The 115,343-nt window shown below is 43.0% G+C and carries 93 protein-coding genes, 5 tRNA genes, 1 other RNA gene and 1 pseudogene (1 of these 100 running past the window's edge); 51 read left to right on the forward strand and 49 right to left on the reverse strand.

Annotated elements, in window-relative coordinates; translation table 11 throughout:
• Nucleotides 1-103: 103 nt before the first annotated feature.
• Nucleotides 104-1,438 carry a dihydroorotase gene (locus tag MHN32_RS05455; protein WP_010605989.1) on the reverse strand — a complete coding sequence of 445 codons (1,335 nt, stop codon included), beginning with the start codon at nt 1,436-1,438 and terminating at the stop codon, nt 104-106.
• Between the two features lie 11 nt (nt 1,439-1,449).
• Nucleotides 1,450-1,941, reverse strand: a complete 492-nt coding sequence (locus MHN32_RS05460) for a Fur family transcriptional regulator (RefSeq protein ID WP_138580943.1) — start codon at nt 1,939-1,941, stop codon at nt 1,450-1,452.
• 66 nt (nt 1,942-2,007) lie between these two features.
• On the opposite strand from MHN32_RS05460, the gene MHN32_RS05465 reads away from it, so the two are divergent.
• Together MHN32_RS05465 and MHN32_RS05470 are read left to right on the forward strand one after the other, a co-directional pair.
• The gene (locus MHN32_RS05465) at nt 2,008-4,401 is read left to right on the forward strand and encodes a TonB-dependent receptor (protein WP_239421134.1); all 2,394 of its coding nucleotides are present in this window, start codon (nt 2,008-2,010) and stop codon (nt 4,399-4,401) included.
• 140 nt (nt 4,402-4,541) lie between these two features.
• Entirely contained in the window at nt 4,542-5,948 is a 1,407-nt protein-coding gene (locus tag MHN32_RS05470) for an alkaline phosphatase PhoX (protein ID WP_174169773.1), read from the forward strand.
• A gap of 131 nt (nt 5,949-6,079) precedes the next feature.
• On the opposite strand, the gene MHN32_RS05475 is transcribed toward MHN32_RS05470, so the two are convergent.
• Nucleotides 6,080-7,051, reverse strand: coding sequence for a YihY/virulence factor BrkB family protein (locus MHN32_RS05475; protein WP_239421135.1), 972 nt, complete (start codon nt 7,049-7,051; stop codon nt 6,080-6,082).
• 134 nt (nt 7,052-7,185) lie between these two features.
• On the opposite strand from MHN32_RS05475, the gene MHN32_RS05480 reads away from it, so the two are divergent.
• Nucleotides 7,186-8,295, forward strand: a complete 1,110-nt coding sequence (locus MHN32_RS05480) for a mechanosensitive ion channel family protein (RefSeq protein WP_239421136.1) — start codon at nt 7,186-7,188, stop codon at nt 8,293-8,295.
• A 100-nt stretch (nt 8,296-8,395) separates the two neighbouring features.
• On the opposite strand, the gene MHN32_RS05485 is transcribed toward MHN32_RS05480, so the two are convergent.
• A complete protein-coding gene (locus MHN32_RS05485) occupies nt 8,396-8,827 on the reverse strand; it encodes an Lrp/AsnC family transcriptional regulator (protein ID WP_239421137.1) in 432 nt (143 codons plus the stop codon).
• A 168-nt stretch (nt 8,828-8,995) separates the two neighbouring features.
• Between MHN32_RS05485 and MHN32_RS05490 the strand changes: the two genes are divergently transcribed.
• Nucleotides 8,996-9,907 carry an arginine deiminase-related protein gene (locus tag MHN32_RS05490; protein ID WP_239421138.1) on the forward strand — a complete coding sequence of 304 codons (912 nt, stop codon included), beginning with the start codon at nt 8,996-8,998 and terminating at the stop codon, nt 9,905-9,907.
• 82 nt (nt 9,908-9,989) lie between these two features.
• Entirely contained in the window at nt 9,990-11,420 is a 1,431-nt protein-coding gene (locus MHN32_RS05495; protein WP_239421139.1) for an alanine/glycine:cation symporter family protein, read from the forward strand.
• Between the two features lie 118 nt (nt 11,421-11,538).
• Here the strand turns inward: MHN32_RS05495 and MHN32_RS05500 are convergent, their stop codons facing one another.
• On the reverse strand, nt 11,539-12,150 hold the full coding sequence (locus tag MHN32_RS05500) for a TIGR04211 family SH3 domain-containing protein (protein WP_239421140.1): 612 nt from the start codon (nt 12,148-12,150) through the stop codon (nt 11,539-11,541).
• 298 nt (nt 12,151-12,448) lie between these two features.
• On the opposite strand from MHN32_RS05500, the gene MHN32_RS05505 reads away from it, so the two are divergent.
• Together MHN32_RS05505 and MHN32_RS05510 are read left to right on the forward strand one after the other, a co-directional pair.
• Entirely contained in the window at nt 12,449-13,969 is a 1,521-nt protein-coding gene (locus tag MHN32_RS05505; protein ID WP_010605999.1) for a CYTH domain-containing protein, read from the forward strand.
• 110 nt (nt 13,970-14,079) lie between these two features.
• A complete protein-coding gene (locus tag MHN32_RS05510) occupies nt 14,080-14,925 on the forward strand; it encodes an HDOD domain-containing protein (RefSeq protein WP_239421141.1) in 846 nt (281 codons plus the stop codon).
• A 64-nt stretch (nt 14,926-14,989) separates the two neighbouring features.
• Here the strand turns inward: MHN32_RS05510 and metK are convergent, their stop codons facing one another.
• Entirely contained in the window at nt 14,990-16,141 is a 1,152-nt protein-coding gene (gene metK / locus MHN32_RS05515; RefSeq protein ID WP_010606001.1) for a methionine adenosyltransferase, read from the reverse strand.
• Nucleotides 16,142-16,401: 260 nt separating this feature from the next.
• Here metK and tkt point away from each other — a divergent pair, with 260 nt between their 5' ends.
• Nucleotides 16,402-18,396 (forward strand): transketolase, encoded by a 1,995-nt coding sequence (gene tkt / locus MHN32_RS05520; RefSeq protein WP_239421142.1) that lies wholly within the window; start codon nt 16,402-16,404, stop codon nt 18,394-18,396.
• A gap of 113 nt (nt 18,397-18,509) precedes the next feature.
• Here tkt and MHN32_RS05525 read toward each other — a convergent pair whose 3' ends face one another.
• From MHN32_RS05525 to lptD, 7 genes are all read right to left on the reverse strand, one after another.
• Nucleotides 18,510-20,525 carry a methyl-accepting chemotaxis protein gene (locus tag MHN32_RS05525; protein WP_239421143.1) on the reverse strand — a complete coding sequence of 672 codons (2,016 nt, stop codon included), beginning with the start codon at nt 20,523-20,525 and terminating at the stop codon, nt 18,510-18,512.
• A 434-nt stretch (nt 20,526-20,959) separates the two neighbouring features.
• Nucleotides 20,960-21,757, reverse strand: coding sequence for a symmetrical bis(5'-nucleosyl)-tetraphosphatase (locus MHN32_RS05530; RefSeq protein ID WP_239421144.1), 798 nt, complete (start codon nt 21,755-21,757; stop codon nt 20,960-20,962).
• A gap of 99 nt (nt 21,758-21,856) precedes the next feature.
• Complete coding sequence (gene apaG / locus MHN32_RS05535; RefSeq protein WP_010606005.1) at nt 21,857-22,246, reverse strand: Co2+/Mg2+ efflux protein ApaG; 390 nt, start codon at nt 22,244-22,246, stop codon at nt 21,857-21,859.
• A complete protein-coding gene (rsmA, locus tag MHN32_RS05540) occupies nt 22,230-23,036 on the reverse strand; it encodes a 16S rRNA (adenine(1518)-N(6)/adenine(1519)-N(6))-dimethyltransferase RsmA (RefSeq protein ID WP_010606006.1) in 807 nt (268 codons plus the stop codon). The genes apaG and rsmA overlap by 17 nt, the downstream gene beginning before the upstream one ends.
• Nucleotides 23,033-24,025, reverse strand: coding sequence for a 4-hydroxythreonine-4-phosphate dehydrogenase PdxA (gene pdxA / locus MHN32_RS05545; RefSeq protein WP_174169782.1), 993 nt, complete (start codon nt 24,023-24,025; stop codon nt 23,033-23,035). Before pdxA ends, rsmA begins: the two co-directional genes overlap by 4 nt.
• Before the next feature lie 5 nt (nt 24,026-24,030).
• The gene (gene surA, locus MHN32_RS05550) at nt 24,031-25,323 is read right to left on the reverse strand and encodes a peptidylprolyl isomerase SurA (RefSeq protein WP_010606008.1); all 1,293 of its coding nucleotides are present in this window, start codon (nt 25,321-25,323) and stop codon (nt 24,031-24,033) included.
• A gap of 15 nt (nt 25,324-25,338) precedes the next feature.
• Nucleotides 25,339-27,585: an LPS assembly protein LptD gene (gene lptD / locus MHN32_RS05555; RefSeq protein WP_174169783.1), complete on the reverse strand. Its 2,247-nt coding sequence runs from the start codon at nt 27,583-27,585 to the stop codon at nt 25,339-25,341.
• 112 nt (nt 27,586-27,697) lie between these two features.
• Here lptD and MHN32_RS05560 point away from each other — a divergent pair, with 112 nt between their 5' ends.
• Genes MHN32_RS05560 through djlA form a run of 3 tightly spaced genes read left to right on the forward strand, consistent with a single transcriptional unit; the run spans nt 27,698 to nt 30,229 of the window.
• The gene (locus tag MHN32_RS05560; RefSeq protein ID WP_239421145.1) at nt 27,698-28,693 is read left to right on the forward strand and encodes a phosphotransferase; all 996 of its coding nucleotides are present in this window, start codon (nt 27,698-27,700) and stop codon (nt 28,691-28,693) included.
• An 8-nt stretch (nt 28,694-28,701) separates the two neighbouring features.
• Nucleotides 28,702-29,394: an N-acetylmuramate alpha-1-phosphate uridylyltransferase MurU gene (gene murU, locus MHN32_RS05565; protein WP_239421146.1), complete on the forward strand. Its 693-nt coding sequence runs from the start codon at nt 28,702-28,704 to the stop codon at nt 29,392-29,394.
• On the forward strand, nt 29,384-30,229 hold the full coding sequence (gene djlA, locus MHN32_RS05570) for a co-chaperone DjlA (RefSeq protein WP_010606012.1): 846 nt from the start codon (nt 29,384-29,386) through the stop codon (nt 30,227-30,229). Before murU ends, djlA begins: the two co-directional genes overlap by 11 nt.
• Before the next feature lie 9 nt (nt 30,230-30,238).
• On the opposite strand, the gene MHN32_RS05575 is transcribed toward djlA, so the two are convergent.
• The gene (locus tag MHN32_RS05575) at nt 30,239-31,084 is read right to left on the reverse strand and encodes a DUF3530 family protein (RefSeq protein ID WP_239421147.1); all 846 of its coding nucleotides are present in this window, start codon (nt 31,082-31,084) and stop codon (nt 30,239-30,241) included.
• 120 nt (nt 31,085-31,204) lie between these two features.
• Between MHN32_RS05575 and MHN32_RS05580 the strand changes: the two genes are divergently transcribed.
• Nucleotides 31,205-32,140, forward strand: coding sequence for a DUF368 domain-containing protein (locus MHN32_RS05580; protein WP_239421148.1), 936 nt, complete (start codon nt 31,205-31,207; stop codon nt 32,138-32,140).
• Nucleotides 32,141-32,177: 37 nt separating this feature from the next.
• Here MHN32_RS05580 and MHN32_RS05585 read toward each other — a convergent pair whose 3' ends face one another.
• A complete protein-coding gene (locus tag MHN32_RS05585) occupies nt 32,178-32,867 on the reverse strand; it encodes a 2OG-Fe(II) oxygenase family protein (RefSeq protein ID WP_010606015.1) in 690 nt (229 codons plus the stop codon).
• Nucleotides 32,868-33,013: 146 nt separating this feature from the next.
• On the opposite strand from MHN32_RS05585, the gene nhaD reads away from it, so the two are divergent.
• Complete coding sequence (gene nhaD, locus MHN32_RS05590) at nt 33,014-34,462, forward strand: sodium:proton antiporter NhaD (RefSeq protein WP_029215836.1); 1,449 nt, start codon at nt 33,014-33,016, stop codon at nt 34,460-34,462.
• 58 nt (nt 34,463-34,520) lie between these two features.
• On the opposite strand, the gene MHN32_RS05595 is transcribed toward nhaD, so the two are convergent.
• The 4 genes from MHN32_RS05595 to MHN32_RS05610 all read right to left on the reverse strand — a co-directional run bounded on the left by MHN32_RS05595 (nt 34,521) and on the right by MHN32_RS05610 (nt 42,071).
• Nucleotides 34,521-35,531: an ATP-dependent 6-phosphofructokinase gene (locus tag MHN32_RS05595; protein WP_235368274.1), complete on the reverse strand. Its 1,011-nt coding sequence runs from the start codon at nt 35,529-35,531 to the stop codon at nt 34,521-34,523.
• Nucleotides 35,532-35,681: 150 nt separating this feature from the next.
• On the reverse strand, nt 35,682-36,077 hold the full coding sequence (locus MHN32_RS05600) for an MmcQ/YjbR family DNA-binding protein (RefSeq protein ID WP_010606018.1): 396 nt from the start codon (nt 36,075-36,077) through the stop codon (nt 35,682-35,684).
• A gap of 822 nt (nt 36,078-36,899) precedes the next feature.
• Nucleotides 36,900-39,137 carry a bifunctional diguanylate cyclase/phosphodiesterase gene (locus MHN32_RS05605; RefSeq protein WP_010606019.1) on the reverse strand — a complete coding sequence of 746 codons (2,238 nt, stop codon included), beginning with the start codon at nt 39,135-39,137 and terminating at the stop codon, nt 36,900-36,902.
• A gap of 264 nt (nt 39,138-39,401) precedes the next feature.
• Nucleotides 39,402-42,071: an insulinase family protein gene (locus MHN32_RS05610; protein ID WP_239421149.1), complete on the reverse strand. Its 2,670-nt coding sequence runs from the start codon at nt 42,069-42,071 to the stop codon at nt 39,402-39,404.
• Nucleotides 42,072-42,357: 286 nt separating this feature from the next.
• Here MHN32_RS05610 and sixA point away from each other — a divergent pair, with 286 nt between their 5' ends.
• The 5 genes from sixA to MHN32_RS05635 all read left to right on the forward strand — a co-directional run bounded on the left by sixA (nt 42,358) and on the right by MHN32_RS05635 (nt 47,771).
• Nucleotides 42,358-42,819: a phosphohistidine phosphatase SixA gene (gene sixA, locus MHN32_RS05615; protein WP_010606021.1), complete on the forward strand. Its 462-nt coding sequence runs from the start codon at nt 42,358-42,360 to the stop codon at nt 42,817-42,819.
• A gap of 557 nt (nt 42,820-43,376) precedes the next feature.
• Nucleotides 43,377-45,680, forward strand: coding sequence for a TonB-dependent receptor (locus MHN32_RS05620; protein ID WP_227386888.1), 2,304 nt, complete (start codon nt 43,377-43,379; stop codon nt 45,678-45,680).
• Nucleotides 45,681-45,763: 83 nt separating this feature from the next.
• Nucleotides 45,764-46,063, forward strand: a complete 300-nt coding sequence (locus MHN32_RS05625) for a hypothetical protein (protein WP_010606023.1) — start codon at nt 45,764-45,766, stop codon at nt 46,061-46,063.
• A gap of 27 nt (nt 46,064-46,090) precedes the next feature.
• Complete coding sequence (locus tag MHN32_RS05630) at nt 46,091-46,744, forward strand: HAD family phosphatase (RefSeq protein ID WP_239421150.1); 654 nt, start codon at nt 46,091-46,093, stop codon at nt 46,742-46,744.
• Between the two features lie 187 nt (nt 46,745-46,931).
• Nucleotides 46,932-47,771 carry a DNA ligase gene (locus tag MHN32_RS05635; protein ID WP_010606025.1) on the forward strand — a complete coding sequence of 280 codons (840 nt, stop codon included), beginning with the start codon at nt 46,932-46,934 and terminating at the stop codon, nt 47,769-47,771.
• An 83-nt stretch (nt 47,772-47,854) separates the two neighbouring features.
• Here MHN32_RS05635 and yeiP read toward each other — a convergent pair whose 3' ends face one another.
• From yeiP to MHN32_RS05665, 6 genes and pseudogenes are all read right to left on the reverse strand, one after another.
• A complete protein-coding gene (gene yeiP, locus MHN32_RS05640) occupies nt 47,855-48,424 on the reverse strand; it encodes an elongation factor P-like protein YeiP (RefSeq protein ID WP_010606026.1) in 570 nt (189 codons plus the stop codon).
• Nucleotides 48,425-48,507: 83 nt separating this feature from the next.
• Entirely contained in the window at nt 48,508-49,839 is a 1,332-nt protein-coding gene (locus MHN32_RS05645) for a tetratricopeptide repeat protein (protein ID WP_102057415.1), read from the reverse strand.
• A gap of 426 nt (nt 49,840-50,265) precedes the next feature.
• A complete protein-coding gene (locus MHN32_RS05650; protein WP_010606028.1) occupies nt 50,266-50,619 on the reverse strand; it encodes a hypothetical protein in 354 nt (117 codons plus the stop codon).
• A 50-nt stretch (nt 50,620-50,669) separates the two neighbouring features.
• Complete coding sequence (locus MHN32_RS05655) at nt 50,670-51,176, reverse strand: type II toxin-antitoxin system antitoxin SocA domain-containing protein (RefSeq protein ID WP_010606029.1); 507 nt, start codon at nt 51,174-51,176, stop codon at nt 50,670-50,672.
• A gap of 241 nt (nt 51,177-51,417) precedes the next feature.
• Nucleotides 51,418-51,876 carry a phage virion morphogenesis protein gene (locus MHN32_RS05660; RefSeq protein ID WP_239421151.1) on the reverse strand — a complete coding sequence of 153 codons (459 nt, stop codon included), beginning with the start codon at nt 51,874-51,876 and terminating at the stop codon, nt 51,418-51,420.
• Between the two features lie 182 nt (nt 51,877-52,058).
• A pseudogene (locus MHN32_RS05665) lies at nt 52,059-52,224 on the reverse strand (transposase); the annotation flags it as partial.
• A 33-nt stretch (nt 52,225-52,257) separates the two neighbouring features.
• On the opposite strand from MHN32_RS05665, the gene MHN32_RS05670 reads away from it, so the two are divergent.
• Both MHN32_RS05670 and MHN32_RS05675 read left to right on the forward strand, forming a co-directional pair.
• A complete protein-coding gene (locus tag MHN32_RS05670) occupies nt 52,258-52,470 on the forward strand; it encodes a hypothetical protein (RefSeq protein ID WP_102057414.1) in 213 nt (70 codons plus the stop codon).
• Between the two features lie 268 nt (nt 52,471-52,738).
• Nucleotides 52,739-53,104 (forward strand): hypothetical protein, encoded by a 366-nt coding sequence (locus MHN32_RS05675; RefSeq protein WP_239421152.1) that lies wholly within the window; start codon nt 52,739-52,741, stop codon nt 53,102-53,104.
• Between the two features lie 218 nt (nt 53,105-53,322).
• Here the strand turns inward: MHN32_RS05675 and yghU are convergent, their stop codons facing one another.
• Entirely contained in the window at nt 53,323-54,195 is an 873-nt protein-coding gene (yghU, locus tag MHN32_RS05680) for a glutathione-dependent disulfide-bond oxidoreductase (RefSeq protein ID WP_102057412.1), read from the reverse strand.
• Between the two features lie 365 nt (nt 54,196-54,560).
• On the reverse strand, nt 54,561-55,739 hold the full coding sequence (locus MHN32_RS05685) for a multidrug effflux MFS transporter (protein WP_239421153.1): 1,179 nt from the start codon (nt 55,737-55,739) through the stop codon (nt 54,561-54,563).
• 164 nt (nt 55,740-55,903) lie between these two features.
• Here MHN32_RS05685 and MHN32_RS05690 point away from each other — a divergent pair, with 164 nt between their 5' ends.
• Nucleotides 55,904-56,374 carry a hotdog fold domain-containing protein gene (locus MHN32_RS05690; protein WP_010606036.1) on the forward strand — a complete coding sequence of 157 codons (471 nt, stop codon included), beginning with the start codon at nt 55,904-55,906 and terminating at the stop codon, nt 56,372-56,374.
• Here the strand turns inward: MHN32_RS05690 and MHN32_RS05695 are convergent.
• The 5 genes from MHN32_RS05695 to MHN32_RS05715 form a co-directional block, all read right to left on the reverse strand.
• Nucleotides 56,371-56,766, reverse strand: a complete 396-nt coding sequence (locus MHN32_RS05695) for a polymer-forming cytoskeletal protein (RefSeq protein WP_239421154.1) — start codon at nt 56,764-56,766, stop codon at nt 56,371-56,373. The genes MHN32_RS05690 and MHN32_RS05695 overlap by 4 nt on opposite strands.
• A 37-nt stretch (nt 56,767-56,803) precedes the next feature.
• Nucleotides 56,804-57,886 (reverse strand): M23 family metallopeptidase, encoded by a 1,083-nt coding sequence (locus MHN32_RS05700; RefSeq protein ID WP_239421155.1) that lies wholly within the window; start codon nt 57,884-57,886, stop codon nt 56,804-56,806.
• A gap of 142 nt (nt 57,887-58,028) precedes the next feature.
• Nucleotides 58,029-59,342, reverse strand: a complete 1,314-nt coding sequence (gene fahA / locus MHN32_RS05705; protein WP_239421156.1) for a fumarylacetoacetase — start codon at nt 59,340-59,342, stop codon at nt 58,029-58,031.
• A 132-nt stretch (nt 59,343-59,474) separates the two neighbouring features.
• The gene (hppD, locus tag MHN32_RS05710) at nt 59,475-60,521 is read right to left on the reverse strand and encodes a 4-hydroxyphenylpyruvate dioxygenase (protein ID WP_010606040.1); all 1,047 of its coding nucleotides are present in this window, start codon (nt 60,519-60,521) and stop codon (nt 59,475-59,477) included.
• A 419-nt stretch (nt 60,522-60,940) separates the two neighbouring features.
• Complete coding sequence (locus tag MHN32_RS05715; RefSeq protein WP_095726716.1) at nt 60,941-62,377, reverse strand: peptide MFS transporter; 1,437 nt, start codon at nt 62,375-62,377, stop codon at nt 60,941-60,943.
• A gap of 371 nt (nt 62,378-62,748) precedes the next feature.
• Between MHN32_RS05715 and MHN32_RS05720 the strand changes: the two genes are divergently transcribed.
• Nucleotides 62,749-63,009: a hypothetical protein gene (locus MHN32_RS05720; RefSeq protein ID WP_029215839.1), complete on the forward strand. Its 261-nt coding sequence runs from the start codon at nt 62,749-62,751 to the stop codon at nt 63,007-63,009.
• Here MHN32_RS05720 and MHN32_RS05725 read toward each other — a convergent pair.
• Nucleotides 62,978-65,860, reverse strand: coding sequence for an ATP-binding protein (locus MHN32_RS05725; RefSeq protein ID WP_239421157.1), 2,883 nt, complete (start codon nt 65,858-65,860; stop codon nt 62,978-62,980). The two genes, MHN32_RS05720 and MHN32_RS05725, sit on opposite strands and share 32 nt — an antisense overlap.
• 875 nt (nt 65,861-66,735) lie before the next feature.
• On the opposite strand from MHN32_RS05725, the gene MHN32_RS05730 reads away from it, so the two are divergent.
• The 10 genes from MHN32_RS05730 (at nt 66,736) to MHN32_RS05775 (ending at nt 73,752) form a co-directional block, all read left to right on the forward strand.
• Nucleotides 66,736-66,811, forward strand: a tRNA-Phe gene (locus MHN32_RS05730).
• A 63-nt stretch (nt 66,812-66,874) separates the two neighbouring features.
• Nucleotides 66,875-66,950: transfer RNA gene (locus tag MHN32_RS05735), tRNA-Thr, on the forward strand.
• An 80-nt stretch (nt 66,951-67,030) separates the two neighbouring features.
• Nucleotides 67,031-67,106: transfer RNA gene (locus tag MHN32_RS05740), tRNA-Phe, on the forward strand.
• 12 nt (nt 67,107-67,118) lie between these two features.
• Nucleotides 67,119-67,194: transfer RNA gene (locus tag MHN32_RS05745), tRNA-Thr, on the forward strand.
• 141 nt (nt 67,195-67,335) lie between these two features.
• Nucleotides 67,336-67,411: transfer RNA gene (locus tag MHN32_RS05750), tRNA-Phe, on the forward strand.
• Between the two features lie 171 nt (nt 67,412-67,582).
• Nucleotides 67,583-68,269 carry a response regulator transcription factor gene (locus MHN32_RS05755; protein ID WP_102057406.1) on the forward strand — a complete coding sequence of 229 codons (687 nt, stop codon included), beginning with the start codon at nt 67,583-67,585 and terminating at the stop codon, nt 68,267-68,269.
• A complete protein-coding gene (locus tag MHN32_RS05760) occupies nt 68,266-69,603 on the forward strand; it encodes a histidine kinase sensor domain-containing protein (protein ID WP_239421158.1) in 1,338 nt (445 codons plus the stop codon). Before MHN32_RS05755 ends, MHN32_RS05760 begins: the two co-directional genes overlap by 4 nt.
• Nucleotides 69,604-69,692: 89 nt before the next feature.
• Nucleotides 69,693-71,843 (forward strand): TonB-dependent receptor, encoded by a 2,151-nt coding sequence (locus MHN32_RS05765; RefSeq protein ID WP_239421159.1) that lies wholly within the window; start codon nt 69,693-69,695, stop codon nt 71,841-71,843.
• 59 nt (nt 71,844-71,902) lie between these two features.
• A complete protein-coding gene (locus MHN32_RS05770) occupies nt 71,903-72,193 on the forward strand; it encodes a hypothetical protein (RefSeq protein ID WP_239421160.1) in 291 nt (96 codons plus the stop codon).
• 2 nt (nt 72,194-72,195) lie between these two features.
• On the forward strand, nt 72,196-73,752 hold the full coding sequence (locus MHN32_RS05775) for a PepSY-associated TM helix domain-containing protein (protein ID WP_239421161.1): 1,557 nt from the start codon (nt 72,196-72,198) through the stop codon (nt 73,750-73,752).
• Between the two features lie 335 nt (nt 73,753-74,087).
• On the opposite strand, the gene MHN32_RS05780 is transcribed toward MHN32_RS05775, so the two are convergent.
• Together MHN32_RS05780 and cysZ are read right to left on the reverse strand one after the other, a co-directional pair.
• Nucleotides 74,088-75,305 (reverse strand): glycerophosphodiester phosphodiesterase family protein, encoded by a 1,218-nt coding sequence (locus MHN32_RS05780; RefSeq protein WP_239421163.1) that lies wholly within the window; start codon nt 75,303-75,305, stop codon nt 74,088-74,090.
• A gap of 80 nt (nt 75,306-75,385) precedes the next feature.
• Nucleotides 75,386-76,111: a sulfate transporter CysZ gene (cysZ, locus tag MHN32_RS05785; RefSeq protein WP_010606045.1), complete on the reverse strand. Its 726-nt coding sequence runs from the start codon at nt 76,109-76,111 to the stop codon at nt 75,386-75,388.
• Between the two features lie 418 nt (nt 76,112-76,529).
• Here cysZ and MHN32_RS05790 point away from each other — a divergent pair, with 418 nt between their 5' ends.
• Both MHN32_RS05790 and MHN32_RS05795 read left to right on the forward strand, forming a co-directional pair.
• Nucleotides 76,530-76,805, forward strand: coding sequence for a hypothetical protein (locus tag MHN32_RS05790; RefSeq protein WP_010606046.1), 276 nt, complete (start codon nt 76,530-76,532; stop codon nt 76,803-76,805).
• A 47-nt stretch (nt 76,806-76,852) separates the two neighbouring features.
• Nucleotides 76,853-77,446 (forward strand): CBS domain-containing protein, encoded by a 594-nt coding sequence (locus MHN32_RS05795; protein WP_010606047.1) that lies wholly within the window; start codon nt 76,853-76,855, stop codon nt 77,444-77,446.
• Between the two features lie 103 nt (nt 77,447-77,549).
• On the opposite strand, the gene trmL is transcribed toward MHN32_RS05795, so the two are convergent.
• A complete protein-coding gene (gene trmL, locus MHN32_RS05800; RefSeq protein WP_010606048.1) occupies nt 77,550-78,014 on the reverse strand; it encodes a tRNA (uridine(34)/cytosine(34)/5-carboxymethylaminomethyluridine(34)-2'-O)-methyltransferase TrmL in 465 nt (154 codons plus the stop codon).
• 323 nt (nt 78,015-78,337) lie between these two features.
• Between trmL and MHN32_RS05805 the strand changes: the two genes are divergently transcribed.
• Nucleotides 78,338-79,183: a cation diffusion facilitator family transporter gene (locus tag MHN32_RS05805; RefSeq protein ID WP_081489965.1), complete on the forward strand. Its 846-nt coding sequence runs from the start codon at nt 78,338-78,340 to the stop codon at nt 79,181-79,183.
• Here the strand turns inward: MHN32_RS05805 and MHN32_RS05810 are convergent.
• From MHN32_RS05810 to MHN32_RS05820, 3 genes are read right to left on the reverse strand one after another with little or no spacing between them, the layout of a single operon-like run.
• The gene (locus tag MHN32_RS05810) at nt 79,135-80,097 is read right to left on the reverse strand and encodes an alpha/beta hydrolase (protein ID WP_010606050.1); all 963 of its coding nucleotides are present in this window, start codon (nt 80,095-80,097) and stop codon (nt 79,135-79,137) included. The genes MHN32_RS05805 and MHN32_RS05810 overlap by 49 nt on opposite strands.
• A gap of 2 nt (nt 80,098-80,099) precedes the next feature.
• The gene (locus MHN32_RS05815) at nt 80,100-81,461 is read right to left on the reverse strand and encodes an ATP-binding protein (protein ID WP_239421165.1); all 1,362 of its coding nucleotides are present in this window, start codon (nt 81,459-81,461) and stop codon (nt 80,100-80,102) included.
• Between the two features lie 3 nt (nt 81,462-81,464).
• Nucleotides 81,465-82,151, reverse strand: coding sequence for a response regulator (locus MHN32_RS05820; RefSeq protein ID WP_102057398.1), 687 nt, complete (start codon nt 82,149-82,151; stop codon nt 81,465-81,467).
• A 207-nt stretch (nt 82,152-82,358) separates the two neighbouring features.
• On the opposite strand from MHN32_RS05820, the gene MHN32_RS05825 reads away from it, so the two are divergent.
• On the forward strand, nt 82,359-82,820 hold the full coding sequence (locus MHN32_RS05825) for a Spy/CpxP family protein refolding chaperone (RefSeq protein ID WP_102057397.1): 462 nt from the start codon (nt 82,359-82,361) through the stop codon (nt 82,818-82,820).
• Nucleotides 82,821-83,187: 367 nt separating this feature from the next.
• Nucleotides 83,188-83,496, forward strand: coding sequence for a helix-turn-helix transcriptional regulator (locus tag MHN32_RS05830; RefSeq protein WP_010606054.1), 309 nt, complete (start codon nt 83,188-83,190; stop codon nt 83,494-83,496).
• Between the two features lie 80 nt (nt 83,497-83,576).
• Here the strand turns inward: MHN32_RS05830 and yacG are convergent, their stop codons facing one another.
• Nucleotides 83,577-83,819, reverse strand: coding sequence for a DNA gyrase inhibitor YacG (gene yacG, locus MHN32_RS05835; RefSeq protein ID WP_029215840.1), 243 nt, complete (start codon nt 83,817-83,819; stop codon nt 83,577-83,579).
• A 153-nt stretch (nt 83,820-83,972) separates the two neighbouring features.
• Between yacG and MHN32_RS23830 the strand changes: the two genes are divergently transcribed.
• Both MHN32_RS23830 and MHN32_RS05845 read left to right on the forward strand, forming a co-directional pair.
• Nucleotides 83,973-86,303 (forward strand): ATP-binding protein, encoded by a 2,331-nt coding sequence (locus MHN32_RS23830; protein WP_206472197.1) that lies wholly within the window; start codon nt 83,973-83,975, stop codon nt 86,301-86,303.
• A gap of 78 nt (nt 86,304-86,381) precedes the next feature.
• Nucleotides 86,382-86,831, forward strand: coding sequence for a response regulator (locus MHN32_RS05845; protein WP_010372351.1), 450 nt, complete (start codon nt 86,382-86,384; stop codon nt 86,829-86,831).
• Between the two features lie 46 nt (nt 86,832-86,877).
• Here the strand turns inward: MHN32_RS05845 and MHN32_RS05850 are convergent, their stop codons facing one another.
• The 4 genes from MHN32_RS05850 to rapA form a co-directional block, all read right to left on the reverse strand.
• Nucleotides 86,878-88,236 carry an L-cystine transporter gene (locus MHN32_RS05850; RefSeq protein WP_102057395.1) on the reverse strand — a complete coding sequence of 453 codons (1,359 nt, stop codon included), beginning with the start codon at nt 88,234-88,236 and terminating at the stop codon, nt 86,878-86,880.
• A 481-nt stretch (nt 88,237-88,717) separates the two neighbouring features.
• Nucleotides 88,718-88,900: non-coding RNA, 6S RNA (gene ssrS / locus MHN32_RS05855), on the reverse strand.
• A gap of 197 nt (nt 88,901-89,097) precedes the next feature.
• Nucleotides 89,098-89,751, reverse strand: a complete 654-nt coding sequence (gene rluA, locus MHN32_RS05860; protein WP_235366504.1) for a bifunctional tRNA pseudouridine(32) synthase/23S rRNA pseudouridine(746) synthase RluA — start codon at nt 89,749-89,751, stop codon at nt 89,098-89,100.
• Between the two features lie 103 nt (nt 89,752-89,854).
• A complete protein-coding gene (gene rapA, locus MHN32_RS05865) occupies nt 89,855-92,752 on the reverse strand; it encodes an RNA polymerase-associated protein RapA (RefSeq protein ID WP_239421167.1) in 2,898 nt (965 codons plus the stop codon).
• On the opposite strand from rapA, the gene MHN32_RS05870 reads away from it, so the two are divergent.
• The 4 genes from MHN32_RS05870 (at nt 92,751) to MHN32_RS05885 (ending at nt 99,123) form a co-directional block, all read left to right on the forward strand.
• Nucleotides 92,751-92,888 carry a hypothetical protein gene (locus tag MHN32_RS05870; RefSeq protein ID WP_227386905.1) on the forward strand — a complete coding sequence of 46 codons (138 nt, stop codon included), beginning with the start codon at nt 92,751-92,753 and terminating at the stop codon, nt 92,886-92,888. The genes rapA and MHN32_RS05870 overlap by 2 nt on opposite strands.
• A 158-nt stretch (nt 92,889-93,046) precedes the next feature.
• Complete coding sequence (locus MHN32_RS05875; RefSeq protein WP_010606061.1) at nt 93,047-94,447, forward strand: PhoH family protein; 1,401 nt, start codon at nt 93,047-93,049, stop codon at nt 94,445-94,447.
• Nucleotides 94,448-94,569: 122 nt separating this feature from the next.
• Nucleotides 94,570-98,211, forward strand: coding sequence for a response regulator (locus MHN32_RS05880; protein ID WP_239421177.1), 3,642 nt, complete (start codon nt 94,570-94,572; stop codon nt 98,209-98,211).
• Between the two features lie 9 nt (nt 98,212-98,220).
• Nucleotides 98,221-99,123 (forward strand): diguanylate cyclase, encoded by a 903-nt coding sequence (locus MHN32_RS05885; RefSeq protein WP_102057391.1) that lies wholly within the window; start codon nt 98,221-98,223, stop codon nt 99,121-99,123.
• Between the two features lie 68 nt (nt 99,124-99,191).
• Here MHN32_RS05885 and MHN32_RS05890 read toward each other — a convergent pair whose 3' ends face one another.
• Nucleotides 99,192-99,572 (reverse strand): DUF3192 domain-containing protein, encoded by a 381-nt coding sequence (locus tag MHN32_RS05890; protein ID WP_010606064.1) that lies wholly within the window; start codon nt 99,570-99,572, stop codon nt 99,192-99,194.
• 198 nt (nt 99,573-99,770) lie between these two features.
• Nucleotides 99,771-100,718, reverse strand: coding sequence for a D-2-hydroxyacid dehydrogenase (locus MHN32_RS05895; protein WP_239421179.1), 948 nt, complete (start codon nt 100,716-100,718; stop codon nt 99,771-99,773).
• Between the two features lie 91 nt (nt 100,719-100,809).
• Here MHN32_RS05895 and zntR point away from each other — a divergent pair, with 91 nt between their 5' ends.
• The 3 genes from zntR (at nt 100,810) to MHN32_RS05910 (ending at nt 103,746) form a co-directional block, all read left to right on the forward strand.
• Nucleotides 100,810-101,217, forward strand: coding sequence for a Zn(2+)-responsive transcriptional regulator (gene zntR, locus MHN32_RS05900; RefSeq protein WP_010606066.1), 408 nt, complete (start codon nt 100,810-100,812; stop codon nt 101,215-101,217).
• On the forward strand, nt 101,210-102,484 hold the full coding sequence (locus MHN32_RS05905; protein ID WP_239421181.1) for an SO_0444 family Cu/Zn efflux transporter: 1,275 nt from the start codon (nt 101,210-101,212) through the stop codon (nt 102,482-102,484). Before zntR ends, MHN32_RS05905 begins: the two co-directional genes overlap by 8 nt.
• Nucleotides 102,485-102,651: 167 nt before the next feature.
• Complete coding sequence (locus MHN32_RS05910) at nt 102,652-103,746, forward strand: 1-acyl-sn-glycerol-3-phosphate acyltransferase (protein ID WP_039493796.1); 1,095 nt, start codon at nt 102,652-102,654, stop codon at nt 103,744-103,746.
• Nucleotides 103,747-103,797: 51 nt separating this feature from the next.
• Here MHN32_RS05910 and MHN32_RS05915 read toward each other — a convergent pair whose 3' ends face one another.
• Nucleotides 103,798-104,340: a GNAT family N-acetyltransferase gene (locus MHN32_RS05915; protein WP_239421183.1), complete on the reverse strand. Its 543-nt coding sequence runs from the start codon at nt 104,338-104,340 to the stop codon at nt 103,798-103,800.
• A 137-nt stretch (nt 104,341-104,477) separates the two neighbouring features.
• Here MHN32_RS05915 and MHN32_RS05920 point away from each other — a divergent pair, with 137 nt between their 5' ends.
• The gene (locus tag MHN32_RS05920) at nt 104,478-105,143 is read left to right on the forward strand and encodes a DTW domain-containing protein (protein ID WP_239421185.1); all 666 of its coding nucleotides are present in this window, start codon (nt 104,478-104,480) and stop codon (nt 105,141-105,143) included.
• Nucleotides 105,144-105,176: 33 nt separating this feature from the next.
• On the opposite strand, the gene MHN32_RS05925 is transcribed toward MHN32_RS05920, so the two are convergent.
• The gene (locus tag MHN32_RS05925) at nt 105,177-105,359 is read right to left on the reverse strand and encodes a hypothetical protein (RefSeq protein WP_239421187.1); all 183 of its coding nucleotides are present in this window, start codon (nt 105,357-105,359) and stop codon (nt 105,177-105,179) included.
• Between the two features lie 829 nt (nt 105,360-106,188).
• Here MHN32_RS05925 and MHN32_RS05930 point away from each other — a divergent pair.
• The 4 genes from MHN32_RS05930 to MHN32_RS05945 are packed head-to-tail and all read left to right on the forward strand — an operon-like array spanning nt 106,189 to nt 110,749.
• Nucleotides 106,189-107,142 carry a Fe(3+) ABC transporter substrate-binding protein gene (locus MHN32_RS05930; protein ID WP_223193682.1) on the forward strand — a complete coding sequence of 318 codons (954 nt, stop codon included), beginning with the start codon at nt 106,189-106,191 and terminating at the stop codon, nt 107,140-107,142.
• Entirely contained in the window at nt 107,142-108,773 is a 1,632-nt protein-coding gene (locus MHN32_RS05935) for an iron ABC transporter permease (protein WP_174169830.1), read from the forward strand. The genes MHN32_RS05930 and MHN32_RS05935 overlap by 1 nt, the downstream gene beginning before the upstream one ends.
• Complete coding sequence (locus MHN32_RS05940) at nt 108,773-109,804, forward strand: ABC transporter ATP-binding protein (RefSeq protein WP_211858395.1); 1,032 nt, start codon at nt 108,773-108,775, stop codon at nt 109,802-109,804. Before MHN32_RS05935 ends, MHN32_RS05940 begins: the two co-directional genes overlap by 1 nt.
• Nucleotides 109,805-109,834: 30 nt before the next feature.
• On the forward strand, nt 109,835-110,749 hold the full coding sequence (locus tag MHN32_RS05945; RefSeq protein WP_239421188.1) for a Dyp-type peroxidase: 915 nt from the start codon (nt 109,835-109,837) through the stop codon (nt 110,747-110,749).
• A gap of 92 nt (nt 110,750-110,841) precedes the next feature.
• Here the strand turns inward: MHN32_RS05945 and MHN32_RS05950 are convergent, their stop codons facing one another.
• Nucleotides 110,842-115,343, reverse strand: partial view of a DNA repair ATPase gene (locus MHN32_RS05950; RefSeq protein ID WP_239421190.1) — the 3' portion only. Its footprint extends 997 nt past the window's final position; 4,502 of the gene's 5,499 nt are visible here — the last part of the coding sequence; its start codon lies beyond the right edge, outside the window; it ends in the stop codon at nt 110,842-110,844.

The following is a 115,343-nucleotide window of genomic DNA, read 5'->3' on the forward strand; positions in this document are numbered from 1 at the left end:
TGTTCTCGCCTGACTCACATAGAATAACTATGCTACGCAGGCTCTGCCTTGTACAAATACCAATCAAACTGCTGCAAAAACAAACTTGAAAGGTAAACATGCCCTAGCGATTAAAAATTAGTGGCATAGCGGCTGTGGGTGTATTAAGCGGTTGTTGGCCGTCATAAACGAGACTGCCATTCACCCAAGTTTTTAAAACTTTTGCTGAAAAACGGTGACCGTCGAATGGGGTCCAGCCACAGTGATAGTGTGTTTTCTGATGGCAAGTGGGTGTTTCGTGATGAGGGTTCACGAGCACTAAGTCAGCATAGTATCCTTCGCGAATAAAGCCTCTATCTACAATGTGATACCTTAACGCTGGATTATGTGCAACTTTCTCAACGAGCTGCTCTATAGATAAACGCTGATGATGCACATGGTCGAGCAAGCTTAATAATGCATGTTCAACTAAAGGCAAACCCGCAGGTGCTTGCTGGTAGGGGAGTTGCTTTTCTTGCCAAGTATGAGGCGCGTGATCAGTAGCAATAATATCTATTTGATTATTTCGCACTGCTGCTAACAAAGCATCACGATCGCTTTTCGCTTTAATCGCTGGGTTGCATTTTATTAGGTTACCCTGCAGTGCGTAATCTTCTTGACTGAACCACAAATGATGCACACATGCCTCTGCAGTAATATGTTTGTCGCGAATATCGCCTGAAGGGAATAAGCTCAATTCTTTTTCTGTTGTGATATGCAGTACATGTAAATCGCTACGATATTTTTTCGCTAAAGATACAGCGTACGAAGAGGATGAATAACACGCTTCGGCGTCACGAATGATGGGGTGATCTTGAATTGTTAAACTGCCACTGCGTCCTATGCACATGGATAAGTTCTTTTCAATCACTCTTCCATCTTCACAATGGGTGACAATTAGGGTTGGACTTTCTCTGAAAATTGCGTCGAGTGCTTGTGGATGCTCAACGAGTAGATCGCCTGTTGATGCCCCCATAAAAACTTTAACACCGCAGTACTTCTTCGCATCTAAACGTTTTATTTGTTCTAAATTATCTTCGGTTGCCCCTAAGTAGAAACCATAGTTTGCCAGCGAGCTTCTAGACGCAATCGCGTATTTCTGTTCAAGGGCTTCAATGGTTGTAGTCGCAGGGCTTACGTTTGGCATTTCCATATAGCTGGTGATACCACCTGCCACAGCAGCTCTGGATTCTGAGGCTATATTACCCTTCTGTGTTAAGCCGGGCTCACGGAAATGCACTTGGTCGTCTATCATTCCAGGGAGTAGAAAATAACCTGTCGCATCCACAATATAGTCATTTGGCTGCGCAGTTATTGAGCTTGCAATTTTATTTATTCTGTTTTCAACGATAAGTACATCACATACTTGTGATTGATTCTCGTTGACCACAATTGCATTTTTTATCAGTGTGTTTTTCATATTATAGGGACCTATTTGTCAAGTTTGGCTTTGCAAAGGTTACATAAGCCAGGCAACTCTAAGCGTGCATTTGCAGCTGAAAATCCAGTGCTTTCTACCGCTTTAAATAGATGCTTGGCAGCCTCTTGAACAGAATCTATTTCTTCTATTTGATGGCAGGATTTGCAGACCAAGATCACGGATAGATGGTGATGGCACGCACCATCTAGACTCTTACAGGCTATATATTTATTTGCAGAATGGATCCGGTGTGCCAGATTGACTGACTCTAAGAATTCAAGAATGCGGTACACGGACATTGCTAGAATAGGAGAGTTGGTGCTTTTATTGTATTTGTCAGTAAGTTCATAAGCTGATAGCGGCTCGACTGTTTGCAATAATATTTCTAGCACGCCCTGTCGTTTTTCAGTTAAACGCAGCCCTAACGATTGGCATTTTGCTTGAGCCTGTTTGAGAATAAAGTTTCGTTGAGTTTTGTTCACGGCAATGACGACATAATCCACCTAGATATTGATACAATATAACATATCAAGCATAATTGATACAATATAACATTTATTGGAGTCGTTATGTCTAAACTATCAACAATATCCTTGCTCGTTGCTGCACTGTTACCACCAAGTCTTGTAGCAAAGTCTATAGAAGGTACAGTCGTCAATAAAGCTGGTAAAGGGATTGCAAATGCATCAATTGAGGTCGAAGGAACTGATATTCGCGTACTCACAGATAACAATGGTCATTTTCAAATTTCGGGCGTTGGGCTTGGAAATAGACAAATCCATGTAAGAGCGCCTGGTTTTGCTCATCTGCATAAGGCGCTCACTCTGGATCAAGGTGGCGTTAAAAACGCAATGCTAATGTTAAATCGTTCTCCAATAGAAGTTATAGATATTGTTGCTACCCCTGTACATATGTCGGCGATGGAATCTGCGGTTCCAGTTAGTGTTTTGGCAGGTGAAACATTGCGTAGACAGCAAACTGCTACACTAGGGGATAGTTTAGAAAAATTGCCTGGCGTCAACACAAATTTCCACGCCAAAGTAGCGAGTACACCAATTATTCGAGGTTTGAGTGGCCCGCGAGTGTTGGTGACGCAAAATGGATTAGATGTCAGCGATGTATCTAGAGTTGGTCCTGATCACTCAGTCGCCTCCGAAGCCTCAACGGCTCAACAAATCGAGGTGTTGCGGGGACCTGCAACTCTTTTTTATGGTAGTGGTGCGATTGGGGGAGTGGTTAACGTCGTCGATACAAGAGTTCCAACCGATAATGCAACTCGCGGAGAATGGAATCTGGAAAGTAACTCTGTTGATGACCAAAATACAGCCTCGTTTAATGCGACATCGGGTATTGGTTCTGTGGCTTTATATGTTGATGCATTCTGGCGAGAATCTAATGATTACGAAGTACCTGTTCCTGCTGAAATTCATGAGCATAGTGAAAGGAATAACAGTGGTGAACATCACTATAAAGTAGCAAATAGTGCTGAAGAGTCTGATGGTTTTACGGTTGGCTCAAGTTACTTATTTGACCAAGGTTATGTCGGTGTGGCTGTTGAGAAATTTAACCGCAAATACGGCATTCCGGGACATACGCATGGCGATGAAGAAGCACATCATGAGGCTGAAGAGCAGGTTTTTGCGGACTTAGCACAAACAAAAGTGCAACTATTAAGCGAGTACAAGTTTAACAAAGGTTGGCTTGATAAAGTGAATGTGCGTGCTGGTTTTACAGAGTATGAACATGCTGAAGTTGAGCACGGCATGGTTGGAACAACATTTAAGAATGATACCAATGAGTTAAAAGTTGATTTACTACATCAGCCTCTGTCCGCTTGGACTGGTGGCGTAAGCTTACATTACAAACATAGTGATGTTGAGGCTCAAGGTAGTGAGGCGTTTACGCCGCCATCTGATACCCAAACACTTGCGATAGGGGTAATGGAGGAAAGGCGGTTTGGTGATTTTTTAGTGCAGTTAGGTGGTCGTATTGAGCAAGTGGAGATCACTGCAAGTAATGTGCCTTTACCGAGTATTGATGCCCACTCGCACGATACTGAAATGCATGACCACATCGGTCACGATTCAGAAGCAACAAAGGTATATGCGGTTGAGCATCAGTTTACCCCTGTCAGTTTATCTTCGGGTCTTGTATGGGACTTTGCGCAAAATTATAACCTTGGGTTATCTGTTTCACACTCTGAACGAGCTCCTTCTTCATCGGAGTTATTTTCCTTTGGTCCTCACATAGGAACTGGCACTTACGAGGTAGGAGCGTTGTTCAAAATGGATGAGCACGGTCATTTTGGACTCGATGAGCAAGGCATAGCGCTAGAAAAGTCGCACAATATTGATATTACACTGCGAAAAACCCAAGGCGATATAGGCTTTATTTTTAATGCTTTTTACAACCAAGTAGATAACTACTACTATCAAATAGAAACTGGGTTGTACGCCGAGAGCGGCGATAGTCACGACCACAATCATGAACATGAGCACGATCATGCTTCCGAATTACCTATTTATTTATTCAAGACAGATGATGTGGTTTTGCACGGTTTTGAAGCGCAAGTTGCTTGGCAATTGACCGACGAGTTGAAAGTTGATGTTTTCTCTGACTTTGTGCGCGCCAGATTAGAAGAAGGCGGCGATTTACCTCGTACACCACCTCTGCGCTTTGGGTCGCAGTTAAGCTATCAGACGGATAATCTCAGTGCACATATCCACATTACTCGATATCAAGAGCAGGACCGGATTGCACCAGAAGAAACCGCGACCGACGGATATACCTTAGTTGATGCTAGCATCTCTTATGATCTTTCTGTGTTAAATCAAGATCTCTCTATTTATCTTAGAGGGAGCAATCTGGCGGATACAGAAGCACGAGTACATAGTTCATTCTTAAAAGATATAGGCCCTCGTCCGGGACGCAGTTTCGCGCTTGGTATTCGCGGCTATTTTTAGTTTTAGCAGGTTAAACCATTGTGTACCTGTTAGTTAAAGCCACACAGGTACACAAGTAACTGAGTTTTACAACAACATAAATCTTATCTATATGTAGCACGAGATTATTACTGACACGACTACGATCAGCAGGAGAAATTATGGTTTCACGTCGAGGGTTTTTAAGGGGGGCTGGCACCCTCGCATTTATCGGCCTTTCTAAAAGCGCATTTGGCAGAGTGTCACTATTAGACTTTAACACAATGATAGCTGGGTATGGACCGTTGATCACCGACCCCAATGGTTTACTCGATTTGCCCCAAGGTTTCAGTTATCAAATAGTATCAAGCCTTGGAGATAAAATGTCCGATGGTTTTACTGTACCTGACAAAGCCGATGGTATGGGTTGTATTGCTTTAGATGAAGAACGGGTTGCATTGATCCGCAATCATGAATTGAAACCAACAGATTTAGCAAAAGCCGAGGACAGTATTCGTCACCATAAAAGTGAGCTTGCTTTTGATACAAATGGCTCAGGCATCGCGCTTCCTGGTGGCACAAGTCATATTGTGTATAACCTAAAAACACGCCAAAAAGAACAAGAATATTTATCCTTGGTTGGCACTATTCGTAACTGTTCTGGTGGAATAACGCCTTGGGGGAGTTGGCTTACTTGTGAAGAAACAACTGCAACTAAAAATGATGGTTTTACACAAGATCACGGATATATTTTTGAAGTACCAGCGACTGCAAAGGGTTTAATTAAGCCACAACCTCTAAAAGCAATGGGGCGGTTTAATCATGAAGCCGCTGCTGTTGATCCCAAAACAGGTATTGTTTATCTCACGGAAGACAGGGGAGACAGCGTTTTTTACCGCTTTATTCCAAACGAAAAGGCAAAGCTCCACAAAGGAGGGAAATTACAAGCGATGGTAGTGAAAGAAAGCCCGCAATTTGATAGTCGAAATTGGAATAAAAAAGCGATGCCACTTCATCAGGAGTTTACTGTTGAGTGGATAGATTTGGACGACCCACAAAGTGCTAAAGACGATTTACGGATCCGTGCTTATCGAAGTGGAGCTGCGCTATTTGCTCGAGGTGAAGGGATCCATTGGGGTGAAAAAGAGCTGTACTTTTGCTGTACCAATGGCGGAAAAAAGCAGCTAGGGCAAATCATGAAGTATCAGCCATCTGAGTTTGAGGGAACAGAAAAAGAACGCCTCAATCCAGGAAAGTTGTCTTTATTTGTCGAAAGCACTAGCCAGTCTCTCTATAACTTTGGTGACAATCTTACCGTGTCGCCACAAGGACATTTAATTGTTTGTGAGGATCAGTATTCCGATGTTGTAAATAACTACCTAAGAGGTGTAACACCAGAGGGAGAACTCTATAATTTTGCGCGGCTAGCTAAGCAAACTGAGCTCGCCGGCGCTTGTTTTTCACCAGACGGCAAGACTTTATTTGTTAATGTGTACTCACCAACGACAACATTGGCGATTGTGGGACCATGGGAGCACTTTAATCAAGCAAAAATAAATAGCCTCTCTAATTTTAATTTGTTGAATTAGGGCTTGTTGACCTTTTCGCTATTTGGTTTATGTTCTCATAAGTGTATTTTGGTCGCGACGCTCAACTTGCTGCTGAGTAATCTAAGCAAAATTTAAATCGTGAAAGTGAGCTATTGATATTGATGCTATTATCAATGAGGCTCCTTTTCTTTACGTTGTCTTGTCGTCAAATTATCAGCCACAAATGCGCCTCGTTGTCCTCTGGTTTTTGCTGGCCCAACGGTACTATCTTTTAAAGTTTGTAGCTCAGCACTGGCATTTAATGCAGCACCAAAAATAATGATATATGCGCTCAAATATAACCACATCATCATAATGACGACGCCTCCCAATGAACCATAAGTTTCATTGTAAGAAGCGAACTGCGCGACATAATATGAAAATCCCAATGACGCCAGGATCCATAAACCGGTTGCAGTAAACGAGCCGAGTGTTATCCAGCGCCATTTTGCGGCTCTGCGATGTGGCGCATAACGATAAACAAACGCTAAGGAAAAGTGAAATAGTACCGCTAAAATAGACCAAGTAATTAGCTGTATTACAGAGTCCAGTGCTGTGGTAAATCCTACGATGTTAAGCACAATCGGTAAAATTCCGATAATAGACAACGCCACAATCGCGACGAAAATCGCCCCCACAGAAAACAAAAAGCGTACCACTAGCGCTTGTAAAAACTGCCTTTTATTATGCTCATGATACGTAATGTTGCAGGCTGTGATCAACGCTTGGCAGCCTTTACTGCTACTCCATATTGTTAAAAAGAGGGTAAAAATAGCACCTAAACTTAGGCTTGCCTGCGATTTTTGAGTGAGCGCTTTGAGTTGTTGCAACATAATTTCTTGACTGGATGGTGGTAAGAGTTCAATAAGCGGCAGTAGCTGGTCAACCATTTCTGCAGGAGAAGAAAAATAGGCATAGATAGAAACAACGGCCGCTAACGCAGGAAATATTGCCAGCAGGGCATAAAATGCCACTCCAGCGGCAACCAGAGATAAATTATCTTGGGATAAGCTGTGGTATAGCCGTTTACTGACATCCCACCAACCGAGTGCTGGAATATCGCTTGGCCTGTCTGCATTAAAGCCATGTTTATGAGCTGCCATTGGTCTTTCCTAAATCAATTCTGGGCCTGTTGATCTAAAGTGATATACAGCAAAAGGTCTGCCAATCTCGTTTGGCGTTATATTTGCTACTAGTCAACTCGTGACCTTATGAATAAAAACCCAAAGAGTGCAATATGGAAATCAATAATCTTATTAAAAATCAAATGACTAATATGATTCAGGCGGCAGCTTCTCGCGAAGTGACTGAGGCCGTGAGCACATCAGATACGCTAAGTTTAAGCGCACAGGTTGTGCACTTTTTACAAACCGCATGGCAATTATTACCTGCTTTGGCGTTGGGAATTGTGGTTATTGTGCTTTGTTATTATTTAGCACGGCCAATCTCTTATCTTTTGATTAAGCCCATAGGTTATGTCAGTAAAAGTCGATTATTACATCTCGTCACTCGCCGTTTTATCAGTGTGTTAGTCATATTTTTTGGTATTTATATCTTTTTGCGCTTGGCTGGGTTGAGTGAGTTTGCCGTCGCAGTAATGAGTGGTACTGGGCTTGTCGGTCTTATTCTTGGGTTTGCGTTTCGTGATATCGCCGAGAACTTTATTTCGAGTATGCTAATTAGTGTCCAACGCCCGTTTAGAATTGATGACGTTATTGAAGTGGATAACCGTTTGGGGATCGTTAAAAAAGTCACCGCCCGCGCAACCACCTTAGTTGATTACGATGGTAATCACATTCAAATACCCAATGCTACCGTCTACAAGAATGTAATTAAAAACTTTACTGCCAACCCCAAAACACGTGGACACTTTAAGATTGGTATTGGCTATGACAACGATATTCGCCTGACGCAGCAAATTGCAATTGACTTACTTAAAGAGCAAAGTGCGGTTTTAAACGACCCGCCACCTCAGGTTCTACTTGAAGCCTTAGGCTCCGCGACTATCAATCTTACCATTTATTTTTGGGTCAATAGCGAACAACATAGCCCGATCAAAGTGGCGTCTCAACTCATGCGAGAAACCGTTAATTGCTTTACAGAACACGGTATAAGCATGCCTGATGATGCTAGAGAGCGGATAATCATAGCTGCGAATACTGAAACACAAGGAGTAAACAAAGAAGCGACCAGTAATTCGAGTAGCAGAGCGCCTGTGAAACAAAAGAATAAAACCACTACAAGTGCAGTAGATGCGGATATTGACGATGTGAGTAGCGATGCGGATGAGATCAGAGAACAAGCAGATCGCGCTCGAAGCCCAGAAGAAGGGGACAATATAATTTAGCAGTAAATTAGGTTAAGTGTTGAAATGTGTCATGGCTGATTTAGTTTATTTCGGACTGTCGACTCATCACCCTAATCTAGATAAACAACGCTATCGAGTTTTACGTACTCGATAGCAAAATACTGGTTTCACTATTTAAAATGCCATCAATCTCTCGAACTTGCCTCAGTACACCATCGAATTTACTGAGGTTAGCAGCTTGCACTTCAGCGATTAAATCCCATGCCCCGTTCGTGGTATGAATTTTACTGAGTTCGGGGATCCCACGCAGTGCATTGATCACTTGAGTAGTGGATTTACCGATCACTTCTATCATCATGATAGCGCGCACCAGATCGGACTCGATATATTCATGAACCCGCACTGTAAAGCCTAGAATTGCACCACTGGAAATGAGTCTATCTAAACGGTTTTGTACGGTTCCGCGAGACACATCGAGCGTAGTGGCTAAAGTTGAAATGGCTGCTCGGCCATCTTTGCGCAATTCAGCAATCAAGGCTTTGTCAAGCGCATCATATAAGTAAGGAGTCATAGTACAGCTTTGTGGTTTTTGTCATGATTAGTCTATTTGTATAATTCAACTTAGCAAAGTGATAGAAAGTTGCACTAATTGTATAAGATTTTGGCATTTAAATCGTCTTATGGTGTGGTTACACTGATATTGTGTAAGACAACGCCCAAATCAAATAATGAGTGCAGTATGACAACGATATTTCAAGCACCACGAGCGGTGGTGATGATCCGCCCACACCATTTCACTTCGAACCCGCAAACCATGCAAGATAACGCCTTTCAGCAAGCATGCAGTGAAAACAACCCTAACAACAGAGCCTATGTTGAGGTCAGCAACGCCGTGCAAGCGTTAGAATTGGCTGGCGTGAAAGTACACTTATTTGAAGATACCTCCACAGACACGCCAGACTCGGTCTTTCCAAATAACTGGTTTTCGACCCATAGCGATGGTCAGTTGACGATTTACCCTATGTACGCCTTGAATCGACGATTGGAGATCCGTCGCGATATTATCGATTTTCTGAGTGCTCACTATCAGGTGACAAACATCAATGATTATAGTCACCTAACTGCTGAAGAAATATTCCTTGAAGGCACCGGCTCTATGGTTATCGATCATCAAGCACAAGTGGCCTATGCGGTAGAATCCAAGCGCACTAACGCCGTGTTAGTTAATCAAGTTTGCGAGCAGTTGGGACTACAGGCAGAGATATTTAATGCCTATGATAAGAATGAAGTGCCTGTTTATCACACTAATGTCTTAATGTGTGTCGCCACCGATTTCGCCATGATATGCCTAGATATGGTGCCAGAATATCAGCGGGCACAGCTTATTAACCGTTTTACGCAAAGCGGCCACACCCTGATTGCGCTATCTTATCAGCAGATCCAACATTTTTGCGGCAACGCGATTGAGCTACAAGGAAGCATGGGACACATACTTGCGCTTTCCACAACGGCTTATCAGGCGTTGTTGCCTGAGCAAATTGCTGTCATTGAAAAGTCAGCTAAGCTAGTTGCTATTGATATACCGACAATTGAAGCCGCAGGTGGCTCAGTGCGTTGTATGATTGCTGGAGTCCATTTAAATAACCGTTAAATAATACTAGGGCCTGTTTATCCGTCAAGAAGGTCAACAGGCCCTAGATAAACGGCAAATAATAATAAAACAGGAATCGCCTATGTTTGAAAGTGCAGTTAAGAGTATCAATGGGCTTTTATGGGGAGAAGGCCAGATACTTATTTATATCCTGCTATTTGCAGGGTTTTGGTTCACTATTCTTTTGCGAGGGATACAAATTGTAAAGTTTCGCCATATGTTTAGCCTGTTACGGGGCAGCAGCCAGGGTGATGACAATACCATCAGTTCTTTTCAAGCGTTATGCACGGGGCTATCAGCTCGAGTTGGAACCGGTAACCTTGCAGGTGTTGCGGTTGCTATTTCTCTTGGTGGCAGTGGTGCGATATTTTGGATGTGGATGATAGCCATTTTGGGGATGGCAACAGGCTTTGCCGAAAGTGTACTTGGGCAAGTCTATAAAGTGCGAGATAGCCAAGGTGAGTTTAGAGGTGGTCCTGCTTATTATATTCACATGGGATTGGGAAGTCGGGCGTTTGCAGTATGCTTCGCCTTTTGCTTGTTTTTGGGATATGGATTTACCTTTAGCGCGATGCAAACCAATACCATCACCGATGCGCTCAATAATGCGTTTGATATTCCAACCTTATATTCAGGTATTGTGATCACAGTCCTTGCCGGCTCTATTATTCTTGGTGGCTTCAAAGCGATTGCGCGATTTGCTGAAAAGGTAGTGCCAGTAATGGGATTAGTCTTTGTCCTTGCGGCCATTATTATTACCGTGATGAATTACTCGCAAGTCCCTGCCATGATCAAAGATATTTTGCTTTCAGCTTTTGGTTTGCAAGAAGCGGGCGCTGGCGCACTTGGCGCAGCTATCAAAAATGGTATTCAGCGTGGGCTCTATTCTAACGAGGCGGGAGCGGGTAGTGTGCCGCACGCATCGGCAAGTGCGTCGCCAATTCCCAATCACCCCGTGACCCAAGGTTATATCCAAATGCTAGGCGTATTCTTTGATACCATCGTGTTGTGTAGTTGTACTGCTGTCATAATTCTATTGGCAGATATAGATATTGGCAGTGAGATGGAAGGCATACGGCTGACGCAATCTGCGATGACCGCGCATTTAGCAACTGGGGGCGTGTACTTTGTCGCGGCGGCGATCACTTTGTTTGCTTTCACCTCTGTAGTGGCTAATTACGCCTATGCTGAAAGTAACTTACACTTATTCCATCTGGACAATAAAGTTGGCCGTTCAATTTATACCGCATGCTACTTGTCTATGATGTTGTGGGGCGCTTCGGCAACGCTAAAACAGGTATGGGATCTTGCCGACATCGCATTGGGTTTAATGACGGTGGTGAATGTTATTGCCATCGTGCGCCTTACACCCACTATCTTGGCGGTTACGGCCGATTATCATCTGCAAAGAGCAAAAGGGAAAGAACCTGTATTCGAAGTCGATAAGGTCAAAGTGCAAGGAGTTACTGAGTCTGGCATTTGGGTTAATATTAATGCGAAGAGTTCAGCCTAATACGTTTTAGATGGAATAAATAAAGGCCGAATTTTCCGGCCTTTATTTATTTTTGACAAGAGAGTTTAGATGAACCGTCAGTGACGAAGTTATCTAACCTCAATAGGTATATAACCAATTACCAGCCGTCGTAACGCTTTCTACGAGATAAAAATAGCGTCAGGATCACACCGATAATAATGCCACTGATCCCGATGATGCCACCGTAAGTGAGCAACTGGTGTTGCTCTTTTTGGACTTTTTGCTGCTGTGCTAAACGCTCATCTTGCAGCTGCTTTTCAAGCCCTGCAATAGTGTCTTGAAGTGAAGCATTTTCAGCTAGCAAATTGGTATTGTTTTGCTGCAGCATTGGAAGCTGCTGCTGGGCGTCGTTCAGCGCCTCTTGGGTTTCCACTAAGGTTTGGTTAACCGCCTCTAATTGTTGCTTTAAACCTGGCTCCGTGGTGACAAATTTACTTTCTACCCAACCTTCTCTTGCTTTGTCGTCTTTAATTTGGACAAACTCGTCATTAGCGCCACTCAAAATAGTGATTGGCGTACCAGCATCAACAGAACCTAAAATTCGATAATTTTTACTTGGACCTGTATGCATGAAAATAAAAAGATTGTCACTAATATAGCCGTTTGGTGTTGCCGCGTTTACTGTGCTATTTTCGTCTGGCTCTTCGGCAAAGCTTATAAAGCTGGTGAAGAGCAGGCTCGCAATGATAAATTGCTTAAAGTTGAACATGCGTGGGCCTTTTATTCTTTGGGTCGTAAAGTTTACAAAATAGTAGGGATTTCGCGGCCTAATAGCAAGGCTTTGTTTATTTTGAATGGCGCGAAATAATTGATTACATAATGAAAATTGCAGCATTTAATGCAATGATTCGGTGTTATTAATCCGTTGACGTTCAGCGAAATTAGCCCGACTATCTATTGATTTGGCGCATATTTGGTGCACTTCTCATCGGATAAAAAGATTGCAAACTTAGCCTCCTTTGTATATTTTGATCCTCCCTTAGACAAATAGGTAAAACACTGCCCTAATGGACACTGAAATAGAACTGAAATTTTTGGTTTCAGATAATGAAGTTCCGCTGATCCCTGCACTCATCACACAGTTTGCAAAAACGGTCACTAACAAGCCTGCTAAAAACTTAACTAACGCCTACTTTGACACGCCAAATCGTGAATTGCGTGCGCTAGATATCGGTCTAAGAACGCGTTGTTGCAATGATGAATGCGAGCAAACGATTAAGCTTGCGGGAGAAGTTGTAGGAGGGTTACATCAACGACCTGAGTACAATTTACCTATTCAATCAGGACGTCCTGACTTGTTAGCGTTTGACGCGAATATTTGGCCTCACGGCATGCAACTTGAGTCTATCGCAGAAAACATATTCCCGATCTTCAGTACAAATTTCATTCGTCGAACTTGGTTAATCGAAACGGATTCAGGAACCAAAATCGAAGTCGTGTTGGATAAAGGGGAAATAGCAGCCCAAGGGAAGATGGAGCCAATCAATGAGCTTGAAATAGAGCTGATTGAGGGAAACAAAGAAGATCTTTTCTTATTAGCCGATCACCTAATTAAACAAGCTGGTATGCGTTTGGGACTTTACTCAAAGGCCGCCAGAGGGTATCGAATTGCCGATGATAAGCCTCTAAAACCAAATAAGTTTATAGGGTTTGTACCGCTCAAATCTCAGGTAACGCAAGAACAAGCGCTAATTGCGACAGTCAGTTATGGTATTCAGTTCGTCCAGAAGCATGAGCAGTGTTATTTTAATAAACCAAGTCTCAAGACATTAAAACGTGTTATTGATGGAGTCTCGCTTATCCGCCACGCGTTTTGGTTGTTCGATGACATCGTTGATAAAAGCTCGACTGAGAGTATTCGTAACGAATTAAAATGGTTGTTGTCAGAACTTGCTTGGGTCGAAAATGCAATTCATTTAAAAACCTACACCTCAAAGCGCCATGCTTATCATAAGAAACTTAATCAGTTTCCTGAATTGGCGCAGGTCATTACCGATCTGCAAGATGTTCAGCCAACACCGACGGACATTGAAGATTTATTTCATTGCACCCGCTATAACCGTTTGATCCTTTCACTTACTCGCTGGCTGGTTGATAGAGCGTGGCGTAAAAACTGGGATCAAAAAGCACTGAGTGCAGCAGAGCTACCGGTCACAGAAATCGCAAGCCAATTATTTGATAAAGACTGGCAAGAGCTGAAAAACTTGCTTCCACAGGATAAATCGCTTTCTGAAAAAGATTATTTACATGTCAGAATAAAGCTAGAAAATACGCTGCTAAGCGGTAACTGTCTGGGTAAGCTTTACGATAAAGAAGCGCGCAAAGCGTTTAGAACGCCTTGGATTGATATCGTTTATGGTATTTATGAGCTAGAAACACTGGCGTACTTATATCAGCTTTGCCAAAGCCAAAACGCAGACGAGCTGCAAGAAGTGCAGGCATGGCTTAAGCAAAAATCAGACTTTTTGATAAGTGCTATGGAGCAAAGTCGACAATCTTCCATGCATAGCGAACCATATTGGTTCTAACCAGATTAAGCGGGGTTTTATCCCGCTTTTTTGTACCACTTCATTACAATCAATACTGCAAATATCAGGCGATGAACTAAACTTGGGTGTATCAATTCTGAGGTAGCCCAATGATCGATATAGACGATAAAGTGCTGAATGATTTGCGCGGCGGATTTAACTTACCTGCTAAGCCTGAAATATTACAAGCCTTACAAAATGAACTATCACAACCGGAGCCTGAATTATTTACCGTGGCGGATATTATTGCGGCAGATGTTGGTGCGTCTGCAGCGGTATTAAAGGTAATTAATTCACCGGCTTATGGTCTTGCCCGTACAATCACAGATATAAAACAAGCTGTGATGTTTTTGGGCGTTACCTGTATTACGCAGCTAGTGACTGGGTATTTGCTTAAAAATGCGTTTGAGCAGTCAAAGTGCTGTATTTCACTGCAGCAGTTTTGGGATAATGCTGCGGATATTTCAAAAGCGGCGATGGTGGTTGGACATCATTTGAAGGCGTCATTACCCATGGAGAATTTGCAGCTGCTCGGACTGTTTCATGATGCCGGGATCCCAGCAATGGCCGTAAAATATCCTGACTACGCTGAGGTAATAAAGCAGTCTATAGAGCGACCTGAGCAAACGCTTATTTACTACGAGCAGCAAAAGTATCCAGTGCCTCACACTGTGATAGGCTACTTTCTTGCGACGTCTTGGCACTTACCTAAAGAAATATGCCAGATGATTTTGCGCCACCATGACGTTAGCTATCTTGAAGAGCAAAAAGATGCGCAGCATGTGCAAACCTTTGCGGCACTTAAACTGGCTGAAAACCTCTGTTTTGAAGCAAAACACTTTAGAAGCGCAGCAGATTGGTATCTATTTAAAGATAAGGTGATGATTGAGCTTAATTTGCATGAAGATGAGTATCAAAACTTAAAAGATGATGTCGATGAAGTATTTATCGGATAGGGGATTATCCACAGGCATTAAAAAAGGCGCACTTGGCGCCTTTTTTACTTTTTGCTGCAGGGGATTATAGGCCTGCAGCCGCACGTAGTGCGTCAGCTTTATCTGTTGCTTCCCAAGGGAACTCTTCACGACCAAAGTGGCCGTAAGCAGCAGTAGGCTGATAAATTGGACGCTCAAGGTCTAGCATAGTGATTAGACCGTAAGGGCGTAAGTCGAAGTGCTCGCGGATAAGTTCGATCAAACGCGACTCATCAAGCTTAGCTGTACCGAAAGTTTCTACGCTGATAGAAGTAGGCTCAGCAACACCGATTGCGTAAGACACTTGGATCTCACACTTGTCAGCAAGGCCAGCGGCAACAATGTTCTTTGCAACGTAACGCGCTGCGTAAGCTGCAGAACGGTCAACTTTTGATGGATCTTTACCTGAGAATGCACCACCACCGTGACGTGCCATACCGCCGTATGTATCTACAATGATTTTACGACCAGTTAGACCACAGTCACCCATAGGACCACCGATAACGAAACGGCCAGTTGGGTTGATGAAGAACTTAGTTGCTTCAGTGATAAGCTCTGCAGGTAGTGTAGGCTTGATGATAGTTTCCATCACCGCTTCTACAAGGTCAGCTTGTGATACCGAATCACAGTGCTGTGTAGATAATACGACCGCGTCGATACCTACTGCTTTACCGTTTTCGTACGCGAATGTTACCTGAGACTTAGCGTCTGGACGTAACCAAGGTAGCGTGCCGTCTTTACGAACTTGCGCTTGGCGTTGAACTAGACGGTGTGAGTAAGTGATAGGCGCAGGCATAAGTACGTCAGTTTCGTTACACGCGTAACCAAACATTAGGCCTTGGTCACCAGCACCTTGCTCTTCTGGACGAGTACGGTCAACACCTTGGTTGATATCAGGTGATTGTTTACCAATGGTGTTAAGGATTGCACATGAATCAGCGTCAAAGCCCATGTCTGAATGTGTGTAACCAATTTCACGCACGGTCTTACGAGTTAATTCCTCGATATCAACCCAAGCGCTAGTCGTGATTTCACCACCAACCATAACCATACCGGTTTTAACGTAAGTTTCACACGCAACACGTGCTTTTGGATCTTGCTCAAGGATGGCATCTAGAACCGCATCAGAGATCTGATCGGCGATTTTATCCGGATGACCCTCAGAAACAGATTCAGAAGTAAATAAATGTTTAGCCATTGTATTTATGCTCACAAATATTGCGCTTCACAAACATCAGGAACAGCGCGAAAAATTAAGGGGCGTATTCTAACCAAAAAACCTAGGCATTGACTAGTTATTTTACGCCTAGACGTCCAAAATTGTGCAAACTTTTTTAATGGTCGGAAAAAGTCCGTCTGTACCCGTTTTTTTATGGCCTTTGCCGTTGCAGTTAGCCATGTAAATAAGTAAGAATGGGCTCAAACCCCCGCGAAACACATTTAAAGGTAGGAGAATTCATGCCATCTCGCAAAGAACTTGCTAATGCAATTCGCGTTCTTTCCATGGACGCTGTACAAAAGGCCAAGTCTGGCCACCCTGGAGCCCCTATGGGCATGGCGGACATCGCAGAAGTACTTTGGCGCGATTTTTTAAAGCACAACCCAAGTAATCCTGAGTGGTTCGACAGAGATCGCTTTGTATTATCAAACGGTCACGGCTCGATGTTAATTTATTCATTGTTGCATTTGTCGGGTTATGACTTATCAATTGATGACATCAAAAACTTCCGTCAGCTACACTCAAAAACACCAGGCCATCCAGAATATGGTTATGCGCCGGGTATTGAAACGACTACAGGCCCATTAGGCCAGGGTATTACTAATGCGGTAGGTATGGCGATTGCTGAAAAAGCATTGGCTGCACAGTTTAACCGTGAAGATTACGACATCGTTAATCACTATACCTATGCATTTTTAGGTGATGGCTGTTTGATGGAAGGTATCTCACACGAAGCTTGTTCACTTGCGGGTACCCTTGGTCTTGGCAAACTGATTGCATTTTGGGATGACAACGGTATTTCAATCGACGGTGAAGTTGAAGGTTGGTTTAGCGACGATACTCCAAAACGTTTTGAGTCTTATGGCTGGCATGTTATTGCCGGTGTTGATGGCCACGATAGCGATGCGATTAAAGCCGCAATCGAAGCGGCGCAAGCAGAGTCTGACAAGCCAACCCTTATTTGTTGTAAAACGGTTATCGGTTATGGTTCACCAAACAAGTCAGGTAGTCATGATTGTCACGGCGCACCGCTAGGTGAAGATGAAATCAAAGCAGCACGTGAATTCCTTGGTTGGGAACACGGCGCATTTGAAGTACCAGAAGATGTGTACGCAAAATGGGACGCAACAGCACGTGGTCAAAATCAACAAAGTGACTGGTTGATTAAGTTCACTGAATACCAAATGCATTATCCTGAGCTTGCTGCTGAATTTGAGCGTCGCATGAAAGGCGAGCTTCCAGCAAACTGGTCTGAGAAAACAGAAGCGTATATTGCAGAGCTTCAAGCGAATCCTGCAAACCCAGCAACTCGTAAAGCATCACAAAATGCATTGAATGCTTTTGGTCCAATTCTACCTGAGTTTATGGGTGGCTCTGCTGACCTTGCGGGTTCTAACTTAACACTTTGGGATCAATCTAAAGGCTTAACGGCAGAAGATGCCGCGGGTAACTATATCTTCTACGGTGTGCGTGAGTTTGGTATGTCTGCCATTATGAATGGTATTGCACTGCACAGAGGCTTTATCCCTTACGGTGCGACATTCCTAATGTTTATGGAATACGCGCGTAATGCGGTACGTATGGCTGCATTGATGAAGCAAAGAAGTATTTTTGTGTATACTCATGATTCAATCGGTCTTGGTGAAGATGGTCCAACACACCAACCAGTAGAACAAATGGCGAACTTACGTACTACGCCAAACCTTGCGAGCTGGCGTCCATGTGACCAAGTTGAGTCAGCAGTTGCTTGGCAGCAAGCGGTTGAACGCGCTGATGGTCCATCTGCACTTGTATTTACCCGTCAAGGTCTTGCGCAGCAGCCACGTACGGCTGAGCAAGTTGCAGCAATTAAGCAAGGTGGTTATGTACTATCTTGTGACGGTGAGCCTGAAATCATCCTTATTGCCACAGGCTCTGAAGTGCAACTTGCGGTTGAGTCTGCGGATAAGCTTCGTGCAGAAGGTAAAAAGGTACGTGTTGTTTCTATGCCTTCGACTGACATTTTTGATGCGCAATCTCCTGCATATAAAGAAAGCGTACTACCAAGCTCAGTAACACGTCGCATCGCTATCGAAGCGGGTATTGAGGACTTCTGGTACAAATATGTAGGCCTAAATGGTGCTATCGTTGGTATGACAACGTTTGGTGAGTCAGCGCCTGCTGATGAGCTATTCAAGCTATTTGGCTTTACGGTAGAAAATATCGTTGAGAAGGCAAACGCATTGTTTGCATAATCAAAGAAAAGAAACAAAAAACCCATGCGATGCATGGGTTTTTTTATGCTAGGTGGTTTGGCTAAAACCTAAAGCTTTGAGATTGCTTCCTGCTCAAAGCTCAGGTTAGAAAGTTAAACCTTAAACTGCTCTACCGATAAGCGTAACTCTTCGGCGAGTTTAGCAACCTCAGAACTAGAGATTGAGGTCTGGCTTGCGCCTTCAGCTGTTTGCTCTGCGATTGTTACAATCGATTCCAAACGTTCACTAATTTCCTGTGCCACCTGCTGTTGCTCATTCGCCGCGTTTGCAATCTCTTCACTCACATCATGGGCCTGAGAAACGGCTGCAGTGATAGAGTTTAATGCTTCATTAGCAAGGTCGCTCTGATTTACGCACGACTCCGCCTGCTGCTTGCCTTTTGACATTGCGCCTACCGCTTCTTCGGCACCGGCTTGTAAGGATTCAATCATTGCTTGAATTTCTTGAGTCGACTCTTGAGTTTTACTTGCAAGCGAGCGTACTTCGTCTGCCACTACAGCGAAGCCACGACCTTGTTCACCCGCACGCGCAGCTTCGATTGCAGCGTTTAGTGCAAGGAGATTCGTTTGCTCGGCAATGCCACGGATAACATCCAAAATACTGCCTATCGACGCGCTGTCTTGGTGTAGTTTGTTAATCACGCGAGAGGCTTCATCCACTTCCCTTGCGAGTTGCTCAATAGTGTGTTTGTTCTCATGTGAGATGCCTTTAACACGCTCCGCTTCTTTATCAGCATTTTTAATTTCCTGTAGTGCTTGATGTGCGCTGTTGCTTACACCGTGAGACGTGCTACTCATCTCAGTTGTAGCGGTAGCTGCTTGCTCTACCTGTGCCTGCTGATTCTTAATTGCTTGGCTGGATTCCGTAGTGATAGTCGATGTTTCTTCGGACGCTGCAGCAAGCTGCGTCGAACGAGAAATAATGCCAGTGATAAGTTCACGTAAGCTAGAGATTAGGGTGTTACAGCTTCTAGATAATTCACCAAACTCATCTTTTGCTGTGTCATCTAAGCGCTGTGTCATATCGCCACTGGCGACAATGTTTAAGACTCGATTTACTTCCGATAGCGGTTTTGTGATACGACTAACGGTAATGTAGGCAACACCGACGGCCATTAACGTTGCTACTATCATACCAATCCAAGTCCATAGGTTTGCTGTGCCTACATCGGCACGTACGCCTTGTTGTAAGTTAAAGGCGACTTGGCTCGCTTCAGAGAGTAAATCATCTAGCTGAGATAGGGCTGCTTTTGTGGTTTTTTCTGCATTGGTTAGTTCTTTACGTGTCTCGGCTATCGCATTGATCAAGCGTTTTTGATTTTCCGTGATGCTGTTGCTGCCAGTAACTGCATCTTTCAAATTAGTGTAATAGCCTTCGAGATCAGCAAACAAACTACTATCAAGCGCGCTAACGGGGCCACGCATCAAATCAATATTGCGACCTAGCTCTTCAACGAGGTAGCTTTGATCCCTACTTACGATTTCCAGTGTATTGATGTCTTTAACAGTAACAATATCATTGGCGCTAGTCACAACAGAAGAAAAGTTATTTTCTAAGTTATTTGCAGCTTGAAAAGCACGTTTGTCAGCATCTTCTAAGCCATCCAAATCAATGATATCAACCGTCACCATAGTCGCATCTTCTGCGGCAACATCGATAGTAGATAACTGCTCTTTTAATTTGTCCCGTAACGAAAGCTCAGTTGTTTTCTCGTTTACCAAGCTGTTCATGGCTTTTACGAACGCATCATAACTTTTGCCAACATCACGACTGCTTGAGGCCAATTTATTATTAGCGGCAACGACCTGTTGCAGCTCTGAATAGGTTTTGTCGAAGATCTTCTGGCGCTCTTTAAATTGCTGTTTTAGCGTCGCCAGTTCAGTCTCTGAACGCGCGTAAAAACTTCCCTGAGCCATTTTGCTCATTAAAGTAAACTCTACTTGCAGCGCAGAGCTTTTAGAGAGTGCTGGTAAAGACAGGTTATTAACCTGTTGAGTTGAGTTGTCAATGTTTGCAATTCTTAATAAAGAATTGCCCCCGATAAGAAGAAGCAACAAGGTGATGGTAATAAAACCACCCCAAATACGTTGGCTAACAGTCAAATTCATAGCTGTCCTACAAAATTTACAAAGCAATACGGATACTTATCGGATTTATTGCGGATAAGTTAAGTATTTTATAGCAGATGTGACAAAAAAATTCAGTAAAAAAGGTCGGATTACAAAAAATAGCAGCTCAACGGATAAAAAGTATAAGCTTCACGTTTTCTTCGAGTGTAGCTTAGTTTTGTAAAAATTAAAGTGGGTGATTACCCTAGATTCGACTTAGGAAAGTTAAATAACCTGAGCTTCGGATAATTAATGCTTTTCTAGCAGCCAGTTTTAGCGCTAACTGCGTTGAATTCACTTCCAATAGCCAGCTATTGGTGCGTAAATTCGCCTGGTTATCCCCAAAACTCTCTGGCTAGATAAGGAAATAATTTAATGTGATTTTAAAAACAACGAGTTAGCTCATTTCTTATCCAAACCTCAGGTTAAATAGCTTAATTGTGCTGGTACTTTTCACCACTGTCGATATTTATCATCGTCATAGGACCTCCCCACACGCAGCCAGTGTCTAAGGCTATAATATTTTTCTTGTTGGTTTCGCCTTCCAAAGCAGCCCAGTGGCCGAAAAGTAGGGTAGTGTCGGCTGGTGTTTGGCTGAGCTCAAACCACGGAGTGAGACCAGCCGCATCTTTTAGGCCAGATTTGTTCTTAAGATCCAGTTCGCCATTTTGTTTTAGAAAGCGCATTCGAGTGAAGACGTTAACAATGGCTTTAAATTTATCTTGTTCACTGAGCTTGTTGAGCTCAAGTCCTGGGTGAGCACCGTACATATTGGCGTAAAACTCAGGGGCTTTTGTTGATTGATAAATGGTTTCGGCAAAGCGTGCATATTCTAGCGCTTGCGTAATATTCCAGCTTGGATGAATACCTGCATGAGAAATAAAAGTTTGCTGTGTTTCAAGCCAAATAGCCAGCGGCTGTGCACGTAATAAGTCAGCATATTTTTGGCATTTAGGGCTGGCAAAAACCGCATCTAATTTATCTTTTGGGTTCGGAGCGACACCCAAAGCAAGACATGCTAAAAAGTGGAGATCGTGATTGCCAAGTGTAATGCTAATAGAGCCTGAGTGTTGATAGAGAAACTCTAGGCAAGCAAGTGAATCGGGTCCTCTGGCGATGATGTCACCGACAAAGTATAAATGGTCTTGGCTTGGGTTAAAGTTGACTTGATCGAGTAGCCCGATGAGTGGAGTGAAGCAGCCTTGCAAGTCTCCAATTGCGTATTTTGCCATTTATTACCTGTGGTTTTTTATAACTCAATGTTTTTATTCTGATGTCTAGCATGTATGAGGAACGCGGGGTAAGCCCGCTTCCGCAAAATAAAAATGGTATTAATGCAAAATATTTGGACAGGAAAGTCTAAATACATTGATTGGCGCTTTAAACTCAGTGCCAAACTCATTACGCATTAAATAAAACCCTTCCATCGTACCAACGGGAGTATCGAGCACCGCGCCGCTGGTGTACTGATAGCTCTCGCCAGGACGAATAGTGGGCTGCTCACCAACGACACCTTCACCTTCGACTTCAGTCTCTTTGCCATTAGCGTCGGTAATGAGCCAATAGCGGCTATGTAGCTTGGCATTACATAAGCTATGGTTTTTGATGGTAATTGTATAGGCAAACACATATTTATCCTTTTCAGGCTGTGATTGCGCTTCAACGTAAAAGGTCTCCACCGATACTTTGATAGGTGAGCCAATATTAGTTTGAGTTGTCATATATCCAATTTGCAATTTCAATAAACTGGTTAAGCGACAGGTTTTCAGCGCGAAGTGTAGGGTCGATACCTAAGTTTCGCAGCTGCTCTTCGGTTAACAGGTTCGATAAGCTATTTCTTAGTGTCTTACGACGTTGGTTGAACGCTTCTAAACAAACAGTGTTCAAAAGCTTAGTGCTCTTAGCTGTACGTTGCGACGGATCTTTTGGGATCAATCGAACAACGGCCGAGTCAACTTTAGGTGCTGGTTTAAAGCAATGTGGTGGCACTTCGATCACAGGAATAGCGTGACAATAGTACTGCGTCATGACGCTTAAGCGACCAAAGGCCTTGCTGCCTGGGCCTGCAACCATACGGTTAACCACTTCTTTTTGCAGCATAAAGTGCATATGCTCGACCTGATCTGCAAACTCAAATAAGTGAAATAGCAAAGGGGTTGATACGTTGTAAGGTAAGTTACCAAAGATCTTCAGTTTTTCCCCTTCTTTGATTAAAGAAGAGAAGTCAAACTTCATCGCGTCGCCTTGGTGAACCGTTAATTTAGGTCCCAAGAATGGGTGATGGATCAAGCGCTCGGCAAGATCTTTATCGAGTTCTACAACGGTTAGGTGGCCACTTAAATCACAAACAGGTTCAGTGATAGCACCTAAACCAGGACCGATTTCAACCAGATTGTCTTCAGGTTTTGGGTCGATAGCAGTTACTATCTTGTCGATAATATTGTTGTCATTTAAGAAGTTTTGACCAAAGCGTTTACGCGCTCTGTGTCCGAGATGTACTTTATCTGTCATGCATTCTGTGCTTTTTTGGTTGCGAGCTTAATTGCTTCGCGGATCGCTAATTCAAAACTACCCACTTCAACATCACCAGAGCCGGCTAAATCAAGCGCTGTACCGTGATCAACCGATGTGCGAACAAAGGGCAACCCTAGGGTGATGTTTACTGAGTTTCCAAAACCTTTATATTTTAACACAGGTAAGCCCTGATCGTGATACATTGCAAGCACAGCATCAGCATTATCTAAATATTTAGCTTGGAAAAGGGTGTCAGCTGGCAGCGGTCCAACTAAGTTCATGCCTTGTTTATTCAGCATTTCCAGCGTTGGCTCAATGGTTTCTATTTCTTCACGACCAAGATGACCACTTTCTCCAGCATGCGGATTTAATCCACAAACTAATACCCTTGGTTGTTCAATACCAAACTTGGTTTGTAGGTCGTGATGTAAAATATGAATGACTTTGCTGAGACGCTCAGGCGTAATTGCCTTTGATACGTACGCCAGTGGGATATGCGTAGTTACTAGCGCTACACGCAGCCCTTCGGTTGCGAGTAGCATTACGACATCAGCGGTATCAGACTGTTGTGCAAAGTACTCAGTATGGCCGCTAAACGAGATCCCAGCTTGGTTAATAATGCCTTTATGAACAGGACCCGTGACTACCGCTGCAAATGTCCCATCCATATTCTTTTCAGAGGCAATGCGCAAGGTTTCGAGCACATAATGGCCATTGGCTTCATCTAATTGACCAGCGACCACTTCAGCACCTTTGTCTACTTGAAGGTAGTAAATGGCACCAGCAGGTGCCGCTTCAGGCGCAGCTTCGCTGTCAAATGGCAGCAACTTGATTTGCTCACCGAGTTCTTTGGCGCGTTTTTCTAGAATACTTTTATCAGCCACCGCAACCAACTGAGCAGGCCATGCGTGCTGAGCCAGTTTGATAACAAGATCTGGGCCAATACCTGCAGGCTCACCCGGTGTAATTGCGATTCTGAGTGTCATAGCCGTTATTCCGCTTCGATAATTTCAATATGCGCTTGGTCACGCATTTCTTTAATCCATTTAAAGCTTTCTTCTTTAAATTTACGGTTAAACAACAGACGGTGTGCGCGATTTAACTTGGCTTGTTCTGTTTTATCGGCTACGCGTTTATCTAGCAGTTGTACAATATGCCAGCCAAATGTACTTCTAAATGGTTCACTGATCTGATCTTTTTCTAGCGACAACAGAGTGTCTCTAAACGCAGGTACGTATGTAGTTGGATCTGTCCAATCGTACTCACCACCTTTAAGTGCAGAGCCTGGATCTTCAGAATATTCTTTAGCCAGCGCTGCAAAGTCAGCGGTACCTGCGCGCAAGTCTTTTACAAAGCCAGTTAGCATTGAGCGTGCTTTTTCTTCACTTAGGATAATAGACGGCTTGATTAAGATATGACGTGAACGCACCTCAACAGTTTCAACGACTTCACGACCACGAATATCTTGTACTTTTAGAATGTGGAAACCTGCACCTGAGCGCAGTGGACCAACTATGTCGTCTTTTTTCGCACCTTTTATGGCCTCAGCGAATAAGGTTGGCATTTCGTTAATTCCCATCCAGCCTAATTGACCACCATCGAGCGCTTTTGAGCCGCTAGAAGAAGCAATTGCGATGCGCTTGAACTCTTTACCTTCGTTCAAAAACTTAATCACGTTATCAGCGCGCTCACGAGCGTCTTCAATTTCTTCTGGAGTCGCTTTATTTGGGATCTTAATCAAGATATGGCCGATATCATACTCTTCCGAGTTACCCGTTTGCTCACTCAATATTTTTTGCAGGTTAGTAACCTCTTGAGGGCTAATATAAATACGGCGGTCAACACTGGCACGGCGCACTTGGCTTGTGGTTATTTCTTTACGGATCTCTTCTCGGTATGCCGGGAAGCTTTCGCCGCTAGCTTCAACTGAGCGACGTAAATCAGCGATAGTACCACCTTGGTCTTGGGCAATATTCGCAATGGTCTGATCCAATTGAGCATCTGAAATTTGCATACCCATACGGTCACCCAGTTGCAACATTAAAGATTGCTCAATGAGTTTATCGATGGCTTGTAAGCGTAATGTTCTATCGCTAGGAAGTTCGGTACCTTGCTGCTCAGCCTGTTCTTTTACACGATTTATTATTTGATCGACTTCGCTTTGTAAAATTACACCATCATTTACTGTGGCAACAACTGTATCTAGCTTTACACGCTCAGCATGTGCTTGAGTAAACAGGCCTGCACTTAAGGAGGCCACTAATAACAACTTTTTTAAATTCATACGGCTTTCTAAATTCTATTTATTCAAAAAATACGGTCTACGGTAACCAAAAATACCCTGTCGAAGGAGTTTACTCGCATCACCACTGCTTTGGCTTCCAAGCCCTGTAAGGACAAATTTCAGGCTGAAGCCAGAATCAAACACTGCTTCATCATTTGTAAGTGTTTGGTTTAAGTTTGTTTCAATTTGACGATTCGCAGTCACCTGAATAGCCCAACAACAAGACTGGTATTGAACACCAACAAAGGATTCAACACTTCTATTTGCCGTCATATCTCGGTGATAGCTTGCTACAAATTGCCAGTTATCGTCAATTGGTAAACTTGTAAAGAGACCGACTTGGTCAATTTCATAGTCTGAGACATCATTAACATAACGATGGTTCAATTGCACTAACTGCTTATCGTCACCTTTATAGTCCAAAGTAAAGTGAGACTGCACTAACTCTTTGCTATCCACATCATATTGCACCCCACCTGAGAGGTACCAGCGCTTATGCCAATGTAACATGGATTCAGCGGCAAATAGTGCATTATAGTTGGTATCATCAGTAAATAGCTGTTCAGAAGGCTTTACAGATGACTCAAGATAAATGATCTGACCTGCACTGAAGTTAAAGCGTTCGACATTACTGTTATCGAATACACGCGTGGTTGCACCCACGGTGAATTGATTGGCTTCTGCAATCCGGTCATAACCAGAGTAACGGCGTGCTCTAAACAGACCAATAAAGTCATCTTGTAACTTAGCGGTATCGTACCAGCCAATTTGGCTTTGCTCTCTGTGAGGTGTGTAAAGGTACTGAATTTGTGGCTCAAGCGTTTGAGTACCTTGTTCAAAAAAGAACTCGGTACTGCGTTCAAAGTTCAGTTGTCCGTGTACCCGTAAACTAGGCAATGTACGCGTGACAGACTCCTCATACTCTGTATCAGGCATATCTATATTTTGTTCATAACGCGTGTGAAGTAGGCGTGCCTCGGAGGTAAATGACCAAGCGTAGTCGCTGCGTGAAAAAGACACGCGAGGCTCTAGGTGTAATCGCGACGCCTCTGAGATTGGCAAAGCATCATTTTGAAAATAGGCAAACTCACCCTCAAAGTCCCAATCAAGGCCAACAAGTTCATAGCTGTCCCGTGTACGGAAGCTAATTTGCGGTAGTGCAGTGTAGGATTCTCTGTGGTCACCCAACACTTCAAAATCTTGCAACTTTAAGTCGACTAACCAGTCTTCACCAAGGTAACTTAGACTGCCGGTGCGATATAACTGAGTGTCAGTTTCATTGGCGTATTCGGATGTTAAGTCTGTGAGATAGTTATCGTCACTCACATTTGTAACATCAACAAACGCACGCCATTTATCACTTAAATAGCTTTTTTGTTGCCAATGCACTAAATAGCGATCGTCTAGCTGTGGCTCGGAATCATCCTTACTGAGGTATTCGACGCCAATTTTACCTTGATGTTGTTCAGTTAAATATCTGAACTCGGTAATAAGCTGAAATCCTTTATTAGCCATGTACCTTGGTGTTAGGGTCGCGTCGTAGTTAGGAGCTAGATTGAGATAATAAGGGGTGATCAGCTCCAAGCCAAACTTATTTGAGCTGGAAATTGTCGGTGTCAGCAGGCCAGATTTTCGTCTATCATCGATTGGAAACGTAAAGTAGGGTAAATAGATAATTGGCGTGTCCATAATTTTGAACACCGTATTATAGGTTTCACCCCAACCGTCTTCTCGAGAAAGTACAATACTGCTTGCCTCGATACTCCAAAATGGGTCATCAGCAGGACACGTGGTGAAGCTAGAGTTGTCGAGTGAAATTTTGCTGCCAGAGGCATGCAACTTCTCTGCACCACCGCGCCCCAGCTGGTCTGTTAATTCGTATTCAGCACCAAGCAAGCTCACGGTGTTAGCATTTAAATCCGCGAATAGCCCATTGCTGTGAACTTTGGTAAATTGGTCACGATAGAGTAGTGGTCCAGAAGCGCTGAGCAGGCCTTCTTTTTTATCGATTAGCGCACGTCTAGCTTCTAAGCTCATGGTTTCAGTGTTAATCACCACATTACCCGAAAACTCAGCACTATCAGTACCTTGTAGTTCTAAGTCATCGGCAACGATATCAATGGCATGTTTGGGCAGCGAGGCTAACGGCTTCCAGTTTTCTGGCTGCATATAGTCTTTACATTGTGCGGCGACAATGTTCGTATTAGCAAAAGCTGTAGAATGAATCGCGGATAATACAGCCAAGCCCCAAATTTTGCGCATTTAATAACCTATTAGCTGAGCATTTAATAATAAGCTCATCATGATAAATGAAAACTGTCGGAAATACAGTAGCATTTAAATATTTACAAGTAGAAGGTGTAATAGTTAATCCATGAATAGTCAAAACCAGCGCGTCGAGTTTATACAGCAAGCAATACATAGCGACGATTTTACGTGTGAGGCTATCACCTCGGATGCCAGTTTCCGGCGTTATTATCGCGTCAAACAACAAACGATGTCGTGGATCTTAATGGAGACACCAGTCGATAAACTCGATAATGCCCCTTTTATTGGTTTAAATACGGTGTTTGCAGAGCAAGGGCTCAATGTGCCACAAATCCTTGCAAATAATGAAGAACAAGGGCTGTTACTGTTACAAGATTTAGGTTCTGATCATTTGGCCGATAGGTTGGCATTGCCTTCTCGGCTAGAGGATTATCGTGCGTTGATAGCGCTTATTCCAGAAATAGCCAAAACACCAAAGAGTGAATGGATGAAGCCCTATGATGCTGATTTCGTTGATATGGAACTTAATATCTTTTACGAGTGGCTTGTAACAAAATGGCTTGGTTTAACACCCACCGAATATCAACAAGTGCAATGGCATAATGTGAAGTTGAAACTCGTTGATGCGATGACTCGTCAGCCGCAGGTTACGATGCATCGAGATTTTCATAGTCGCAACCTGATATGTCATCAGTCTCAGTGGTATCTCATTGATTATCAGGATGCGGTACAAGGACCTGTCACTTATGATGCGGTTTCTCTGTTGCGGGATTGTTATACTCGTCTTGATGTACATGAGTTTACTGAGCTTCAGCAACATAGTTTTGATTGTTTAAAAGCGGCAAATTTATTAGGCGGCATGGATTTTAGCACCTATCAACATTACTTTGACTTAACGGGGATGCAAAGGCACCTTAAAGCTGCCGGGATTTTTACTCGTCTATTGCAGCGAGATGGCAAAGGCGGGTACTTAGAAAATATTTTGCCAACGTTACGCTACCTCGTTGAAGTAGCGAATAAGTATAAAGAATTTCAGTGGCTTGCAAGCTGGCTAGAGAATGACATAATGCCTCAAGCGCAGGCCAAATTAGGCACAAAATAGAAGTAACAATGAAAGCGATAATTTTATCTGCCGGTCGTGGTAAACGCATGATGCCACTGACCGCGAACCAACCAAAACCTATGCTTAACGTCGCAGGAAAACCACTACTTGAGCATCATATCGAGCGTTTAAAAGCGGCTGGGATCTGCGATATCGTGATAAATCTTGCATGGCAAGGTCTGGTGATAAAAGACTATTTCGGCAATGGTAGTCACTTCGGTGTCAATATTGAGTACAGTGATGAACCTGAGGGTGGATTAGAAACCGCAGGTGGAATCATTCAAGCACTGCCGATGTTATGTGAACAGGATGACAGCTTTATTGTACTCAATGGCGATATTTTTACGGACTATGATGTCAGCAGCTTGGTGCAGTTACAGCTTGGCAGCACAGCAGAGGGCCATTGCGAGGCGCACATTGTGTTGGTAGAAAATCCCGAACATAATCCTGAAGGCGATTTTTGCCTTGCCCATCAACCGCTCAATCAGCAAAAGTATACCTTGTCTGGTATTGGCAAATATCACCAAAGTTTTTTTACCGAGCTTGGGACTGGCTTTATAAAACTAGGGCCGTTGCTGCGCAGTGGGCTTGAGCAGCATAAAGTTTCTACTGAACTGTATTTGGGCGCATGGGACGACATCGGCACGCCAGAGCGACTAAAAATGATCAACGAAAAGTTAGGGTATAGCGATGTGGGGTAAATTATTAGGCACAATTTTCGGCTTTTTATTTGGTCGTTGGTTAGGCGCTATTTTAGGGTTTTATCTCGGCCATTTATTTGATAAAAGTTTGCGTCAGGATTTTGATAAAGTCGGTGGCTTTCAAGGTTTCATGAAAGGTGAAGATCTACATGAGCGCCAAGCCTTGTTCTTTTCCAGCTGTTTTTCTGTGATGGGACATATTGCGAAGTCTAATGGTCGAGTCAGCGAAATCCACATTCAAGCTGCGTCTGCGTTTATGAGCGAAATGGGCTTGCAGGGTGAAGAGCGAAAAGAAGCACAACATGCGTTTACTGCGGGAAAAAGCAGTGACTTTTCGATAAAAGAAGCGGTTACCGATTTTAAAGAAGCTTTTGCCAGACGCTATGACTTGAGGCAGCTGTTTTTAGAGATTCAAATTCAAATGGCATTTTGTGATGGTCATGTGTCTGATGCGGAGAAGGCCTTACTTAAACAGGTGAGCAAGTATTTAGGCTTTGCAGAAACACACTTTTTATTCCTGCTAAAACGCTACCAAGCAGAATTTGAGTTTCGCCGCTCACAGGCGTCGGGGAGATCGCAACATCAATACCAGCAACATGGCGGCCGTCAACCAGCATCACAAGATAATGGCTTAAGCCGTGCTAAAGCTTTGGCTGTACTGGGATTGAGTGAAGAGGCAAATGAGCGTGATATCAAAAAAGCTTACCGCAAACTGATGTCGCAGCATCACCCTGACAAATTGGTGTCTCAGGGATTACCTAAGCATATGATGGAAGTTGCAAAGCGTAAAAGCCAAGATATTCAGTCTGCCTATGAATATTTAAAAAAGAGCTAACTTGAAACACTATAAGGCGCGTAAAAAGCCGAGTAACTCCTTTCTGAGCCTTTGATGTTGGAGCGGATCGGTTTTTTCTCCAAAAAGCTCCCGTTGGCGATAATCAAATTTACTGTTTTTTCTCGCCCAGCGCGCTCTGTCCGGCGTATTGTCGACCACAATAGGATTGTCAAAACTGTAGTAAACATCCAGTAAAGCAGGGCTTATTAGAGAAAGGTTGGATGCTAAGTGCTTTTGCCGCGTTGCATTAGGCAGTTGTGGGCTAACAACGGCAAAGGCATCGATACGTAGATTGGGCAGAGTAGCTAAGTGCTCACCGAATAAACCTGCGCTATTACCAAATGCGACAACCACCAACTTTTCTGTTTGAGTCATGGACAGGGTGTTGTAAAGCACCTCAAAGCGGCTGATCAGGGCCATTTTATATTCGTCGAGATTAGATTCTGAAATGGGTGCAAGCGTTTGCTGAGCCGGTTTTTCAGCATCGGGGAGCGCGATGTCTTGCTCTAGCAGACTTGGTGCATAAGAAAGGTCCGGCGGAGTAAGGGTATAGGTGTCGTAGCCATCATCGCTTAAGCGCTTTGCAAGAAAGCTTATGCCGCTGTTATTGAGCGGTGGAGTTTGCATGTCTGGTAATAAGATCACGATGCCTTCACGAGCAGCTGCCATATATTCTTGATGAAATACATAAAAGCTTTCGTTTTCGCTTTCCAGTTTCATCAGTTGCGATGGCTCGTAGAAGCGATTAGCGTCTTGCTGATAAAGAGAACCAAGTGGTGCTGCGTCAATATGTTCTGCTGCAAAAGTCGTCGCGGGTAAAGCGGTAACAAGTAATAAAAGCGTTCTGATGATCATGGTACAAGCGCGTAAAATATCATAATTGGTTATCGACCAGTTAAGTGAAAGCTTTAGCTGTCGCTATTTTTTAGCGTTTTAAGTTAAACTGCTCGGCAGTGGAAATGAAAGGAGAAATTTGTGCAGTATAAAGATAGCAAACGAGACTATCTCTTTATGTTTTTAAAAGGGGCCGGAATGGGGGCTGCGGATGTTGTCCCTGGCGTTTCTGGCGGTACTATCGCTTTTATTACCGGTATCTATGCACGTTTTTTAAATGCCATCAAAAGTGTGAACTTACAGGCTTTGAGCACATTGCGTCGTGACGGCCTAAAAGCAACGTGGCAGTACATTGATGGTAGCTTTTTACTGGCGGTATTTTCTGGTTTGCTCATCAGTGCAGCGTCTTTGGCGAAGGTGATCACTTATTTATTGGAAGCACACCAAACACTGGTATGGTCATTTTTCTTTGGTCTTATCGTCGCTTCTTTTATCTATGTTGCAAAACAGGTCTCTCATTGGAACGGCCAAAATATTATCGCCTGCGCAGTTGGAGCTATCGTAGCCTTTGCTATTACTTCTCTTTCACCAGCTGAAGCGCAAGCATCTCATTGGATGTTTTTTATCTCAGGTGCTATTGCCATTTGCGCGATGATCTTACCTGGGATCTCAGGGAGCTTTATCCTGCTGTTATTGGGTATGTATGGCCATGTACTCAGTGCGGTGAACCAGCTTGAATTTGGCTTAGTGAGTCTATTCTTACTAGGTTGTATTGTGGGGTTAATGTCGTTTTCGCGTCTACTCAGCTGGCTATTGGCGCACTATCAGCAAGTAACGTTTTCGCTACTAGCTGGCTTTTTACTTGGCTCGCTTAATTTATTGTGGCCTTGGAAACAAGTGCTTACGACTTACGTGAATTCCAGTGGTATAGAAAAGCCATTGAGTCAGGCCAATATTTTGCCAGCACAATACAGTACGCTGTATGGTCAAGACCCGAATACGTTGGCATGTATTGCGCTTGCCATTGCAGGCCTTGCGCTGATCTTAACCATTGAAAAGATAAGCGAAAAATATTAATAAAATAGACATCTAGAACAATAGACACGCGTTGAGCTTACGTGTCTATTGTTCTAAACCACCCAGTCACAGAAAGTCGCGGCGCTTTTGTAAATGGCGCGACGTAAGTCACAGAATGAATTTTACTTACATCAAAAACCACCAGTGAATTGAACTTAGGTGCATAACTTTTAGTGGGTGTGCCATCACGTTCAAAAAACTGCAATAGCCCGCCCCAGTCAGGGTGCCAACTTTTGCTTAGGCTAAGTACATAGGCATAAACCCGGCCCTCAGCTTCAACAATATCATTATGTCGCGTTAAATACTGACCACCAATAAATCGTGTTGCTTGGGCAGAGGTACGGATAATGTTCTGTCCAGATATCGCGGAAAAGCAGGACTGTACAGCGCTACTATTGAGGTTATTGTAGAGCTTTTTCAGCGCGTCAGGGCTCGTCGATTCTATGGAGTGGCGGCCATACATAAAACCAACGCCACGTGATGCATAGCTATGTATATCTTCGAGCAAGGCTTGCTGCTCTTGCGGTGTTAAGGCAAGAATATCACTGTCTTTGACTGATTTTGCTGCCCCGTTATGAAAAAGTGCGAGTTGGTAGTCTAGGTTACAGAGGCACTCATGTAGTTGTTGAGCGTTTGTATCGTCTAGAATATTTTCAATCCGTGCAAAGCCTTCGTTGCTCAATTTTTGCTGTAATTCAATTTGTTGTTGCTGCGAAAGTTGAAGCATAAATACCTACTGCTGATGTATGGGCCTGTTTGTAATATTGTAAACAGTCTGCCTTAGACTTCAGTCCAATGCTGATTATTTTTTATCTATGCTAAAGTGAGTTTGGCTAAAATGCCATCCCTCTGCACTCATCGATAGGCAAAAAAATGAAAATCAATGGACTACTGCTATTCTGTTGCGCATGGGTCATATCCGTGATCCCATCACCAGCCTTGGCGGCTCAAGGCACTTTAGATCTTACCAGCTCGACACTCGGCTTGGTTTGTATTGTTGTCTTCGTTTTAGCATACGCACTTGTAATGCTCGAAGAAAAACTCCATATGCGAAAATCAAAGCCAGTGCTCGTGGCGGCAGGCGTCATTTGGCTCATGATTGGGGCGTATTACGTCAATCAGGGGCAACCCGATGTTACCGAGCATGCATTTCGGCACAATTTGTTAGAATTTGCGGAGCTGATGTTGTTCTTGCTGGTTGCGATGACTTATATCAACGCACTAGAGGAACGCCGCCTTTTTGATGCGCTACGAGCGTGGATGATCCAAAAGGGTTTTAGCTATAAGAATCTCTTTTGGATCACTGGGTTTTTATCCTTTTTTATCTCTCCAATTGCAGACAACCTAACCACAGCCTTACTGATGTGTGCCGTGGTGATGAAGGTGGCTGAAGGTGACAAAGAGTTTATCAATTTAAGCTGTATCAATATTGTGATAGCAGCCAATGCAGGCGGTGCATTCAGCCCCTTTGGTGACATTACCACTTTGATGGTATGGCAAGCTGGTATGGTACATTTCAGCGAATTTTTAGCGCTATTTGTTCCTTCACTGGTCAATTACATCGTACCAGCACTCGTAATGAGTTATTTTGTGGCGGATAGAAAGCCCAGTGCAGTTTACGAAAGAGTAGAGCTTAAACGCGGCGCTTTGAGAATTTTAACTTTGTTCCTACTGACTGTCGCAACCGCTGTGCTTTCACACAGCTTGCTGCATTTACCACCGGTTCTTGGCATGATGATGGGCTTGGGCTACCTACAGTTTTTTGGTTACTTCCTAAGAATGACATTGCCTGGGTCATTAGCAAGAAAGCGAGCGATGGCCGAGAGAGAAGGGGATCAAGAGCGTCTAGAGAAGTTAGGAAGTGTTGTGCCATTCGATGTGTTTAGCAAAGTTTCACGCGCTGAGTGGGATACCTTATTATTCTTCTACGGCATCGTTATGTGTGTTGGTGGTCTTGGGTTTCTCGGTTATTTAAGTTTAATGTCAGAGATATTATACGGTGAATGGTCTGCAACCTATGCCAACGTATTCTTAGGCATTATTTCTGCGGTCATCGATAACATTCCAGTGATGTTTGCCGTGCTGTCGATGCAACCTGAAATGTCACATGGCCATTGGTTGTTGATCACGCTTACGGCTGGGGTAGGGGGAAGTTTACTTTCTATTGGCTCTGCGGCAGGTGTTGCGCTTATGGGGCAAGCTAGAGGCTATTATACTTTTATGGGGCACTTAAAGTGGGCACCTGTGATCTTGCTTGGTTATATCGCGAGCATTTTATGTCACCTGTGGCTTAACGAATCTGCTTTTAGCGTGTTTGGCTAGCGCTTACACAAGGTGTAGTGAGAGTGAATAATCAATATGTGCTTCACTCTCACTGCTTTTATTGCTCGGCGAGGTAATGCCGATAACGTTGTACCCATTCCTGTGATACTGGTTTATCCATATTCAGCACCTTCTCGACTTCAGTAATTACAATTGCACCATGTATTTTTCCTACCATAACGGGCGTCGCAGCATCATTGCTTGCTTTGATGCTGCCATTAATCACTTCCACGGCCGCTACTCCTAATTCCGTGGCGAGCATTCTATCTTCAACAGATGGTGCCCCACCTCGTTGAATATGGCCTAACACGCAAAGTGCACAATTGATATCGTCATTGCTATTTAACTCTGTCTTAAGCGCTTGAGCGCCGCCTGGCCATAAATTTTCGGCCAGTATTATCAAAAAGCTACCGTGTTGATGTTGTTGCTCTATGGCATTTTTGAGATGAGCTAAGACCTGAGAGGTATTCTCTACCGTGCAATTTTCAAATGAAATGATAGCCTCAGCACCTGTCGCAATACCTACATGGTAAGCAATATGCCCGTTATGACGACCCATCACCTCGGTGATAAAAACTCGCTCAAAGGCATTTGCGGTATCACGGATTTTATCTATTGCGGAGGTGGCAGTATTGATGGCTGTGGAAAAGCCAATGGTGTTGTCACACCCTGAAAGGTCGTTATCTATAGTACCGGGAATACCAATTAGCTGACCTTGCCAGTGAGCTGCCAGCGCCTGCATTCCCCTAAACGAGCCGTCACCACCAATCACAATAAGTACGTCAATATGGAGCTTTCTCAGGGCATTTGCTGCTTGCAGCACGCCTGAGGGTTCTAGCATCGCAGGGCAGCGGGCACTTTTTAGAATTGTGCCACCAAGTTGGGTGATATCGGTGACGGAAACCGCACTTAGCTCGGTGTACTCTTGATTAATTAGACCATTGTAACCATGAAAAAAGCCAAAGCACTGAAATCCAGACCTCAGGGCACTTAACGTGATAGCTCTAATCGCTGAGTTCATCCCCGGCGCATCACCGCCACTTGTCAATACTGCTATCCTTTTCGTCATGTCGTCACTCTAACATTGCTTGGTTATTCTTTTTGTATACTATCAGAGTGATTTGAAGACAAGTTGATCGACATTAAATATAGAGATTAAGTGCGAGGATATATATAGAAAGGTAAAACGGCATTTAGGTTTACCTAAATGCCGTTTTAATTAACGCTGCGTGACTTTGCTAGCAAGTTCTTCACGTTGTGCGGTCGGTAGGTTATCCACGACGATTTGATAAGAATCATCGATCATTTTCTTTATTTCGTCTTCTGGAATAGTGCCATCTAAGATGACTGTATTCCAAAGACGCTTATTCATGTGATAACCAGGCACAACAGACGAATACTTATCTCTAAGCAATAATGCTTCGTCAGGGTCGCATTTTACATTTAACCACCAAACAGGTTCACCATTTTCATTTACTTGCCCCTCTTTCCCCTCAGTCAGAGTTGCAAACATTTTATGTTGAACTTTGTACACATCTACGTCTTGCGCAAAAGGCTTAGTGATAAAGGTTGCAGGCTTGGCCTGCAAATATTCATGTACGCTTTTCTGATCCATAGCCCGTGTCCTTGAAGTAACAGTTAATACTACATGAGAGTAAGTTTAGCAGCTCTTGTGATAATACTGTAATCGTCTATCAGTAAAAACTATCAGAAAGTCTATACTATGGCGTTATAACGCAGACAATTATTGAATAACTGACCGTTTTATATCGGTTTAACTCACAGTTGACGATTAAAATAAGTACAGTGTGTAAAAGCACTAAAATTTCAGTCGTCTACAATATTAGAAAAGCTAACTTTTAATTTCCAGTTAAGGACAAAGTCTGCTCAACACAGTACGCTAAAAATACACTCATAACCTAAGTGGACTAAGCTAGGAAATCATTGGCATTTGACCGTAAAAAATTTCCCACTTGTCTCTATTTCCCAAATTAGGAAAGTTACGGCATAACACCCCTTGTGCAATGCTATACCTCTAAACAGTCCGCTATTAAATTAAATAATACAAAAATATGCAACAATAATTTCTTCATTGATTAAATATTGAACGTTGTGTAGACTCATCGCCCGCATTAGTAAATAGTATCGAAATGTGATGTTTCTTTCCCAATAAAGAATGTTTTAGTTTTCTTTTTGAATTAAAAAACCGAGGTGTATCAGTGGCTTTTGGAATTATTTCAGCTTTATGTGCGATGGCAATGTATCTTCAAACTCTGTGGACTGGAATGCCGAGAAAACGCTGGTTAAGTTTGGCTTTAGTGGCAGGTCCCGCGGCGCTGGTTCTTTTTCGAGTGCACTATCGCAGAGCGTGGATGCGTCGATGCGCAAATTTAGTTAGTTGGAAAGCATAAACGTAGTTAGGTCAAATGAAATAAGGCTATTGTACGAGCTGTAGGTTTGGTTTTTCACTCGGGGTGTGTTGCTTTAAAAATTGCTCAAATTCATTGCTTGAAAGCGGTTTTGAATAGTAATAGCCCTGAACTGTTTGGCAGTTTAACTGTTCTAAAATATTGAGTTGCTCTTCATTTTCAACACCTTCTGCGACAACATGAAGGTCTAAGTTGTGCGCGATAGTGACAATAGAGTCCACCATGTTTCTGCCGCGCTCGTTACCCATGTCATCGATAAATGCCTTATCGACCTTGAGTGTATTCAGTGGAAATTGCTTGAGATAAGCCAGTGATGAATAACCAGTACCAAAGTCATCCATGGCTAAGTGTATTCCTCTAGCACTGAGGGAGCGCATTATTGAAATTGCTTCTTTTGGATCGTCCATCACCGTTCCTTCTGTGATTTCTAACTCAAGAAAATAAGAAGGAAGTTGATTTTTTTGCAAGATAATGTCGATACGAGTGGTCAAATCCGGCAAGCTAAACTGCTTTGCTGATAAATTCACCGCAACTCTGCCATTAAACAATCCTTTATCAATCCAGCGCTTCACATCACGGCATGCTTTGTCTAAAACGACCTCTCCAATTTCGATGATCTGTCCAGTTTCTTCTGCGATGGGGATAAATACACCAGGACTTATCACCCCCTTTTTTGGGGTAATGAAACGTACTAACGCTTCCATACCAACCAGTTCGCCGGTTTTAATGTTCATTTTTGGCTGATAGTAGACAACAAAGTGATCCTCTTTGAGGCCATAACGCATTAAGTTTTCTATTTGCAGACGTTTAACCGCTTGCTCATTCATTGAATCATTAAAGAATAAATAATGGTTACCCTTTTGCTTGGCATGATACATAGCGGTATCTGCATTTTTCAGCAGGCTTTCAGGAGACTTACCATCTTCAGGGCATAGTACAATCCCAACAGAAGAGGTGATCACTAACTCGTGGTTAGCAATTTTAAAAGGCGTAGCAATCGCAGCTAGAAACTGTTTTGCAGTACGTGTAATAGTGTGAATATCATTGGTGCCTGAAATTACCAATGCAAACTCATCACCACCCAGCCGGTAAAAGGTATCTTGTTGGCGAGCAAGTTTATTTAGCCGCATTGCTAGTTTTGCTAGTAGCGTATCACCTAACTGGTGGCCCAGCGAATCGTTGATCTTTTTAAAGTTATCTAAGTCGAAGACAAGTAGGGCATGATGCGCCCCTTGTAACGATAGCTTTTGTAGATTGGTAAAGAACAGGTTGCGATTGGGGAGACCTGTCGTACGATCGCGATTTGATAAATTGTGGAGTTGTGATTCTGCTTTCTTACGTTCGGTTAAATCTGAGTAAACAACCACATAGTTGCTGATCTGGCCGTGATTATTTTTAATCTCGTCAATCGTAATTTCTATAGGCAAGAGTACGTCTGCTGCATTACGAAGTTTGAGTTCTTCTTGCCAATGCTCTGTTTGCTTTAGCTGAGCTTTTACTTGGGCGACAAACTTCTGATCATAACCCGGTAAGTTAAAGTGCTTATTCAGATAATGTTCCCGTTGACCACCAAATAGCTTCAAGTAGCTTGGATTTAGGTCGACTAAATTATAATGTTTGTCGTAAATTGCGATTGCGTCAGTAAGTGATTCAACACATTTTGCAAACAGATTTAACCTTTCTTCGGTACTCTTGAAGTGACTAATATCGCGAACCGTACCTGTCATTCTTAAGGGGTTGAGGTTGGCATCTTTCTCGATAATTTTGCCTCGGTCTAACACCCAATGATACTGACCTAGTTCATCTTTAATACGATAGCTTGCTTCAAAGAAAGGTGTCTTTTCTGCGAAATGCTGTTTCATCAGCTTTTCAACGATTAATAGGTCTTGCGGATGGATCCTATGCTGGTTGGGGATGATGCTGCCAGGCTTGGCAGAGTTCATGCCGTATTTGTCGTTGATCCGAACAATCTCACCTGATTGAATATTCCAGTCCCATAGTGTATCGCCACTGCCTTCAATCGTACTTTTAAATCGTTGTTCTGAGTGCTTAAGTTGAAGAGTGGACTTTTTGAGTTGGTGATTCGACCAAACTAAGTAAGGAATGCTGAGCAGAGCAATCACGCATGGTACAAGCCAGGCTAACTGGGCACCAGTTAATACACTTGCTTCACTGGCGTAAGTTACATGCGGAGTCAGTGATAAAAGTAGTGCATTGATTGTTATTGTTTTTATTTTTAGGCTCATATTATGCGTAATTCATAACTGCGATCTCTAATCTAAATCAAGCCATTGTAGTAGTCAAAAGGAAAACGTTGATTAAGGGTAAATTCAGGTTAATTGCGGTTTTTCACAACAGCGAAACAAAGTTTCAGATGAAATTCATTGCGCTAACGAATATGGTTGCGCATTTTTTGAGCTTTAGTTGAGACTTATATGGATGCGCTAGGTGAGGAAAGTCTTATTAGGTATCTGAAAACTTGATAAGCGCTCCTTGCTTACACTAAAGCATTAATTGCACTTTAAAATCAATCGTGGAGCATTTGGTTCTAGCATCTTATCTATATAGGCAAGGATGTCTTCTAGTTCCAAATCGGCCAAAGCCTGGATTAATCTTTGTTGCATATCAAACTGGTGAAAGTCATTGGTAATTGAAATCCACAAACGCTGCGCTCTTAGCCTCAGGTTTTTGTCTTGCTCCGAAATATGTAACAACAAGCTTTCTTTAGAGCGCTGCCAACTTTTCTCATCTAACTGATGTAATTGCTTTGCAAATTGTTTAAGAAATATAGCATGCCTTGTAAGTAGGTGTTTACTATCAAAGTTGGGGGATTGAATATAAAAAGCGATACCCGCACGTGTATTGAATGGTGCATATCCAGCGCCAACCAAATAACCAAGTTGTTCCTTCGTTCTTAACTGTTCAAAGTAATCTTGATTTATGAGGTTATTAACCGCCATCATGGTGACTTTTTCTTCAACAGAATCGGTACGTGATTGAAAATATTCAATGAAGGCATAATCACTGCCTTCACGTTCGATATGTTGTTCCGTTAGTTGCGTCAACTCGTTTAAGGGACGTTTCAGATCTTCCAAGATTTCGCTGCTTGAAAACAGCCCGTGTACTGATGTTTTTAATTTTTCAGCATGTTTTAGTTGCCAATTACCATGCATAAAAGCTTTGACGTGAATGGCTGAAAAAAACTGCTTTCTGAATAATTGAAATTCGTTAAAGCTGGCACTTTTAAGTGCGCTGGCTAAATCTTCAGGACTTGGATTCCATGGCATCAAGTGAGCCCCAAGTCTGCTAAATAGTTCGCTCACTGGTTTATTCTTATTGTGATTTTTCCAGTGGCGGATAAGTTGCTTTTTATATTCTGCAAAGCGAGCTGCATGGATAGGTTGGTTCAGTAGCGCCTCGACTAGCTCTAAAACCAAGGTAATTTGATTACCTGTAAGTCCTGCAGTGTGCAGGGTTAAGCCTCCTTGATGAGAATTAATATGATAACTAAGGCCTGCCAATTCTGCGCTATAAAAACGCTCTGCAACAGCATCCATAAAGAGATCGGCAAACAGGCGAGATAGTGCCATATGTTTATGACAGGTGACGGACGGGGCGGAGTCTATTTCGAGATAAAAATGCCCCTTGGTAACTCTAAAAGTCAGATCTTGTTTAAACCAAAATTCAAATCCAGGCTGATCAGCAAGGCGGATCGGCGTATCTTGATCGCTCTCTACATCATGAAGTGGATTTTTCGCGCTAAGGTATGGATTAATTAATGGCAGCGACATTTGTGGCAAAGGCATATGCACATTATAAAGGGACTCAATCCAGTCTGTAGCTATCGGCGAGACACTATAAGGCGTGTTGTACCACTTGGCCTTTTTATTTACCTCTACATTAGGGTGGATAAGCACAAGGCGCATATTGGTAGGGCACAAATGCATCAGTAGTTTTTCGTGTTGCTCTTGAGAAAAGCCATCCATGCGATAATCACCATAGAGAAAATCTTCTTCCTCATAGTGGTGCATATTAACGCTGATTGAATTTACCCAGTCTAACATGCGGCCAACTTCTTGGTTATCGAACGCGATATCCAGTAAAGTACTTTTGTCTTGGTAAAGGCGTGGTAGTGCGGCGGTATTTTGCTTAATTAATGCTATGTACTCGAACAGCATTTCCACTATGTCTTCATAGTATTCAATCCCTTCATCGGTAAGTGCAAAACTGATGTTAAAGTCTCTGAAATTACTACCCGTGATCCCACCACCAGCCGATAGTGCATTGATCCAACCTTGTGACTTGAGGATAGAGTACAGCGAGCCTTTACCTTCATACCCTAACAAATGGGCTAAAAAGCTCACACTCTTATGGCGGTATAAATCTGTAGGGTTGGGCATAGCAAAACTGACAATGAGTTTTTGCATATGCTTTCGGGGTTTGATTTTTAACTCCAATTGCAAGTCGCATTCACGATACATCGGAACTTGTATCGCTGGTTTTTCTTCTTTGGAGCCAATTATTTTCGCAAACGGTAAACTGTAGGATTCCAAGGCTGTCAACGGTTGTGGTCCGGCAACAACTAGTGTCATCCACTGAGCTTTATAATACTTATTAAAAAATGTGCGTAATTCACGGGCTATATTGCCATTACGATCCGCGAGAGTGTCTCGCGTACCAACAGAAAACTTGGCGAATGGGTGTTTAGGATTGATGGTTTCTTTATGAACTTGATAGATGCGACGGCCATCATCTTTGACTTTCATTTTAAACTCAGCGTCAATCGCCTCTCGTTCTTTTTCTGTGTCGCTATCACTCAATAAAGGAGATACAAAGAATTGGCTAAAACGCGCTAATGCTTCATCTAATCGTTCGGCGTCACAGTCAAAGTAATAGCTTGAATGCTCAGTACCTGTCCATGCGTTGCTTTGACCACCATATTGACTAATAAATTGAGAAAACCCACCAGAGTCAGGGTGTTCAACAGTACCAAGAAACAGCATATGTTCTAAAAAGTGTGCCATCCCTTGGCGATCTTCAGGATCGTCAAAGTGACCAACATTAACGGTTAATGATACGGCGCACTTAGCGGTTGAATCGTCATTGATCAACAAGACTCTAAGACCATTGTCCAGTGTTAGTAATTGGTACTGCCGACTATCATTATTACTCAGTTTCAATATGCTGCTGCCGATAAATTAGTTAAAAGATAACTGAAGGTAATTAGAATTTCATTTCATGTTAATCCTTCATTTGTTTTAATATAGCGAACAAACCAGTGAGATAGCTACCGGTTTAGAAGAAAATAATATCCAGCTGCATATATTGAGAAGTCAGCAAGCATAAGATCCTCTGTTGTGAGTGGTACAAAAGGGAAAGACCATTAGCGACAATAGTTTAAATGCGGATCTCATCGCGCTTAAGTAAATATATGTAGGATGATATAAATAGAAGGTGCTGAACAGTATGAAGACTATCTTAATAATGCGTCATGGTGAGGCTGAACCTATGCAGGCTGATGATGCGAGTAGAAACTTAACCGAGCAGGGGCTAAAGCAAGCCAAGGATATGGGTCAGTGGTTGAAACAGTACTTTGAGATAGATGCTGCGCTTGTAAGCCCCTTCGTCAGAGCACAACAAACAGCGGAGCAAGTACTTGCACCTCAAACTCCCAAATTTATTGAAACCTGTTCAGACATAGTGCCGAGTGGTTCAGCACACACAGCTATCGATTATCTAGAAACGCTTATGTCTATGTATCCCGTATATCAAACTTGGATTTTGGTTGCACATATGCCGATTGTCAGCTATTTAGTCGATCGTTTGTGTCCTGATACGATGCCTATTTTCTCAACCGCAGCTGTTGCTATCATTGAGTACAATGAGCAAACAGGTCGAGCGGAGTTTACATCAATGCAGTTACCTTAAGCTTTTTATTCATAATTGGCATAGAAAGGCTAAAACTTCCCTTTAATCGGTCTAATGTCCTCTTTTTAATTTTGTTTGAACTTTATCATTACACCGGTGTCATATCATTGGCATTGCAATCATGGTTTCCGATATGGCCAATACGTTTGTTTGGGCGCAAATTTGTATTGTTTAGGTAACCGGCACAGTTTCGACCGCTGTGTTATGGTTCTGTTATCGGTAAAGGTGGTTTTTTGGAACTTATATACTATTAAGTTTAAAGGACAATTGTCCGCTTTTTTGTGTTTTTTGTTGCTAAATGTTGTAAACTGTCAGCTAACGTCGCTGAAAGTTGCAAAAAAATTGATTTTTTAGTTCGGTTTATAAAGCAAAGTAGAAATTACCTGCTATAATTACCGCCGTCTCGTTCAGCCTTACAAAGTTGTATCGCACTCTCGACTGTAAGGTCCGCGTTATTATATTCAAATCGCGAAAAATTGAACGTTCACGCCTAAGTGAAACGGCGCCCAAATTTTAAACCGTTGAACAAAGAGTGCACTAAAAGGTCGAAAACCAACATGAAAGCAATGAAAAGATCTACGTTAGCTACCCTTATTAATGCTACGTTGTTCTCTGCTGTGGCAGGTACTTCATTTTCTGCACTTGCTGAAGAAGAGCAAGCCAAAAAAAATCAACTAGAAGTTATTCAAATTACCGCACGTAAACGTGTTGAAAACGCACAAGAAGTACCTGTGTCTGTTTCAGCGCTTCAAGGTGATAACTTGAATGCTTACAGCTCAGCGGGTATGGACATTCGCTTTATGAATGCGAAGATCCCAAGTTTATCGGTAGAATCTTCGTTTGGTCGTACTTTCCCACGTTTTTATGTACGTGGATTAGGTAACACAGACTTCGATCTAAATGCTTCTCAACCTGTATCTTTGGTTGTTGATGAAGTGGTTCAAGAAAACCCTATTCTAAAAGGCTTCCCTGTATTCGATATTGCACGTATTGAAGTATTACGAGGTCCTCAGGGCACGCTATTTGGTCGCAATACGCCAGCAGGTCTTGTTAAATTTGACACAGTTAGACCAAGCCAAGAGTTTGATGGCTATGCTGCTGTTTCTTATGGTAGCCGCGGTGCGGTAGACTTTGAAGGCGCAGTAGGCGGCTCAGTAACTGATCGTGTATCAACGCGTATTTCTGCATTGTGGCAGGAACAAGAAGACTATATCGATGTAAAAGCGCCGGGTTTCGAAAAAGAAGATTCTCTAGGTGGTTACAGCGAGCAAGCCGTTCGTGTTCAATTCCTATATGAAGGCGATGATTTTAACGGCCTACTTAACTACCACTACCGTGATTTAGATGGTCGCCCAATTGCATTTCGCGCAAATTTAATTGAAGCTGGCACAAACAACATTAACCCATTGTATGACAACGATGTGGTATATCACGATGCAGCCTCTCGCTCAACGCAACAGGTTGAAACTCAAGGTTTGAGTCTAAAGCTTGAGTGGGATTTACCTGAGCATACTGTAACGTCAATTACTGCTTGGGAAAGTGCTGAAATCTATTCTCGTGCAGACGTTGACGGTGGTTACGGCCCAAATAATGCTGGCGTTTCAGGTCCTGGTTTGATTATTTTCACTTCTGAAACAGCTGATGTTATTCCTGAGCACAACCAGTATACGCAAGAACTTCGTTTATCAAGCAACTTTTCAGGCGACTATAACTATCAGGTAGGTCTCTTCTTATTTGAAGAAGATCTCATGATTGAAAGCTATAGCTTCGATACGAATGGCTATGATGCCGCGTATGCCCAGTATGGCGTGCAAAACGGTTACGCTTACCAAGATCAAGATACATCAGCATGGGCGGTATTCGGCTCTTTTGATTACACCGTATCTGATGACTTAAAAGTAACAGCTGGTTTGCGTTATTCTGACGATGAGAAAGAGTTTTACGCTAAACGTACTAAAAACCCAACACCTTGGAATGGCTCTCCTGATGTACTTGATGGTACCGCTAACCCAAGCGATAGCCATGTAAGCTGGGATTTAAGTGCCACTTACAAGCTAACTGATGACGTAAACTTGTTTGGTCGTCTTGCTAACGGCTTCCGTGCTCCAAGTGTTCAAGGCCGTATTTTGTTCGGTGATGAAGTAACTGTTGCTAAGTCAGAAACTACCAACTCGATTGAAGCTGGTATTAAGTCAGACGTACTTGATGGCCAAGGTCGTGTAAACGCGACGGTATTCTACTATCAGATGGACGACCAACAGCTAACGGCTGTAGGTGGCGGCTCAAACTTCAACCGCTTAGTGAATGCTGATAAAACAACAGGTTATGGTTTCGAACTTGATACAGAGTGGGTGTTAACGGATGAGCTAAATGCAACGTTTAACCTAAGCTATAACAAAACTGAGTTGGAAGATAAAAACTTAGCAGTTGCGGTTTGTGCACAGTGTACCGTTACAGATCCGACCTATATGGTTGAGGGCGCTAACGGCCCAGAGGCCCGAGCAATTTTGGATGGTAATAGCCTACCTCACGCTCCTGAGTGGATCGCAAACGCAACACTTCGCTACACCAAAGAGTTAGAAGGCGGCGAGTTCTTTGTATATGGTGATATGTCTTACCGTAGTGAAGTAGACTTCTTCTTATACAAATCAGTAGAATTTGAAGGTGAAGCGTTGTTTGAAACAGGTCTTCGTGCTGGTTATATGTGGTCTGAAGGCGATAACGAATATGAAGTATCTGCTTTTGTTCGTAATCTATTTGACGAGCAAGTGGTTATCGGTGGTGTAGATTTCAATAACAACACAGGTATGCTAAATGAAGCGCGCTTCATTGGTGCTGAATTCAAGGTGAAATTCTTCTAATTCACGCTACAGTGATTATAATAGAGTATCTAAAGCCCGCATTAAGCGGGCTTTTTAATGAAATTTTTATGTTAGGAGTGGATATGTCAGGTTTTTGGAATTATCGAGTGATATATTGTGAAGCAACAAAAGACGAAGCGGCTTTATATCAAATCCATGAAGTGGAATATAACTTAAATGGTAAGGTAACGAATTGGTCTGAAACGGGGGCTGCACCCTTTGGTCGTTCGATGGAAGAGTTGCAAGCGGACGCTGATAGACTGAAGTCAGCTTTCGATAAGCCAGTTCTAAAAGTGATTAGACAGCCACGAGGCTATACATTAGTTGAAGTTGATAGCGGTGAAGAAGCCACAGCTGAGCCACCAGCAGGGATCAATGGTTAATTAATACAACCAATTTAAGGAGTGTAAATGCGTTTTCGGGCAGTTTTATTTGATTTTGACGGTACATTAGTTGACTCAGAAGCACTCCATTACCAAAGTTGGATGAAGGTGTTAGCCCCGTATCAGATTACTTATACGGAGCATGACTTTTGTGATGAGTTTTCGGGTGTACCAACGCTTAAAGCCGCGTATATACTCAAAGAAAGACACCAACTTGCGCCTTCTGCCCGCGATTTATGTGATGAAAAAAATGTCGTCTTTGTCGCAACCGCTGCGGAAGTTCTCCCTAGATTGATGCATTTTGCAAAGCAAGTCGTTGAATTAACCTCAATGCGTTGTCCAATCGCACTCGTAACAGGAAGTAGCAAAGCGGAAGCGCTTCCTGTTTTACAACACTATCGGTTATTAGAGTTATTTTCTGTCATTGTGTGCAAAGACGATGTCGAACAGCCGAAGCCTCATCCAGAACCTTATCGCAAGGCGCTCGCTGCGCTAAACATTGCGCCACACGAAGCGGTGGCAATAGAAGACACCTGCACAGGACTAACCTCCGCCAAGGAAGCTGGGTTAACTGCGATTGTCGTACCAAATATACACTCTAATAAACAAGATTTAAGTCTTGCCGATCATTCATTTACCGATCTCGAAGCGGTTTTTGACTGGCTTTGCCCTGAAAGGTAATAGCAATTGGTATAAACAGGGACTGTTAGTCAAAGCTATTCGATTTTACAAACGTCGATTCTTATGCAATCTTTAAGCATGAAATTTGTTAATTTTTTATATCAGTGACTCTAAACGGCTCAAGAGTATGCCAATCGGTATTAGTACAGGGCACTGGTATTAACTATCCACTGCAAAGGATTATGCTATGCGATATGTACCATTCTTGTTCTGTCTATTATTAGGTTTTTCCAATCTCCTTTATGGAAATGAAACCCACACAAAAATCCAGCTCGCTTCGGTATATCAAGGCGACGAAGATATTTCTAATTATCTTGTTAGTGAAAAATTCGATGGTGTTAGGGCCATTTGGGATGGCTCGCAACTGCGTACGCGTGGCGGTCACTTAATTAAGGCGCCAGACTGGTTTACGCAAGGGCTACCTGATACATGGTTAGACGGTGAGTTGTGGGCTGGGTACAATAACTTCGCTTTTGTGAGCGCGATAGCAAGACGCCATTCGCCTAATAATGAACACTGGCGTCAAGTGACTTATTATGTATTTGATGCGCCAAATTCTACAGAAATATTCTCTCAGCGTCATGAGCGTTACTTAAGCCTACTAAGCCATATTGAGTTATCACACATTAAACCCGTCAAGCAGCTATCATTTGGCTCCGTTGATGAGCTAAACGACTATTATCATGGTGTCTTAAAGCGAGGCGGTGAAGGGGTTATTTTGCATGCTAAAAATGCCAAGCACGAAGATGGAAGAACAACCAACGTACTAAAATACAAGCCGTACCTTGATGACGAAGCCATCGTGATTAAGCATTTACCCGGTAAGGGAAAGTACCAAGGGATGATGGGATCGCTATTGGTGAGAGATGAACAAGGTATGGAGTTTAAAGTTGGGTCGGGGTTTAGCGACGAAGAGCGCGCATCACCACCACCGATTGGTAGCCAAATTACCTATCGATATCAAGGATATACTAAGTTTGGTAAACCGCGTTTCGCGCGATTTTTAAGAGTAAGGCCAAAATTATAGAATGGCACTACTGCTGCAAAGAAAACTTGGGGATTTTTAGACGATAGCGAGCACTACGGCTCGCTATCAAAAGCGCAATGGGCTTATTCTGCACGGCCCATGAACTTAGATTCAGCAGTGTTGATCTTAATTTTATCACCGCTTGAAATATGCTCAGGAACTTGAACAACAAGGCCTGTCGTTAATGTCGCTGGCTTTGTTCTAGCACTTGCAGATGCACCTTTGATTGAAGGTGAAGTATCTTCAATCACAAGCTCTACGCTTGAAGGCAAGTCGATAGAAACAGGCATGCCCTGAACCACGACGATAGATAAACCTTTCGTTGATTCATCGATAAATAGCAATTGCTCAGCAATAGACTCTTTATTTAGGTGGTATGGCGTGTAATCTTCATCATCCATAAACACATATTCATCACCATCTACATATGAAAGCATTGCAGGGCGGCGGTTAAGATCTGCAAGTGTCAGCATCTCTTCCGCTTTAAAAGTTTCATCTACTTTAGAGTTATCTACTACATCGTACATACGCATACGGTATAGGCTACCACCAGCGCGACCTTGTGGTACTGAGCGCTCAATGTCACGAACAATCATTACGCGGCCGTTATACTCGATCGCGGCATGTTTTTTTATTTCACTTGCCTTTGGCATAGCTTAATTCCTAATACAAATAAAGTTGGCACAATATAATCATTTTTCGGCTTTTTGGCGAGTTTCAAAACTCATTCTAAGCTTTAAATACCGTATAAAGTCGTCATATCTGAGTACTTGATCCCAAAGTGCTGGTCAAACCAACGGTTGATATAATCATGCTCGGGCTCAAGCTTGGCACAGCGTAGAATATTTTCACCTTTATTGGTGCCAAGTGCCTGTCCACAGTAATTTTGCTTCCAAGTCAGCGTAAGATCTTGAGAGAACTTTTTGAGTAATTCGTCAAAGGTCTTTTCTGTTATCTGTGAAAGATTAAGAAAGTCGGGAGACAGCGGTGTGATATCAAGTTGCTCAAAATCAGCCTGATGTGCACGTGTTTTATTATGCTTACTATCGCTTGCACTGCCTTTGATATAACGATGGGCTAAACTCGCCTCATAATTAACATTGATATCAAATTTCTCATCATAGATGGTCACCGGATAAGTAAATTCTCGTGTGACTTCGACAGTGTGTGTGTTATTTGAATTATTTGGGTCTGGTCGTTCAACTTCCTGCTGATAATGCTTACGCTGAATATATTGGTTGCTATTGCGGTAATAGTCCGCATCAACGTATAGTTCTAATGAAAGCTGTTTACTGCCTTCGCTATCAAACCAGAGGCTATTATTAAATGCCGTATTTAGGCTTGAGATAAATGCACTGTATTGTCCTCTGATTGAGTTGCCAAAGCGCAAGCCAATATCAACACGATCTCTTATGTTCATTGCAAAATAACGACTTTTATCTTGGTTATCTACACGTAAACGCTTTGGAGTTTGCCACGCTAAACAGTATTTTTCCGTAAAACTTTTTAAATAGAAGCGCTGTCCGCTGACTTGTCCTGCAATTTCATCACACTTTTTCTGCGCTTGCGTTCTTAGCGTGTCATAGTGGGTGCTCATGGCGCTTGCTAATTGCGCATTGCTGATCAGATGGCGATAATTATGTTCAAACAGCTTAAACTTGTCGGGATAGGGCGTGTTTGATAGCGAGCGGGCTTCGTCGAGTAGCCATTGCCTCACGTAATCCAGCTCTTCTCTTTGGGTATTTGCCATTGCGCCATTCGGTTTCATTTGCCATTGAGCTTGGTTTTTTACGATTTCTTCTAGCCTAGTTGCAGCTGCGGTGTAGTTATTTGCCAAACGCAGCATACGGACATCGATAAGACCTTTATCTATAAGCTTATCTCGCGCCAGTGTTAAACCTTGTTTCGCTTCAAGATCCTCAGGGTCTTCCGCGAGTGCTTGTGAATAGTATTCAGCAGCTTGGCGGTACATTCCTGCTTCGTAAAGTTTATTACCTTTATAAACCAGCGATTTACAGCCGCTAATAGCAGCCAATATTGCAATGATGATGGCGGTTTTCTTGATCATAATATCATTCCATTCGCGCAAAAAGTTCCATAAGCACAGTTATTGATTTTAGTATCCATTCGCTTCAATTACAGGCGCACCCGTTCCAAAGCTTTTAACTGGCTTATAATACAGGGTTCTGGCGAAATCTACATCACTGAATTGTTAAGATTTTGTTTTGGACAGCAATGCTCTGTGATTCGGTAAAACGTGATTTTTTCATAGTTAGTCTCCTGCTTTAATGATTGCAGAAAACTCCAATTATGAATGTCTCATTTTATGGGAAGGTGACACCTTACTTTATATTCCCTTTTGGATATGCAGCATTAATAATATGCTTAATATGTAGGGATGTGCTGTGAGTACTGTCCAAGCCTAAGACGTGCTTAGTATGTTCTGTTTGGTCTTGTGGGGAGGAAGGTCTAAAGGAGCTGTGCGCTCCTTTCGCTATTTTGATTTTTGCCCAAATATATAGCCAAGAGTTGCTGATACAACATTCATCAATAAGGTGACAGTCTGAAAAGTAACACTGTTACTCATGTCTTTAGTGAAAACTAAAACGGCTATAGATGACAACATGAAAAAAAGAGTCAAGAAAACTACTGCCATTTTCGCGTTATCACCAGAACCGATAATTTTGCCAACAAAGCCGAGTTCCATCTGCTGAGTATTTAACTGGGTATCTGCTTTTAGCGCCTCTCTTTGATACTGAAATTGCTCTAGCTGCGGATTGCCAACCACATGAGTTTGTGAGTTGGCCTCTGCCTTTGAGTTTATGGACTTGAACTTCTCATCACTCATTAAATACTTTCTTCCTTAAATCGCATCTTTCATACTGATACTAACAGAATTTAGGAATTAGCGACCTCTTCCTTAGGTAACATTGCACTGAAATAATCAAAAATAACCTCATTAGGGATTTGAACGTTTCTAAAGTCTGGATATTTTTTCTTAACTGTATGCCAAGGGGCGCCTTCCAGATGCGTCATCTCAGATAGTTTTAACGCATCGTACTGACTGTAGCTGTTCCAAATTGCATCAATTAAGCTATGTAAATCACAATCAGTTTGTTTTGGCTTTGGTACAACATAGTTTTGTTGCTGCTGATCCCAAAGAGTTGCTCTGCTATAAATTGGAGCAGCTCCAAAATTACGAAACTCACTATAAACACTGCTAACAACAGGCCCGTAGTCCCAAGCTTCTATATACTCATCAATCAGAGGTTGATTCTTTATTGCTAAATACCATCCATGCGCATAATAGATCAGCTTTTGCAGCTTCATGGGAGTTAAGGTCGTGCCAGCTTGCTCAGCTTTATCTAAAAAAGCATTAGCAATAACTTTAGCGGGGTAACCCATAATGACTCTCCTAGTTACAATTTTCACTATTTGAAAACCGTTTTCATACACTAAAAATATCACAATAAGTGATAGTCTTCTATTTATAATAGGTCAATTTTGACCTATTAAGTTCCTTTAGTCTTTTTAACTTACCTTAGAAACGTTTCGAAACGCCTTTAAAGCGCTTTTCTCTTATAACAACACCCAACGCTAGCACTTGAACATGTAAAAACGCCTCAGAAGCCCTCTGAGGCGTTTTTTAGTTTTCGGTAAAATAGTTACTTAACACAGCCAAAATATCGGTTTCATCACCAGGGCTTACTCCCAGATATTGCCGCTGGTCTATTGCAGCAGGCCCTGGAACCATTTCTGGCAAACCACCAAAATTATAAATAGCAGCGTAAGGCTTGTTACTCCCAATTTGCGCCCAAAACGCGCCGCTATCTGCGGCAATACTGGCAGCTAGTCCGCCAGCGCTTACCTGTAGCATTTTCCCGCCAACACGTTTGAGGTTCTGTTTTAGGTCGTTTTCACTAAGAGCAAGCCATGGCTCACCCGTAACTGGACTGCGTTTTTCGGAAAAGGCGTCTTCCGTTGCGCCTTCCATGATGGCGGCTATCTCGTTCATTGGGTCGCTCAGGTCGTCAAAGCGCTGTGCTATTTGCTCAGGCGCCTTGGTTGCATCACCGCTTGTGAGTATTTCAATCCTAGTGGTCATACTGTAATCACTTGGCTGTTGGGTAATAATTGTTGCGGTGTACCCCGATAGGTAAGGGGTTGTCTGACAGTGATGTGAGTTCGATTCTCACCCTACCGCTATACCTCATACGACCCACAGCTAATAGCTGCATCAATGGTGTGCGTTTTAACCTTTAGTGCATTAATTAACCCGAGATCGGTTTAAGCCATCAGTTCATCAACAGAAATTGATGGTTTTTTCTTTGTGGCTGTATGCAATCAGCACACCTAAGACTGTTAATATCATTCCATGCAAACTTCTATGTCTTGAGTGCTCTAACTGCCAAATATTCTCTAGCTGGTCATTCACGGTTTCTATAATAAAGCGCTATTTCTCTACTCTTATGCAGAAGAATCAGCATTGGAATGGAGTAAGAGCGCCTCTCATGATTGGGTTAATAGCGTGGTTAATTCAAATCCATCAGGTATCCAGGAAAGTATTAAAGAAACTGTTCCGTCCAGTGTTTCTGGAATTGATTGGGGGCAGGTTGCTGTCAAAGCCTTAGTAGGTGCATTTATAGGTTTGATAATTGGTCTATTTGGGTGGATCAAAAATCGTGCAAAAAAAAGCTAACAGGTTCTGCTAGGGACAAAACTACGCTGCGCTTCGGTTTGCCCCAGAGCACGGTGTTTCAAAGAGAATTTAAGTGCAATTTCCAGAATTAGAAACATCTCGGTTAATTCTTAATAAGCTATCTAGAGATAACACTCTTGCTTTGTTAGCTATTTTTACGACGAAAACGCTGTTAAGTTTTATGATATTGAAGCATATAAAACTGAACATCAATCATTAGCGCTGATAGACTATTTTCAATAGTCGTTTTGCCGAAAGTAGGTAATCAATGAAACGCATGCTGATAATCTATCTATTTGCCTCATGGGGCTGTACCGGGTTAGCTTGGAGCAACGGCGCTATTCTTTTATGGGATGGTTTTGATAATCCAGAGTATCGGGTTATTACTTTCGCGGTCGCACTGCTTTTTGGCTTGATCGGTGGCACTGTTTTTGGGGTGGAAAGAAGCCTGCGTAGAATCTACCGATGTTCCGACAATATTTCAGAGGAGCAGGCGAGTTCAAAAGCTTCCAGTGCTTGGACATTACTCTATGTATGTCTTATTTTCGGAACGCTTCTGATAGGTGTGATAATGGGAAGCGGTTTAGTCGCGATCGTCGGAAGATTACAAAGTGGATTTCATATCTTTGGGTAAACACTAATGCAGATGTGTTCGATGTTCTAATAAGTAAGTGCTGACCAAAATGCTGTAAAACCGTTGAAGGATACCAGCAAAAGCGTTTTGCGCTTCTAGCAAGGTGCTAACACTATTCTTTTCTGATACACAGACAACCGGGTTTGATTAAATCTGACTAATCAAACCCGGAAGATAAAGCTAACCCTTGTTAAACCAAGAATTAAACCAAGATAAGGTTATGGCGCTAGTTTGTCTTGGGTGTTGGTATCAAAGTCGCTGGCGTCGTGCCTTTCATGAAGCTGCTCATGAGGTTCTCCCCATGTTTTATTTACCATTTTTCCACGTTTGACCGCTTCTCTTGAGGCGATGAGTCCAGCCCAGCGGATCACGTGTTCATAGCCATTGACGTCTAAAAACTCTGCCGCATCGTATAGGTGCCCTTGGGCTAGCACGCCATACCACGGCCAGATTGCCATATCAGCGATAGTGTATTCATCGCCACAAATATATTCTCTTGTGGCTAAATGTTGATTTAGTAAGTCCAGTTGGCGCTTCACCTCCATCGTGTAGCGGTTGATTGGATACTCGTAGTGCTCGGGTGCGTAGGCATAGAAGTGACCAAATCCACCACCAAGTAGTGGCGCAGCCCCCATTTGCCAAAATAACCAGTTGAGGCACTCTGTGCGTTTTGTAGGATCCTGAGGAATGAACTTTTGAAACTTTTCAGCTAAATAAAGCAAAATTGAGCCAGATTCAAAGATTTTGGTTGGTTCCTTGGTGCTGGTATCTAATAACGCGGGGATCTTAGAATTTGGATTAAGTGCAACAAACCCTGAGCTAAATTGCTCACCTTCCATGATATTAATTAAAAAGGCATCGTATTCTGCTTCTTTTACCCCGGCAGCTAAAAGCTCTTCTAGCAAGATAGTCACTTTCACGCCGTTTGGGGTCGCGAGGGAGTAGAGTTGTAACGGGTGTTTGCCTTGCGGTAGGGACTTTTCGAATCGTGCGCCTGCAGTAGGGCGGTTGATATTCGCGAATTTACTACCATCGCCACTTTGCCATGGCCACTGCCAAACTTTAGGTGGGGTATAACCCGATGTACTCATTTCATGAACTCCTTCTGTGACTGTCCAAATCCATTATAGAGTGTAGAAGTGAAATGGAAATGAACAAATTTCTGTGGTCACAGGTTTACCCGTTTTATCCAGATCTTAAGAGAGATCCGAACAAGCTATCAACAAAAGATGGGGGAGAGTAGTAGAATAAAAAATGCCGATCAAAAGACCGGCATTCTTGAATTGGTTGGTTGGGAGTTAAAACACAACAGTTTGTGTTGCTGAACAGGCCGCAGTGCTACCTTGTTCGCACACTTGGTAGCCGTAAGTACCGCCGCCTTTAACACTGATGCTGTCTGTATGACTATTATCATTGTTAGTTGTGACAATTTTACTACCGTTACGATAAATAATGCTTAAGCTGCACTGTGAAGCTGGTGGCGATGCTTCGTAGCCAGCAATAGCAAGAAAGGTAACGCTAGTAATAAGTGTAACGCGAGTTGAATAGGGGCATCCAATGCTAGTGGTTGCGTCATGGTTGCAAGTACCCCCGCGCCACTCATCTGTAATACCCCAATCAACGCTGAAGCCGTCCCAGCTTGTTTCGCAAACCCAGATAACGCTTTACCTGCCGCTGCTCCAATTGTAAATGCAAAGCCGACTGACGCCATATACATAGGCAGTACAAAATGCGCTATTTCAGTTTGTGGCAAAGCCAGTAACAATAGGCCACTAAAGCTAAAAACGGCGAGGCCAAAGGTAAGCGACTTCTGGCTATTGCGCTTGATGAAGTGGGGCGCAATGAAACTTGCGACAATACTCAGCGCTGCATTGCCAGTAAACCAAAACGTGAAGTCGGAAACACTGCCACCCATTTTTGCCATGATCCACCCCGGAGCCGAAATCACAAATACCAGCATTGCAGCCATACCAAGCATCGCTAAGGCGGCATTGTAAATGAAAGTCGTGCTACTGAGCATCGGCTTAAAACGTCTCAAATCTAAGATATGACCGCTGTAATGTGTATCTTCGGGGCGAGTCTCTTTATAGATAAGAGAAACCAAGATGAGACCAACAATAGCAAAACCAAACAAAAAGCTAAAATTACTCTGCCAGCCAAATTCGACAGTGAGCCACGCACCTAAAAGAGGCGCTAACGCTGGGATAAAACATACAATACCGTTGAGGTAAGTGATCATTTGGCCACTGCCTTTGTGTCCAAAGCTATCACGAACGATAGCAAAAGCGCTGACGAATGTGGCACAAGCGCCTAGGCCTTGTAACACTCGAGCTACCATCATGAGTGGCCAAGTGGAGACTGTGCTTGCCATCACTGCGCCAAGCGCAAATAAAATTATTCCAACCAGTGCAACCGGCTTACGGCCATATTTATCCGCAAGCGGACCTGCTATCAATTGTCCAAGACCCACAGCTAACATATAAATACTCACGGTTTGCTGAATTTGACTTTCTGATACTTGAAGGCTGGACTGCATGTCCACAAACGCAGGTAGATAGAGATCGATACCTAAAGGGCAAAAGATAACAAGTAAAGCGAGAATAAAAATCAGTGCTTTTGAATTTGGTTGGGTCATGGCGTCTCCTTTTGGCCGTTATTGTATTGTGGAGAATGAGAAAAGACAGGACAAAGCGCCGATTTAGCAAATTTTTAAGATATTTTATTCGCTGAGAATTGCAGACGGTTGATTAACTGGTCAGATGTGTTAATTTTAAGCAAAATCATTTTAGAAAAAATCTTATGTCTGCACCACTTTTAAAAATTTATAAAAGGATGAGTTGGTTGCCATTTGGTAAATGGATGTTCAGTAAGGCGGTATGTCGTAAGGCTCCTTACTTTGGCACCATTAAGCCTAAAATCACACAATTGAAGCCAGGCGTTTGTAGGGCCACAATTCGTAACCGTAAAGCCATTCATAACCACATAGGTACGGTTCACGCTATTGCTCAGTGTAATCTTGCGGAGTTGTGTGCTGGTGTCATGACAGACGCAACCATCGACCATAAAACCCATCGCTGGATCCCAAAGGGGATGTCAGTGCAATATTTAGCTAAAGCTGAGACCGATCTGCATGCCGTGGCGCAAATAGAATACCCGCGAGCATGGCAAGATAAAGAAGAGTTAGTTGTACCGGTGGAAGTTTTTAATACTGCGGGAGAGAAAGTGTTTCACGCCGACATTAACATGTATATCAGCGCGAAAAGATCTTAATTGTTTATGGTTTGATCACCGGTAGAGTCAATTGCCGTGACGTTATTGGTTCGCTCGTTACGGTGCGTCAGTTTACCATCGACATGCGCACCAGCTTCAATCGTTAAGGTCTCGTGTTCGATATTGCCAAACACTTGAGCGCTAGGAAGCAGCGTGACTTGTTTGGCATGAATATCACCTTCCACTTTGCCTAATATCGTCAGTTCATTGGCTTGGATATTACCTTGTACTAAACCTTTATTGCCGATGATTAGTTTTTCGATGTCGAGGTTACCATGGACGGTACCATCTAATTGCAGCTCACCTTCACAGACAATATCGCCCGTGACTTTAGTGCTTTGAGCAATAATGGCCGGGACGTCGTTTCGTTGGTTTTTAAAAGAATTAAACACGAATGCCTCACTATCGCAGCGTAATTGCAATTAGATGTTACTTATTGAATGCACGAGCGATTTTAATTGGGTTTAGGTGTTTTTTACCTTGAATCACTTCATAGTGCAAGTGCGTCGCTGTACTTCTTCCTGTGCTACCCATTAGTGCAATTACGTCACCTTTATTGATTTGCTGGCCTTTTTTTACCTTGATGGTGTGAAGGTGGCCGTAGCGTGTGGTGATGTCATTTGCGTGTTCAATTTCAATAAAGTTGCCATAGCCGCCATTTTTCCCAGCTCGTTTAACAGTACCAGAAGCGGGGGCTACTATCTGTGTTTTGTGCCAACCTGCGAGATCGATACCTTTATGATAGGCACGGCGGCCAGTGATTGGGTCTTTACGAAAACCAAAAGCGCTGGAGACATAATATTTCTCCTGAGCGACAGGCAATGTATCTGGCAGTTGGCCAATCATAGTCGATAACTGCGCATAAACTGCGTATTGGTCAATGGCATTAATAAAGCTGGCTTCTACCAATTCTAAGTCGGCTTGGAAGTAGGGGCCACCTTGCGCTTCTGAGAAGTCAGATGATAGTTGTAATCCCGCACTGTCGATGGACTCTTGCATCGCGGCAATTTCAGCGCCGAACGATTGCCCAAGTTGTTCGCTGAGCTGACGTTGTTGAATGAGTAGGAGACTGGCTTGTGGAGCAAATTCGGTTGTGGTGCTTGGTTGTGAGCTGTTAAGGTCTGTCGGTGTTTCTTCTAACTCGCTTTCCGCTACGTTGTCGTCAGTTGTTTGAGTCGAGTCAACCAATGACTCAAGCACACTGTGTTGCTGTGACAGTTGGTCAAGCATGCCTTTTTGCTGTGCTAATTGCGCTTGAAGCTGTGATTTTTCTGTTTGCCACTTGGCTTGCAGCTGCGCTAAGTTTTGTTGCTCTTTAGTAAGCTTGTCACCGTTTTCTTGTAATTTGAGTGAGGCATTGGCTATCCACATAGCGACAGCGAGCAAAATCAAAATCGAGCAAGCTTGAACCCAAGATGGTAATTTTAACATCTTGACAGTTGCGTCTTGACGAACAATTAATTGAGTCGGCTTAAACAGCTTTAGATATAGGCGCTTGAGTACTTGCAACATTCAACCTCAGATTTAAATCAGCGCTACACTCTAACAATTTTTAGTCAAATTTCCAGTTTTTAGAACTAAAAAAAGGCATGAAATCATCATGCCTTTGATTTAAAAGTAAATAAAATTGCGATTAACGCACGAATAATTGCGATTATTTTGCTGGAAGTACAGTGCCTTCAACACAGCCAAAACCGATACGGTTATAGCCTTGGGCTTCACACCAACCGCGCATAATCACTTTATCGCCATCTTCTAGGAACTTACGCTTTTCGCCGTTTGCAAGCGTGATAGTTTCTTTGCCGCCGCGTGATAGTTCGAGTAATGAACCCGCTTCTACATGCTCAGGACCAGACTGCGTTCCTGAGCCTAACATATCGCCTGGTAGGAAGTTACAGCCGTTCACTGTGTGGTGTGTAACCATTTGCGCAACCGTCCAATAGCTGTGCTTGAAGCTCGATTCAGACAGTTTGCTTGGTTTAGCGCCTTCGCTACGCATTTTTTCAGTCTCTAGTAAGACATCCATGCGAATATCAATAGCACCAGACTCGCGGTTTTGCGTTGATTCTAAGTATTCCAGCGGTTGTGGATCGTTTTCATTACGGTGCCATTGAGTACGATATGGTGCAAGTGCTTCGGTGGTTACAACCCAAGGAGAAACCGTTGAAGCAAAGTTTTTCGCAAGGAATGGACCTAGTGGTTGATATTCCCAAGCTTGCAAGTCACGTGCAGACCAGTCATTGAATAAACAGAAACCAAAAACGTGATCTTCAGCATCTTTAATTGCGATAGAGTCGCCAAGTTCATTACCTTTACCTAGGTAAATACCTAGCTCTAATTCGTAGTCTAGACGCTTACAAGGACCGAATGACGGTGTATCTGCATCTGGTGCTTTGGTTTGGCCTTTAGGGCGAGGGAAAGTTTGACCAGATACATCAATAGACGATGCACGGCCATGGTAACCGATTGGTACCCACTTGTAGTTTGGTAGCAGCGGGTTATCAGGACGGAACAGGCTACCTACCGCTGTTGCATGGTAGATTGAGGTATAAAAGTCAGTGTAATCGCCAATGTGGCAAGGTAGAGCGTATTCTACGTCATCCTGTGCAACCAATGCACCTTCAAGGCTTGATTGCAGTTCAGAACCTTCACGTAATGCACGAGACAGGGCAAGTCGAAGTGCTGACCAGTACTGCTGGCCCATTCCCATAAATTCATTTAATGCTGGGGCATTTGCAGCTTCGGCGGCCTTAGCAGCGTCACCTGAAAATAGGTTAGCGTCAACAACTGCGCCAAGGTCTAGTACTTGATCGCCAATCGCAACACCGCCGCGAAATTCTTCGTTACTGTTCTTACGACGGAATACTGCAAAAGGTAAGTTTTGAATAGGGAAATCAGTTCCAGTCGCATTCGCACTAGCTACCCAACTTGTTAATTGGATGTCGTGTGTTTCATTAATTTGAGACATTGCCTTTCCTTTAATTTTGGCTTTCAACTTGAGTTATGGTCAAAAGTGAAAAACTCAAGTCGTAATAGCAATTTGGTAAACCACAAAAAGCAGCTATCGCTAGCTGCTTTTTTATTAATTTGATGTGTGTGTTTAGATTACACCACGGCGCTCTTGGTCGCGTTCAATTGACTCGAATAACGCTTGGAAGTTACCTTCACCAAAGCCGCCATCGTCAACACGTTGGATCATTTCGATGAAGATTGGGCCAAACAGGTTTTTAGTGAAGATCTGTAGTAGGTAGCAGTCTTCGCTTTGGCTATCTACTAGGATTTGGTGCTGCTTGATCTTTTCTTTATCTTCTTTAACCCAAGGCACACGGTCAAAGATAGTGTCGTAGTAGTGATCTACGATGTCTAAGGTAGCAATAGTGCTCTTGTCTAGTTTATCTAGTGAACTAACCAAGTCGTCAGTCAAAAATGCTAAATGCTGAACACCTGGACCATTGTACTCATCTAAGTACTCATCGATTTGGTTGTTGTTGTCGTCTTTACCTTCGTTGATTGGAATAGAGAAGGTGCCACATGGTGACTTAAGTGCATAAGAAAGCAGCGCCGTTTTTTGACCTTTGATGTCAAAGTAACGAACTTCTGTAAAGCCAAATACGTCTTTATAGAAGTTAGCCCAAGTTTCCATCGTCCCTTTGTAAACATTGTTTGTTAGGTGATCGATGCGCTTAAAGCCTTTGTCTTCAACAACCTTTTGCTCTTCTAGGTCAACGAAGTCTTGCTCGTAGATTGACCCTTTATCGCCAAAGTTTTCGATGAAATAGATAAGGCTATCGCCGATACCGTAAATCGCTGGGTATGGTAAGTCTTTGTGTGTTGAATCAGTCGCAGGTTTTGCACCACGCTCAACTGCGGTTTCAAACGCTTTTTGCGCATTTTCTACACGCCAGCCCATAGAACAAATAGCCGGGCCGTGACTTTTAGCAAACTGTGCTGAGAAGCCTTCACGCTCGTTATTCAACAAAAAGTGAATATCGTGCTGGTTGTAGTAAACGATATCTTTATCTTTAAATTTCTTTAGTTTTGAGAATCCAAAGTCAGTGAATACCTTATCCATGTAATCAGCGTCTGGTGTTGCATATTCTGTAAACTCGATGCCGACTAGGCCTAGTGGATTATTTACTTCACTCATTGTTTTACTCCCGTATTAAGCACTGGGTGACTTGTTAGTATTTATGACTGGATGATTAATCAAATTACTGCAAAGGGGAAGCTAGAGGCAGTAAATAACAGTATGAGACTTTGTAAATTTAGTTGCACAATTGCCATGTAAAAGACACAAAATTGACACAGGCGTGACGATAATTATTTTTGCTTGAATTTTGACTAAAAACAGCAAGGAGTTTTGTGGGGTATTTTGTAACTTTGTTTTTGTATTATTTTGATTTTATTTGCTTTTTATGTTTTTGATTGGTGAGTTATATGAGAGGGAGGATTTTTATCAGACGGCTAAATTGAGAGGGGAAATGATGCTAAGTGTATTCAAAGCTTTACATTTGGCTGTTGGGGGAGAGGTAAACCACGCTAAATCAGCGTGGTTTACAGCAAATATTATTGCTTCTCAGCGGATACTTCTAGTTCTTCCGCTAGGTAATGCTCTTGCGTATGAGGCTCGTGCTTGCCCTCAGCGCCGTGCATCCAATCTACAAGCTTGTTGCTTAATAGATACATTAACACAGCAGACAGCAAGGCTACGCCGCCTAAACCAATGAAGATGCTCATCGCGTTTTCCATTGCTTCTTGGCCTTCACCGATGAAAGAGCCAACAAGGCCAGCAAGCTTGTTTGCAACAGCCGTACATAGGAACCAAATACCCATTAGCAGTGATGCTAAACGTAGCGGTGCTAGTTTACTTACCATAGAAAGACCGATTGGTGATAAACATAGTTCACCAAGTGTGTGGAACATGTAGAACAACACTAACCAAATCATGCTGATCTGAAGTGTGCCACCCGCTTCACCACCTTCTGTTGCAAGCGCAAGCATCATGGTTAAGAAACCAAGTGCTAAGAACACCAGACCAATTGCGAATTTCACTGGAGAGTTCGGTTCTTTGTTATCTAGCTTTAACCAGATCATCGCTACTAATGGCGCAAATACAATGATGAAGATAGAGTTAAGCGACTGGAACCAAGAAGCCGGGATCTCAAAGCCCATAAACATACGGTTGGTATAGTCGTTTGCGAATAGGTTCATCAGACCACCAGCCTGCTCGAAACCCATCCAGAAGATAATTGAGAAAACACTCATGGTGAAAATAACACGGATACGATCTTTTTCTTTCTTCGTAAGCGGTTCTTTAGTCTGTGAGTCAGACATCTGTTGAGAAAGTTTAGCCGAAGGTACTTTACCGATATCGCCAAGGTATTTCTGGCTTAAGATAAGCTGCATAACCACAGAAATGATCATACCAACACCGGCTGCGATAAAGCCTGCCTGCCAGTTAACGACTGCTGCTACATAACCCGCAACAAGTGGACCTAATGCACCACCTAAGTTGATACCCATATAGAAGATAGTAAATGCACCGTCACGGCGCTTATCACCTTCTTGATATAGATCACCAACCATTGTTGAGATGTTTGGCTTGAATAAGCCATTACCTAAACAAAGCAGTGCTAAACCAAGGTAGAAGACATTTACTTCTTGTCCTGCCACAACGCTGTGAGGAATACCCATAATAAAATGGCCTGTAGCCATTAAAATACCACCAATAATGATGGCTTTGCGCTGACCTAATACGTTATCTGCAAGCCAACCACCAAACAGTGGGGTGAGATAAACGGCCATCGTAAATGTGCCGTAAAGGCTTAGTGCGTCGGCATTGCTCCAACCGAAGCCACCATTTTGAACTTGTGCTACAAGATAAAGAACTAAGATGGCACGCATACCGTAGTAGCCAAAGCGCTCCCACATTTCGGTACCAAATAATAAGAAGAGGCCTTTAGGGTGACCCAGAAATTCTCCGGCCTTCGGAACTGAATTCATATGTACTTCCTAATCTAATCAATGTGTTGTATCTGGCCATTTTTATAAAGGATGCGTTATTGCATCTAATGTTTTTCAATCAACACTGAATAATGAGCCATGTACTTAACATGCAACGTTTGAAGCGATGCGCGGTAAATAGAACACTTTTCAATGCAGATTGGCATTGCTCATCGAGTCACCGAGTAAAAATCTTAATCAGATATTTGCTTGTATGAACTCAGGCATGCCTGTACTTTTTTTGAACGGGTGACCAGTACCTATTTCAACTAGCGTTTGTTGTATGTAACGACTAACTAATTTAAAAAAGTGCGTCAGTATACTCAGTGAGAATTAATAGGGGAAGTGTTTGGAGTCAGAAAGCGCATAAAATGCGGTCAGTGATTCAGGGAAGGATCATTCTTTTAGGTGGCGGTTATATCTCAATGAATGGCGTAACCATTAAGGTTATGTATCTTTTTATCGCTGATATTTACCATTTATTGCAGGTGTGGGAGCAGGTTGTCCCTGCGATCCATTTATCTTTACCTAGTCGAGAAAAACGCTTCCAACCAATTAGCGATAAGATTTGTGGGGGCAGTGCTACCCACCCCCATATCATTACGCTTCTTGACTCAAATATTGTTGAATAAACTCGGTTGCAGCTAAAAAGTCCTGCTCCAATTTATCACGCATTTGGATCAGCTGATCGGTGGTCAGCGTGCCTTCCTTACATAAAGTCTCAAACTCTATGGCAGTTTCTGCTACTTTTTCGGCACCGATAGTTTTGGAGATGGACTTAAGTTGATGACAAGCTTCAATGATTTCCTCTTGGCTCATCGTGATCACCGCACCATTTACATCTCGTGTTAACTGGCTACTTTGTTCTAAGTACATTCGGAAAAAGCGATTTCGCTTCGCTTCATCATGGTTCACATACTTGTTGAGCATGTCCATATTGATAGCGGGAGCTGGTTCGCTGGCCTCAGCTTCAATAATTTCAGGCTCTACAACGATAACCTCATCAACAACTGGCTCTAACTCAGCCGCTTGCTCTGATCCTACCGGTACTTGGCTAACGGCTACTGGTGCGACAGCTGATGGCTCAGTACTTTGTCGTGGTTGCTGTGTTTTTGGTAAGCTTTCTATACACTTATTAAGCGTTGCTTCTAGTACATTTAACTCTACTGGTTTGGTGATATAGTCATTCATACCACCCGCCTCACAACGTTCTCTTTCACCTTTTAGTGCATTAGCTGTCACGGCAATGATGTATGGTTGCTCAATGGTATCGGTTGCGGTTTCTACATAGTCTCTAATATGTTTTACCATGTCGTAGCCTGACATCTTAGGCATATGTAAATCAGTTAGTACGATTGGGAAATGCTCTTTTTTCCAAAGTTCTAAGCCTTCCTCACCATTTTCTGCAACCTCGACACCATAGCCTAACAGGTGTAATTGGTCGGTCAGCACTTGCTGATTTAATACGTTATCTTCAACTAACAACACCAGCTTGTTGGTTGCTCTGGCTTCATCAACGCTTAAAAAGTCGTTGATGGTGCGAGAAGGTTTAATTTCCTTTGGTTTATGCAAACCGGCAGCGACCAAGATAGCCGTCATAAAGCTAGACTTACACAACGGTGATGCATTGAGATAGAAAATATTTTTGTGATTAAGCGCTGCTTCGTCCATTTTACTTAAGACAACAACTTGCTGTTCGTTTTTCTCAAGCGAGTAGACTACGGTTCTTAGCTCTTCATTGACTTTATCCATGCCGTCTAAACCGTCTAACACCCAAATCAATTTGTCCTCGTGTTGGTGTTCGGCTATCTCGCTTTCATCAATAGTAATCACGTTCGCACCCATAAATGAAAGGTAGCGATTTAAAATGGTGCGTCTCTCATTATTTGGGGTGAGCAGAGCAACAGTGCGACCGTTTAACATTTGTTTGTTTACGTAATTAACTTTGCCATCCACACTAAATGGTAATTCCACAACAAACTCGCTTCCCATGCCAATATCTGAGTTAACATGGATACTACCTAGCATGAGTTCGATTAAACTTTTACAAATAGAAAGGCCAAGTCCTGTACCGCCAAATTCTCGGGTGATAGAGCCTTCTGCTTGAATAAACGGATTAAAAATTTCTCTCAACTGAGCTTTTGTCATGCCTTTACCATTGTCAGTGACGGTAAAGCGTAGGGTGTAATGCTCCGAGGTGTTTTGTGCAACTTCAACGGAGATTTTTACATAACCTTGGGTTGAGTCGTCTGTAGTCGTAAATTTAATGGCATTACTGCAAAGGTTATAAAGTACTTGTCTAACGCGAACTGTGTCACCAACTAAATTTGTTGGAATGTCAGGAGCAACAAACAGCTGTAAGTCTAATTTACGCTTTTTCGCTACTGATGAAAGCACACGTGCGACTTCCTCTGTGGTTTCAGCCACCGAGAAAGCACTATTGTCTATGCGTAATTTACCTGCCTCAATTTTAGAAAAGTCGAGAATATCATCAAGAATACCAAGTAAAGAAAATGCCGAGTCGCGAATAATCGTGGTGAGGCGGTGTTGAGCACCGTCAAGATCGGTTTGGCGCAGTAAATCAATGGTACCAATGACGCCGTTCATTGGTGTGCGGATCTCATGGCTCATAGTGGCTAAGAAAGTGGTTTTGGCATCACTTGCACGCTCCGCATTTAAAATCGCTTTTTCCAGCGCCAGCGTGCGGGCTTGAACTTCGGTTTCGAGACTTTCTTGAAGCTGTTTTAACTCGTTTTGCGTTGCTTGATCGGACTCTATGGATGACTGTACTTGCTTTAACAGTGCATTTATTGCTTCAGCAACCTCAGCCAGACCGCCACTATAATAAGTACCAACCGTCGACTTGTAGTTTTCATCCATCGTTAGGTGATTGATTTCTGCGATGAGTTCTTCAGTATCGTTGCTTGATGCGCCAGAAAGCCGACGTGCTGCAATCACAACGATCATCAAGGCACTAATAATAGCAGCAGCGAGTAATACATAAGCAATGAATGGGTCGCTTGATGGCGCAGCTGCAACGGGTGGCGTATAGGTCAAAATGAGTTCACCGACGTTTTGCTCATCTAGTAGCAGTGGCATGTGATAAACCTGCATTGTGTCTTTGTTATAAGACTCTTCACGATTCAATGCAGTGATTTGCTCACTTGCACTTTGTTGAAATACCAGGTTTGGTTGCCCCATCCCTGTATTGACATACAAATAGGCGCCCAAATGCTCGTTAGAAGCTAATAATGCGGATACAATTTGCTTGGCACTGTCAAAACCGTGTTGTGTGACCACCTTAGCAAGGGGAGTTGCAACTGTTGTTGCTTGCTGCTGCAGATTCACGGTTGGTGCGGTAGGGACGTCAGCCTGCTTTGGCAGTAGGTAAGCACCTACGGCGCTGCATAGTCCAACAATCAATATTGCGATAAATAAAAAAAGTATCCGTCCATTTGCATTGGTGTTCGCGCTATTTGGCATGCTTAATCCCGAAAGAATTATTTATACTTATTAGTTGTAGCAATCCTATCACCTTCGGCAAGTTTTTACCTCTCGTTTTTCAATCAATAGTGGCAATAGCCTAAGATTATCTGATTGTTTTAAATCTTAAAATAATCAGGTTGTTATCTCGATAATTTTCACTACGCCTGCGATGTGCAAAGCAGTAAGCTTTAATAAAAATTAAATTCTACTTAATGCTTTTGTTAAATGATAAGTGTCCATGACGGTAATTACGCAGGCTAATATCAACTTTAGTTCAGAGACAATATTGCTCGCCAAGTGAGGTATAGGTAATTTAGGTGAACTAGAGCTGCGGTAAACGAATGGCTTACATGTTACCTTGCTATATTGCCGTGTAAATTCGTTTTACAATCAGGGGGTAGTCCTTGGGGGATTGATAAGATAAGTCTCTGTAGCTTCGGTTTTCTTGAAAGACAGTCTCGTTAGTTGCTTCAAATTTGGTATGAATAAGGTGTTCGTAATGAAACTTTCGCGACATTAAAACGAAGCGCGGCGTGAAACAGGAGACGTGCTATAAAGACGAGAATCAAAAAGAGTGAATAAGTGTCGTCTAACTGTGGTATCAGAACAGCAAAAGCACATACCTTCTTATTTGTTTCACTCCTTTATAGGTATATAAGCCTCAAGAGCTGGCTTTCTCTTTATTATAGGTCTAGAGTCGTTTGCCTTACTCAAAGATAAAAGTCGTTAAATACCGTAAAACATAGCTAGTCGAGTGTTTTTCCATCGAAAAAGCGGTATTTTAACCGCTTTGTCTGAAAACTGTGCAAACGATAAATGTATTTAAAAAAAGGGTTGACTTAGAACCGCAAAACCCGTTTAATACGCCGCACGCCCAGATAGCTCAGTCGGTAGAGCAGAGGATTGAAAATCCTCGTGTCGGTGGTTCGATTCCGCCTCTGGGCACCAAATTAAAATCATTGCATTAGCAATGTGGTGCATGCAGAAACTGCATGGTACACGAATTAGTGTGCCGACTTAGCTCAGTTGGTAGAGCAACTGACTTGTAATCAGTAGGTCATCCGTTCGACTCGGATAGTCGGCACCATTTAATTTAGGCGTCAGCCTGTATTTTCTAGAACGCTCAGTTGATTGAGTTTTTTAGGATTTAGATACTAAAAAAGATTTGCCCAGATAGCTCAGTCGGTAGAGCAGAGGATTGAAAATCCTCGTGTCGGTGGTTCGATTCCGCCTCTGGGCACCAATAATTTAGTGTGCCGACTTAGCTCAGTTGGTAGAGCAACTGACTTGTAATCAGTAGGTCATCCGTTCGACTCGGATAGTCGGCACCACTTTATTTAGGCGAAAGCCTGTGTTTTCTAGATAGCTTAGTTATTTAGAGACTAAAAAGATTTACCCAGATAGCTCAGTCGGTAGAGCCGTTTGGAGTTGTATTGAAAATCCTTTAAGGACTTAGATACTAGAAAAAATTTGCCCAGATAGCTCAGTCGGTAGAGCAGAGGATTGAAAATCCTCGTGTCGGTGGTTCGATTCCGCCTCTGGGCACCATACTTTAAAAAAACCTCGCAATCGCGAGGTTTTTTGCTTTCTGATACTTTATATTTCTTATCTTTGCAAAAAATAGATTCATCTGGTTACAACTGAGATTTACTTTTCAAAATACAGTGCTTAATATGCAAAAATGAAACTAGTTATCATTTGCATTTTAAAAGGTTTGACGTGAGAGAGAGCAAGGTCTTGCTAATTGAAGACGACTGTACTTTAGGTACCTACTTAGTAGATTTGCTGCAAAAGTCAGGATATCAAGTTGAGCAGTGCTTTGATGGTGAGTCGGGACTACAAGTCGCTCAGTTGCAGCAGCATGATTTGATCCTTCTGGATAATATGTTGCCAAAATTAGATGGCGTATCCTTGTTGAGAAAGCTGCGATCTACGAGTCAGATCCCTGTTGTAATGGTGTCTGCAAAAGGGGCCGAGGAAGAACGCATTATAGGTTTAGCGCATGGGGCTGATGACTATATTGCTAAACCTTTTAACTCCACTGAGTTGCTCTTGAGAATGGAAAGTATCCTTAGGCGAAGCCAAAATATAATTCAACTCTCTATACCGTCAGAGATTTCCATTGATGGCTTAACACTAAACTCACAGACTCAATCCGTTTATGTCCATGGTGAAATATTAGAGTTCACACCAATCCAGTTCAAGTTGCTTTGGGAGCTTGCTTCACGGCCACATACAATCATAACTAAACCTGACTTATATCTGTCTGTGCTTAATAAAAAACTAGGAGCATATGATAGGAGTTTAGATATGCACTTAAGTCGAGTACGCAGAAAGCTTAATGAAGCAAACTGGCATGGTGAGCGTTTACAAACTGTGCATGGAAAAGGCTACTGTTTTAAATGAAACGAAATATTTTTTGGAAACTGAGCTTAATCTTAGCTGCTGGTCTGGTTGCTTTTTTCTATTTACTGCATGCCTTAACACTTAAAACAGAAGAAAGTATGAGTATGATAGCTGTAAGCGATAGAATCCAAATGAAGAATTGGAAGTCTGAAGCTGAAAGACTCTACTTGGCTAACAACCAAGAAGCGCTAGAGGCTTGGATAAAAAACCTAATGAAAGAAGAATCTACATGGGTATCAATCGCGAGTTTTGACGCTATTCGTTTAGCCGGAGAGTCAATAGATCAGAATATCGTTGGCAGCTATCACTTTGGTCGGAGCATTGAATGGAAAATACATTTATATTTTGAATCAAATCCAATAATGGAGCTTCCATTCGAGTCTTCTAATGCAAGCTTACTAATAAAGTTACCAGAGCGAATGCGGCCTGGGATCTACTGGAATACGACTAAATTTATGCTTCAGGTACTCATTCCTATGGCAGTGTTGGCCGTATTATCCATCTTTCTTTATCGACATATCATTATTCCATTGCGACAGCTGGATAGTGCAACAAATGCTTTTAGTAAAGGCAATTTTAAAGTAAGACTTGGAAAGTATCTTGGCAAGCGCAATGACGAGTTTTCACATTTAGCCTCAACGTTCGATCAGATGGCATCAAGGATCGGGGAGCTAATTGCAAGTCAACGTCAGCTAATCGCTGATCTGTCACATGAACTTAGAACTCCGCTAACTCGACTAGATATTGCGGTTAGTAACTTTGAAGAGAATGATAGCCGACGACACTTAGAACGTATTGCACGTGAATCTCAACAGATTAGAAAGTTGGTCGAAGATTCACTCACTTTGGCTTGGTTAGATAATGAAAACCCAATGTTACAGAAGGAAAGCGTAGATTTAGTAGACCTTTTGGATGTGTTGATCGATGACGCCAAGTTTGAGTTTCCAGATCGAACGCTGTTGTTTGAGTCGCCAAAAAGTGCCGTTGTTGTAAATAGTTGCCATAGAGCACTGTGTCCAGCAATCGAGAATATCATTCGTAATGCCTTACGCTTTACGCCTGAAGGTAAAAAAGTCGAGATAAAACTACAGCGAATAAGCAACGATTATTTAGTTGAAGTGCTTGATCAGGGGCCTGGGATCCCCGAAGAGTTTATTGAGAAAGTATTTGAGCCATTTTTCCGTGTGGACAATGCTCGTCTCGCACAAAGTGATAGTTTTGGTCTTGGTTTAGCACTTGCTAAGCGACACTTGAGAAGTGTTAGAGCGCGCGTGTCAGCACGTAATTTAGCCAGTGGAGGATTGGTTGTACAAGTAATAATTCCGGTTTCGTAAAATGTAACAATTGTAAAAGTGATTGATTGAGAAAGCTAAATGGTAATAATTCTGATTCAGCCTTTTAACTGTTGTTTGAGACATGAATCATGCCATTTTTATCCCAAAAAAGTCATTTCTTTAGAAAAACTACTATAGCGTCAGCCGTTTCTCTTGCTTGCTTTAGCCTTAGCTTTGGCGTACTTGCAGAGCAATCCGATACAGAAAATGAACTAAAAAAAGTCGAAAGAATTACCGTTGTTGGGGCAACAACAAACTCCGAAATTACACCTGCAGTATTAGCTAACTACCAAGCAAATGACCTAGAAGATATTTTCCGCCATACCCCCTCAGTTACTGTTGGTGGATCGCTGGGGATTGCACAAAAAATCTTTGTTCGTGGAGTGGAAGACTCAATGGTGAATGTCACGGTAGATGGTGCTCCGCAAACTAGTACACTATTTCATCACATAGGTCGTGTTGCCATTGAACCTGAGTTATTGAAAAGTGTAGAGGTACAAGCAGGTGCTGGTGAAGCAACAGCAGGAAGCGGTGCAGTTGGTGGCGCAATACGTTTTAAAACGAAAAGTGCGGCGGATCTATTGGATGAAAATGAAAGGTTCGGTGGAACTGCCAAAGTAAGTTATTTTACCAATGACGGGCATAAAGAGAGTCTATCTTTGTATGGTAAGGCAACTGATTCAATCGGCATTTTAGCTTCGTATGTAACAGTTAGCCGCAAAAATACGGAAGATGGTGACGGTAATACGCTTCCAGGAACCGCAGCAGATCAAACATTAGGATTTATTAAGCTGAATGCCAAGCTGACAGAATTTCAAGATATTACAGTTAGCTACGAGCAAAGAAAAGAGGACGGTGAGTTTGGCAAGCAAACAAACTGGGCACCTCTGGAAAGCGACCCACTGTTTGCATCTTGGGGTGAGCGCGAGACTTTAGTGCTTAACCACAACTGGTTTTTAAATTCTCTGGTGAATTTAGAGACAACAGTGTATCAAACAAAATCATCATTCAAGCGTGAGTTATATACCTGGGATGCGTCAATTGAAACGATAGGTTTTGATATTCGCAATACCAGTGATATCGGTACTCACTCTATTACTTATGGAATTGAGCACAAAAACGATAAGGTACATTCGCAGTCCTATGAAGACTTTGGTGGGATTTTTGACGAAGATGGTACTGTGTTAGGAGCTTATGTCCAAGATCATTGGCAAGTTTTTCCTGATCTGCGTTTAAGTTTCGGTCTACGTTTTGATTCCTATGAGTTGGATCATCAAGGTATAGAAGCAAACTGGGTAAAGGTTGATGGTGTTTGGGTTGTTGAGACTGATGCAGCTGGTGCACCAGTTACATCAACCAGTGAGTTCTCAGCCAAAAAACAGGATGGTTTTAGTAAAAATGTTGGATTGCTATACAACCTTGCTGATAACTTGACGTTGTCACTTGGCTATGCGGAAGCGCTGCGAGGCAGACAAATCGCAGATGCGTTCACAGTCGGTGAGCTAACGCCGAATGCAAACTTGGTTCCTGAAGAAGTAGAAAATGTTGAACTCGGTATTCAATATAATGATGGCGCTTGGATGTTTGAAGCATCTGTATACTCTAGCACAATTAATGGTGTTGTCTTCGACAAGTTTAAAGGGCGTGAAGGGGTTTTCTACGAAAATATCGGTGATTTGGGGAGTGAAGGTTTTGAACTAGTTGGTGGTTATCAAGCGGACAATTTTGATGTAATTGTCAGCTTTAACCATAATAACGTTGAATTGGATAATGTGATATTTAATTGGCCAGATCCCACAGACGCGACATCCACAAACCGCATCGAAGTTGACAACATTGACTTGGCTGCCTACGAATACGGTGGTCTAGGTAATGCGGTTGGAGACTCATTGAACGTAAACTTTAACTATCACTTAAACGATCAGATTAAACTTGGCTGGAATTACAAGTATGTGGCGAGCTTAAATGATATTGAAGTATTTCACCGTTCAATTGAGCTAGGTTGGGTTGAAAAGCTTGAGACAATTGACAAACCAAGCTACCAGTTAGTCGATGCTTATGTTAGCTACGAGCCATTCGACTCTTTGAGAGTCGACCTTTCAATACAAAATCTATTAGATGAGTCTTACCGCAGCCATGGTAGTGTTGCCGATTACGGTCATATTCCTGGTTATGAAGGTGTTGTCGGGATCAAAGAAGCAGGTCGCGATATTAGGCTGACAGTTGCCTATCAGTTCTAGTGTTATTGTCAAAAGAGCTAACTTAAAGGGTTAGCTCTTTTCATTTGGTTATTATGCTAATGAAACCTTTATTTAAGCCAACGCCAGCTGCGCACATTACTTGCCGAGTTTTACTTAGCGTGATTGGTGGTTATGTTATCGCTAACTTGAGTGCCATGCTTATTTCGTACTTACCATCAGACAATAAAGTCGATGGTATTGTCGCGGGAATGATGTCCAGTTTTATTATTTACACTTTGATTGTGATCGTTGTGTTTGCTGTTAAAAGCACTACTAGAGCAATATTTTTTATTGCGCTTTTAGTTGTTTTGCTAAGCGTTTTAGTCATGTCTCTAGAAAAGGCTATTTGAGAATGAAAGCGAGATTTCGACAGTCTATGAGCTGGCTACATACGTGGACCGGCGTTGTTTTTGCGTGGATGTTGTACTTCATTTTTGTGACTGGCAGTGTCGGATATTTTGAAAACGAAATTGATCGTTGGATGAAACCTGAAATCATGGTTTCCAAAGGACTTGAGGATAGCGCAATAACGAATATCGCGACCAGACAACTCAGCATACATGGTGATAATGCATCTCAGTGGTACATAAGCTTTCCCACATCAAGAGATCCATTTATTGAAATCTCTTGGTTAGAACCTGATAACACCGAAAGCAAAACACCCAAACAATGGCACGAAAGCAGCCTCGATCCAGTGACGGGAACGCTTATCGGTAATAGACAAACTAGCGGAGGTGAGGCGCTTTACCGTTTGCATTACAATCTACATTATGTACCACAACTTATAGGCTACATATTAACTAGTATTGCTGCAATGCTAATGCTTATAGGGTTAGTTACTGGTTTAATTATTCACAAGAAAATTTTTGCTGAGTTCTTTACGTTTCGAGCTCAAAAAGGGTTGCGTTCTTGGCTAGATATTCACAATATTTTTAGTGTGCTACCACTACCGTTCCACTTGATGATCACCTATAGCGGGTTATTGCTGCTAATGGGGATCACTATGTCTCCAGTTATTGACCTGCGCTATGGAGAAGGTCAGCAAAATCATCGCCAATTTTATGTGCAATCACAGACAGAGCAAAAGTCACAGCAAATAATCGAGATGCTCCCCACAGAGTTAAGCGTTCAATCTGCTTTGGCTGATGCTAAACGTCGCTTCAAATCACATAAAGTTAGTTATGTTGGCGTCATTGAGAGAAATACAGAAAAAGAACACATTGAGATCTGGTTTGAATCGAAAAGTGGAGTCGAATTCGCCTCGTTGCTTGAGTATCGTGCTATTGAAGATAAAGTTATGCTCGAAACCTCCCTCGGAAAAGCAGGGGGAGCTGCAAGTGTTTATGATTTCTTAGAGCATTTACATGAGGGGCTATTTGCTGATATTTACCTTAGATGGATTTACTTTTTATCAGGTTTATTTGGTGCAGCGATGGTTGCTACTGGTCTTATGATATGGTTGAAAAAGCGCAAGGCAGTGACTAGTACTAATAAGATCCTGACGAGTATTATAGAGCGTATAAATATTGCGATGATCCTTGGGGTTCCTATAGCGATAGCGTCTTACTTTGCTGGTAATCGGTTATTGCCAATAGGCTTTCCAAGCCGAGCAGCTTGGGAAATGCATATACTTTTTATAACGTTAGGCCTATGCATACTATATTGTGGATTAGCCTCAAAAAAATGGCTTTGGCAGCGAATGTTATGCTGTGCTGCTTTGGTATATGGGCTACTACCTATACTTAACGCACTAACAACGGAGCATAATATATGGCTTAGTTGGATAAATAGTGATTGGCTGATGGTTGGATTTGATTTAACGGTGTTATTTATCTCTATATGCTTTGTAGCAGCTTTTTGGGTTGTACGTTGCCGACAAGAAGGCATCAGTGTTAAGGCGGCCCAATGAAGTTAATTGTTGTTTTGTTTGTGTTACTTTTCTTAGCCTTTGCGTTGTTGAATTTATCCTTGTCACGACATAGGGTGAAGCTCTCTAACAGAGCCGGAGCACTCGGTGTGGGTCAACAACGACGATTTAGGATACTCGGATACTTACTTTTATTCATTACGGTGGCTTTTGTTACAGCGATGTGGGGTGTCTCTTTAGGGCTAGTTTATTGGTTCGCCACAGCAACACTTACATCAATTTTGGTGGTTTTGTTGTGGACTTACAAACCTAAATTTTTCAGTTTTTTAAATAGGTGCTAATGACTTTCTAATGGGCCTTAGTCTAATGCAACTGATTTACTCAATTTCCATGCAGCTGGCGTAAAAGCTGGTGGTGGCAGGCCAGTCACTAAATACAGCAACTACGCCAACTTGTTTTGCCAATATGTCCAACACCCTAAGTATATCGCCATCATGCTTAACTGCGTTTTTTACAGATTGATAATACCAACCGCCGCCGCTCGTTAAAGGGCCTGAGCGCTCTAAAGACCAAGCAACTATCTTTAATCCTACACGTTTAGCGGCTAGGGCGTACTGCGACGGAATGATATCGCCGTTTTTATCTTCGCTAATTAACATCCAAATTGGTGGGGCGATAATTTTTACCTTATTTTTGGCTAAGTCTTCCATTGACGGTTGCCAAGTACTTGGTTTGTTAATATCAAAATGTTCGCCAGCTTCTCTACCATCAAGAAATACGGCATGGTTTGCAAACTCTGGTGCATGCTTTATCCAGTACTGAATATCTTGGTAAGAAAAGGATTGTGGAAAAACTTGAGATGGGGGGACATTGTGCTCAGTATATTCGTCTAACATTTTTTGTGCGAGCTGGTTTTGGCTTAACCCATTAAATGGCATTGGCACTTCTGGTGTTTTTAACTCAGGAGTCATATTTACACCAAGTTGCTTAAATAAAGCAATGCTTTCACTGTGGGTCATTAAGGTTCCAGAACTGGCATAAAGATCTGTACGCCAATTGGGAGTGCCTTTGACAAACTCTGCTACTGTGGTTGCTTGAGTATTCACACCATCCATTTTTCCTTTTAGTTGCTTGAATTCTGCTAAGGTAATGTCTGAGGTGCAGCATTGAGCAGACGCAAGTTTACCAGAGTCTGGATCCGCTGGTGTGAAGGGTTGTCTACACTTGCTAGCAAGCTTAGGTTGTAGCAAGATATCGGTTGTCGCATGAAGGTCACATTGTGCATGGCGGCAAACGAGAGTCTTGTCTTTCGTAAAAGTAACATCACATTCGAGCGTGCCAGCTCCCATTTTTGCGGCGGCAATGTATGATTCTTTGGTGTGCTCAGGGTAGAAAAGTGGTGCACCGCGATGTCCAATGGAAAAACGTGTGCGCTTGATTGGTTTATCTAAACAGCTTGCAAGCTTTTCCTTAAGCTCACCATCTGGAAGTTGCGAGACTAAAAATTGAGGCCGTGTACCGACATCAAACTGCTTTGTTGCCTGGCATCCCGTTAGCGTAACCACCAACCATATCATCCATATTATTTGGCGCATACCTGCCTCATTCTAACAAAGCGTAAAAGGCGTAAGTAAATCATGGAATTTTTACAGTCCGATGTCATACCTCAATTTGTTTAACGATATTGCTGACGATAGTTCTCTACCCACAACTTAGTGGCGCCACAAACGGCAACAGGCATCACGATGAGGTTAACAAATGGGATTGAGGTCAATACAAACACCGCAAAGCCAAAGCCATAAGACAGCCCTTGTTTACTTTTCAAATCATCTTTCATTTGCTTGAAATGAATTTTATGGTTATCAAACGGATAATCATTATATTGCACGCTGTACATCCAACACGTAAACATAATCCATAAAATTTGCCCAACGATAGGCAGCATCCAAAGTAAGATGAAAAAGCCGAGTGCACGTGGAAGGTAGTAGCAGAGTTTGGTCCATTCTCGACCCAACATTCGCGGCACATCTTTTATGGTATCAATTAACTTATCATCATTGATGTGTTGGTTGGTCAGGTAAAGTTCTACTTTTTCGGAGAGTAAGCCATTGAAAGGCGCAGCAATAAAGTTGGTTATCACCGTGAAAATCATACTATAACTGAAAAGTATCACTAAGATAGCAATTGGCCACATTAGCCATTCCAGCCAACTGAGCCAATCTGGTAACAATCCGTTGAGATAAGTAAATCCTTGAGTCAGCCAGTCATAAAGAAAAAAGAGTGATGCACCAAATAGCAGTACATTGATTGTTAAAGGAATAAATACAAAACGTTTTAATCCTTTTTGGGTGATTAAAGAAAAACCGGCAATAAAGTACTCGATACCGCGTGATAGTTGCACTGTACACCTCGTGTTGTAATACCAACTTGTCTTAATACTTGCTCAATTTGAAGGAGCAAATCTGACGCTAACTGCGTTAAAAATTTCTCATTTAGAACAACTAAATAGTAAAGTTTTCGCCTGGTTATCGACAAGGTTTTCTCGCCCCAAAATAGCTCACTTAATTAAGCAAATTGGTATGATTTAATTCTTTTGATTTAAGGCACATATCAAAAATGTCAGCGTTAGTATAACGCTAAACAGCGGGCTACAAATAGGAGATTAGTAACAATTCATCTCAGCTCACACAGTGCCTGAGTGTGCGTATGAAAATTAACCTTAGTATATTTAGAAGCTTAGTAAATAGATTAGAAATAATACTTGTAAACGCAAGAAACTGCCCATACACTCAAAGTAAGGCAGTAGAAGTGAGAATACTATGCGGTTAATTCGTTGGATGATTACATTTTGTATGTTGAGTCTGTTGACAGTGTCAACGGCCGATGCTGCTAAATGTGATACCACGCTTTCAATCGCGCCTATCGTTGTTGACCTAGACAATTCGAACTCCAGCCCTGATTTAGATGATTGTGTTGTATCAACAACCCATCGTTTCGTGGTTGCTAGTAGCTTTATCATAGCGCAATCGCAACCCACCTATTCTTATTCAAACTCAGTATGCGAGTCTATTAGAGCACCACCTGTCGCAAATTAATTTAGTCCTTTTCCGTGCTTAATTAATTTTAAAGATAGAGGTGATCTATGAACACTTACACAGTATTGAAAACTCAACCTGTTGCAAATTATGAACTTGCTGAAAATAATTTCCCAGCTTGTAACACTGACAACCTAGAGCAAGCGCCAGCACATTGCCTAATGCACAATCTACATTTGGCACCTATGCAGCATATTGATGAAAACAGTAGCATAGATGAAGCTACGTTAGTGCTGGACAAAACGCACCGCAGAGCAAGCTTTGTCGTTGATAGCAAAGAAAAGCTTGTTGGTATGATCTCTAATGCAAGAATTGGCAGTCGCTACGTGTTGAGTATTGCAGAAAGACGCGGTTGTACAAGACGTGATTTAAACGTCAATGATGTCATGATCCCACTATCAGATCTTCGTCAAATCACCTTAAAACAAACTAGCCAAACTGTGGTTGGCAATGTGCTAAAAACAATGGAAGAAGGTGGCTTCGAGTTTTTACTTGTTATTGATGAAGTGACTCAGCATCCAGTCGGTTATTTTGACCTAATCGATATGATGAAAGCCTGTGGACGTGCAGTAAATTCAATGAAACCAGCAAATAAATTCAGTGATATTGTTGGTACGATTTTGCACCACGCAGAAATTTAAAAGAATCCCTATAGTTAATGTAAATTAAAGTTAGCAAGGCGTCGTAAGGCGCCTTTTTTGTGCCTCAAGTTTGCTCCTGTGCAGCAGAGGCTAGGCGCTATTTTTACTTTGCGCCAGCAAACCCAAGTTGTCGCCAAGACTCATAGACAAAAACGGAAACAGCATTAGATAGGTTCATACTGCGACTATCGGGGCGCATTGGAATGCGGACTCGCTGAGGCTCAGGCAGTGAAAAAATAATGTCTTCTGGCAAACCTCGAGTTTCAGGGCCAAACAATAGGCAGTCACCTGCTTCATAGGCTACTTCATGATGGTATTTGCTACCTTTTGTCGTGCAAGCAAATACTCGCTTTGGATTTCGTTTGGCTAAGTATGCTTCAAAGTTTGGGTGGCGCTCTACTTCGCTAAATTCATGATAATCAAGGCCTGCACGTCTTACCCGTTTATCATCCCATTCAAATCCTAGCGGCTCTATCAGGTGTAGTGAATATCCTGTATTGGCACACAAACGAATAATATTGCCGGTATTAGGCGGGATCTCGGGTTGGTATAAAACGATATCTAACATGATAGGCCTCAATTAAATTTTGCCCGGCAGTATAGCTGATACTTGTCGACATTTATATGTGCTGCGTTCGATAGAGCGAAATCCATTACCCAGTTTTTAAAGTACGACTGTTGATAAAAACTATACAACCGTAATCTGTTTTTCATTTCAAAGCATTACCCTGTAATATAACAGCATCGCAATGCCGTGGCATTTTGCGAGTGGTTTGACGACTAATCATTTCAGTTAGCCAAACGTCAGATTAAATAATATGAAGAAATGAGGTGCCAGTGGATCGCAGCTATGAGTTTTGGGTTAGGTTTTCAAGTGTCTTTACCATCATAATGGTGGGATTGATGATCGCAGCTAAGTGTTGGGCTTGGCTGTCTTCAGGTAGTGCCGCTATGCTCGGTTCTTTAACTGATTCACTGCTTGATATTAGCGCCTCTTTAATGAATTTCTTTGTACTGAGCTACGCACTGCGTCCTGCGGACGATGATCATCGATTTGGTCATGGAAAGGCAGAAGCATTAGCCGGGCTTGGACAAGCGGCCTTTATCGCGGGCTCTGCGAGTTTATTGGCTTTTCATGGCGTAGAGCGCATTATCAATCCAACCCAAATTCCACATTCGTTGTTTGGTGTGTGGGTGAGTTTATTTGCGATAGTTTGTACTTTGTTGGTGGTTGCGGTGCAGTATCAAGTCGTTAAACGCACGCAGTCCATCGCCATTAAGGCCGACTCGTTGCATTATAAGGGCGATATTTTATTAAACCTTGCGGTGCTCCTAGCGGTATTGCTTAACTTTTACGGCGTAGGTTACGCCGATCCGATTTTTGGTATTTTGGTGGCGGTGTATTTACTTTACAACAGTTGGGATATTGCCAAGGAAAGTGCTGCACACTTAATGGATAAAGAGCTGCCAGATGAAGAAAAAGCACAGATCATACTTATCGCGTCGAGTCATGAGGACGTTTATGGAGTACATGATTTGCGCACCAGGCAAGGTGGCAAAATCAAGTTTATTCAACTGCATCTAGAGCTTGATGACGATATGCCGCTGATGCGAGCGCATCAGGTTGCGGATGAGGTGGTTGCTAGCATTAAAGAAGAGTTTGATTGTGAGATGGACGTGCTTATCCATCAAGACCCAGTTTCTTTAGCACTAAGTAGCTCGTCTGTAAACGCATAAAAATCATCTAACACGGCTTTGCGGGTATTATCTTGCTCGCAAAGTAGTTCATGTTTCCCGATAAACTCTGTAACTGTCACATTATCCCTGTGCGCGGCAAATTGACTTTGCGCCTGATTATCAACAATGCTGTCTTCACTGGCTGTCGCGATACGGATTGGCAGAGCTAGCTTAATATCTTGAAACGAGCGGCATTTATGTAGAGCCGTGTATAACCAAGCAAAGCTAACACCACCGAGTTGTAGCTCGGGAAATTGATCGTACAAACCTCTAAATAGCGCATATCTAATTGGACAATCAGTAAGGTCATTATCTTGAAAAGGTTTGTTGTGGTAGTGCACCTGTCCCAATGCATAATGCTTACCTAGCCCAAATAAACAAGCTGCGCCCGCAAGTCCCTCGGCAAACCAAGTCGGGTAGGGAGTCGTATTGATCCCAAGCATCGGGGCTGATAAATAGACTCCCTCTATGTTATGAGGCGCAAATAATGTTAAATAATCGCAGGTAATGGCACCGCCCATTGAATGTGCCAATATAAAAAGTGGCAAGGTGTTCTGCTTGGCAACGATTTGATCCATAAAGCAGTGCAGCGTTGCAGCATAATCTTCAAAGCGTCTAACATAGCCGATTTGCTTATCTTTAAGTAATCGCGGCGAGTAGCCTTGTCCTGGATGGTCATAGGTAAATACCGCTATGTTGTTTTGCGCAAACTCCCACAGCAATTCTCTGTATTTATGAGCAGACTCAATACGGCCATTAACCAACACCAGGCTGAACGTTGCCCTTTCTGGAATGTGGTAGGCGTAAAATAGCCTACCATGAGGGGTATCAAAAAAGCCTTTTTGGCAGCCTTGCCAGTGCTCATCAATTTCCGGAAGGTGTGATTCAAGTTGCTGACTTTGGCTATAAAACATGGCTACCTGTGTAATGGAATTCGAATGCTGACTTGCAAACCAACATTATTACTAAATTCGATATGGGCATCATGTACTTTTAACGCGTGCTGCGCAATGGCAAGACCCAGCCCAAACCCGCCCATTTGATTTTTGCTTGGCGTACGTGCGCTCGACACTCTGAAAAATGGGATGCAAAGCTTGTCGAGCATATCTTCATTTACGCCTTTACCATCATCACTGATAGTGCATAGCAACTGATTACCGTCACTCTCAATATCGACATTAATAAGGCTAGTCGCATACTTAATTGCGTTACGAATAATGTTTTCGAATGCGCGGTTAAGTAGCATTGGGTCGCCATAAAGTGTTGCCTCGGGTAGTGCTGTGACGACAAGGTCCTTCCCTAATTGTTGTGCCTCAAACAGTGCATCTTCCAATATTGGGTCGAGCAGCTCATTGAGCTTAATTATCTGCTTATCGATTGGCACTTGATCCGCTTCGAGCTTAGATAAATGCAAAATATCGCTGAGCATATTTTCAACTAACTGAGCTTCACGTTCAATGCGCTCGATATAACTTTGGCTTTGCGCTGTGGCATGGCCTGCAGCGAGGCCTGTGGCCATTTGTAAGCGGGTGAGCGGTGAGCGTAGTTCATGGGATATATCAGCAAGCAAGCGTTTTTGATTGTTAACTAAAGACTCTAATTTATCAGCCATTAAGTTAAAATCATGACCCAGTTGACCGAGCTCGTCTTGGCGCTTGGTATTTATATCGGCTCTGCTCGACAATTCTCCACGGGAAAGTTTTGCAGCGGCTTTTTGTAGCTCTTTAATTGGCGACAATAGATCTCGAGTAAACCAAAAACACAGTAATAAGCTTGCGCCTAGCACGACCGCGATTTTTACCCAAAGCGGTAGGGTTCTTAATTTGATGAGTGCACTTGGGGTATGGTTTTCAAAAATTAAATAAAGACGATAACTTTCACCTTGAAGTGTAAGTTCTAGGGGGCCAAAAGCCTTGTACTCTGGGGTAAAAATAGCGACCGGTTTGGCATCTTCGGTAAAGCTGAGTAAATCTAAATTCAGCGTTTTTATATTGGGATCGGCGGCAACGCTTTTTTCGGCATCGCGGTGGCTCAAGTAGATATTTCGAGCCTTTCTTTTACGCAGTTTGGCGACCTTATTCAACTCAAAGTTGGGGCGCTCGCTTGCGCGTATTAACGCTTGTTCTAATTGTTTTAGATTTTGCAGCATGGGTTTTGAGATGCGGTGAGTTTCTACAACATCAGGTTGTAGCATGCTGATCCCAAGCAACAACAACATAGTGGCAATGATAGTGAGCCAAAACCAGGCAAAAACCTTAACAAGTAAGTACCGCTTCATTCATTACGCCTTTAGAAAAATATAGCCAGCGCCGCGGATCGTTTTGATATAAGTGTGTTCACTTAATGCGGCAATTTTCTTGCGAACGTTAGAGACATGCATATCGATAGAGCGATCATAAGGCACGAGTGGCCGGCCTAATACTTGTCGTGAAATTGTCTGCTTGTCGACCACTTCTCCTGCAGTTCTGACCAGCAAGTGTAGTACCTCGTATTCGGTGCCCGTCAGCGACAGCACCTCGCCATTAACAGTAGCGCTTCTCGAAGCAACATCTAAACGCAGCTGGTGGATAGTAAAGGTATCATCCGGGCTGTGTTGTTTATAATGATCGACGCGACGGGTAATAGCTTTAACGCGTGCGAGTAGCTCGCGGTGGTTAAACGGTTTTGGAATATAATCGTCAGCACCTAGCTCCAAGCCAAAGATGCGGTCAAAGTCATCGCCTTTTGCCGTTAGCATAATAACAGGTGTCATCTTCTGAACACGTAACGCCTTTAGTACTTCAAAACCATCCATTTCGGGAAGCATTACGTCTAACAATATCAGGTCGAAATTTTGCTTTAATGCCAGCTGTAGACCTTCTGTTCCTGTGTGGGCCATCGCCACTTCAAAGCCTTCTGCAGTGAAGTATTCTTTTAACAGGCTGCAAAGTTCTTGGTCGTCATCAATAAGTAAAATGGAATGTTTCATTGTCATACTTAGTCCAGCATTGTTGATTGGCGTTGGCCTGAATAGTTCGGCTCTAGCATATTACACCTTACTTCAACGCCTTATGTAAATTGCCTTTGCTTTTTTTTGCAAAGCACTGACAAAACTTTACCTCTGTCTGACGTTCCTTTTCTTTGTGCTTGCTAAATTTGGAAGTGACAAAGCAATGGCGAACAAGGAGCCAATACCATGAAATTACTATCTACTTTAGCATTAGTTACAGCACTTGGTGTATCGACTTTTAGCTTCACTGCAAACGCGGGACCTATGGGCGGGCAGCTTGAGCACTCAGCAAGGTTGCTACTATCTGATAAAGGCCAGAAGTTATTAGAGCTAACAGAAGCGCAGCAAGACCAACTAAAGACGATTTATGCGGATTACAAAACTGCAAAAAAAGCGTTAAAAGAAAGCGGGAAAGAAGCACATTCAACTTATCGTGAAGAAATGAAAGCACTTATGGCAGCCCCAGCCTTTGATAAGGTTCAAGCGCAACTTTTACTGGAAAAAGGCCAAGATAAAAAGCAAGCGTGGGCGCTACTTTCAATGGAAACTCGTCACAAAGTATTCCATGTATTGAATGAAGAGCAGCGCGATAAGCTCCAAGCACTTAAGTCACGTCGTAGCCACAAAGGCCATAAAAAAGCAAATTAAGTCTTTCTAACTTAGTCCTTACCTTCCCAGTAAGGACCTTATCATTTTCAAGCCTTTGTCACCTTCCTATAAAAATGAGAGCTTGTATTCCAGATTGATGTAGAGGACTGACCCCTTGGAATCAGTGTATAAAATATTACAACGGTTTGTACTGGTTTAAGTTACATGTTGATAACATGTTTGCGTTGTGATATTTTTCGATTAAGAGTACATCTAGCAAGTCTGCGGACAACTCTTTGAAATAGTGTCGAATTGAAAAATTCTTAATTTACGCGCACAAACTTTCCAATAACTTTTGCTTTCTTCTGAGTAACTAAGGGTATTCTTTGTTGTTGGCTGTTTGTTACTAGGTATCACTGAGGGAGACATGCAGACACCTGAAGAATACGAGGTGACACTTAGGATCCGAGAACTGCTAAAAGAACTCAAAAAGCGTAAAGGCTATACTAAAAAAACCATTAGCCAGAAGCTCGGAATAGGTCTCACCACACTAGACGACTATCTTAACGGAACAAGCTCATTTCGCTTAGGTACCTTAATTAAATTGTCGGAAATTTGTCGGATCCAATTAAGTGATATTTTGGAAGGAGCAGGGCATATTGCTAAAACTTACCAAAATGAAGTGAGAAGTTCAGAGTCAAAGACGGAAGAAGAGCAAGTAGAACAAGGTGACTAGTGATTTTACTGTGCTTGGTTTTTGCTTTTCTAAGCAAGTAGTTATGAGTGAGTAAAGGCCGAGATACTCGGCCTATAGATTTATTCTTTAAAAAAGTTTTCGTTGTTTTTTGCCAGCATCGCTTCTATATCTTCAATCAAACTTTCCGCATCTTGAGGCGTAAGTTCACCACTTTTCATCGGTGTAGAAATCGTATTTGATTCGTCAGACCAATCACCTAAATCAATTAATTGACAGCGTTTTGAGCAGAACGGACGAAATGGACTTTTATCCGACCATTCAACAGCCTGTTGGCAGGTTGGACACTTTACTGTGGTTGTCATAATACACTTACTTTTTACTTCGTGATTGTGTAAGTCTAATCGCATTTTATCGCTTTGTGAACTGAACGCATATCTACTCTGAACAGCTTGCATGCTAGGTGGGGATCCGTGATAGGATGGTAAAGCTAGGTAAAAGGAGAGGATGTATAAAAGGTGGAGAAGTTCGAAGCAACACTAGACAATTGTCATAAAGAGCCAATTCATATTCCAGGTTCAATTCAGCCGCATGGCTATTTATTGCTATTCGACACCAACACATTAACACTACGCTACTTTAGCGAAAATTTTGCCGAACTTGTAGGGCTTGAGCCTAGCGCTTTAGTCAATACTCATGCTGAAACGATTTTTGAGTCTCCTTTTTTTGAGTTGTTAGCCAGTAATGCTAACTCCTCTGAAATCCATCGTTTGAATCCGATGACGGCCACCATAAAAACCAAGGATGCAAAGTGGGTTGAACTTTCTGTAGTTGCAAGTCAAAACGAAGCTGGTCTCATTTTAGAGCTTGAGCAAAACACGGCGCAAGGCGTTGAAATCAATCATTCAATGCAACACCTTATGAAGCACTCACTGTCTAGTATGGTTGACTCTCAATCTTTACAAGCTTCGTTCGAGATGGCTGTGGAAGAAATTAGAGAGTTAACGCAATTTGACAGGGTGATGCTGTATAAATTTGATCACGAGTATAATGGTGAGGTGGTCGCAGAATCGAAGCGTAATGATCTTAATTCCTTTTTAAACCAACATTTTCCTGAGTCTGACATTCCAAAGCAAGCAAGAGCGCTATATTTAAGAAACCCTATTCGTTTGCTTGCTGATGTTGACAGTGAAAATTCACTGCTTTATCCGCAAGATAAGCCAATTGACTTAAGTGCCTGTATTTTACGTAGTGTTTCGCCAATTCACTGCCAATATTTACGCAATATGGGCGTTCAGGCAACCATGTCTATCAGCATTATCGTTGCTGGTAAGCTTTGGGGGCTGATTGCCTGCCACCACTACGAAAAGCACGTAGTGCCATTTAACATCCGTGAAGTCGCTCAGTATATGGGGCTGATGCTATCTTACTTAATTTCTCTTAAAATTTCGTCTTTAGAAGCAATGGCAGAAGCCAAAGCCCTGACATTGAGCTCGTCTGTTACTGAACGTATGGCAAAAGAGATCTTTTTTGTAGATGGCCTGCGCTATGAATCCGCGGCATTGCAAGAAATGATGAAATCCAGCGGTGTTGCGTGGCGTGTTGAAAGTGATTTGGAGTGCTACGGGCAAACTCCTGCAAAGGCGGATATTGAGAGTATCTACCGCTGGCTTGCGGAGCATCAACTTGGTGATGACTCCATTTTTTATTGTCATAGCTTAGGTGAACTTAACGAAACATTTAAAACATTTGCGAAAACGGCGAGTGGCGTGCTATTGATGCCACTTTCTGCGGATGCTAATCACTTTATTATGTGGTTTAGAAAGGAAGTTATTCAAACCAAAAACTGGGGAGGGAAGCCTGAAAAATCCATTGAGTTTTTGGATGATGGTAGCCACCGTTTAATGCCGCGTAGTTCGTTTAAGTTGTGGGTCGAGAATGTGAAGTGCAAATCTCACCCTTGGACGGAAGCTGAAGTAAGTTGTGCATTGAAGTTTCGTAATACGTTGGTTAATTATGTGTTGGCTAAATCAGAGCGATATAAAAAGCTCAATGCAATTCTAGAGCAAAAAGTTACTAAGCGTACCGAAGCGTTGGAAAATGAGATCACTTCGCGTCGTACTGCTGAGCAATTACTGACGATAGCACTTGAAAAAGCACATGAGTCGAATCAAGAGCTGGAGCGTTTTGCCTTTTTAGCATCCCATGATCTACAAGAGCCGCTTAGAAAAATCCAAATGTTCGGTGATCGGATCCAATGCTCTGCAGAGGGACTAAATGAAAGACATGCGTCCTACCTTAAGCGTATGATGGATTCTGCGGAGCGAATGCAAAAGTTGATCAAAGGGCTACTAAGTTTTTCACGGATTGACCGTAAAGGTGAGTCATTTAAATCATTTGATGGCGATAATGCGTTAGCTGAAACCTTACTGGATCTTGAGTTAGTGATTAAAGAGTCAAACGCTCAAGTGGATACCACAGGGCTTGGTGATGTTTTTGGAGACCGTAGGCAGTTGCAACGCGTGCTGCTAAACTTAATCAATAATGGGATTAAATTTAGTGCGCCAGAAAGAACGCCGCGGGTCTCGATTAGCAGCGAACGTAAAGCAAATGAACTGATCGTTGCCGTTAAGGATAACGGGATTGGTTTTGATCCTGAATTTAGTGAGCAGATCTTCAATCTTTTTGAAAGATTACATGGTCGTAGCGCATATGCCGGTACAGGACTTGGACTTGCTATTTGTAAAAAAATCGTCGAAAGACACCATGGTCGCATATGGGTCGAAACGGAAGTAGGGCAAGGCTCTACTTTCTATTTTAGCTTGCCGATTTCGGCGCAAGAGAGTTAACTTAGCTGTAGAACCATTGATGCGGTTCTGATATCAGCATACAAACTCGAGGTTAATGCGAGTTTAAGGAGAGTGTGTATGGTTCATCATCATGATTTAATTAAACAGCTTCACTCTGTAAACTATATCTTGGTTGCGGATGATGATTTCGACGACCAAGAATTAATCCGTGATGCATTTGAAGACAACGGCGTGATGGAGGCTAAGTTACAATTCGTAAGTGATGGCGTTGAGTTGATTGAGAAACTCAATAGCACTGAGCTATTACCCAGCCTTATTATTCTTGATTTAAATATGCCACGAAAAAGCGGTAAAGATGTATTGGCTGAGATGCGCGGGGCTGCAAACCTTAAGCATATTCCGGTTATTATGTTCAGTACATCGGATTCTGAGCTAGATATAAAACAGTGTTACTTGCTTGGGGCAAATTCTTATATGACCAAACCGTCTCAATATCATGAGCTGGTTGATTCAATGAAGTCCTTGCTGTCCTTTTGGCTTGGCACTGCAAAGCTCGTGATCGATTAGAAGTGAAGGGCCAGAATAACTAGCTGGCCCTTAAGCTGTTATAGCACTAAATAGCTTCGTTGGTATGCTTTTGCTTTAACAAGCGACTTGTCACTGTACCTGCGGTCATTGAGCCCGATACATTGAGTGCCGTTCTTGCCATATCAATTAGTGGCTCAATAGAAATAAGCAGCGCTGCAATTGTCACTGGTAGTCCCATCGCAGGCAGTACCACCAACGCCGCGAAAGTGGCACCACCTCCAACACCCGCAATACCAAACGAACTAATTGCAACCATAGCCACTAATGAGACAATAAAGTCGAGTGCGAACGGGTCAATTCCTACAGTCGGCGCAACCATTACAGCAAGCATTGCAGGATAAATGCCAGCGCAGCCATTTTGTCCGATTGTCGCACCAAACGATGCAGAAAGGTTTGCAATCGCAGGGGGAACATTAAGCTTGTGGATCTGCGCTTCAACATTCAATGGGATGGTTGCCGCGGAGCTTCTAGAGGTGAAAGCAAAAGTTAAAACAGGCCAAATTTTTTGGAAGAAATGCTTTGGGTTTTCACCAACCAAAGTAACTAGTAAGCCATGCACCACAAACATCAGTAAAATGGCAACGTAAGAGGCAATAATAAAACCGAGTAAGCTAATAATGTCAGCCATGCTTGATGTGGCGATCACTTTGGCCATCAAACCAGCTACACCATAAGGTGTAAGGGCGATGATCATACGTACTAATCTCAACACAACTGCCTGTGCGCCTTCAACTGCATTTTTTATTGGACTACTTAAATCTGATTCTTCCATGATGGCTCTACGAGCAGCAATACCAGTTAACACACCAAAAATCACCACTGCGATAATCGAGGTCGAGCGCTCGCCAGTCAAGTCAGCAAACGGATTGGTTGGTACAAAGCTAAGCAGCATTTGTGGAATGGTTAAATCGGCAACGGTTGTTGCACGTTCTTCAAGTACCGCTATTCTGGCCGTTTCGCGTGCACCTTCAACCAAGCCTTGTGCGCTTAAACCAAATGCTTGAGTGATAAAAATACCAATGAGCGCTGCAATGGCCGTGGTAAAAACTAAAATTGCGATGGTGACAAACGAGATCTTTCCAAGAGAGCCTTGATTATCTAATTTTACGACCGCGGCAATCATAGAAACTAAGACCAATGGCATAATCACCATTTTGAGAAGATTGACATAGCCGCTACCAACAATCGCAACCCAATCTAGTACGGTCTGTTTGGTGGTTAAATCACCTGAGAAAACAAATTGTAAGGCGAGTCCAAATAGGCTACCCGCAACTAAGCCTAGTAATACCGTTCGTGACAGGGTTTCGGAGCGCTGTTGAAAGCGATAAAGACCGAAAAGTATGGCAATAAAAACCGCAAACGCGGCGATAACAGCAAAAGACATCAGAATACCTTTCGAAATATATGAAAATAACGCGCTACTATAGAGGTTTTGTTGATTTGGCTAAAATATTCTTTGACTATGGAATAGAACAAAAGGTTATCAATAAAAATGAAAGTTTTTAATGGTTTTTCCTTTCATATAAAGATGTTTTGTAGTGAGTTGGTACTAACTCATAGTAATTAAAAACACTGAGATATGCGCTTAGCTTACAATAATCTTTCGTAGCAGCGAGTTTATCTCGCGACTCTTTTCTAGAGTTATCTCGCGACTCTTTTCTAGAGTTATCTCGCGACTCTTTTCTAGAGTTATCTCGCGACTCTTTTCTAGAGTTATCTTTTCTAGCGTTTATCTCGCAATTTCTTTTGCTTTGCGACGTTAACCGTGTGGCCGCTTTTATAGTATGGAGTTGGGTATACGGTTTATTGAGTAGGTGTAAAAGCGAGTTAGCTCTGAGGCAATGACAAGCGTAGAGTGGGAAAGGTTGTTCCCCGGCTTCGCGGATGCCGATGTCAGCCCTTGAACCCTGAGGTTCAAGGCGGAGAGCAACAGCCTACCGTAGGCTTCTCGGTACATGCCGAGCATGCTCAATAGTAAACAAACTGCTATCCTAAACGAAATTTATCGGCTCAGGGACTTAATCAGCTGTCCTACGAGCTAGGGAACAATTACAGTATATAAAACATCTGCCGATCACGAAACCATAGTAATGCAATTTATGTGTTAACCGCGTGCTTTTTACTCGCTTTGTTTAGTGACTAAGCAAACGTTAATCTGAGCGTTTGCTGGCAACGCTAAATTTGCTTAATTTTTCGAAGGCCACAGCTTCTGGACCGTTTCAAACTAACAGAGTAAACAGGTTACTTAGAAAGGAACCGGTGCAGTAAAGGTCATCATCTCTGCAGTTGTTGGATGTGAAATTTGTAGCATCTCTGCATGCAACTGTAGACGTGAAGCCGCCGCTAACGCCTCTCCCGTAGCGTATAGTCTATCACCTAGGATAACGTGTCCAAGCGAAAGCATATGTACTCTGAGTTGATGAGAGCGTCCTGTGATGGGGGTTAGCTTTACGCGTGTTGCTTGTGCTTCATATTCCATAACTTCAAAATGCGTTAATGAAGGTTTTCCGGTCTCATGACAAACCATTTGCTTAGGGCGGTTAGGCCAATCACACACCAGCGGTAAATCAACAGAACCCGTTTGCTGTTGTAATTTGCCATGAACCCGGGCGATGTAGTGTTTGTGGGTTAACCGGTCTTGAAATTGAATACTTAGATGGCGATGCGCTGCTTTATTCATAGCAAGGCACAGCACGCCGGATGTTGCCATATCAAGGCGATGCACAATTCTTGCCGTAGGGTAGACAAAATTCACTCTGGCGATAGCGCTGTCCCAATGCTTTGGATCTTTACCAGGTACGGTGAGTAACCCGCTTGGTTTGTTGATCACCAGCATATCTTCATCTTGGTACAAAATATCAAGATAGGGAGAAAGGGGGGGAGCGTAATTTAGTAACACCAGCTGCCTCAGCATGAACAGAACGAAGCCGGGTATTATATATGAGTTGCTAAGTGAGCGGTAGCGAGAAAGAGAGCCGCAGCTCTCTCTCGGTGTGGGAGGTTTACTGGTTTGCAACCACAATTAAACGAATCGCATCCAACTTAAGCTGCGCTTTTTCAATGTGTGTGCTCAGCTCAGCCCTTTGTTTATCAAATACTTGAACTTCTTCATCACGGATGTTCGGATTGATAGCCTTAAGTGCTTGTAAACGACCTTGCTCATCACCTAATTGCTTTTGCATTTTATCCATCGCGTTGGCTTGAATGCTTTCAAGTTGAGTTTGTGCAATATCGCCAGCTTTAGTAATAAGCGGGTGAATAGCGCTTTGTAGCGCATTAACTAGCTTGCTGCCGGTTTGTCTGCCAACGGCAGAAAGCTGTTGATTGAATGCATCAAACGCCACGTTTTGGGCTAAGTCATTGCCACCTTTATCCATTAGAATACGAATTGGTGTTGGCGGTAAAAAGCGACCTACTTGAAGAGACTTAGGCGCAGAAGCTTCTGCAACGAAGATCATTTCAACAAAGAAAGTACCGACAGGTAGCTTGTTGTTTTTAAGCAGTGCCACTGACGCACAACCAAAGTCATCGTTACAGATCATATCCATTACGCCGCTGACCATGGGGTGATCCCAGCTGATGAAATGCGCGTCTTCTTGTGACAGAGAGGTGTTACGGTCAAAAGTCACTGTGATGCCATCGTCTTTCAAACAAGGGAAAGAAGGGTTAAGCATGTGCTCGGTAGGTTTGAGAATAATCGTATTCTCGCCTTTGTCTTCTTGGTTAACACCAAAAGTATCAAACACATTAATCATAAACGCAGGCAAAATGACGTCGTTATCAAGTGCCTCAAGTTCAGCAACGATATTATCTGTTTTACCTTGACCACTTGAGTGAAGCTCAAGTAGGCGGTCTCGACCTTGCTCCATCTTTGTGCGCAGCTGAGCATTTTCTTTTGCGGCTTGCTCCAATAGAGGATCTAATTCGTCTTCGTCACAGTTGTGCTCAGCGATCAGCGCTAACAAATCATCAGAGAAAGACTTATACAGCATTTGCCCCGTGGTGCTGGTGGTTTCAAACGCATCTAAGCCCTTGTGATACCAACGTAGTAATACTTCTTGTGCGGTACTTTCAAAGTAAGGCACGTGAATATTAATGTCGTGCTTTTGACCAATGCGGTCAAGACGACCAATACGTTGCTCAAGTAAGTCAGGGTTAAGCGGTAGGTCAAATAGCACCAAATGATGTGAGAACTGGAAGTTACGACCTTCAGAGCCAATTTCAGAGCAGAGCAATACTTGCGCGCTATCATATTCATCAGCAAAAAACGCTGCTGCGCGGTCGCGCTCGATGATAGACATGCCTTCGTGGAACACCGCCGCTTTAATCGCTTCGCGCTCACGTAATACTTGTTCAAGGCTAATTGCGGTTTCCGCTTTGGCACAAATAAGCAGTACTTTTTCGTGCTTTAACTCTTTTAATTTAGCAATCAACCACTCGACGCGCGGGTCAAACTGCGCCCAGCTGCTTCCTTCACCTTCAAACTCTTGGAAGATTTTTTCAGGGAACAAAGCACGCATCGCGTTAAATTCAGGACTTTGAATACCACCAATGTTACCCATTACCGACATTGCTGTTTTGTATTGCTTCGGTAAAGGTACTGGGTATTGATGTAACAAACGACTTGGGTAGCCATCAATGCCACTGCGGCTATTTCTAAATAGAATACGGCCAGTACCATGACGGTCTAGTAGCATAGACAAGATTTCAGCTTTGGCGTCGCTATCGCCACTTTGTGCCTTTGCTAGTAGCTCAGAAATATCGGTTTCTTTTAGCAGTGTACAAAGTGTTTGCTCTTCTTTTGCGTCTAATTTTTTGTCTTGTAGTAGGTTGTTCGCGGCTTCTGCGACTTCTTTATAATGACTTTCTTCTTCAACGAACACGTCGTAGTCGTAGAAGCGGTCTGGATCGAGTAGCTGTAAACGCGCAAAGTGACTGCGGTGACCCAGTTGGTCAGGTGTTGCAGTCAATAAGATAAGTCCAGGAATATCTTGAGAAAGCTCAGCAATACGTTGATATTCGGTGCTTGGCTTTTCCTTTGTGACCGTCAGGTGGTGCGCTTCATCGACAATCAGTAGATCCCAATCAGCGAGTGTGGCTTGTTCAAACCAGCGGCGCTTTTTGGTAATAAACTCTAGGCTAACCAGTACTAGTTGTTCTGTTTCGAATACATTCGGTGCATCTGCATAAGCTTCGCTACAACGCTCTTCGTCAAAAATAGAAAAGTGTAGGTTAAAGCGGCGTAGCATCTCTACCAGCCATTGGTGTTGTAAGTTCTCAGGAACCACGATCAACACACGGTTGGCACGACCTGAGAGAATTTGCTGGTGTAAAATCATGCCCGCTTCAATGGTTTTACCTAGGCCTACTTCATCAGACAGAAGTACGCGAGGTGCAAAGCGCTTACCGACTTCATCGGCAATATAGAGCTGGTGTGGAATAAGGCTAGCGCGCTGACCTATCAATCCTTTAAGGTGAGATTGTTCTTTATCAAACTGGTGTTGCCAAGTTTGATAGCGCAGAGTGTAGCGATCAAAACGGTCGATTTGGCCTGCAAATAGACGATCTTGAGGTTTATTGAACTTGAGGAAGTGATCAAGAAAGGTCTCTTTGAATGAAGTCTCTTCTTCATTATCAACTCGAGTACCATGATAGCAAAATAGTCCATCTTGCTCTTCCACGCTGTCAACACGTAGTTCCCACTCTTCAACATGGCGGATCACATCGCCTGGGTTGAATACAACTCGAGTTACAGGCGCTTCCTGTACTGAGTAAACACGGTTTTCTCCGCTAGCGGGAAATAAAATAGTCACTTGACGCCCCTCAAGTGCCACTATTGTACCTAATCCCAAATCTGATTCCGTATCACTGATCCAGCGCTGACCTAAGGAAAAATTCATGGTTATCTCGTCTATGCAGAAAAAAGGCGGCTATGTTACCTATTCATGTCGGTTTGTTCAATACACAACAGTGACTCAAGCCTTTATTTATCAGGCACTGACGCCTTTTCTATTTAGTTGGCATGGCAATCGCTAACTAGTTGTTTTTTATAAATATGCAAGTTGGATTTTCTACTGTCATAAAAGCGACTTTTGCGACAAATAGACTAAACTTGAACTATACCCAAAACATAATTAACCGCAGTGTTGTGTATTGGGTATAGCATAATAATCTGTAAACAACAGGAATGCGCTATGGTAAAACAAGACAAAGACCATAAAGTGTACGTGCTCGACACCAACGTACTTCTCCATGAACCACTCGCTTACCTTTCCTTCCAAGAACACGATGTTGTGATTCCCATGACTGTCCTTGAAGAACTCGATCACATTAAAGATCGAAAGAGTGACGTGAGCCGAGACGCAAGAGTTGCCATTCGTGGGTTAGATGATGTGCTTCGCGATGCAACACCAGAGCAAATGCTAGAGGGGGTAGCGCTACCAACATTGAGGATAGAAAGTCACCGAACGCCTTGTTCAGGTAAATTGATTATTGTAAACGATCACTTGTTTCCTGATTCCATCTCCGGGTTACCCGGCAACGAAAATGATCACCGCATTATTAATTGTGCGGTACATTTGCAAACTCAGTACAGCGACAAAAAAGTGGTGCTGGTTACCAAAGACATCAATATGAGACTGAAAGCGAAAGGCGCTGGACTCAAGTATGTTGAAGATTATCGTACCGATCAACTGATTGACGACATTGCGCTTTTAACCAGTGGCTTTAAAAAGGTTGAAGGCGATTTTTGGCAAAATGTTGGTGAGTGTCAAACGCAGCAGGAAGGGCGATACACGGTTCATGATGTGCCAAAATCACTCGTACCAGATGTGTTCTGTAATGAGTATCTGATAGATGATACTAATCACTTCGCAGCTCGGGTTGTGGGATACGATTCTGAGCACATTCGATTAAAAGACTTAGGCGTTGAACGTTTGATGCACCGTCAAGCATGGGGAGTGAAACCGAAGAATATCAACCAAGGTATGGCGCTGGATGCATTACTTGATACTGACATTGAGCTGGTGATATTAACAGGACCTGCGGGGTGCGGAAAAACCTTATTGGCGCTTGCCAGTGCGCTTGAAATGATCATCGAAAAAGGAATTTACGACAAGGTAATTGTGACGCGAAATACGCCTGAAATAGCTGAAAGTATTGGCTTTTTACCAGGCACGGAAGAAGAGAAAATGGCCCCTTGGCTTGCGGCAATCACAGATACCTTAGAAGTGCTTCACAAACACGATGAAAGCCCAGTGACTAGCCGAAACTATATTATGGAAAAGGCGAACATTCAGTTCAAATCGGTGAACTTTATGCGTGGCCGAAGTATTCAAAATGCGGTCGTTATTTTAGATGAGAGCCAAAACTTAACGGCATCACAGTTAAAAACCATCATCACTCGCTGCGGTGAGGGAACCAAATTAATTTGTACGGGAAACCTCGCCCAGATTGATAGTAATTATCTCACCCCAGTGACATCAGGGTTAACTTATATTGTCGAGCGCTTTAAAGACTTTGAAGGTAGCGCTACCATTAACTTAAACGGTGTAGTACGAAGCCGCTTGGCAAGTTTTGCTGAAGAAAATTTATAACTTGCCTTGAGCCGACTGGCTCGTTACTCTTTTGCTAACACTGTGTGCAAACGGGAACGAGCCAGTAAATGGATGCGACAAAAGAATTTTTACCACTAAAAAGTTACCGAAAGGGAATTTTAGTGGCGGTAATAATACCCATCCTACTTGTCCTCGTCTTAGCTTACCATCTCTATCAAATTAAACTCGAACGCCAGTACAAAGTACGTTTTGGCCAGTATGAATATGTTTCTCAGCAGCTGAAACAAGAGTTTTATGCTGCACATGTCGTTCTTGATAGTATCGCCGTTAACCTAGCGCAGCCAATTTCTTTTCAAAAGCCGCCAGAGTGGTTAGAAGATATAGAGCAACACCCTGAACATTATTATCATGCGTTACCAAACAATGGTGGAGAGATTGTTGGTCGTGGGCAAGTCAGTGAAGCGCTTTTTGCCACTAAACGATGGCAAACCGTATTATCGCTTAATACCGCTTTTGATGCCGCACTCGCGTTGCAAGGTGGATTGTATGCGGTCGCATACATAGAAGATGATGGTTTTGCGTATGTTAAGCGTCGAGATGCGTCAAGCAGCCATTTCATCACCCGGTTAGTTCAAGGTAAGTTCGAACCCGACTTTAGCTTGGGCAATATAGTCGTTGGTCCACCCGTGAAGTTTTTCGATAGACAAATGTTTGCGCTCGGTAAGAAATTATCAACGGTGGATAACGCCCATGTATTGATGATCTACGATAGCGATATTATTGATAGGTGGTTGTTAAACATCGGCTCCTTAGACGGTACGATGGAATTTAAAAACCAAAGCGATGAGATTATCGCGGGGAAGCGTTATGACCACGACCACGATGGTGTTGTGAATTCATCAGCACCTTGGCAGTACGGACTGCACTTTATTGCAAAGCCCGCCAAAGAACCTATCAGTTTAAACTATCATGAAAGTTATGAGCAGTTTGCCGCTCCGCTACAGCGGGAGATCTTGCTCGAACTTGCACTATTACTGTTTTTTATTCTTTTTACCTTTGTGACTATTGTATGGTTAAGCGGACAAATATTTGTCCGACCTCTAAAGCATTTTGTGAATTATCTATCTTTGCAAGAGCATACACCACAAGCCACTTTAAACTATCCCATCCCCTCAGAATGGCAACCTTGGTTTATACAAATCAAACAGGTGGTGGAGCAAAAATCGCGCTTAATGCATGCCCTTAAGCAACATAATCAAGAACTAGACGACGAAATTAAGCGTAAACAACAGGCATTAAAGCAAAGTTTTGAGGCAAAAGAGCGTCAAGCTGCTTTGCTAAATGCAGTGCTTGACTCTGTGCCCGATATTATCTATTTCAAAAATATAGACGGTTCATTCATAGGCTGTAATCGCGCGTTTGAAGAGTTTATGGGGGTTGATAAGTCGGATTTAGTTGCGAAAACACAACCTGAAGTGACATCTGGATTAACCATTTTACTTGAGCAAGAAGCGGCGATGGAGCGCTCGCAAGAACAAGTGGCAACTAATTTTGTCCTTGGGGCAAATACCTACTTTTTGACTATCACGCCATTGAAATCGGAAACTGGAAAGCTCATCGGTTGTTTGGGGGTTGCGAGAGATATTACTGCCGCACAAGAGGCATATAATGCCCTAAGAGACTCTGAAGAAAACTTTAGGGCAGCGACTGAGTTTGCACCTAATGGCGTTATTTTGGCTGCGATCAGCGGTAAAATTTTGGAGATGAACAAGGCTGCCAAACGTTACTTATCACTTGATAAGAATACCGGAGAAAAGCAGCTGGAACGCTTGTTTGATGAACAAAACTGGCAAGAGCTGAAGCCTGTCTTGGCTGGGCTATTAAAAGAGCAAAAGAAAGTCGTTGAGCACATGATTTCACAGTCGGGTAAGCACCGCTGGTTACAATTGAGTATTTCTTTAGTTTGGGATAAAAATAAGCGCCCTAAGTATTACGTGATCCATATTCAAAATATCACTGGTCTGCTGTTAGCGAAGCAAGATGCTGAGCGCGCAACGCTTGCCAAAAGCCGCTTTATCGCGAATATCAGCCATGAAATTAGAACGCCAATTAATGCCATATTAGGTCTGGCGGATATGATCAAAAGTGAGGCGCTGACGCGAGTTCAGAGTAAAAAATTGCAGCAGCTTTCTGGGGCTGCAAACGAGCTGCTCACCATGCTCAACAGTATTTTAGAGTTTGCCAAAGTAGAAAGTCATCAAGGCACAATTCAATACGAGACATTTCAAACCTGCCATGTATTTACCACGATAGAATCACTGATTAAGCCTTTATGTATACAAAAAGGCTTGGAGTTTGAGTTACAGGTCGACCCTCAAGTTTGGCCTTACCTTTACAGTGATGAAGATAAAGTAAAGCAAATCTTAGTAAACCTACTTGGTAACGCCGTAAAGTATACCAACCATGGTAAGGTGGGTCTGAAAGTAACGTTAACTAATGATAGAGCTGCAAAACAAACCATAAAGTTTGCTGTTTGGGACACTGGCGTTGGGATCAAATCGCAAGAAATTGAACACCTTTTTGATGCATTTACCCAAGGTGATGAAAGCTTCACACGTCGTCACGAAGGCATTGGTTTGGGGCTTGCGATTGTGAAGCAAGAAGTTGCACTCTTAGGTGGCGATATTGCGGTTAACTCAACCCCGAACGAAGGAAGCTGCTTTTTCTTTGAATTGGTGCTAGATAAAGGCGCTTGTCCAGTTGTGGATAGTCACAAAGAAGTTTACTGTCTCACCACCGAAGCACATAGCTTACCAAGCTATTTTTCAGGTCTTGCGGAACCTTTATCTGTTGAGCGATTGCACGCGATGCATGCTCAGCTCGACAAGTCTATTGTTGTTATTCCGCCGGAAACCTCGCTTGACCCCGCTTATGCGCTACCTGGAAATACCGCATTACTACTGCATTGTGAAGGGGAGTTTCCTGAGCAAAGTAACCATATTGCGCTTAATCAAAGTGTGTTTTACCAATCAGCTTATACTTGGCTTGCTGAATTTGCCCATATGACGCAAACCGTCGACAACGTGTGTATGCAAGTTGCTGGTGCGCTTTGCTTAGTGGTCGACGATAACAACTTAAATTTGGATATTACTGAAAATATGTTGAAGCAGAATGGTATTTCTACCGTAGGGCTACAAAGCGCGGAACATATTGAGGAAGTTTGCCGCTCACTGCAACCAGATATCATCCTGATGGATATCCATATGCCAAACATTGATGGCTATCAAGCGACCAAGCAGATCAGAGCCGTATGGTCTGAAACTGAGCTGCCCGTTATCGCCTTGACCGCCAATGCAAGTAAAGAAGAGCGGGCGAAAGCCACAGCCGTTGGCATGAATGATTATTTGGTAAAGCCGATCAATAGCACACAGGCGTGCAAGGCATTGGCAAGTAATATTTTCCAGTCAGATAAAACAGAAGAAATCTTTTTCGATTATGAGTTTGCTTTATCACAAATGATGCAAAATGAAACGTTTTTGCAAACAATGTTAGATAAATTTGCTAAACTTTGCCATGATTACCTAGAACAGGTTGCTGAAATAGAGCAAGGTTCAGCATTATTCGAGTTAGCACACGGAATTAAGGGCGCAGCTGCTGGTCTGGGTTTTAAGCGACTGGCGAAAGTTGCAAAAGACCTTGAAACGCAAAGCAAAACGATCACAACAATAACAAATCGCACTGACTTGGATGTGTTAACAAATGCACTTTCACAGGTGGTGTGCTTTATCGAGCTAAAAAGGTAGCGTCATAAGATGCAGCAAGCTGAGCACATTTTTATTATTGATGATGACCCAATAAATAAGATGGTCCTAAGTAATACATTAGGTGACGGCCATCGGTTATCCCATAGCACTGACGCTAAGTTATGTATTGATGAACTAAAAGTAAGCAAACCAGATCTTATTATTTTAGATGTGTTAATGGCTGACGGCGCTGGCTTTGCTGTTTTAGAGTGCCTGAAAAAGGACGCGAGCACTTACGGTATTCCCGTTGTCGTGATCTCCGGTAGTGTGAGCTTTAAAGATGAAGCACGAGGTTTGGAGTTAGGGGCTGTGGATTATATTACTAAACCCTTTAACCCTTTGATTGTAAAAGCCAGAATCAAAAACCATTTAGCAATAAAAAAGAAAAATGATCTGCTAGAAAAGCTAGCCTCTATCGATGGTTTAACAGAGTTGCCCAATCGCAGGTATCTAGATGAAGCGATGAAATCAGCTTTAGAGAGCGCAAAAGCTGATGGCAGTGCGTTTACCGTAATGCTGGTTGAGGTGGACTATTTTAAAACGTTTAATGAGCATTATGGCTATATGCATGGTGATGACTGCTTATTTAAGGTAGCCAAAGCGCTAGAAGAAGCCGCAACCCGACGTTCTTTATTTATTGGCCGTTTTGACGGTACCCGTTTTGCGTTAGTGCTAACTCAGCATAATATCGACATAATTAATGAAATAGCAGAAGCGTTGCACGACTCGGTTAACGCGTTAAAAATCCCCCATATTGCCTCACCCATATGTGCGCATGTGAGCGTTAGCATTGGTGCAGTTCATATTGAAAATCACTGTAGTAATGAGCTCGGTGAGCTGATCAAAATGGCCGATAGCGCACTTGCCGTTGCACAAAAACAGCAAAGTACGGTTTTTATTAAAGTGTTATAAATATCTAAAGCCATATGCGGGGGCTAAAGCATATCCGCATTATTCACCATCCTTGGTGCGATAAAGTCTTACTGAATTTGCTTTAGTGCGTTGTCGCCAAAGCCAACCAGTTGGTTGTTTTTGAATACCAATGGCGTGCACTCATCTTTTGTTACTTTGCCGTCTGAGTGTTTGCTGTTGGTTGCATAGTACAGCACTTGATAGTTGTCGCCGTCTTTTGACACCAACTCGCTAAAGTCAGGAGTTGCAAACATGTCTTTTACTGATGAGTAAGATGCACCCATTTCAAGGTTAGCAATCTTTTCACGATTTTTACGCTGTTTATGTTCCCAGTTAGACGAGTTGTATTCAGAAGCCCAACCGTGTTCTACTTCACCGTCGGATACAGCAACGATACAGCCTGATAATAGAGTAGAGCTAAGCGCAGCCACTAACATTAATTTTTTCATTGTTGTTTTCCTTTTTAATTTTGTTGCTGAGCAAGTAATGCAAACAGCCATTTATTTTTTGCTTGAATTATCACAAGAGTTGCAAACTCTTTGCCAACTAATAAAGTTTATAAATATCAGTTTGTTGTTATTTTTTAATCAGTTTGTGGTTGATGGTTTTCACTAACTTTTAGCGATATCACTCACTAAAACAATAATCTAGACCACTCGGTTTCTCGTTGTGCCTGCCACAAAACTTTCAATATTAATGGCAATTTCGCCGACTAAACGTTCGATGGCTTCTTTACTTGCCCATGCCGTATGCGGTGTTAAAAGCAAGTTTTCCCCTTGGTATTGAACGAGTGGGTTGCTTGCTTGTGCCGGCTCTTGTGTGAGGACATCCACAGCAGCACCAGCTATTTGTTTGTTAGTTAGTGCATCGACCAGCGCTTGCTCATTGACTATTCCGCCTCTTGCGGTGTTGATAATATAGGCATGATTTGGAAGTAGAGCGAATTCAGCACTCGAAATCAGGTTTTCTGTTTCAGCGGTAAGCGGGCAATGAATCGATACAATATCCGCAACCTGCAGTGCTTCTTCAAAAGCCATTCGTCCTGCTCTAACCTCAGTTACGCCCCTACGTTCGGCAACAATTACCTGAGATCCAAATGCTTGTGCGACTTTTGCAACGGCTTCTCCTAACGTTCCATGGCCTACGATCACAAAGTTTTTACCTGCAATTTCGTTGATGCTGTAATCCAAACGACAAAACATGTCACTTTGTTGCCAAAGCCCTGCATGGCAGTCTTGCTGGTAACGATGAATATTTGTCATTAAGTTACCAAGCATAGTAAAGGTGTGCTGCATGACAGAAGGGGTGGAGTAACCAGCCACATTGGCTACCGCAATTTGATGGGCTTTTGCGGCTGCTAAGTCGATGTTGTTGACGCCTGTGGCCGCAACACAAATCAGGCGTAATTGCGGTAACGCTGCGATTGTTTGTTCAGTTAACTGTACTTTATTGGTGATGATGACTGCTGCTTCTTTACAGCGTGTGATGATGTTATCACTGGATGTGGTGTCGTAAGACGTTAATGTGCCTAGTTTGGCAATGGGGGAAAGATCGGTTCCTGCAAGGGTTTTAGCGTCTAATACCACGATTTGCATTATTTTTATCCTTTTCTTGACTTTGGAGTTAACTCTAAGGTTTATACTTGTAATGTCGACTAGGATAATCTTCAGGACTTGGGAGTGTAAAGTGGTAAAGATTGGTGAGCTGGCAAAGCGGCTTAACGTATCAACTGACACGTTAAGGTATTATGAAGCAAACGATCTTCTACACCCTTGCACAAGGAGCGAGGGTGGGTATCGGTTGTTTGATGAGCAAAGTGAAAAGCAAATGCGCTTTATTCTTCGCGCGAAGGAAGTAGGGTTTAGCCTCAAAGAAGTGCAAGACTTGCTGAAGATAAAGTTTGAAAAGCATCAGCACAGTTGTGAAGAAGTGAAAACGCTGACTATCACTAAACGGGATTTAGTGAGAGCGCGGATCGCTGAGTTACAAAAATTTGAACAATCATTATCGACGCTAGCAGAGCAATGCTGCGGCGGTAAGGAAGCGGCAGTGAGCTGCTCGATTTTAACGGCCTTGGAGGCTATCGATGAATGAACTGATAGTAAATTTTTGGCAGCTATTTTTAGTATCTGCCCCGTGGTTACTGCTTGGCCTAATGTTGGCTGGGTTACTTAATGTATTTATTCCAAAAGATTTATTGCAAAAGCACTTAGGAAAAGAAGGATTTTGGACAACGATAAAGGCAGCGCTGATTGGGGCGCCTATGCCGCTTTGCTCTTGCGGCGTTATTCCTGCTGCGGTGGGACTGAGAAGAGCGGGGGGCTCAAAAAGTGCGACAACCGCATTTTTAGTCTCAACGCCTGAAACTGGAGTGGATTCTATCTCGGTTTCTTATGTGCTACTTGGTCCTTTTATGGCGATTATTAGGCCAATTGCGGCTGTGGTTAGCGCAATTGCGGCTGGGTTGCTCGTTGGTAGTGAGAAAGATGATAAGCCTGTGGCGCTAAAGCACCTTAATACCTCAGAGAAACCAAGCGCGACTAGTGGTTGTTGTGACGCTAATCATCACTCAGAGCCAAAGCCTGCTGAAAAGCATCACAGCCATGATAGCTGTTGCGCCAGTACTAAAGTGGAAACCGTAAAAGTAAGCTCAAGCTGCTGTGCGCCTGCAGGCCCGCAATTAGCAATGGCAGGGGCGAATATGTCTTGTTGTGATACTACGGAGCCTGCCGTAACCAGTTGTTGCGATTCTGCATCAGCCACGACAAGTTGTTGTGAGCCTGCCCCTGTACCTGAAAACCAAGGGGTTTTTGGTAAAGTTGTAGAAGCTGTTAAGTTCAGCTGTAATCAATTACTGTCCGACACCGCAGTTTGGCTTCTTATCGGTTTATTCTTTGCAGCGCTAGTGCAAACCTTTGTGCCTGAGTCTTTCCTATCTCAGTGGGGCGACGGTATTATCGCCATGCTAGTGGTTATCCTTATTAGTATCCCAATGTATATTTGTGCCACCGCTTCAACTCCAATCGCTGCGGGTTTATTACTGGCTGGTGTGTCACCCGGTGCTGTATTGGTATTTATGCTCGCAGGCCCTGCAACTAACATCGCCACAATTGGGGTGGTTGGTAAAGAATTAGGGCGTCGTGCCGTGTTTGCCTACTTGGGCGGTGTTATCGGGGTTGCGCTTATCTTTGGCTATTTAACTGATTACTTGGTCAATACTTACGGTTTTGTGGTAACGCCGATGATAGGTGAAGAACACGAAGTGCTACCACATTGGTTAACAGTATCGATGGGCGCATTATTAGCAGCACTGTTACTAAGATTAGCTATACTCAAATTAGGTAAAGTTGTTAGAAGATAAACTATTGTGGTACTTTTTACCGTATTACAATTGCATGACGCTTAAGTATGTATTGTTCCAACTTGGTATATCGCCTTGGTGGTCAGACATGAAATGCTTAGCGTCTGTTTATTTGACACGATAGAATGCGTTCCAGTATTCGTTAATCCGACAATTTGAGAAGTAGAGTGGATAAATACGCTGACATTAGACCGTATAATGATGATGAAGTAGTGCCAGCACTGGCACGTCTACTAGGTGATGATCAATTTATTGATGTGATCGCCAAATATAACCTGCCAGCTTGGTTGAATGCTTGGCCAGCAATTGCACGCCCACTCGTAAGAATGAAACTAAAAAAGAAGTGGGGAGATTTTTGTACGATTGAACAAGTACAAGATGAAGTGGCGTACTATCTGCAAATTTTAATCAATAAAACGACGTCTAAAGTGACTTATTCTGGCCTTGAAACATTAGACTCGAATACCTCGTATTTATTTATTTCAAATCACCGTGACATCGTATTAGACCCTGCACTTGTTAACTGGGGTTTGCATCAGCAAGATATGCGTACGGTGCGTATCGCTATTGGTGATAACTTACTGCAAGTACCTTATATCACTGAGCTTATGCGTCTTAATAAGAGTTTTATTGTAAAACGTTCGGCAAAGGCGCCGAAAGAAATGCTAAAAGCATTAACCCAGCTTTCAGCCTATATTTCTGACTCATTAAGTGAAGGTAACTCCATTTGGATTGCGCAAAAAGAGGGGCGTGCGAAGGATGGGGTGGATCAAACCGATCCGGCACTGTTAAAAATGCTACAGCTCAATGGTCGCAAACAGAAGCTAGATTTTTCAGATTATGTAAAGCAGCTCAGAATTGTGCCCGTTGCTATCTCCTATCAATATGAGCCATGTGCGGTTGCTAAGGCTAAAGAGCTATACCATAAAAAGCAGTTTGGCCAATATGTGAAAGCACAAGGCGAAGACATTGCTAGCATTGTCGAGGGCTTTAGTTCAGATAAAGGCCATGTGCATATCGCATTTGGCGACCCTATCACTGCGGATGTTGAAAACCCAGATGAGCTGGCGAATGTCATTGATAAACAGATTTTAGATTTATACTATCTGCATTCAACCAATCATCTAGCAGCAGGCGATGATGCGCAAGTGAGTCCAGAAGATAAAGAGGACTTTATCTCTAAACTAGAGTCTGTACCGGAAGAGCTGAAGCAATTGGTGTTGAGCATGTATGCCGAACCACTGCGTCGCAAAGGCATTTAATAGTAGTGAGCATGCGCAACCGTGGTGTTAAGTGGTTGCGCTTTTGTTCGGTTAATTAATAGCTTTATGATAATAAACGACTTCCATATCTCCTAAAATATCTTTGTGAAGCCCTTTTTTCACATAACTCATCCCAAGTTTTTTCATAATATTGATGGAGCCAAGGTTCTCTTCTTCAGCGATAGCGCTCAAGTGTGTCAAGGTAGGATTTGCTGCTATTAGGTCTGGAATAAGATGTTGTGCGGCCTCTGTTGCAAACCCTTTGCCCCAAGACGCTTGTTTAAAACGCCAACCGAGCTCTAAATCCTGATCGTTTCTTTGTTCTGAAAAGAAGTTAGCAGGGCGAACCAAAATCCAACCAATAAATGCCTTGTTTGGCAGCTCGAAACAGCCCCAAAGCCCCCAACCTTTGATCTCGTCCGTATACTCGGTTAAACGTGGAATATATACGGCTTTTACTTCTTCAAGTGAGTTAGTCTGACCGCCTGTGATGTATTTCATTACTTCAGGGTCGCTATCAAGATCGGCGAGCAGCTGTGCATCTTGTGGGGTGAGTAGGCGATAACTCAGTCTTGCAGAGTCCTTTACTTGCATTTTTTACTCCTAATGAAACCCAATAAAACTTTAGAGTACAAAAGCTTATGTCATGAGTAAAGATGTTGCATAAGTTTGCGTAGACGCCAGCCGAGCGCTCTACTAAAATACGCCGGCATTTTTAGAGGGGGAACAGAGTGAATAATTCAGTACTAGCGCTTAGACAGCGTCAAATCGCTGCGGCTCAACGCGAATATAAGGCAAGGGGATCAAAGCTTGCGCGTTGTGAATGCTGCTTATTAGCCACGACTCTATGTATTTGCGATAAAGTCGAAATGGCCAAAGCGGACTGTGCAGTGTGTTTGCTTATGTATCATAATGAAAGCTTTAAGCCCTCTAACACTGGACGCTTAATTGCCGATGTGATCCCAAATAATTATGCCTTTCGTTGGGACAGAACTGAGCCTGACGCTGCGTTATTAGCGCTTCTTTCGGACGAGCAATATGCACCAATAGTCGTTTTCCCAGAGCAGGGCGTAGAGCCTGAACGAGTAATTACTAAGGTGACTCGCACTGAAAGTAAAACACCACTATTTATCTTTTTGGATGGCACATGGCGTGAAGCTAAGAAAATGTTCAGAAAGAGCCCCTACCTCGATAATTTACCTGTGTTATCCATCGCCCCTGAAAAGCTCTCGGATTACAAGCTTCGAGTAGCGCCGCATGAACATCAACTTGGTACGGCAGAAGTCGCGTGTGTATTGTTTGCCGAATGCGGCGAGCAGGATGCGGCAGATAAATTAACCGCGCATTTTATCGATTTTAGAGATGCCTACTTAAAAGGTAAGCGCAGCAAACTGTAGGTCGAAATTTATTTCGACAACACAAGCGCAATATCACGCGACAGATAGGAATAAAAATAAAATAAGAAGCGCGCGACTCATTGCTGAGTCGCGCTTACGGAATCTTCTAAATGCATCCTGCAAAGTTGAGTAGTTCAACGTCCTGAATCTTTCCTCTTCCATGGCATCGCTTGGTGTTCTCGTTTTGCGAATAAAGGCATCTTGCCCTGTGTCCATCTTCCTTTTACACGTCCGTTGTCTTATCCATTGCCATCCACTTGCTAAGAACAAGCCCTTGTTCTAATTGTCCTTGTTTGCTACTTTCCAAAATAGCAGTGCCAATCATCACCTTGTTTTACCTTGGCACTTGGTAGCCTGAACGTGTTGCTTCAAGCTAGGTGTTGCACTGTTAATTGCAACAATTGGCATCTCCTAAGCCACATTTTACCAGTACATCCAATGTACCTTCCTTCCTCATCCTTAACCACCTGCATATCCAATGCAGTAACGTTATCCCTCAACGTTTAGCCTCTCCCCTGAAGCAATCCTTAGGTTCATCATGAACCTTTAACCCCTGCCCTTTAATGTAATCACACCATGTGACATACAATCTCGCTCGCTTTTCCCTATATTCCTTTAAGTGGGTGCTTATCCATTAGCAAATCCTGCCCTGAGCGTATCCTGTGTATCCTTTATCTCTCTTCCTGAGATGTTTTTAAGTATAAGCAGACTAAAAAAAATCGGGAGCAGTGAAATTCAATCTTTTTTTCGTCTTTTTCTGGTAATAATAAATAACTTTTTATTTTTTAATTAGTTACCTTGATTCTGAGTGTTATTTCAACACGTCTTTACTCAATTTCTGGTAGCTAAGTGAGATATATCTCACAGGTGATTCTCCCGTTTTCTACAACGCTAATTTTATCTTGAGCGTAGTTTCAAATATTCAGGGTGTAAAACGGCACAATTACAGGTAGAATTAGTTGATAATAATTATTGTTTACCTAATGGAGTCTTTATGAAAAAAGCACTTGTTACTATACTGGCAACGCTTACTTGCCTACCAGCAATGGCTGCAGAGGAAGTTAATATCTACTCGTTTAGACAACCTTTTCTGATCCAACCTATTTTGGATGACTTCACCAAGCAAACCGGTATCAAGACCAATGTGGTTTTTGCAAAAAAAGGCTTAATCGAGCGTGTTAAGCGTGAAGGCAAGCATAGCCGTGCCGATCTTGTACTCACTTCAAACTTCAGTGCGCTAATTCAACTTGAAGACGAAAACCTAACACAAGCAATTAACAGCGAAACCGTCACTAAGAATATCCCAGCGAACTTCAGAGATCCTGAAGGTCAGTGGGTTGCGCTTACTAAGCGTGTGCGCAATGTATATTCTGCAAAAGACCGTGTAGGCAAGTTAGATGCGCTTACTTATGAAGCGCTAGCGGATGAACAATACCGCGGTAAAATATGTACGCGCTCAGGTAAACACCCCTATAACCTTGGTTTAGTGGCGTCTATGATTGCCCATCATGGCGAAGCAAAAACCAAAGAATGGCTTGAAGGCGTGAAGAAAAATTTAGCTCGTAAGCCTCAAGGTAACGACCGTGCACAAGTCAAAGCAGTAAAAGAAGGACTGTGTGATTTGGCCATCGGAAACAGCTATTACTTCGGTAAGATGATGGAAGATGAGAAACAAAAAGCCTGGGCCGAAGCGGTATATATCAACTTCCCAAATCAACAAGATCGTGGTTCACATATCAACGTTTCTGGTGTTGTCTTGACCAAGCACGCTAAAAATACAGAAAATGCCTTGAAACTCATTGAGTTTATGACCGACAATAAGGCGCAAAATATGTATGCGTCGATGAATATGGAATACCCGGTTAAACCTGGCGTCGAGTTATCGAAACTTGTGGCATCTTGGGGTGAGTTTAAGGAAGACAGCCTACCATTGTCAGAGATCAGTAAATACCGTCCGTTAGCGCTTAAGCTAATCGATGAGGTAAAATTTGACCTTTAATGCAATTATCATTTTCACTGTCTAAATGGCAGAGTTTTGCGTGGCTGATAGGGCTTAGCCTATCAGTCCCGCTGATGTTTTTAATCTTTGAGTCGCTACAACCTGACTCCGAAGTCTTTGCTCACCTTTGGGATACCGTTCTGTGGGATTATGTCCGCAATACGATTTTGCTGATTGTGGGTGTATGCATCCTTTGCGCTTTAATCGCGCTACCACTTGGCTGGCTAACTGCATATTGTGAGTTTCCTGGACGGCGCTTTTTCGAGTGGTCGTTGATGCTACCCCTAGCGATGCCAACCTATTTGATTGCTTACGTGTATACCGATTTGCTAGATTATGCAGGGCCTGTACAAATCGCGCTGCGAGAGTGGTTTGGTTGGCAATCTCCAGACGATTATTGGTTTTTTGATATTCGCACTTTGTCAGGTGCTATCGTGATGATTGCACTGGTGCTTTATCCTTATTTGTTTTTGATTTTTAGAACGGCGCTAAGAGAGCAGTCGTTTAAGCTGGTGCAAGCCAGCCAATTGATGGGCAAGTCGCCTTCACAGAGCTTCTTTAAGGTAAGTTTACCTTTGTCGCGAGGGGCGATTGTGGCGGGGCTGGCACTGATCGCCATGGAAAGCATGGCAGATTTTGCAACCGTACATTACTTTGCTGTGAGCACACTAACCACCGCCGTTTACGATACTTGGTTGGGCTATTATTCACTTACCGCAGCGGCTAAAATTTCAGGCATTATGTTACTGTTTTTATTTTTAGCCCTAACACTGGAGCGAGTGAGCCGCCCAACTCAGGTAGTGCATGAGCGCCAGTCGAGTGTTAACAGTACCACGCTTTATCATCTTAAAGGCGCGCAGGCTTGGCTCGCTAGCGCTTTTTGTTGGCTTATTCTTATTGCGGCTTTTATCGTGCCTACATGGGTGCTTGCAGATTACGCCGTCGACTATTTTGAACAAGCTTGGAATGACGATTTTTTCTTGTATGCGTGGCAAAGTTTAAAAATAGCGTTTTGGGTGAGCGTGGTATTAATTATCATGAGCATGCTGGTGGTGTTTAACCAGCGAGTTAGCAGTGGTAAACGGGTCACGCTACCGGGCAAGCTTGCAAGTACCGGATATGCGCTACCGGGCACGGTGCTGGCAATTGCGGTACTTATTCCACTCACTTTATTAGACGACAAGCTAAATGCTTGGCTTGAAGGTACTTCATTTGAGCCTGGCTTGCTGTTCAGCGGGACGATTTTTGCGCTGGTTTTCGCTTACGTTGTACGATTTTATGCGATTGCGCAAGGCGCGGTCGAATCGAGTTATCAGCGGATCAGCCCAAGTCTAGATATGGCAAGTTTTTCGTTGGGTCGCAATCGTTTCAAAACCATGTTATCAATACATTTGCCATTGCTGCGTCGCGGTATTTTAACCGCAGCACTGCTGGTTTTTATTGAGTGTATGAAAGAACTTCCAGCGGCATTGTTATTACGACCCTTTAATTATGAAACACTAGCAACACATGTTTTCCAATATGTGAGTGATGAGCAGCTGGAGTTGGCTTCTGTCTCTGCGTTATTTATTGTGTTGGTTGGTTTAATTCCGCTTTATGTTGTAAACCGTTCTATGGAGCAGCGAAGTTAATGCATAGTTTAGTGCTTGAAAATCTCTCTTATCGCTATGACGGTGAAGCCGTTGTGGATAGCCTAAATCTGACCGTAGAACAAAACGAGATTGTTTGTTTGCTTGGTGCCAGTGGCTGCGGTAAAACGACCACGCTGAAGGCGATAGCGGGCTTGATTGAACCATTTCAAGGCTCGGTGAGTATTTTAGGCAAAGCCATGAATGGTCATGGCACTTTTGTACCTCCACAAAAACGCAATATAGGCATGATGTTTCAAGACTATGCGCTATTCCCACACCTCACTGTGGCGCAAAATGTGGCGTTTGGTTTAACCTCAAAAAGCAAGCGTGAACGTCAAGACCGAGTGGCTGAAATGCTCCATTTGGTGCAGCTGCAAGACTATAGCGACCGCTTTCCACACGAGCTTTCAGGTGGCCAACAACAACGTGTCGCAATCGCGCGAGCACTGGCATACAAGCCAAATCTGTTGCTGCTTGATGAGCCGTTTTCAAATATAGATGCTCAAGTGCGGTTTCAGTTAATTAACGATATTCGCCGTATAATCAAAGATCAGCAAGTTTCCGCGATTTTTGTTAGTCACTCGAAAGAAGAAGCTTTTGCTTTTGCCGATCGGTTGGCAATTATGGATAAAGGGAAGATCGCACAAGTGGGCGAGCCGAGAACGTTATTCCAACGACCAAAGAGCAAAATGGTTGCCGAGTTTTTGGGTCAGGGAATTTATATTCCTGCACAGCGAGTGAATGGCGCTTCGGTAGAAACCCAATTTGGTGCCGTAAAATCACTCGTTGAGCTCGGTAATATCGACGCGAAGGGCGAAATGTATGTGAGGCCACAGCACATTACGTTAGAAAACGCCGAGCTTGGCAGCGTTAAAATACTCAATCAGCGCTTTATGGGAACAGAGTATATTTACCGTGTTGCATTAGAGGGACAAGAGCTCGAAGTCCCGCATCCAGCGCATGAACCGCTCGACTTAAATCAACCAATCTCTTTAAAAATTAAGGCACATGCTGTAAATTTCTTTTCTTAATAGCAAATGAATAAACGCAGGGAGTAGAGCATGGCGCTTGCCCAATCAGGTGTATGTGCTGAAGCCAATTTGCACGGCTTACACTTGTTCTTCAATGTGCTTGAAGGACAAGACGAGGCGCTAAGAGCGGCGCTCGCCAATTGTGGACGCTTGCAAGAGGAGTTAGAAGATAGATTCTCTGAGTCTATGCTGTCGAGCTTTGTCGCGGTAGGTGCGCAATACTGGCCGCACATTTATCCTGAGTTTATTCCTAAAGAGCTGAAAAGCTTTCCACATATTGTTGAGGCTGAGCACACCGTGCATACTCAGCCTTTTGACTTGCTTTATGTGATCCGCTCCGATCGAGAAGATGTTAATCATATCTTTGCTCAAAGTGTGCTGCATATGCTAAACGGCCTAGTTGAAATGGTGGCACATGTGCGCGCCTTTCGTTTCTTAGACGGTCGTGATTTTAATGGCTTTATTTATGGTGCAGACACACCTAGAGGGCGCAATAAACGGGAAGTTGCACTTGTGCACAACCCGAATGCAGCCGACCATCTTGGTAGTTATATTCACGTACAGCGGGTGAAGTTTGATTTACTGCGCTGGCAGGCGTTGCCGCTCGCTGAGCAAGAGCAATTAATGGGGCGTACACGTCTAGACAATGACCTAATTGAAGATTGCGAACCCTGTAATCATGCGGCATTAACCGAATTGAAAGACCTAAATGGTAATGCGCTACTGCTTAACCAAAGCATGCCATTTGGTGATGTATTTGAACAAGGAAGCTTGTCGCTAAGTTGCAGCGCCAAGGGTGATGCTTTTGAGCAGGTGTTAAGAAGCCGATTGGGGGAAGCGGATGAATACGACCCCATATTAGATTATTCCAGTGCCGATATGGGTTCTGCGTTTTTTGCACCCTCACTAGAGTTTTTGGCGGTGATGGCAAAAATGCCGGAGTAAGTTACTTTTTAACCCGAGTTCAGGTTTTTTAGCTTTACATCTCCAAAGCCCATCCATGGGCTTTGACTTGTTTCGCAAGCGTTTTTCCGCCGTTACAACATATACGGGTTTTTCGCAGGTGATCCGTTACTAACAACAGGTCTTGATTGAATATCCTCCAGCTTTTGTAAAATGTCTTTTAGCTGTTGCTGCTGGACTTGTTCAGCGCTTGAGTTTGCTAAGGTATTTGTCAGCAAAGTGGTGACGGCTTCAAGCGCTTTTGCACTGCTATCATCAACGTGATTGTCGACTTGAATATGCGGTTGTGCCACCGCTTCTAAGCGCTCAGACAGGTTTTCAAATAGCGTATTTTGCTGCTGACCTTGTTGACCCAACGCTTGTTGTATCTGCGCTTGGGTGCTGAGCAAGTCATTGAGTTTGCCAAGGTTAGCGAGTAGCTGCTCGTTGTTCGCAGTGCGTTTGATAGCGTTTTGCAGCCCCGCAATTTCTTCTGCGACTTGTTGCTGTGAAGCTATCAATTGCTTTAGCGGTGTAGCGTAAGGTTGCTGCGTTAAGGCCTCACGTAGCTCAGTTAACTGCGTGGCAAACTCTTGCTCGTTAAGCACTTGAGCCAATTGTTGCAACAGCGCACTGTAATCAAAGCTAAGCTGCTCTTTATCGAGTTTAGCGGCGATTTGCGAAAGGGATTTATTGACAAAGCTTAGTTGTTCAACGGCCAGCTGCGCTGGGCTTCCCTCATCGCTATTGCGGTGCAGGCGGGCATATTCGGCCTTGATGTCATGCCAGCGCGTTGCTTCTTCAGCCGTTAAGGTACCGCGTAACTCAGCCAGTTTCAGTAAGTTTTCTTCGCTGCCTTTGCTAAGTGTTTGTGCTTCACCGCGATAGTGATCTTGAATTAGATTTTCAAGTTCACTGTCATTCATGGCAGCAACCACCTTTTCAGCCATCTTATTCATGTTACGGTAACTGCCTTGTAGCTTAAACGGCGGCTCGGTTCGATAGTTATCATCTTGCGCTGCGGAGGCTATATATTGGGCATTTACTTTGAGCACGGTGTTGCGAATGGTGAGCAGCTTTTTCAGTACGCTGACAATTTCATTCACTTGCGCTTGAGAGTAATTAAATTCCAATTCATTGATGGAGATGTCTTCTCCGTCGGCAATGCGTACTAGCTTGTACAAGTCTTCCATACCACGATTGGCAAGTGGTGCGAGCACCGCATTGGAAGTAAGCGTATTTTCAATAAAGCTCATGGCAAATTCTTGTTCGCAGCCACTGAGAGTGTCACCGAGGTTGTAAATATCCGCACGGTTGGCAAGCATATCTGGGATCTTAAAGGATTCACCGGATTCGGTGTAGGGGTTTCCTGCCATCACAACGGCAAACTTTTTGCCTCTCAGATCATAGGTTTTACTGCGGCCATTCCACACCCCGTCTATGCGTCTTGAACCGTCACATAAAGAGATGAACTTTTGTAAAAATTCGGGGTTGGTGTGCTGAATATCGTCAAGGTACAGCATCACATTATTGCCCATCTCAAAGCTTTGGTTGATCTTCTCAATTTCTTTTGCGGCGGTCGCGTTGATGGCTTGAGCTGGATCTAAAGAGACTTGGTCGTGACCAATGGATGGACAGTTGACCTTAACAAAGGTGAGTCCTAAGCGGTTGGCCACATACTCTATTAGCGTGGTTTTACCATAGCCCGGAGGGGAGATAAGCAGCAACATGCCCATTAAGTCGGTGCGTTTATTGTTTCCTGCAGCCCCTATTTGTTTTGCTAAGTTATCGCCAATAATAGGGAAGTAGACTTTGTCAATCAGCTGGTTACGTACAAATGAGCTTAGTGGTCTGGGTTTAAACTCATCCAATTGCAAGCGCTGCTTTTGTGCCTCAAGCACTTGTGCTTTTAACTGTTGGTACTGTTTGTAGGCCGGAACATGAACCGTGAGATACTCGTTACTACGGGCAAAAAAGTCTGCATAATCTAGGTGTAGCACTTGGTTCTCGATACGTGGGTGTTGGCCCATCAAACCTGAAATTTCGGTTTTTATTTCGGCTTCTTTGACTTGGTATGTGATATCTAACTGGGTGGAAAGCAAAATGCAGTTAGCGGCCTCAAGCAAGGTCTCAGTACTTTCATTTTGCTTACTGCCATAGGCGCGCAGCCAGCTGCTTAACAGGCGGCATTTGTCCGCAAGTTTAGTCAAATGCGTTAATGAGTCTTCAAGCTGTTGCCAAACGCCTTTGGCCTTTGCCATCGAGATAAACTGCTCGCTGGTGTGTTTTGCAGGTGAAGCCAAATCAAATTGTCTCGACTTGACTTGCTTGGCAAGGGCTTTAATTAAGTAAGTTGCGCTTAACTCGCCTGAAAAGCGTTGTAGCTCGGTTAAATAGCTCGATAAATTTTGTTGGCAAAATGCCGTGATCTTTTCACTCAATTCTTTGCTTAGCTGTTGGCTAAAACTATGGTCATCTAACTTCGTTGCCATCAGCTCTGCTTGTGTGGCCTGAAACGCCAATTCAGCTAGCTCAGCCTTGCTTTGTTGAGTATAAAAGAGCTGTGCCGCAATTCGACAGCTGGCAGGGTAGACGAGTAACTCAAGCTGTCGTTTTTGTTTTAGTAAATTAACTAAGATCAGGCTGGCATCTTGATCATGAATGCCTTTTTCATAGCCTTCTTGATATCGAGGTTCTGCAAATTTTTGTACGATAGACAGTAAACTTCCCTCATCAACGGCAAGTTCTAAATCCGCTAGACTAAAGTCGTTGCCATCTTGCTCTGCAGCCGCTAATACTTGAGCTGCAAGGTACTCGCCTCGATATAAGTGACGATTTTCTGAGATCAGGTTTTGCTGCCAGTATGTGCTTGCGTCATTGAGTTGTTGATTGACCTTGGCGTCAGGAATGGTATCAAAATACTCAGTGCCAGTGAGGTGTAACATCAGCTGTTCACCACGAGGCAGCAAAGTCAAATCAAGGATTTGTTTATTGAAACTAAACGCATGTTTGCCGACTTTAACGGTATTGCCACCATCAATATAAATATCTTGCTTGTCTCGCAAAGCGCGGATCGCTTGATCTTTGCAGGCCTTGAGTTTGGCTTGAATATCATCCGCCTTCACTTCATCGCTTAGGCTTTTTAGCTCTTGCGTTAAATCGCGAAGCTTGCCAATCATAGGATCGGAGGCAAAATAGCTATTGATGTCATCTAAGGTTTTAAAACTTTGCGAGCGTCGCGTCACCCCCTGTAAAATCCGCTCTGCTGCGTTTGCTAGGCTCAGCGCGCGGCGCTGTCTTTCGTCAATGAGCTGCTGTTTGTGCGCCTCAAAGCTTTCATAAACGTCATCACGTTTAGCCAAGATCTCTGTTAAAAATTCATCATACTGACTAAATTGAGACTCGAGCTCTTCTAATTGAATGAGTAAGCGAGATAGTTGGTCGTCACATTGCTCTGGGGTTTTGGCAGCGCTTAGACCGCTGGTAATACTTTGGCTGAAAAGCTTAAAACGAGCCGCAAATTCGGCTTTTGCTTCAACACTGCCCACGCTCTTTTTCTGGATTTCTAACGCTGCTTTGGCGCGGTTTACTTGACCATAAATGGCGCTGACATCTTCCAAAATTTTAGTGCGAATGCGGCTATCGTCAATGTCGAGATCCAGCATGGTATGGTTGAGCAAATCAAGTTCAGCGCTTAAGGTTTCCAAGGTCGCCAAAAAGCCGTTAAGCTCGGTGACACTCTCTGTTTGCGCTCTGGCTTGCTCTAAGGAGTCTAGCTGCTCGTAGTAGGGCGCCAAAGCACTATCTTGCTGCAAAAACTCCGCGGTTTTATGGCTTAAGCTTAAGGTTTGCTCATCAACCTGCTGCTGCATGGCAGATAGCGCGTCAAGATTGATATACTTCACTTCTTCAAGGCTTATCACTTTGCCTTTTAAGCGTTTGAGAGATTCTAAGCTCTGAACGAATTGCTCTGCTGTTTTAAAGCTATCTGGTCTCACCTCGCGAAGTACATCTTGCATGGCTTGCGCTATTTCGGTTTCTGCGCGCCGAGCGTCGGCCTCAATTTGGCTTACCTTTTCAAATTCGTCTAGTACCTGCTCCGAGGTTTCAAAAATTTCATGTAGTTTTGCTGTGACATCTGCAAAGTCCGCTTCAGCAAGCCAATGATAGCGGTCTAAAATACTGCGGGTGAGAGCAATTAAATCTTCATAATGAAAGACTGTGGGGCTTTGTTCATTAATGGCCTTGAACACACTGTATAAATCAGAGATTGCGCGTACTAAATCCGGGTTGCCGATCCGGCCAAATATGCCTGTTGCGCGAGGGGCTTGTGCGGCAAACTCGCTGCCACAAAATGGGCTTTGCCAGATTTGAATAGGGTGCACGCGCTCAGGCTCAGGCTCTGCTTTAAAGGTTAGCGCTAAGCCATCGTCATAAATTCCATAGCCATGACAATAAATAGGATTTTGCAGGTTTTTCTCAATAATATTGTAAGAGAAAAGTGCGTAGCGACCCTCGTTTGGTTCGTAGAAGATATACAGTACATCTTCACCATTGGGTGATTTGATCTGGCGATGGAAAATTAAATCGTCCAGTT

This window comes from Pseudoalteromonas sp. Of11M-6 (assembly GCF_022347905.1).
In the GTDB taxonomy this organism is placed as follows: domain Bacteria; phylum Pseudomonadota; class Gammaproteobacteria; order Enterobacterales; family Alteromonadaceae; genus Pseudoalteromonas.

What these genes read in the sequence shown, in the direction of transcription:
- MHN32_RS05925 (WP_239421187.1), bottom strand. Translation starts at nt 105,359, where the DNA reads ATGGACACAGGGCAAGATGCCTTTATTCGCAAAACGAGAACACCAAGC.
- yghU (WP_102057412.1), bottom strand. Translation starts at nt 54,195, where the DNA reads ATGAGTACATCGGGTTATACCCCACCTAAAGTTTGGCAGTGGCCATGG.
- MHN32_RS05720 (WP_029215839.1), top strand. Translation starts at nt 62,749, where the DNA reads ATGCGGTCAGTGATTCAGGGAAGGATCATTCTTTTAGGTGGCGGTTAT.
- metK (WP_010606001.1), bottom strand. Translation starts at nt 16,141, where the DNA reads ATGGCTAAACATTTATTTACTTCTGAATCTGTTTCTGAGGGTCATCCG.
- MHN32_RS05885 (WP_102057391.1), top strand. Translation starts at nt 98,221, where the DNA reads ATGCAGCAAGCTGAGCACATTTTTATTATTGATGATGACCCAATAAAT.
- MHN32_RS05685 (WP_239421153.1), bottom strand. Translation starts at nt 55,739, where the DNA reads ATGACCCAACCAAATTCAAAAGCACTGATTTTTATTCTCGCTTTACTT.
- MHN32_RS05805 (WP_081489965.1), top strand. Translation starts at nt 78,338, where the DNA reads ATGGTGGGATTGATGATCGCAGCTAAGTGTTGGGCTTGGCTGTCTTCA.
- rsmA (WP_010606006.1), bottom strand. Translation starts at nt 23,036, where the DNA reads ATGACAGATAAAGTACATCTCGGACACAGAGCGCGTAAACGCTTTGGT.
- MHN32_RS05895 (WP_239421179.1), bottom strand. Translation starts at nt 100,718, where the DNA reads ATGCAAATCGTGGTATTAGACGCTAAAACCCTTGCAGGAACCGATCTT.
- murU (WP_239421146.1), top strand. Translation starts at nt 28,702, where the DNA reads ATGAAAGCGATAATTTTATCTGCCGGTCGTGGTAAACGCATGATGCCA.
- MHN32_RS05650 (WP_010606028.1), bottom strand. Translation starts at nt 50,619, where the DNA reads ATGAGTGATGAGAAGTTCAAGTCCATAAACTCAAAGGCAGAGGCCAAC.
- MHN32_RS05530 (WP_239421144.1), bottom strand. Translation starts at nt 21,757, where the DNA reads ATGGCAAAATACGCAATTGGAGACTTGCAAGGCTGCTTCACTCCACTC.
- MHN32_RS05850 (WP_102057395.1), bottom strand. Translation starts at nt 88,236, where the DNA reads ATGTCTTTTGCTGTTATCGCCGCGTTTGCGGTTTTTATTGCCATACTT.
- pdxA (WP_174169782.1), bottom strand. Translation starts at nt 24,025, where the DNA reads ATGACACTCAGAATCGCAATTACACCGGGTGAGCCTGCAGGTATTGGC.
- MHN32_RS05935 (WP_174169830.1), top strand. Translation starts at nt 107,142, where the DNA reads ATGCAATTATCATTTTCACTGTCTAAATGGCAGAGTTTTGCGTGGCTG.
- apaG (WP_010606005.1), bottom strand. Translation starts at nt 22,246, where the DNA reads ATGACAACTCAAACTAATATTGGCTCACCTATCAAAGTATCGGTGGAG.
- MHN32_RS05825 (WP_102057397.1), top strand. Translation starts at nt 82,359, where the DNA reads ATGAAATTACTATCTACTTTAGCATTAGTTACAGCACTTGGTGTATCG.
- MHN32_RS05480 (WP_239421136.1), top strand. Translation starts at nt 7,186, where the DNA reads ATGGAAATCAATAATCTTATTAAAAATCAAATGACTAATATGATTCAG.
- MHN32_RS05890 (WP_010606064.1), bottom strand. Translation starts at nt 99,572, where the DNA reads ATGAAAAAATTAATGTTAGTGGCTGCGCTTAGCTCTACTCTATTATCA.
- surA (WP_010606008.1), bottom strand. Translation starts at nt 25,323, where the DNA reads ATGAATTTAAAAAAGTTGTTATTAGTGGCCTCCTTAAGTGCAGGCCTG.
- tkt (WP_239421142.1), top strand. Translation starts at nt 16,402, where the DNA reads ATGCCATCTCGCAAAGAACTTGCTAATGCAATTCGCGTTCTTTCCATG.
- MHN32_RS05770 (WP_239421160.1), top strand. Translation starts at nt 71,903, where the DNA reads ATGAAACCTTTATTTAAGCCAACGCCAGCTGCGCACATTACTTGCCGA.
- MHN32_RS05505 (WP_010605999.1), top strand. Translation starts at nt 12,449, where the DNA reads ATGGACACTGAAATAGAACTGAAATTTTTGGTTTCAGATAATGAAGTT.
- MHN32_RS05585 (WP_010606015.1), bottom strand. Translation starts at nt 32,867, where the DNA reads ATGCTTCAACTTTCGCAGCAACAACAAATTGAATTACAGCAAAAATTG.
- nhaD (WP_029215836.1), top strand. Translation starts at nt 33,014, where the DNA reads ATGAAAATCAATGGACTACTGCTATTCTGTTGCGCATGGGTCATATCC.
- MHN32_RS05940 (WP_211858395.1), top strand. Translation starts at nt 108,773, where the DNA reads ATGCATAGTTTAGTGCTTGAAAATCTCTCTTATCGCTATGACGGTGAA.
- MHN32_RS05915 (WP_239421183.1), bottom strand. Translation starts at nt 104,340, where the DNA reads ATGCAAGTAAAGGACTCTGCAAGACTGAGTTATCGCCTACTCACCCCA.
- MHN32_RS05575 (WP_239421147.1), bottom strand. Translation starts at nt 31,084, where the DNA reads ATGATCATCAGAACGCTTTTATTACTTGTTACCGCTTTACCCGCGACG.
- MHN32_RS05830 (WP_010606054.1), top strand. Translation starts at nt 83,188, where the DNA reads ATGCAGACACCTGAAGAATACGAGGTGACACTTAGGATCCGAGAACTG.
- MHN32_RS05560 (WP_239421145.1), top strand. Translation starts at nt 27,698, where the DNA reads ATGAATAGTCAAAACCAGCGCGTCGAGTTTATACAGCAAGCAATACAT.
- MHN32_RS05780 (WP_239421163.1), bottom strand. Translation starts at nt 75,305, where the DNA reads ATGCGCCAAATAATATGGATGATATGGTTGGTGGTTACGCTAACGGGA.
- MHN32_RS05845 (WP_010372351.1), top strand. Translation starts at nt 86,382, where the DNA reads ATGGTTCATCATCATGATTTAATTAAACAGCTTCACTCTGTAAACTAT.
- MHN32_RS05660 (WP_239421151.1), bottom strand. Translation starts at nt 51,876, where the DNA reads ATGACCACTAGGATTGAAATACTCACAAGCGGTGATGCAACCAAGGCG.
- MHN32_RS05625 (WP_010606023.1), top strand. Translation starts at nt 45,764, where the DNA reads ATGTCAGGTTTTTGGAATTATCGAGTGATATATTGTGAAGCAACAAAA.
- MHN32_RS05875 (WP_010606061.1), top strand. Translation starts at nt 93,047, where the DNA reads ATGGTAAAACAAGACAAAGACCATAAAGTGTACGTGCTCGACACCAAC.
- MHN32_RS05455 (WP_010605989.1), bottom strand. Translation starts at nt 1,438, where the DNA reads ATGAAAAACACACTGATAAAAAATGCAATTGTGGTCAACGAGAATCAA.
- MHN32_RS05525 (WP_239421143.1), bottom strand. Translation starts at nt 20,525, where the DNA reads ATGAATTTGACTGTTAGCCAACGTATTTGGGGTGGTTTTATTACCATC.
- trmL (WP_010606048.1), bottom strand. Translation starts at nt 78,014, where the DNA reads ATGTTAGATATCGTTTTATACCAACCCGAGATCCCGCCTAATACCGGC.
- MHN32_RS05820 (WP_102057398.1), bottom strand. Translation starts at nt 82,151, where the DNA reads ATGAAACATTCCATTTTACTTATTGATGACGACCAAGAACTTTGCAGC.
- MHN32_RS05485 (WP_239421137.1), bottom strand. Translation starts at nt 8,827, where the DNA reads ATGACTCCTTACTTATATGATGCGCTTGACAAAGCCTTGATTGCTGAA.
- MHN32_RS05775 (WP_239421161.1), top strand. Translation starts at nt 72,196, where the DNA reads ATGAAAGCGAGATTTCGACAGTCTATGAGCTGGCTACATACGTGGACC.
- MHN32_RS05870 (WP_227386905.1), top strand. Translation starts at nt 92,751, where the DNA reads ATGGTTATCTCGTCTATGCAGAAAAAAGGCGGCTATGTTACCTATTCA.
- MHN32_RS05600 (WP_010606018.1), bottom strand. Translation starts at nt 36,077, where the DNA reads ATGGATCAGAAAAGCGTACATGAATATTTGCAGGCCAAGCCTGCAACC.
- MHN32_RS05930 (WP_223193682.1), top strand. Translation starts at nt 106,189, where the DNA reads ATGGCTGCAGAGGAAGTTAATATCTACTCGTTTAGACAACCTTTTCTG.
- MHN32_RS05495 (WP_239421139.1), top strand. Translation starts at nt 9,990, where the DNA reads ATGTTTGAAAGTGCAGTTAAGAGTATCAATGGGCTTTTATGGGGAGAA.
- MHN32_RS05790 (WP_010606046.1), top strand. Translation starts at nt 76,530, where the DNA reads ATGCGGTTAATTCGTTGGATGATTACATTTTGTATGTTGAGTCTGTTG.
- MHN32_RS05945 (WP_239421188.1), top strand. Translation starts at nt 109,835, where the DNA reads ATGGCGCTTGCCCAATCAGGTGTATGTGCTGAAGCCAATTTGCACGGC.
- yeiP (WP_010606026.1), bottom strand. Translation starts at nt 48,424, where the DNA reads ATGCCAAAGGCAAGTGAAATAAAAAAACATGCCGCGATCGAGTATAAC.
- yacG (WP_029215840.1), bottom strand. Translation starts at nt 83,819, where the DNA reads ATGACAACCACAGTAAAGTGTCCAACCTGCCAACAGGCTGTTGAATGG.
- MHN32_RS05595 (WP_235368274.1), bottom strand. Translation starts at nt 35,531, where the DNA reads ATGACGAAAAGGATAGCAGTATTGACAAGTGGCGGTGATGCGCCGGGG.
- MHN32_RS05645 (WP_102057415.1), bottom strand. Translation starts at nt 49,839, where the DNA reads ATGATCAAGAAAACCGCCATCATCATTGCAATATTGGCTGCTATTAGC.
- MHN32_RS05490 (WP_239421138.1), top strand. Translation starts at nt 8,996, where the DNA reads ATGACAACGATATTTCAAGCACCACGAGCGGTGGTGATGATCCGCCCA.
- MHN32_RS05675 (WP_239421152.1), top strand. Translation starts at nt 52,739, where the DNA reads ATGAAACGCATGCTGATAATCTATCTATTTGCCTCATGGGGCTGTACC.
- MHN32_RS05810 (WP_010606050.1), bottom strand. Translation starts at nt 80,097, where the DNA reads ATGTTTTATAGCCAAAGTCAGCAACTTGAATCACACCTTCCGGAAATT.
- MHN32_RS05500 (WP_239421140.1), bottom strand. Translation starts at nt 12,150, where the DNA reads ATGTTCAACTTTAAGCAATTTATCATTGCGAGCCTGCTCTTCACCAGC.
- MHN32_RS05795 (WP_010606047.1), top strand. Translation starts at nt 76,853, where the DNA reads ATGAACACTTACACAGTATTGAAAACTCAACCTGTTGCAAATTATGAA.
- MHN32_RS05655 (WP_010606029.1), bottom strand. Translation starts at nt 51,176, where the DNA reads ATGGGTTACCCCGCTAAAGTTATTGCTAATGCTTTTTTAGATAAAGCT.
- MHN32_RS05725 (WP_239421157.1), bottom strand. Translation starts at nt 65,860, where the DNA reads ATGCCAAATAGCGCGAACACCAATGCAAATGGACGGATACTTTTTTTA.
- rapA (WP_239421167.1), bottom strand. Translation starts at nt 92,752, where the DNA reads ATGAATTTTTCCTTAGGTCAGCGCTGGATCAGTGATACGGAATCAGAT.
- MHN32_RS05715 (WP_095726716.1), bottom strand. Translation starts at nt 62,377, where the DNA reads ATGAATTCAGTTCCGAAGGCCGGAGAATTTCTGGGTCACCCTAAAGGC.
- MHN32_RS05605 (WP_010606019.1), bottom strand. Translation starts at nt 39,137, where the DNA reads ATGAGCCTAAAAATAAAAACAATAACAATCAATGCACTACTTTTATCA.
- hppD (WP_010606040.1), bottom strand. Translation starts at nt 60,521, where the DNA reads ATGAGTGAAGTAAATAATCCACTAGGCCTAGTCGGCATCGAGTTTACA.
- MHN32_RS05765 (WP_239421159.1), top strand. Translation starts at nt 69,693, where the DNA reads ATGCCATTTTTATCCCAAAAAAGTCATTTCTTTAGAAAAACTACTATA.
- MHN32_RS05470 (WP_174169773.1), top strand. Translation starts at nt 4,542, where the DNA reads ATGGTTTCACGTCGAGGGTTTTTAAGGGGGGCTGGCACCCTCGCATTT.
- MHN32_RS05510 (WP_239421141.1), top strand. Translation starts at nt 14,080, where the DNA reads ATGATCGATATAGACGATAAAGTGCTGAATGATTTGCGCGGCGGATTT.
- djlA (WP_010606012.1), top strand. Translation starts at nt 29,384, where the DNA reads ATGTGGGGTAAATTATTAGGCACAATTTTCGGCTTTTTATTTGGTCGT.
- MHN32_RS05475 (WP_239421135.1), bottom strand. Translation starts at nt 7,051, where the DNA reads ATGGCAGCTCATAAACATGGCTTTAATGCAGACAGGCCAAGCGATATT.
- MHN32_RS05635 (WP_010606025.1), top strand. Translation starts at nt 46,932, where the DNA reads ATGCGATATGTACCATTCTTGTTCTGTCTATTATTAGGTTTTTCCAAT.
- fahA (WP_239421156.1), bottom strand. Translation starts at nt 59,342, where the DNA reads ATGTCTCAAATTAATGAAACACACGACATCCAATTAACAAGTTGGGTA.
- MHN32_RS05700 (WP_239421155.1), bottom strand. Translation starts at nt 57,886, where the DNA reads ATGTTGCAAGTACTCAAGCGCCTATATCTAAAGCTGTTTAAGCCGACT.
- MHN32_RS05465 (WP_239421134.1), top strand. Translation starts at nt 2,008, where the DNA reads ATGTCTAAACTATCAACAATATCCTTGCTCGTTGCTGCACTGTTACCA.
- lptD (WP_174169783.1), bottom strand. Translation starts at nt 27,585, where the DNA reads ATGCGCAAAATTTGGGGCTTGGCTGTATTATCCGCGATTCATTCTACA.
- MHN32_RS05760 (WP_239421158.1), top strand. Translation starts at nt 68,266, where the DNA reads ATGAAACGAAATATTTTTTGGAAACTGAGCTTAATCTTAGCTGCTGGT.
- MHN32_RS05905 (WP_239421181.1), top strand. Translation starts at nt 101,210, where the DNA reads ATGAATGAACTGATAGTAAATTTTTGGCAGCTATTTTTAGTATCTGCC.
- MHN32_RS05815 (WP_239421165.1), bottom strand. Translation starts at nt 81,461, where the DNA reads ATGAAGCGGTACTTACTTGTTAAGGTTTTTGCCTGGTTTTGGCTCACT.
- MHN32_RS05690 (WP_010606036.1), top strand. Translation starts at nt 55,904, where the DNA reads ATGTCTGCACCACTTTTAAAAATTTATAAAAGGATGAGTTGGTTGCCA.
- sixA (WP_010606021.1), top strand. Translation starts at nt 42,358, where the DNA reads ATGAAGACTATCTTAATAATGCGTCATGGTGAGGCTGAACCTATGCAG.
- MHN32_RS05630 (WP_239421150.1), top strand. Translation starts at nt 46,091, where the DNA reads ATGCGTTTTCGGGCAGTTTTATTTGATTTTGACGGTACATTAGTTGAC.
- MHN32_RS05620 (WP_227386888.1), top strand. Translation starts at nt 43,377, where the DNA reads ATGAAAGCAATGAAAAGATCTACGTTAGCTACCCTTATTAATGCTACG.